The organism is Piezobacter thermophilus, from assembly GCF_055386745.1.
The window spans coordinates 1,149,149-1,260,126 of record NZ_AP042380.1 but is presented as its reverse complement, the minus strand read 5'-3'; the positions used below and the strand labels follow the sequence as shown (position 1 = coordinate 1,260,126).

The 110,978-nt window shown below is 67.4% G+C and carries 103 protein-coding genes, 2 tRNA genes and 2 pseudogenes (2 of these 107 running past the window's edge); 55 read left to right on the top strand and 52 right to left on the bottom strand.

Annotated elements, in window-relative coordinates; genetic code table 11:
* On the bottom strand, positions 1-716 hold the 5' portion of the coding sequence (locus ACZ5CM_RS06060) for a DegT/DnrJ/EryC1/StrS family aminotransferase (protein ID WP_464641836.1). The gene continues 478 nt to the left of window position 1, outside the view; the window shows 716 of its 1,194 coding nt (coding positions 1-716); it begins with the start codon at positions 714-716; the stop codon falls past the left edge of the window.
* Between the two features lie 112 nt (positions 717-828).
* A protein-coding gene (locus ACZ5CM_RS06055; protein WP_464638555.1) for an IS5 family transposase occupies positions 829-1,616 on the bottom strand; the annotation gives its coding sequence in 2 pieces (ribosomal slippage) (positions 829-1,277 and positions 1,277-1,616; 789 coding nt in all).
* A gap of 73 nt (positions 1,617-1,689) precedes the next feature.
* Between ACZ5CM_RS06055 and ACZ5CM_RS06050 the strand changes: the two genes are divergently transcribed.
* Positions 1,690-2,397 (top strand): IS1595 family transposase, encoded by a 708-nt coding sequence (locus ACZ5CM_RS06050; protein WP_464641834.1) that lies wholly within the window; start codon positions 1,690-1,692, stop codon positions 2,395-2,397.
* 32 nt (positions 2,398-2,429) lie between these two features.
* Here ACZ5CM_RS06050 and meaB read toward each other — a convergent pair whose 3' ends face one another.
* The gene (gene meaB / locus ACZ5CM_RS06045) at positions 2,430-3,419 is read right to left on the bottom strand and encodes a methylmalonyl Co-A mutase-associated GTPase MeaB (RefSeq protein ID WP_464641833.1); all 990 of its coding nucleotides are present in this window, start codon (positions 3,417-3,419) and stop codon (positions 2,430-2,432) included.
* A gap of 74 nt (positions 3,420-3,493) precedes the next feature.
* Here meaB and ACZ5CM_RS06040 point away from each other — a divergent pair, with 74 nt between their 5' ends.
* The 4 genes from ACZ5CM_RS06040 to ACZ5CM_RS06025 all read left to right on the top strand — a co-directional run bounded on the left by ACZ5CM_RS06040 (position 3,494) and on the right by ACZ5CM_RS06025 (position 8,277).
* On the top strand, positions 3,494-4,231 hold the full coding sequence (locus ACZ5CM_RS06040) for a DUF3108 domain-containing protein (RefSeq protein WP_464641831.1): 738 nt from the start codon (positions 3,494-3,496) through the stop codon (positions 4,229-4,231).
* A 183-nt stretch (positions 4,232-4,414) separates the two neighbouring features.
* Entirely contained in the window at positions 4,415-6,865 is a 2,451-nt protein-coding gene (gene hrpB / locus ACZ5CM_RS06035; protein ID WP_464642516.1) for an ATP-dependent helicase HrpB, read from the top strand.
* Positions 6,866-6,934: 69 nt separating this feature from the next.
* Entirely contained in the window at positions 6,935-7,363 is a 429-nt protein-coding gene (locus tag ACZ5CM_RS06030) for a PaaI family thioesterase (protein ID WP_464641829.1), read from the top strand.
* A gap of 221 nt (positions 7,364-7,584) precedes the next feature.
* Complete coding sequence (locus tag ACZ5CM_RS06025; protein WP_464642514.1) at positions 7,585-8,277, top strand: hypothetical protein; 693 nt, start codon at positions 7,585-7,587, stop codon at positions 8,275-8,277.
* A gap of 114 nt (positions 8,278-8,391) precedes the next feature.
* Here ACZ5CM_RS06025 and ACZ5CM_RS06020 read toward each other — a convergent pair whose 3' ends face one another.
* From ACZ5CM_RS06020 to proS, 5 genes are all read right to left on the bottom strand, one after another.
* On the bottom strand, positions 8,392-8,796 hold the full coding sequence (locus ACZ5CM_RS06020) for a c-type cytochrome (protein WP_464641827.1): 405 nt from the start codon (positions 8,794-8,796) through the stop codon (positions 8,392-8,394).
* Between the two features lie 111 nt (positions 8,797-8,907).
* Positions 8,908-9,594, bottom strand: coding sequence for an ABC transporter ATP-binding protein (locus tag ACZ5CM_RS06015; protein ID WP_464641826.1), 687 nt, complete (start codon positions 9,592-9,594; stop codon positions 8,908-8,910).
* On the bottom strand, positions 9,587-10,873 hold the full coding sequence (locus tag ACZ5CM_RS06010; protein ID WP_464641825.1) for a lipoprotein-releasing ABC transporter permease subunit: 1,287 nt from the start codon (positions 10,871-10,873) through the stop codon (positions 9,587-9,589). Before ACZ5CM_RS06010 ends, ACZ5CM_RS06015 begins: the two co-directional genes overlap by 8 nt.
* A gap of 93 nt (positions 10,874-10,966) precedes the next feature.
* A complete protein-coding gene (locus tag ACZ5CM_RS06005; protein ID WP_464641823.1) occupies positions 10,967-11,875 on the bottom strand; it encodes a Hint domain-containing protein in 909 nt (302 codons plus the stop codon).
* A gap of 239 nt (positions 11,876-12,114) precedes the next feature.
* Positions 12,115-13,488, bottom strand: coding sequence for a proline--tRNA ligase (proS, locus tag ACZ5CM_RS06000; RefSeq protein WP_464641821.1), 1,374 nt, complete (start codon positions 13,486-13,488; stop codon positions 12,115-12,117).
* Between the two features lie 206 nt (positions 13,489-13,694).
* On the opposite strand from proS, the gene ACZ5CM_RS05995 reads away from it, so the two are divergent.
* Genes ACZ5CM_RS05995 through ACZ5CM_RS05985 form a run of 3 tightly spaced genes read left to right on the top strand, consistent with a single transcriptional unit; the run spans position 13,695 to position 17,068 of the window.
* On the top strand, positions 13,695-14,762 hold the full coding sequence (locus ACZ5CM_RS05995; protein WP_464641819.1) for an AI-2E family transporter: 1,068 nt from the start codon (positions 13,695-13,697) through the stop codon (positions 14,760-14,762).
* A gap of 1 nt (position 14,763) precedes the next feature.
* Positions 14,764-15,471 (top strand): P-loop NTPase family protein, encoded by a 708-nt coding sequence (locus tag ACZ5CM_RS05990; RefSeq protein ID WP_464641818.1) that lies wholly within the window; start codon positions 14,764-14,766, stop codon positions 15,469-15,471.
* Between the two features lie 52 nt (positions 15,472-15,523).
* Entirely contained in the window at positions 15,524-17,068 is a 1,545-nt protein-coding gene (locus ACZ5CM_RS05985; RefSeq protein ID WP_464641816.1) for a Ppx/GppA family phosphatase, read from the top strand.
* Positions 17,069-17,110: 42 nt separating this feature from the next.
* On the opposite strand, the gene ACZ5CM_RS05980 is transcribed toward ACZ5CM_RS05985, so the two are convergent.
* From ACZ5CM_RS05980 to scpA, 6 genes are all read right to left on the bottom strand, one after another.
* Complete coding sequence (locus tag ACZ5CM_RS05980; RefSeq protein WP_464641814.1) at positions 17,111-17,500, bottom strand: hypothetical protein; 390 nt, start codon at positions 17,498-17,500, stop codon at positions 17,111-17,113.
* Between the two features lie 44 nt (positions 17,501-17,544).
* Positions 17,545-18,561, bottom strand: coding sequence for an endonuclease/exonuclease/phosphatase family protein (locus ACZ5CM_RS05975; RefSeq protein WP_464641813.1), 1,017 nt, complete (start codon positions 18,559-18,561; stop codon positions 17,545-17,547).
* Between the two features lie 92 nt (positions 18,562-18,653).
* A complete protein-coding gene (locus tag ACZ5CM_RS05970) occupies positions 18,654-19,358 on the bottom strand; it encodes a TerB family tellurite resistance protein (protein WP_464641811.1) in 705 nt (234 codons plus the stop codon).
* A gap of 10 nt (positions 19,359-19,368) precedes the next feature.
* Complete coding sequence (locus tag ACZ5CM_RS05965) at positions 19,369-19,890, bottom strand: N-acetyltransferase family protein (protein WP_464641809.1); 522 nt, start codon at positions 19,888-19,890, stop codon at positions 19,369-19,371.
* Complete coding sequence (locus ACZ5CM_RS05960) at positions 19,887-20,495, bottom strand: VOC family protein (protein WP_464642513.1); 609 nt, start codon at positions 20,493-20,495, stop codon at positions 19,887-19,889. Before ACZ5CM_RS05960 ends, ACZ5CM_RS05965 begins: the two co-directional genes overlap by 4 nt.
* 112 nt (positions 20,496-20,607) lie before the next feature.
* Positions 20,608-22,737 carry a methylmalonyl-CoA mutase gene (gene scpA, locus ACZ5CM_RS05955; protein ID WP_464641807.1) on the bottom strand — a complete coding sequence of 710 codons (2,130 nt, stop codon included), beginning with the start codon at positions 22,735-22,737 and terminating at the stop codon, positions 20,608-20,610.
* A gap of 154 nt (positions 22,738-22,891) precedes the next feature.
* Here scpA and ACZ5CM_RS05950 point away from each other — a divergent pair, with 154 nt between their 5' ends.
* Entirely contained in the window at positions 22,892-23,413 is a 522-nt protein-coding gene (locus tag ACZ5CM_RS05950) for a DUF4174 domain-containing protein (protein ID WP_464641806.1), read from the top strand.
* A gap of 166 nt (positions 23,414-23,579) precedes the next feature.
* Here the strand turns inward: ACZ5CM_RS05950 and ACZ5CM_RS05945 are convergent, their stop codons facing one another.
* The 6 genes from ACZ5CM_RS05945 to ACZ5CM_RS05920 all read right to left on the bottom strand — a co-directional run bounded on the left by ACZ5CM_RS05945 (position 23,580) and on the right by ACZ5CM_RS05920 (position 29,284).
* Positions 23,580-25,625, bottom strand: coding sequence for an acetyl-CoA carboxylase biotin carboxylase subunit (locus tag ACZ5CM_RS05945; RefSeq protein ID WP_464641805.1), 2,046 nt, complete (start codon positions 25,623-25,625; stop codon positions 23,580-23,582).
* Positions 25,626-25,760: 135 nt separating this feature from the next.
* Positions 25,761-25,976, bottom strand: coding sequence for a hypothetical protein (locus ACZ5CM_RS05940; RefSeq protein WP_464641803.1), 216 nt, complete (start codon positions 25,974-25,976; stop codon positions 25,761-25,763).
* Between the two features lie 367 nt (positions 25,977-26,343).
* Positions 26,344-26,691 (bottom strand): hypothetical protein, encoded by a 348-nt coding sequence (locus ACZ5CM_RS05935; protein WP_464641801.1) that lies wholly within the window; start codon positions 26,689-26,691, stop codon positions 26,344-26,346.
* A gap of 88 nt (positions 26,692-26,779) precedes the next feature.
* The gene (locus ACZ5CM_RS05930; RefSeq protein ID WP_464641800.1) at positions 26,780-27,265 is read right to left on the bottom strand and encodes a DUF6497 family protein; all 486 of its coding nucleotides are present in this window, start codon (positions 27,263-27,265) and stop codon (positions 26,780-26,782) included.
* Positions 27,262-27,660 (bottom strand): cupin domain-containing protein, encoded by a 399-nt coding sequence (locus ACZ5CM_RS05925; RefSeq protein WP_464641798.1) that lies wholly within the window; start codon positions 27,658-27,660, stop codon positions 27,262-27,264. The genes ACZ5CM_RS05930 and ACZ5CM_RS05925 overlap by 4 nt, the downstream gene beginning before the upstream one ends.
* 91 nt (positions 27,661-27,751) lie before the next feature.
* Positions 27,752-29,284 carry an acyl-CoA carboxylase subunit beta gene (locus tag ACZ5CM_RS05920; RefSeq protein WP_464641796.1) on the bottom strand — a complete coding sequence of 511 codons (1,533 nt, stop codon included), beginning with the start codon at positions 29,282-29,284 and terminating at the stop codon, positions 27,752-27,754.
* Positions 29,285-29,500: 216 nt separating this feature from the next.
* Between ACZ5CM_RS05920 and ACZ5CM_RS05915 the strand changes: the two genes are divergently transcribed.
* The 3 genes from ACZ5CM_RS05915 to ACZ5CM_RS05905 all read left to right on the top strand — a co-directional run bounded on the left by ACZ5CM_RS05915 (position 29,501) and on the right by ACZ5CM_RS05905 (position 33,561).
* On the top strand, positions 29,501-30,799 hold the full coding sequence (locus ACZ5CM_RS05915) for a M10 family metallopeptidase C-terminal domain-containing protein (RefSeq protein WP_464641794.1): 1,299 nt from the start codon (positions 29,501-29,503) through the stop codon (positions 30,797-30,799).
* A gap of 67 nt (positions 30,800-30,866) precedes the next feature.
* The gene (locus ACZ5CM_RS05910) at positions 30,867-32,072 is read left to right on the top strand and encodes a multidrug effflux MFS transporter (RefSeq protein ID WP_464641792.1); all 1,206 of its coding nucleotides are present in this window, start codon (positions 30,867-30,869) and stop codon (positions 32,070-32,072) included.
* An 88-nt stretch (positions 32,073-32,160) separates the two neighbouring features.
* Positions 32,161-33,561 carry a helix-turn-helix domain-containing protein gene (locus ACZ5CM_RS05905; protein WP_464641790.1) on the top strand — a complete coding sequence of 467 codons (1,401 nt, stop codon included), beginning with the start codon at positions 32,161-32,163 and terminating at the stop codon, positions 33,559-33,561.
* Here the strand turns inward: ACZ5CM_RS05905 and betA are convergent, their stop codons facing one another.
* The 4 genes from betA to ACZ5CM_RS05885 form a co-directional block, all read right to left on the bottom strand.
* Complete coding sequence (betA, locus tag ACZ5CM_RS05900) at positions 33,562-35,226, bottom strand: choline dehydrogenase (protein ID WP_464641788.1); 1,665 nt, start codon at positions 35,224-35,226, stop codon at positions 33,562-33,564. It abuts the gene before it with no gap.
* Positions 35,227-35,278: 52 nt separating this feature from the next.
* Positions 35,279-35,851: a choline-binding transcriptional repressor BetI gene (gene betI, locus ACZ5CM_RS05895; RefSeq protein ID WP_464641786.1), complete on the bottom strand. Its 573-nt coding sequence runs from the start codon at positions 35,849-35,851 to the stop codon at positions 35,279-35,281.
* A gap of 72 nt (positions 35,852-35,923) precedes the next feature.
* Complete coding sequence (locus tag ACZ5CM_RS05890; RefSeq protein WP_464641784.1) at positions 35,924-36,829, bottom strand: DMT family transporter; 906 nt, start codon at positions 36,827-36,829, stop codon at positions 35,924-35,926.
* Positions 36,830-36,983: 154 nt separating this feature from the next.
* Positions 36,984-37,724: a YebC/PmpR family DNA-binding transcriptional regulator gene (locus ACZ5CM_RS05885; protein WP_464641782.1), complete on the bottom strand. Its 741-nt coding sequence runs from the start codon at positions 37,722-37,724 to the stop codon at positions 36,984-36,986.
* Between the two features lie 106 nt (positions 37,725-37,830).
* On the opposite strand from ACZ5CM_RS05885, the gene ACZ5CM_RS05880 reads away from it, so the two are divergent.
* Positions 37,831-39,603: an SLC13 family permease gene (locus tag ACZ5CM_RS05880; RefSeq protein WP_464641780.1), complete on the top strand. Its 1,773-nt coding sequence runs from the start codon at positions 37,831-37,833 to the stop codon at positions 39,601-39,603.
* Between the two features lie 22 nt (positions 39,604-39,625).
* Here the strand turns inward: ACZ5CM_RS05880 and ACZ5CM_RS05875 are convergent, their stop codons facing one another.
* From ACZ5CM_RS05875 to ACZ5CM_RS05835, 9 genes are all read right to left on the bottom strand, one after another.
* Positions 39,626-40,555, bottom strand: a complete 930-nt coding sequence (locus tag ACZ5CM_RS05875; RefSeq protein ID WP_464641778.1) for an FAD:protein FMN transferase — start codon at positions 40,553-40,555, stop codon at positions 39,626-39,628.
* Position 40,556: 1 nt separating this feature from the next.
* On the bottom strand, positions 40,557-41,114 hold the full coding sequence (locus ACZ5CM_RS05870) for a nitrous oxide reductase accessory protein NosL (protein ID WP_464642511.1): 558 nt from the start codon (positions 41,112-41,114) through the stop codon (positions 40,557-40,559).
* 11 nt (positions 41,115-41,125) lie between these two features.
* Positions 41,126-41,947, bottom strand: a complete 822-nt coding sequence (locus ACZ5CM_RS05865; protein ID WP_464641776.1) for an ABC transporter permease — start codon at positions 41,945-41,947, stop codon at positions 41,126-41,128.
* A complete protein-coding gene (locus ACZ5CM_RS05860; RefSeq protein WP_464641774.1) occupies positions 41,944-42,837 on the bottom strand; it encodes an ABC transporter ATP-binding protein in 894 nt (297 codons plus the stop codon). The genes ACZ5CM_RS05865 and ACZ5CM_RS05860 overlap by 4 nt, the downstream gene beginning before the upstream one ends.
* A gap of 1 nt (position 42,838) precedes the next feature.
* On the bottom strand, positions 42,839-44,140 hold the full coding sequence (locus tag ACZ5CM_RS05855; protein ID WP_464641772.1) for a nitrous oxide reductase family maturation protein NosD: 1,302 nt from the start codon (positions 44,138-44,140) through the stop codon (positions 42,839-42,841).
* Between the two features lie 10 nt (positions 44,141-44,150).
* Positions 44,151-46,061, bottom strand: coding sequence for a TAT-dependent nitrous-oxide reductase (gene nosZ / locus ACZ5CM_RS05850; RefSeq protein WP_464641770.1), 1,911 nt, complete (start codon positions 46,059-46,061; stop codon positions 44,151-44,153).
* On the bottom strand, positions 46,054-48,300 hold the full coding sequence (locus ACZ5CM_RS05845; protein WP_464641769.1) for a 4Fe-4S binding protein: 2,247 nt from the start codon (positions 48,298-48,300) through the stop codon (positions 46,054-46,056). The genes nosZ and ACZ5CM_RS05845 overlap by 8 nt, the downstream gene beginning before the upstream one ends.
* Positions 48,291-48,716 carry a hypothetical protein gene (locus ACZ5CM_RS05840; protein ID WP_464641767.1) on the bottom strand — a complete coding sequence of 142 codons (426 nt, stop codon included), beginning with the start codon at positions 48,714-48,716 and terminating at the stop codon, positions 48,291-48,293. The genes ACZ5CM_RS05845 and ACZ5CM_RS05840 overlap by 10 nt, the downstream gene beginning before the upstream one ends.
* 140 nt (positions 48,717-48,856) lie before the next feature.
* Positions 48,857-49,255, bottom strand: coding sequence for a hypothetical protein (locus ACZ5CM_RS05835; protein WP_464641766.1), 399 nt, complete (start codon positions 49,253-49,255; stop codon positions 48,857-48,859).
* A gap of 151 nt (positions 49,256-49,406) precedes the next feature.
* Here ACZ5CM_RS05835 and ACZ5CM_RS05830 point away from each other — a divergent pair, with 151 nt between their 5' ends.
* From ACZ5CM_RS05830 to ACZ5CM_RS05790, 9 genes are all read left to right on the top strand, one after another.
* Positions 49,407-50,060 (top strand): GntR family transcriptional regulator, encoded by a 654-nt coding sequence (locus tag ACZ5CM_RS05830; protein WP_464641765.1) that lies wholly within the window; start codon positions 49,407-49,409, stop codon positions 50,058-50,060.
* A 199-nt stretch (positions 50,061-50,259) separates the two neighbouring features.
* Positions 50,260-51,813 (top strand): ABC transporter substrate-binding protein, encoded by a 1,554-nt coding sequence (locus ACZ5CM_RS05825; protein WP_464642509.1) that lies wholly within the window; start codon positions 50,260-50,262, stop codon positions 51,811-51,813.
* A 59-nt stretch (positions 51,814-51,872) separates the two neighbouring features.
* On the top strand, positions 51,873-52,967 hold the full coding sequence (locus ACZ5CM_RS05820; RefSeq protein WP_464641764.1) for a M24 family metallopeptidase: 1,095 nt from the start codon (positions 51,873-51,875) through the stop codon (positions 52,965-52,967).
* 3 nt (positions 52,968-52,970) lie between these two features.
* Positions 52,971-53,978 carry an ABC transporter permease subunit gene (locus tag ACZ5CM_RS05815; protein WP_464641763.1) on the top strand — a complete coding sequence of 336 codons (1,008 nt, stop codon included), beginning with the start codon at positions 52,971-52,973 and terminating at the stop codon, positions 53,976-53,978.
* Positions 53,978-54,877 carry an ABC transporter permease subunit gene (locus ACZ5CM_RS05810; protein WP_464641762.1) on the top strand — a complete coding sequence of 300 codons (900 nt, stop codon included), beginning with the start codon at positions 53,978-53,980 and terminating at the stop codon, positions 54,875-54,877. The genes ACZ5CM_RS05815 and ACZ5CM_RS05810 overlap by 1 nt, the downstream gene beginning before the upstream one ends.
* A 3-nt stretch (positions 54,878-54,880) precedes the next feature.
* Complete coding sequence (locus ACZ5CM_RS05805; RefSeq protein ID WP_464641761.1) at positions 54,881-55,882, top strand: ABC transporter ATP-binding protein; 1,002 nt, start codon at positions 54,881-54,883, stop codon at positions 55,880-55,882.
* Positions 55,879-56,835 carry an ABC transporter ATP-binding protein gene (locus ACZ5CM_RS05800; RefSeq protein WP_464641760.1) on the top strand — a complete coding sequence of 319 codons (957 nt, stop codon included), beginning with the start codon at positions 55,879-55,881 and terminating at the stop codon, positions 56,833-56,835. The genes ACZ5CM_RS05805 and ACZ5CM_RS05800 overlap by 4 nt, the downstream gene beginning before the upstream one ends.
* A 42-nt stretch (positions 56,836-56,877) precedes the next feature.
* A complete protein-coding gene (locus ACZ5CM_RS05795; RefSeq protein ID WP_464641759.1) occupies positions 56,878-57,615 on the top strand; it encodes a glutamine amidotransferase in 738 nt (245 codons plus the stop codon).
* Between the two features lie 116 nt (positions 57,616-57,731).
* Entirely contained in the window at positions 57,732-58,226 is a 495-nt protein-coding gene (locus ACZ5CM_RS05790) for a c-type cytochrome (protein WP_464641758.1), read from the top strand.
* A 178-nt stretch (positions 58,227-58,404) separates the two neighbouring features.
* Here ACZ5CM_RS05790 and ACZ5CM_RS05785 read toward each other — a convergent pair whose 3' ends face one another.
* The 4 genes from ACZ5CM_RS05785 to mgtE form a co-directional block, all read right to left on the bottom strand.
* Positions 58,405-60,183: an SLC13 family permease gene (locus tag ACZ5CM_RS05785; protein ID WP_464641757.1), complete on the bottom strand. Its 1,779-nt coding sequence runs from the start codon at positions 60,181-60,183 to the stop codon at positions 58,405-58,407.
* Between the two features lie 417 nt (positions 60,184-60,600).
* Entirely contained in the window at positions 60,601-61,413 is an 813-nt protein-coding gene (locus ACZ5CM_RS05780) for a TIGR00282 family metallophosphoesterase (RefSeq protein WP_464641756.1), read from the bottom strand.
* A 55-nt stretch (positions 61,414-61,468) separates the two neighbouring features.
* Positions 61,469-62,095, bottom strand: coding sequence for a 5-formyltetrahydrofolate cyclo-ligase (locus ACZ5CM_RS05775; RefSeq protein ID WP_464641755.1), 627 nt, complete (start codon positions 62,093-62,095; stop codon positions 61,469-61,471).
* Positions 62,080-63,471, bottom strand: a complete 1,392-nt coding sequence (gene mgtE / locus ACZ5CM_RS05770; protein ID WP_464641754.1) for a magnesium transporter — start codon at positions 63,469-63,471, stop codon at positions 62,080-62,082. The genes ACZ5CM_RS05775 and mgtE overlap by 16 nt, the downstream gene beginning before the upstream one ends.
* 137 nt (positions 63,472-63,608) lie before the next feature.
* On the opposite strand from mgtE, the gene guaD reads away from it, so the two are divergent.
* Complete coding sequence (gene guaD, locus ACZ5CM_RS05765; protein ID WP_464641753.1) at positions 63,609-64,901, top strand: guanine deaminase; 1,293 nt, start codon at positions 63,609-63,611, stop codon at positions 64,899-64,901.
* 100 nt (positions 64,902-65,001) lie between these two features.
* On the opposite strand, the gene ACZ5CM_RS05760 is transcribed toward guaD, so the two are convergent.
* The 3 genes from ACZ5CM_RS05760 to ACZ5CM_RS05750 form a co-directional block, all read right to left on the bottom strand.
* Positions 65,002-66,336: an 8-oxoguanine deaminase gene (locus tag ACZ5CM_RS05760; protein WP_464641752.1), complete on the bottom strand. Its 1,335-nt coding sequence runs from the start codon at positions 66,334-66,336 to the stop codon at positions 65,002-65,004.
* 126 nt (positions 66,337-66,462) lie between these two features.
* Entirely contained in the window at positions 66,463-67,263 is an 801-nt protein-coding gene (gene hisN, locus ACZ5CM_RS05755) for a histidinol-phosphatase (RefSeq protein ID WP_464641751.1), read from the bottom strand.
* Between the two features lie 99 nt (positions 67,264-67,362).
* Complete coding sequence (locus ACZ5CM_RS05750; RefSeq protein ID WP_464641750.1) at positions 67,363-67,734, bottom strand: helix-turn-helix domain-containing protein; 372 nt, start codon at positions 67,732-67,734, stop codon at positions 67,363-67,365.
* 352 nt (positions 67,735-68,086) lie between these two features.
* On the opposite strand from ACZ5CM_RS05750, the gene ACZ5CM_RS05745 reads away from it, so the two are divergent.
* Complete coding sequence (locus ACZ5CM_RS05745) at positions 68,087-69,043, top strand: NADPH:quinone oxidoreductase family protein (protein ID WP_464641749.1); 957 nt, start codon at positions 68,087-68,089, stop codon at positions 69,041-69,043.
* 222 nt (positions 69,044-69,265) lie between these two features.
* Positions 69,266-70,015: a Bax inhibitor-1/YccA family protein gene (locus tag ACZ5CM_RS05740; protein ID WP_464641748.1), complete on the top strand. Its 750-nt coding sequence runs from the start codon at positions 69,266-69,268 to the stop codon at positions 70,013-70,015.
* 102 nt (positions 70,016-70,117) lie between these two features.
* On the opposite strand, the gene thpR is transcribed toward ACZ5CM_RS05740, so the two are convergent.
* Together thpR and ACZ5CM_RS05730 are read right to left on the bottom strand one after the other, a co-directional pair.
* Positions 70,118-70,687 carry an RNA 2',3'-cyclic phosphodiesterase gene (gene thpR, locus ACZ5CM_RS05735; protein WP_464641747.1) on the bottom strand — a complete coding sequence of 190 codons (570 nt, stop codon included), beginning with the start codon at positions 70,685-70,687 and terminating at the stop codon, positions 70,118-70,120.
* A 12-nt stretch (positions 70,688-70,699) separates the two neighbouring features.
* Positions 70,700-71,686: a 2-hydroxyacid dehydrogenase gene (locus ACZ5CM_RS05730; protein WP_464641746.1), complete on the bottom strand. Its 987-nt coding sequence runs from the start codon at positions 71,684-71,686 to the stop codon at positions 70,700-70,702.
* A gap of 206 nt (positions 71,687-71,892) precedes the next feature.
* On the opposite strand from ACZ5CM_RS05730, the gene ACZ5CM_RS05725 reads away from it, so the two are divergent.
* From ACZ5CM_RS05725 to ACZ5CM_RS05705, 5 genes and pseudogenes are all read left to right on the top strand, one after another.
* Positions 71,893-72,360 (top strand): SH3 domain-containing protein, encoded by a 468-nt coding sequence (locus ACZ5CM_RS05725; RefSeq protein ID WP_464642508.1) that lies wholly within the window; start codon positions 71,893-71,895, stop codon positions 72,358-72,360.
* A gap of 151 nt (positions 72,361-72,511) precedes the next feature.
* Positions 72,512-72,586, top strand: a tRNA-Gln gene (locus ACZ5CM_RS05720).
* Between the two features lie 244 nt (positions 72,587-72,830).
* Positions 72,831-73,154, top strand: a pseudogene (locus ACZ5CM_RS05715) (transposase); the annotation flags it as partial.
* A 66-nt stretch (positions 73,155-73,220) separates the two neighbouring features.
* Positions 73,221-74,380 (top strand): IS3 family transposase gene (locus tag ACZ5CM_RS05710; protein ID WP_464637742.1). Its coding sequence is split into 2 segments (ribosomal slippage): positions 73,221-73,470 and positions 73,470-74,380, totalling 1,161 coding nucleotides; the frame shifts between segments, so codons are not numbered across the junction.
* Between the two features lie 27 nt (positions 74,381-74,407).
* Positions 74,408-74,686, top strand: a pseudogene (locus tag ACZ5CM_RS05705) (integrase core domain-containing protein); the annotation flags it as partial.
* Between the two features lie 308 nt (positions 74,687-74,994).
* Here ACZ5CM_RS05705 and ACZ5CM_RS05700 read toward each other — a convergent pair.
* A tRNA-Leu gene (locus ACZ5CM_RS05700) sits at positions 74,995-75,080 on the bottom strand.
* 152 nt (positions 75,081-75,232) lie between these two features.
* Here ACZ5CM_RS05700 and ACZ5CM_RS05695 point away from each other — a divergent pair.
* The 5 genes from ACZ5CM_RS05695 (at position 75,233) to grxD (ending at position 79,305) form a co-directional block, all read left to right on the top strand.
* Complete coding sequence (locus ACZ5CM_RS05695) at positions 75,233-75,811, top strand: YqaA family protein (protein ID WP_464641745.1); 579 nt, start codon at positions 75,233-75,235, stop codon at positions 75,809-75,811.
* A 7-nt stretch (positions 75,812-75,818) separates the two neighbouring features.
* Positions 75,819-76,292, top strand: coding sequence for a disulfide bond formation protein B (locus ACZ5CM_RS05690; protein WP_464641744.1), 474 nt, complete (start codon positions 75,819-75,821; stop codon positions 76,290-76,292).
* A gap of 122 nt (positions 76,293-76,414) precedes the next feature.
* Positions 76,415-78,574 carry a phosphoribosylformylglycinamidine synthase subunit PurL gene (gene purL, locus ACZ5CM_RS05685; RefSeq protein ID WP_464641743.1) on the top strand — a complete coding sequence of 720 codons (2,160 nt, stop codon included), beginning with the start codon at positions 76,415-76,417 and terminating at the stop codon, positions 78,572-78,574.
* A gap of 83 nt (positions 78,575-78,657) precedes the next feature.
* Entirely contained in the window at positions 78,658-78,900 is a 243-nt protein-coding gene (locus ACZ5CM_RS05680) for a BolA/IbaG family iron-sulfur metabolism protein (RefSeq protein ID WP_464641742.1), read from the top strand.
* A 39-nt stretch (positions 78,901-78,939) separates the two neighbouring features.
* Entirely contained in the window at positions 78,940-79,305 is a 366-nt protein-coding gene (gene grxD / locus ACZ5CM_RS05675; protein ID WP_464641741.1) for a Grx4 family monothiol glutaredoxin, read from the top strand.
* Between the two features lie 147 nt (positions 79,306-79,452).
* Here grxD and ACZ5CM_RS05670 read toward each other — a convergent pair whose 3' ends face one another.
* Together ACZ5CM_RS05670 and ACZ5CM_RS05665 are read right to left on the bottom strand one after the other, a co-directional pair.
* The gene (locus tag ACZ5CM_RS05670) at positions 79,453-79,863 is read right to left on the bottom strand and encodes a cell division protein ZapA (protein WP_464642506.1); all 411 of its coding nucleotides are present in this window, start codon (positions 79,861-79,863) and stop codon (positions 79,453-79,455) included.
* A complete protein-coding gene (locus ACZ5CM_RS05665; protein WP_464641740.1) occupies positions 79,863-80,588 on the bottom strand; it encodes a hypothetical protein in 726 nt (241 codons plus the stop codon). The genes ACZ5CM_RS05670 and ACZ5CM_RS05665 overlap by 1 nt, the downstream gene beginning before the upstream one ends.
* Before the next feature lie 236 nt (positions 80,589-80,824).
* On the opposite strand from ACZ5CM_RS05665, the gene tkt reads away from it, so the two are divergent.
* On the top strand, positions 80,825-82,846 hold the full coding sequence (gene tkt, locus ACZ5CM_RS05660; protein ID WP_464641739.1) for a transketolase: 2,022 nt from the start codon (positions 80,825-80,827) through the stop codon (positions 82,844-82,846).
* Between the two features lie 76 nt (positions 82,847-82,922).
* Here the strand turns inward: tkt and ACZ5CM_RS05655 are convergent, their stop codons facing one another.
* Complete coding sequence (locus ACZ5CM_RS05655) at positions 82,923-83,615, bottom strand: SIMPL domain-containing protein (protein ID WP_464641738.1); 693 nt, start codon at positions 83,613-83,615, stop codon at positions 82,923-82,925.
* Positions 83,616-83,774: 159 nt separating this feature from the next.
* Between ACZ5CM_RS05655 and ACZ5CM_RS05650 the strand changes: the two genes are divergently transcribed.
* Entirely contained in the window at positions 83,775-86,282 is a 2,508-nt protein-coding gene (locus ACZ5CM_RS05650; RefSeq protein ID WP_464641737.1) for a hypothetical protein, read from the top strand.
* 54 nt (positions 86,283-86,336) lie between these two features.
* On the opposite strand, the gene hppD is transcribed toward ACZ5CM_RS05650, so the two are convergent.
* Complete coding sequence (gene hppD, locus ACZ5CM_RS05645) at positions 86,337-87,440, bottom strand: 4-hydroxyphenylpyruvate dioxygenase (RefSeq protein WP_464641736.1); 1,104 nt, start codon at positions 87,438-87,440, stop codon at positions 86,337-86,339.
* A gap of 133 nt (positions 87,441-87,573) precedes the next feature.
* On the opposite strand from hppD, the gene ACZ5CM_RS05640 reads away from it, so the two are divergent.
* Positions 87,574-88,044: an Lrp/AsnC family transcriptional regulator gene (locus ACZ5CM_RS05640; RefSeq protein ID WP_464641735.1), complete on the top strand. Its 471-nt coding sequence runs from the start codon at positions 87,574-87,576 to the stop codon at positions 88,042-88,044.
* Positions 88,045-88,061: 17 nt separating this feature from the next.
* Complete coding sequence (locus ACZ5CM_RS05635; protein WP_464641734.1) at positions 88,062-89,936, top strand: monovalent cation:proton antiporter-2 (CPA2) family protein; 1,875 nt, start codon at positions 88,062-88,064, stop codon at positions 89,934-89,936.
* Between the two features lie 4 nt (positions 89,937-89,940).
* On the opposite strand, the gene ACZ5CM_RS05630 is transcribed toward ACZ5CM_RS05635, so the two are convergent.
* Positions 89,941-90,756, bottom strand: a complete 816-nt coding sequence (locus tag ACZ5CM_RS05630; RefSeq protein ID WP_464641733.1) for a fructosamine kinase family protein — start codon at positions 90,754-90,756, stop codon at positions 89,941-89,943.
* Between the two features lie 137 nt (positions 90,757-90,893).
* Between ACZ5CM_RS05630 and ACZ5CM_RS05625 the strand changes: the two genes are divergently transcribed.
* The 5 genes from ACZ5CM_RS05625 (at position 90,894) to ACZ5CM_RS05605 (ending at position 95,121) form a co-directional block, all read left to right on the top strand.
* Positions 90,894-91,757, top strand: coding sequence for an ATPase (locus tag ACZ5CM_RS05625; protein ID WP_464641732.1), 864 nt, complete (start codon positions 90,894-90,896; stop codon positions 91,755-91,757).
* 44 nt (positions 91,758-91,801) lie between these two features.
* The gene (gene metA, locus ACZ5CM_RS05620) at positions 91,802-92,740 is read left to right on the top strand and encodes a homoserine O-acetyltransferase MetA (protein ID WP_464641731.1); all 939 of its coding nucleotides are present in this window, start codon (positions 91,802-91,804) and stop codon (positions 92,738-92,740) included.
* 91 nt (positions 92,741-92,831) lie between these two features.
* Complete coding sequence (gene ppk2 / locus ACZ5CM_RS05615) at positions 92,832-93,698, top strand: polyphosphate kinase 2 (RefSeq protein ID WP_464641730.1); 867 nt, start codon at positions 92,832-92,834, stop codon at positions 93,696-93,698.
* Positions 93,695-94,312 carry a TetR/AcrR family transcriptional regulator gene (locus ACZ5CM_RS05610; protein ID WP_464641729.1) on the top strand — a complete coding sequence of 206 codons (618 nt, stop codon included), beginning with the start codon at positions 93,695-93,697 and terminating at the stop codon, positions 94,310-94,312. The genes ppk2 and ACZ5CM_RS05610 overlap by 4 nt, the downstream gene beginning before the upstream one ends.
* A 92-nt stretch (positions 94,313-94,404) precedes the next feature.
* On the top strand, positions 94,405-95,121 hold the full coding sequence (locus tag ACZ5CM_RS05605) for an FkbM family methyltransferase (protein WP_464641728.1): 717 nt from the start codon (positions 94,405-94,407) through the stop codon (positions 95,119-95,121).
* Between the two features lie 24 nt (positions 95,122-95,145).
* Here ACZ5CM_RS05605 and ACZ5CM_RS05600 read toward each other — a convergent pair whose 3' ends face one another.
* Entirely contained in the window at positions 95,146-98,523 is a 3,378-nt protein-coding gene (locus tag ACZ5CM_RS05600; RefSeq protein ID WP_464641727.1) for a YhdP family protein, read from the bottom strand.
* An 80-nt stretch (positions 98,524-98,603) separates the two neighbouring features.
* Between ACZ5CM_RS05600 and ACZ5CM_RS05595 the strand changes: the two genes are divergently transcribed.
* Both ACZ5CM_RS05595 and ACZ5CM_RS05590 read left to right on the top strand, forming a co-directional pair.
* Positions 98,604-99,065, top strand: a complete 462-nt coding sequence (locus tag ACZ5CM_RS05595; RefSeq protein ID WP_464641726.1) for a peroxiredoxin — start codon at positions 98,604-98,606, stop codon at positions 99,063-99,065.
* A gap of 17 nt (positions 99,066-99,082) precedes the next feature.
* Positions 99,083-99,889, top strand: a complete 807-nt coding sequence (locus tag ACZ5CM_RS05590; RefSeq protein WP_464641725.1) for a ferritin-like domain-containing protein — start codon at positions 99,083-99,085, stop codon at positions 99,887-99,889.
* A 143-nt stretch (positions 99,890-100,032) separates the two neighbouring features.
* On the opposite strand, the gene ACZ5CM_RS05585 is transcribed toward ACZ5CM_RS05590, so the two are convergent.
* Together ACZ5CM_RS05585 and ACZ5CM_RS05580 are read right to left on the bottom strand one after the other, a co-directional pair.
* Complete coding sequence (locus ACZ5CM_RS05585; RefSeq protein ID WP_464641724.1) at positions 100,033-101,292, bottom strand: vWA domain-containing protein; 1,260 nt, start codon at positions 101,290-101,292, stop codon at positions 100,033-100,035.
* Positions 101,293-101,367: 75 nt separating this feature from the next.
* Positions 101,368-102,276: an AAA family ATPase gene (locus ACZ5CM_RS05580; protein ID WP_464641723.1), complete on the bottom strand. Its 909-nt coding sequence runs from the start codon at positions 102,274-102,276 to the stop codon at positions 101,368-101,370.
* Positions 102,277-102,476: 200 nt separating this feature from the next.
* Between ACZ5CM_RS05580 and ACZ5CM_RS05575 the strand changes: the two genes are divergently transcribed.
* On the top strand, positions 102,477-103,430 hold the full coding sequence (locus ACZ5CM_RS05575) for a phosphoadenosine phosphosulfate reductase (protein WP_464641722.1): 954 nt from the start codon (positions 102,477-102,479) through the stop codon (positions 103,428-103,430).
* Here ACZ5CM_RS05575 and ACZ5CM_RS05570 read toward each other — a convergent pair.
* Positions 103,427-103,864 carry a hypothetical protein gene (locus ACZ5CM_RS05570; RefSeq protein ID WP_464641721.1) on the bottom strand — a complete coding sequence of 146 codons (438 nt, stop codon included), beginning with the start codon at positions 103,862-103,864 and terminating at the stop codon, positions 103,427-103,429. The two genes, ACZ5CM_RS05575 and ACZ5CM_RS05570, sit on opposite strands and share 4 nt — an antisense overlap.
* Positions 103,865-103,967: 103 nt before the next feature.
* On the opposite strand from ACZ5CM_RS05570, the gene pyrC reads away from it, so the two are divergent.
* From pyrC to ACZ5CM_RS05530, 8 genes are all read left to right on the top strand, one after another.
* Positions 103,968-105,008, top strand: coding sequence for a dihydroorotase (gene pyrC / locus ACZ5CM_RS05565; protein ID WP_464641720.1), 1,041 nt, complete (start codon positions 103,968-103,970; stop codon positions 105,006-105,008).
* A 70-nt stretch (positions 105,009-105,078) separates the two neighbouring features.
* A complete protein-coding gene (locus tag ACZ5CM_RS05560) occupies positions 105,079-105,756 on the top strand; it encodes an orotate phosphoribosyltransferase (RefSeq protein ID WP_464641719.1) in 678 nt (225 codons plus the stop codon).
* A gap of 225 nt (positions 105,757-105,981) precedes the next feature.
* Positions 105,982-107,475 (top strand): replicative DNA helicase, encoded by a 1,494-nt coding sequence (locus ACZ5CM_RS05555; RefSeq protein ID WP_464641718.1) that lies wholly within the window; start codon positions 105,982-105,984, stop codon positions 107,473-107,475.
* Between the two features lie 2 nt (positions 107,476-107,477).
* Positions 107,478-107,906, top strand: a complete 429-nt coding sequence (locus ACZ5CM_RS05550; protein WP_464641717.1) for a nuclear transport factor 2 family protein — start codon at positions 107,478-107,480, stop codon at positions 107,904-107,906.
* A gap of 246 nt (positions 107,907-108,152) precedes the next feature.
* Positions 108,153-109,187, top strand: coding sequence for an alanine racemase (alr, locus tag ACZ5CM_RS05545; protein WP_464641716.1), 1,035 nt, complete (start codon positions 108,153-108,155; stop codon positions 109,185-109,187).
* The gene (locus tag ACZ5CM_RS05540) at positions 109,184-109,966 is read left to right on the top strand and encodes an MlaE family ABC transporter permease (RefSeq protein ID WP_464641715.1); all 783 of its coding nucleotides are present in this window, start codon (positions 109,184-109,186) and stop codon (positions 109,964-109,966) included. The genes alr and ACZ5CM_RS05540 overlap by 4 nt, the downstream gene beginning before the upstream one ends.
* Positions 109,963-110,709, top strand: a complete 747-nt coding sequence (locus tag ACZ5CM_RS05535) for an ABC transporter ATP-binding protein (RefSeq protein ID WP_464641714.1) — start codon at positions 109,963-109,965, stop codon at positions 110,707-110,709. The genes ACZ5CM_RS05540 and ACZ5CM_RS05535 overlap by 4 nt, the downstream gene beginning before the upstream one ends.
* A 121-nt stretch (positions 110,710-110,830) precedes the next feature.
* Positions 110,831-110,978, top strand: the start of a protein-coding gene (locus tag ACZ5CM_RS05530) for a paraquat-inducible protein A (RefSeq protein ID WP_464642505.1). 284 nt of this gene lie beyond the right edge of the window; 148 of the gene's 432 nt are visible here — the first part of the coding sequence; it begins with the start codon at positions 110,831-110,833; the stop codon falls past the right edge of the window.

Here is a 110,978-nt window from a genome sequence, read left to right as displayed (position 1 = left end):
TACTTGACCCGGTCGAACACCTCCGCCCCCGGCGCTGCCAGATGACGATCATGCAGCATGTAGGAGCCCGACAGCAGCACCGCCCGCGCCGCCAGCGCCTCGTCATCGGTGACCAGCAGCCCCCCCTCGCCGGAATTGAGATGCTTGTAGGTCTGGGTCGAGTAGCACCCCGCCACCCCGTGCCGGCCGCTGGGCACCCCGCGCCAGGCCGCGCCCATGGTATGGGCACAATCCTCGATCACCGCCAGCCCGGCGCGGTCGCAAATCGCCATCAGCCGATCCATGTCGCAGACATGCCCACGCATGTGGCTCAGCAGCAGCACCCGCGCCTGCCCCGCCTTCGCCGCCAGATCCTCGAGGTCGATGGTCAGCGCCTCGCTCACTTCGACGAAAACCGGCTCTGCCCCGAGGCTGGCAATCGCCCCCGGAACCGGCGCCAAGGTAAAGGCATTGGTCAGCACCCGCTCGCCGGGCCGAACCCCCACCGCCCGCAGCGCGGTGGCCAGCGCATACCCCCCCGAAGCCACCGCCACACAGTATTTCGCCCCGACCGTGGCGGCGAATTCCTGCTCCAGCAGAGCAACCTCGCCCGCCTCGCCCGGCGCCAGGTTGTAGCGATGCAGCCGCCCCGAGCGCAGCACCTCCAGCGCCGCCGCGATCCCCTCTTCGGGGATCGGCTCGGCTTGCGTGAAACTGCCGGTAAAACGCTCGACCATGGACCGTTTCTGCGCCTCCTCCGCAGCAGGGTCAAGCCACCCCTGCCGCCCCGCCCCCTTCCTCTTGCCGGCAGGGTCTATACAAGCTGAGCATTCCTGATCCCATGCTAGGTCATGTTGACAAAAGGCGAAGCCAAAGTCGGATTGACGTGATGTCTATGAAACCCAGGAAGCTTTCGGCGGTCTTGTCGTAGCGTGTGGCGACGCGCCGGGCATTTTTGAGCTTGTTGAAACACCGCTCGACAAGATTGCGCAGGGCATACAGAGAGTGATCGACGCCGACGCGCATCTTGCGGGACTTGCGCATGGGAATTTGGGTCAGAACATCACGCGCATTCATCTTTTCCCGAATGCTGTCAGCATCATAGCCCCTGTCCGCCAGCAGAACCCTCGGCTCGGGCAGGTTGTCGGCCATGACCAGGTCGAACCCGAGGTAATCGGATGTCTGACCCGGAGTAATCTCGGTTCTCATGGGCAGGCCTGCCGCCTTGACGCGGAGGTGGATCTTGGTCGTGAAGCCACCTCTTGAGCGGCCAAAACCCTGTCGCGGAGTCCCCCTTTAGCGCCCGCTGCCTGATGATGGGCGCGAACCACGGTGCTGTCGATCATCTGCAGCGCGTCTGGAACGGCACCGCTCTCGTTCAAAGCATCCATGATCTGCTCCCACAACCCGGCCAGCGTCCAACGTCGGAACTGGCGGTAAACGCTGGACCATTTGCCGAACTCTTCGGGCAGGTCACGCCATGGGGCTCCGGTTCGCGTGATCCAGAAAATCCCATCAAGAACAAGGCGATGGTTGGTGGGTTTGCGCCCGTTGGGGGCGCGGATCGCATGAATGAAATGTTCAAAGAACGCCCATTCCTCGTCCGACATCAGGTCTCGTGCCAAGCTGACCTCCATTGAAGATACCAGCTTGAATCACGTCTACAGCTCCGTGTGAATCCTTTTTGTCAACACGGCCTAAGGTGCTCATATGGCTCGGAAAAACCGCTATCTGTTTCGGGGGAGAATTTCGGAGCGCAAATTCCGCGATTTGCTTCGGCTTTTTGCCCTCGACATCACAGCCGACCGCGCCGCCCTTCTCACCGGGCTCAGCCACAACACGACGGCCCGTCTTTACACCCTCCTGCGCCGACGCATGGCCGAGCTGGCCGAGGCCGACTGCCCCTTCCAGGGCCAGGTCGAGATCGACGAGAGCTACTTCGGCCCGACCCGCCAGCGCGGCCGTCCGGGGCTGGGCCGCGGGCGCGGGGTCGCGGGCAAGGTGCCGGTCTTCGGCATCCTTGAACGCGGCGGAAGGGTGCACTGCCAGATCGTGAAAAACTGTTCGAAAACAACGCTTCAGGCGATCATCGAGGGCCGCGTCCACCTCTCGGCCGAGATCAGTTCCGACGGGTTCCGCAGCTATGACGGGCTGGTCGAGGCGGGCTTCAGGCGCCACCACAGGATCAACAAGTACTGGCAGCGCGACCGTGCCATCTTCTCCGAAAACGGCGTTCACATCAACGGCATCGAGAGCTTCTGGAGCTACGCCAAGCGCCGTCACGCCAAGTTCAACGGGCTGCGGAAAACCTCTTTCCCGGTGGTCCTGAAAGAGACCGAATTCCGCTTCAACAACCGTAAAAACGACCTCTACAAGATCCTGCTCAGATCGTGCAGAATGAAACCGCTCAGGCGCTGAGCTTGTATAGACCCTTCCGGCAAGAGGAAATTTCAGGGCCGGTCCGCACCGCCCAGCAGATCCCGCGCCGCCGCTGCCGGGGTGAGTTCGCCTCGGGCGACACGTTCGCCGAGTTCGTCCATCCGGGCCCGGATCTGCGGCTGATCGAGCCGGGCCAGTAGCGCCTGCCGGACTTCCTGATCGAACCAGTAGCGGGCCTGTTGTGCCCGGTTGGCAGCCCAGAAGCTGTGCGCCTTGCGCCATTCGGCGAGTTTCCGCATCTCGGCCCAGGCCTCGGCCAGGCCGTGTTCCTCCACCGCCGAGACGGTCATCGCCTTCGGAAATCCGTCGGGGTCCTGCGGGCGCCTGCGCAGGAGGCGCAAGGCCCCGGCATAATCGGCGCAGGTCCGGGTGGCGGCGGGTTTCAGGTCGCCATCGGCCTTGTTCACGAGGATCATGTCGGCCATTTCCATGATCCCGCGCTTGACCCCCTGCAACTCGTCCCCGCCGGCCGGCGCCAGCAGCAGCAGGAAGATGTCCGACATCTCGGCCACCGCGGTTTCGGACTGGCCGACGCCGACAGTCTCGATCAGGATCACGTCGAAGCCGGCAGCCTCGCACAGCGCCACGGCCTCGCGCGTGCGGCGGGCGACGCCGCCAAGGTGGGTCTGGCTGGGCGAAGGCCGGATGAAGGCGTTGGGGTCGCGCGACAGGCGTTCCATCCGGGTCTTGTCGCCGAGAATCGACCCGCCCGACCGCGCCGAACTGGGATCGACCGCCAGCACCGCCACTTTCAACCCCTGCCCCGTCAACATGCAGCCGAATCTTTCGATGAAGGTGGACTTGCCCACCCCCGGCGTGCCTGAAAGCCCGATCCGCAGCGCCTCGCGTCGGCTGCGCTTCACCTGCGCGCGCAAGCGGTCGAGCAGCTCGGTCGCCTGCGCGCGGTGATCCTCGCGCCGGCTTTCCACCAGGGTGATGGCGCGGGCCAATGCCCGGCGGTCGCCTGTCAGGATCCTGTCAGCCAGTTCTTCTATGTTCATCGTCACCGGTCCGGGTTGCCGCCGCGTTCATGCCGTGCGACTGATCGGTTGTCCAGTATCGATGCGGAGAGGTCATGCGCTCACGGTTCGGTCTTGTCCTGTCGCTGATCCTGTCGGCGTGGTGGCCCGGCGAGGCCACACCGGCAATGGCGGGCGAACAGGCGCTGTCGGCGCGGTTCGATGTCACCGCACTGGGCTTCAAGGTCGGGGAGTTGATCATCGACGGCCGCCTGGACAAGGCCGACTACGAAGTGACCGCCCGTTTCGGCACCACCGGGCTGGTACGGCTGTTCCGGGACATGGGATTCGTGATGCGCGCGCGCGGACGCGGCAATGGCGGCAGGCTGTGGCCGGATGAATATGTCGAGCAGGTCAATACCGGCTCGCGCATATCCAACGCGCGTCTTGTCTATGACGCCGGCGTGCCGCGCCTCGTCGGCGGCAGGGTGGAGGATGGCGAGGTCGAACCGCTGGACCCCACCACGCAGGGGGGCACCATCGACCCTCTGACCGCCCTGTTCACCGTGCTCCGCGACCGGCCCGACCGGGAACTGTGCTCCACGGATGTGGACATTTTCGACGGCGGGCGGCGCACGCGGGTCATCCTGACCGGGCGCGTCGAGCAGCGTGGAACGGTCACCTGCGTCGGCCAGTTCCGGCGCGTTGACGGCTATCCGGTCAAGGACATGAAGAAACGTCGCGTGGTGCCGCTGACCATCAGCTACGAGAAGGGCGAAAACGGGCTGATGCGCGCCACCGGCGCAAGCCTTCGCACCACCTACGGCCCGGTCGGCCTGACCCGGCGGGAGTAACCCGTCTCCGAACCACGCTGGCCCTCGAAAGCCCCCCACGCCCTTCCTCTTGCGAAAAATACTCCCGCCGGAGGCCCCCGCCGCCAGCCACGGGCGCACGCGCCGGGAACCGGGAGATACCCGGCGCAGCCGCCACCTCCGGCGCTGGACGCGGCAACAGGCTTCGGCGATAAGGCGGCGATGATCCCGCCACTGCCCATCGACGAAGCCCTGCCCGAACTTCTGGCCCGCTTGCGCGCGCGGGGTCGCGCGGTGCTGCAGGCGCCACCCGGCGCGGGCAAGACCACGCGGGTGCCGCTGGCGCTGCTACAGGCCGGGCTGGTGCACGACCGGATCGTGATGCTCGAACCTCGCCGACTGGCCGCCCGGGCCGCCGCCGAGCGCATGGCCGAAACCCTGGGCGAAACGGCAGGACAGACCGTCGGTTACCGAATGCGCGGGGCCACGAAGCTGTCGCGCCGGACCCGGATCGAGGTGGTCACCGAAGGCGTCCTCACCCGCATGCTCCAGGACGAACCCGACCTGCCCGGCATCGGCGCGGTGATCTTCGACGAATTCCACGAACGCTCCCTCAACGCCGATCTGGGACTGGCGCTTTGCCTTGAGGTCGCGGATGCCCTGCGCGACGACCTGATGCTGCTGGCCATGTCGGCGACGCTCGACGCCGCCCCGGTAGGCGAACTGATGCAGGCGCCGGTGATCACCGCGCGCGGGCGCAGCTTCGCGGTGGAAACCCGCTGGCTCGACCGCCCCGCCGGGTCGGGCCGCCAGCGCGAGGCGGCTCTCGCCGATCTGGTCGTGCGCGCCGAAGCCGAGACCCGGACCATGGGCGGCGGCATCCTGGTCTTCCTCCCGGGCGAGGCCGAAATCCGCCGCGCCCAGGCCGCGCTGAAAGGCCGCCTGCCCGCCGATTGCGCGCTGCGCCCGCTGTTCGGGGCCATGCCCTTTTCCGCCCAGCGCGCGGCCATCGCGCCACAGGCCGAGGGCCGCAAGGTGGTGCTGGCCACCTCGATTGCCGAAACCTCGCTGACCATCGAGGACGTGCGCGTGGTGGTGGACATGGGGCTTGCCCGCCGGGCACGGTTCGACCCCGGATCGGGCATGTCGCGGCTGGTCACCGAACGGGTGACCCGGGCCGAGGCCGACCAGCGGCGCGGCCGCGCCGGGCGGGTGGCCGAAGGAATCTGCTACCGGCTGTGGACAAGGGGGGAAGAGGGCGCGCTGGCCGCCTACCCTCCGGCCGAGATCGAATCCGCCGACCTGACCGGTCTGGCACTGGAACTGGCGCAATGGGGCGGCCATGAAGACGACCTGCCCTTCCTCACCCCGCCCCCCGTCCCGGCCATGGCCGAGGCACGCGCGCTGCTGCGGCTGCTGGGGGCGCTGGACGACCGCGACCGCATCACCGACCACGGCCGGAAACTGGCCGCCCTGCCCCTGCACCCGCGGCTGGGTCACATGCTGACGCAGGCGGGCGCACAGGCTGCACCGCTGGCGGCACTGGCCGAATCCCGCGACCCGCTGCGCGGCGCGCCCTGCGACCTGTCGCTGCGGCTCGAGGCCCTGAACGATCCCGACCGGTTCCGGCGCCAACGCCCCTACCGGCTCGACCGCGAAGCACGCGACCGCATCGCGGTCGAGGCAGGACGGCTGTGCAAGGCCCTGACCGCCCCGCCCCGGCCGGGCATGAGCCCCGGCGCCATGGCCGCCCTGGCCTGGCCCGACCGCATCGGCAAACGCCGCAAGGGCGATGCCCCGCGCTATCTGCTCTCCGGCGGCAAGGGGGCGACACTGCCCGACGACGACCCGCTGGCGGCCACCCCCTTCCTGGTCGCCATCGACACCGACGGCAACCCGCGCGAGGCCCGCATCCGCCTTGCCGCCGCGATCACCACGGCCGAGATCCGCGACCTGTTCGCGGACCGCATCGAATGGCACGAGATCTGCGAATGGTCGCGGCGCGAACGCCGGGTGGTGACGCGGCGGCAGGAACGGCTGGGCGCGCTGGTGCTGGACGACCGCATCTGGAAGGACGTGCCCGCCGATGCGGTGGCATGGGCCATGCTCGACGGCGTGCGCGATCTGGGCCTGCGACTGACCGGCGGCGCCAAACGGCTGGCCGCCCGGGTCGAACTGGCCCGGGCACAGGGGGCCGATCTGCCCGATTTCTCGGAACCCGCCCTGATGGCGCGGCTGGAGGAATGGCTGCTTCCGGTGCTGGATGGGGTGCGCAGCGCCGAGGACTGGAAACGCTTCGATCCGCTGCCAGCGCTCGAGGCCGCGCTGACATGGGATCAGCGACAGACGCTCGACCGTCTCGCCCCGCCCACCTTCACCACCCCGCTGGGACGCAAGGCGCCCATCGACTATGGCGAGGACGGACCGGAAATCGCGCTGCGCCTGCAGGAACTCTTCGGCGTGACCGAACACCCCCGCAGCGGCGGCGTGGCGCTGAAGATCACCCTGCTGTCGCCGGCCGGACGCCCGGTGCAGGTCACCCGCGACCTGCCGGGGTTCTGGCGCGGCTCCTACGCCGATGTCCGCAAGGAGATGCGCGCCCGCTATCCCCGCCATCCCTGGCCCGAAGATCCGACACGGGCCGCCCCCACCCTGCGGGCAAAGCCCCGGCGCTGACGGCGGCTCTTGCCCGCAAGGGGCGGGCATGGCTAAGTTCGCGGACATGGAAACGCGAGAATGCCGCAGATGACACCGGAACGCGCGCACAGGATCCTGTCGGAGAACTTCGCCGACTGGGTGCAGGCGCTGGATCTGACCATCGCCGAAATCGACGCCGATCACGTGCTGGTGCGAATGCCGCTGGGCAACCACCTGGCACGGGTGGGCGGGATCGTCTCGGGGCAGGCGCTGGCGGCGCTTGCCGATACGGCCATGGTGCTTGCCGCCATCGCCCATACCGGCACGCTTGGCCCCTTCGCCACCACCGACCTGCACACGCAGTTCCTTCGCCCCGGCGTGGGCACGGCGATCTGGTGCCGGGCCGAGGTGGTCCGCGCCGGCCGCGCGCTGGTCTTCGCCCGCGCCGAAATGACCGAAGAAGACACCGGCAGGATCGTCGCCACCGCCACCGCGACCTTCTACGCGCCCCCGGGAACGGCCGATGCACAGCCCTGACCGGAGACATGCGATTGTCGCCGCGCGCCATGGCCGCCTCCAGCCGCCAAAGGCGCCCCTGCCCCGCCCGAATCCCGGGACAAGGCGCGATGACCTCGGGCGGCCGATCAGAACCCGACGCATCTTTCACGCCGGATTCCGGGGATGAGCCTGCAATGTCCGTGAAACCGTCCATCCGAACCGGCCTGAAGTCCGACGCCGCCCGCACCGAAGGGGCGGCCATGATACCGCGCCTGCTGCTGCTTCTGCTGCTCCTCCTCCTCGCCGCCTGCGGCCGCCGGCTCACCGAAACCGAGACCGCCCTTGCCCGCACCATCCAGGGCGACGCGCTCGATCCCGCAAAGGTGCGACTGGTCGAGGGTGCCCCGGTGGGCAGCTTCACCTTTCGTCGCAAGGCCCGCCCGCGCCTGACCTGCCGCGAACGCATCCTGCCCCCCCCGAAGGACGAAATTGTGATCACCCGCCCGGCGGCGGTCACGCTGTTCAACAGGATCTTCTTCACCAGGGACTGGTACACGGACAATTACGCCCCGGGCTGGCCCGACCGGATCTACCTGGTCCGGGCAATGCTGCTTTCGCACGAACTGACCCATGTCTGGCAGTGGCAGAACCGGAAACTCACCGGCTATTCGCCCCTGCAGGCAGCGGCCGAACATGGCGAGAGCGACGATCCCTACCTGTTCGACCTCTCCGGTTCCGGCAAGGCCGATTTCCTGAGCTTCGGCTATGAACAGCAGGGCGCCATTGTCGAGGAATACGTCTGCTGCCGCTCGCTCGCCCCGCAGGCGGCGCGCACGAAGCGCCTGCATGACATGCTTGCCGCGGCCATGCCCGTCGCGGACCTTCCCGACCGCCGGACCAGCGACGTCTACCTGCCATGGAAGGACGCCGACCTGAAAGGCATCTGCGACTGAACCGGCACGCCCTCCACCCTTCCTCTTGCCGAAAATACTCCGGGGGTGAGGCCCGCAAGGGCCGAGGGGGCAGAGCCCCCTTCCCACGCCGGAACCGGCCGCCCCGATATTCCCTCAGGGAACCTGCAGGGTCTCGAGATAGGCGACGAGATCGGCGATCGGTTCGCTGGTGATGATCGGCTGCCCGTCCGGCGCCTTGAGCACCACGTCGCGCCCCTCGAAGAACTGCCCGAAGATCGGCATCGGGCTGCCATGGCTGACCAGCGGGTCGCGCCCGTCGATGCGGCGGATCACGCGCCTGAGCGGAAACACGCCGCCATTGTCGGCCGCAAGGAGGGTCAGATCGGCGGGTTTGATGACCAGAACGCCGGCCATCGGCCCCTGCCCGGTGGCCTCGATCCCGTGGCAGGTGGCACAGTTGGTCCGGTAATATTCGCCCCCCCTCTCGACATCCTGCGCCAGGGCGGCCGAACCGGAAACCGCAAACACCGCCCCTGCAATGATGGAAAGGATCCGCATGGCGGCTCTCCTTTGCTTGCCCTCCTCCGCCGGGAATCCATCCCCGCGGTTCCATCTTCTCCCAAGCATCACCCGCGCGACCGGCAATGGCAATGATTCAGGTCAAGGCGCTCATGCCCCGTCGCGCAACCGGCCCGCCTCCAGCCGCACCACCCGGTCCATGCGCGCCGCAAGGCCGTGATTGTGCGTGGCAATCAGCGCCGAAAGCCCGCTGTCGGCCACCAGCTCCATCATCGCCGCTAAAACCTGCTCCGAGGTCTCGGGGTCGAGATTGCCGGTCGGCTCGTCCGCCAGCAGCAGCCGCGGGCGGTTGGCCAGAGCCCGGCAGAAGGCCACGCGCTGCTGCTCGCCCCCCGACAGCGCCGCCGGGCGGTGGTCGGCCCGCCCGGCCAGCCCGACCCGATCCAGAAGATCATGCGCCCGCGCCTCGGCCTCGGCACGGGTCACGCCATCGGCCAGCTGTGGCAGGATCACGTTCTCGGCCGCGGTGAACTCGGGCAGAAGGTGATGAAACTGATAGACGAAACCGATGTCGCGGCGCCGGGCGGCGGTGCGCACCCGATCCGACCGGCCGGCCATGTCCTGCCCGCCAATCTCGACCCGCCCGGCATCGGCGGTGTCAAGAAGCCCGGCAATATGCAGCAGCGTGGATTTTCCCGCCCCCGACGGCGCCACCAGCGCCACCGCCTCGCCCGGCCGCAGCTCCAGATCGACGCCGCGCAGCACCCGGACCTCGCCGGGGCGGCCGCGATTGTAGGTCTTTTCCACCCCCGACAGGCGCAGCACCGCCTCACTCATAGCGCAGCGCCTCCACCGGGTTGAGCCGGGCCGCGCGCCGGGCGGGGAAAATCGTTATCACGAAGGACAGGCCCAGCGACAGCCCTACCGCCCTGAGCACATCCGCAAGGCGCAACTCCGCCGGCAGGGCATAGATGCCACGGATCGCCGGGTCCCACACGCCCCCCCCCATGGCCCAGTTCACGAAGGAAAAGATCGGGTCGATGTAAAGCGCGAACAGGCTGCCCAGCACCACGCCTGCGGCGGTGCCGATCAGGCCGGTAAAGGCGCCGCAGATGAAGAACACCCGCAGCACCGCCCCCTCGGACAGGCCGATGGTGCGCAGGATGCCGATGTCGCGCCCCTTGTTCTTGACCAGCATGATCAGCCCCGAGACGATGTTCATGGTGGCGATCAGAACCAGGATCGAGAGGATCACGAACATCACGTTGTCCTCCACGTCCAGCGCCCGCAAAAACCCGCCCGAGGCATCCCGCCATGTCCAGATCCGCAATCTCCCGCCCGCCGCCTGCTGCAGTTTCGGCGCCAGCGCGTCCACCGCCTCGGGGTCGGCCACCCGCAGCTCCAGCTCGTCGGCCGCGCCCTCGCGGTTGAAGAAGGACTGCGCTTCAGCAAAAGGCATGTAGACGCGGGTGCGGTCGATGTCGTAGCGCCCGGCGGAGAACACATGGACCACCTCATAGGCCTTGATGCGCGGACTGGTGCCCATGGGGGTGCGCACCCCGTCGGGCGAGATCAGCCGCACCCGGTCGCCCACGCTCACGCCCAGCGCCCGCGCCACCCCCGATCCGATCGAGATCCCCTCGTCAAAGCGGTCGATATCGCCGTAAGAGCCCGCACCCCCCACGATTCCCGGCAGCGCGGCCAGGTCGGAGGCACGGATACCCACCACCTCGACCCCGGCATTGCGGCTGCGCGACGAGATCATCACCTGCCCCCGCACCACCGGCGCCACATGGGTCACGCCGGGCACCGCGGCAATGCGGGCGGCCAGCGCATCGTAATCGCGCAGGCTGCGATCGATGCGCCCGCGCGCATCCACCACGCCGCCGCTGTAGATGGTGACATGGGGGTTGGCGCCCAGAATGGTGCGCACGAATTCGGCCCGGAACCCGGCCCGCACCGCCAGCGTGGCGATCAGGGCAAATACCGCCAGCGTGATGCCGATGATCGAGATCCAGGTCATTACGCTGACCCCGCCCTCGGCCCGGCGGGCGCGCAGATAGCGCCAGGCGATCATCCACTCATGGGCGGCAAAGGGGGGCGGGGCTGCGCGCATGGCCAGATCATTTCCTGTGGAAATTGCGCCGCGACCATGGGGGGCGGAGGGGCAAAGGTCAAGCAGGGCCGGCCATCGCCTGCGGCGGGCGGATCAGGCCACCAGCGCCGCCGCCTCATAGCCGCGCAGAACGGTGCGCGCAGTGGGCCAGTCGGCAGCGCGCCCGATCCGCAGCTCGGGGAACAGCGAGGTCAGCTCCACCATCAGCGCCCGGTCGCCGGCCAGCACGAAATCGCCGGGGTGGAAGCTTTCGCTGGCCGCGCCCTCGGCAAGGATCACCTCGTGGCGGTCGAACATCAGGTGGACATATTCCACCTCGCCGCAAGGCGCGGGCAGGATGGAATGGCCATTCACCAGGTGCTTTGCCGCCACCAGAAGCTCGCTTTCGCCGAACAGAAGTTCGGCCCGCCAGCCCGAGACCAGCATCCGGTGCTGCGGCGACACCAGCAGATCGCGACGGTTGCCGATCGCCCCCTTGCGGATCAGGATCGGGGCGAAATCGCCCTGTCCCCGCACCGCGCGCCGCCCGATCCAGCGCACCGGCTGCGCGCCGCGGTCCAACGTCACCACTTCGTCCCCCACCTGCAATGTCTCGATCGGCCGCTCGCCCTGCGGCGTGCGGATGCGGGTGCCCGCCACGAAGCAGGTCAGTTGCAGCTGGGAGTTTGTCACTGAGGAACTGGAAGGCGTCCATGTGGAGCTGACAAAGGTCGCGTCCTGAAGCGTGCTGCCGTCGATGGGCGAGAACACCTCGCGCCCGTCGAACAGGTAGAAGGTGACCCCGGTGATCGTTTCCTGCGTTCCGTCGGCATACTGGACAGTCACCGTGTCGCCCACATAGGCCGAATAGACCCGGGATCCGTCGATGTAGTCGCGCCAGGCGCTGATCGAGCCGTCATTGTTGGCGTCATTGACGACAAAGTCGTACCGCGTCAGCGCCGTACCCGGCGACGGCGGAGAATAGGGGTCGATGATGTAGAAATTGTCGATGAACGTCGCCATCGCGCCTGCTCCGAAACTGCCTCTCGCCGCCCGGATCGTTTTCGGTGTCCGTGGTCGGCGCAAGCAGGACTAGCACGCCGCCCACGGCTTTTCCACCCGTCTGCCTGCCGATGATGCGCAAGCGGGATCCCGCCTGCCGGAAGGCCCCGCGGGAAAGCCCGCCCCTTCCTCTTGCCAGAAATACTCCGGGGGTGAACGGGCCGCAGGCCCGGAGGGGGCAGAGCCCCCTGCCACGCCGGTCAGGCCGAAGGCGCGAAGCCGGCACTCGCAATGCGATACGGGGCGTAGATCTCCCCGATCCGTGCCACGGCCGCCTCGGGGGAGAGTTCCTCGCTTTCGCCGCTGCGCCGGCAGGTCAGCTCCACCACCCCCTTCTTCAGCCCGCGGGGCCCGACGGTGATCCGCCAGGGCAGACCGATCAGGTCCATGGTGGCGAACTTGGCGCCGGCGCGCTCCTCGCGGTCGTCGTAGAGCGGCTCGAGCCCCGCCGCGACCAGCGCCGAATAGAGCCCTTCGCAGGCCGCATCCGCCTGCGCGTCGCCCTGGCGCAGGTTGACGATGCCGCAGTGGAAAGGGGTCACGCCCTCGGGCCAGATGATGCCGGCCTCGTCATGGCTGGCCTCGATGATGGCACCGACAAGGCGGCTGACGCCGATGCCGTGGCTGCCCATGTGCACCGGCACCTGCGCCCCGTCGGGCCCCTGCACGGTGGCCCCCATCGGCTCGGAATACTTGGTGCCGAAGTAGAAGATCTGCCCCACCTCGATGCCGCGGGCGCGGCGGCGGCGCGCCTCGGGCACCTGGGCGGCGAAGGCGGCCTCATCATGGGTCTCGTCGGTGCGGGCGTAAAGCGCGGTGAACTCCTCCATGATCGCCCGGCACTGCGCCTTGTCGTCATAATCGATGTCGCGCGCGCCAAGACGGATGTCGGTCACCGCGCTGTCATAGAACACCTCCGATTCGCCAGTTTCCGCCAGGACCAGGAATTCATGCGTGTCCTCGCCCCCGATCGGCCCGGAATCGGCGCGCATGGGGATCGCCTGCAGCCCCATGCGCTCATAGGTGCGCAGATAGCTGACCAGGTGGCGGTTGTAGGCATGCAGCGCGTCCTCGCGCGTGAGGTCGAAATTGTAGCCGTCCTTCATCAGGAATTCGCGCCCGCGCATCACCCCGAAGCGGGGGCGGATCTCGTCGCGGAACTTCCACTGGATCTGGTAGAGCGTCAGCGGCAGGTCGCGATAGCTGCTCACATGGGTGCGGAAGATGTCGGTTATCAGCTCTTCGGCGGTGGGGGTGTAGAGCATGTCGCGCCCGTGCCGGTCGGTGATGCGCAGCATCTCTTCGCCATAGGCGTCATAGCGCCCCGATTCCCGCCACAGATCGGCCGATTGCAGGGTCGGCATCAGCATCGGCAGGTGGCCGGCGCGGATCTGCTCCTCGTGGATGATGTTCTCGATCCGGCGCAGCACCTTGAAGCCAAGCGGCAGCCACGAATAGATGCCGGCGGCGGACTGCTTGATCATGCCCGCGCGCAGCATCAGCCGGTGGCTGACGATCTGGGCCTCGGCGGGGTTTTCCTTGAGGACGGGAAGGAAATAGCGGCTCAGGCGCATGTCGGCTGTCCCTCGTGACGGATTGCGTTTGAGGCGGTCTATGACAAAGCCGCCGGGCAGGCAATCGGACTGTGACCGAACGGGGCGGGAAAAGCGCCAGCGCCGGACGATCCCGCCCGCCGGTTTCGCGGGGCCGGGCCTGTCTGCCCTTGCGCGGGGACGGGTCATGGGCCAAGAAAAGGCGGGAGCCGGGCCAAGAGGGGCGCATGTCCTTGAGCGTGAAAGAGCAACTCAGATACTGGGGCGTAGGGCTCATCGCCTTTGCCGTCGTCCTGTGGCTGCTGGGCGACGTGCTGCTGCCTTTCGTCCTGGGCGGAGCCATTGCCTATTTCGTGGACCCGCTGGCGGACCGGCTGGAGGCGCTGGGCCTGTCGCGGGTGGCGGCCACGGCCATCATCACGGTTCTGGCGCTGGCCGTCTTCGTGGTCATGGCGCTGATGGTGATCCCGACCCTGATTGCCCAGGCGCAGGAGCTGGTCCGGATCCTGCCCGACCTGTTCCGCGATCTGCGCGCCTTCGTGGAAGAGCGCTTCCCGTCGCTTCTGGACCGCAACAGCGCCGCGCACCAGACGCTTGCCCTGATCGGCGAACGCCTGAAGGAACGCGGCGCCGAGATCCTCCAGACCGCCATCGCCTCGGCGATGTCGCTGGTCAACATCCTGATGCTGATGGTGATCGTGCCGGTGGTATCGGTCTATCTGCTGCTGGACTGGGACCGGATGGTCGCCCGGATCGACGAGCTGCTGCCGCGCGACCATGTTTCGGTGATCCGCCAGCTGGCTTCCGAGATCGACGCCACCCTGTCCTCGTTCGTGCGCGGCATGGGCACGGTCTGCATCATCCTCGGCACCTATTACGCCATCGCGCTAATCGCGGTGGGGCTCGATTTCGGGCTGGTGGTGGGCTTCGTCGCGGGGCTGGTGACCTTCATCCCCTATCTGGGCGCGCTGATCGGCGGGGTGCTGGCGATCGGGCTGGCGATGTTCCAGTTCTGGGGCGACTGGACGGCGATCGGGCTGGTGGCGGCCATCTTCGCCGCCGGCCAGGTGATGGAGGGCAATTTCCTCACACCGCGGCTGGTCGGCCATTCGGTGGGGCTGCACCCGGTCTGGCTGCTGCTGGCCCTGTCGGTGTTCGGGGCGCTGTTCGGCTTCGTCGGCATGCTGGTGGCGGTGCCGCTGGCCGCGGCACTGGGGGTGCTGGCGCGCTTTGCCGTCGGACAATACCTGAAAAGCCGCCTCTATCTTGGCGCAACCGGGGCGGACGATTCCTGACATGGCCGAACAGCTCAGCTTCGATCTTCCCCGCCGGACCGCGCGGGGGCGCGCGGATTTCTTCGTCTCGCCCGCCAACGCCATGGCCGTGGCGCTGATCGACGCGCCCGACAGCTGGCCCGGGGCCAGGCTGGTGCTGACCGGACCGGCCGGGGCGGGCAAGACCCACCTGGCCCATGTCTGGGCGGGGCGCAGCGGCGCGCGGATCGTGGCCGCCGCCGAGTTGACCGAAGACGCCGTTCCGGGGCTGGCCACGGGGGCGGTGGCGGTCGAGGACGTGCCGGCCATCGCCGGAAACGGCCCAGCCCAGGCGGCGCTGTTCCACCTGCTCAACCTGGTGCAGGCCGAGGGCCACGCGCTGCTGCTGACGGGGCGGAAGGCGCCGAAGCTGTGGGGCCTGGCGCCGGCCGACCTGCAAAGCCGCATCGAGGGGGCCCAGCATGCGCAGTTGGCGCCGCCGGACGATGCGCTTCTGGCCGCGGTGCTGGCCAAGCTGTTCGCGGACCGCCAGATCGCGCCGCGGCCGGATGTGATTCCCTATCTGCTGCCGCGCATGGACCGCTCCTTCGCCGCCGCCGCCGACATCGTCGAGCGCCTCGACCAGCTGGCGCTGGCCGAGGGGCGGAGCATCTCGCGGGCGCTGGCGGCCCGCCTGCTCGGGGACCGTGGCAAGGATCAATCGCCCCATGACGGGCAGGATCCGGGGTGATTGACCCGGCCGCCGCAATCCCGCATCCTTGGCCCGCGCAACCGGGGGAGTCATGAACCTGCAACCGCACCAGGAACTCGCGGAAGGAGGGCCGTTCGGCCGGCCCCTGTTCGACGACCCCAGCGCCCGCGCCCTGTCGCGGGTGGGGGTGGTGGATGTGGGCTCGAACTCGGTGCGCCTGGTGGTGTTCGATGGCGCGGCGCGTTCGCCGGCCTATTTCTACAACGAAAAGATCATGTGCGCGCTGGGCGATGGCCTGGCCGAGACGGGACGGCTGAACCCGAAGGGGCGCGAACGCGCGCTCAACGCCATCCGCCGCTTTCAGCACCTGGCGCGGGGGATGCGGCTGGGGCCGCTCACCGCGGTGGCGACGGCCGCCGTGCGCGACGCGGCGGACGGGCAGGATTTCTGCGACGAGGTGGCGCGCGAAACCGGACTGCGCATCTGGATCATCGATGGCGACGAGGAGGCGCGCCTCTCTGCCCAGGGGGTGCTGCTGGGCTGGCCCGGCGCCTACGGGCTGGTCTGCGACATGGGCGGGGCGTCGATGGAGCTGGCCGAGATCGACGGCACCGGCGTGGGCCGATGCATGACCTCGCCGCTGGGGCCGCTGAAGCTGCGCCACGTCAAGGGCGGGCGGCGCGCGCGCAAGGCGGTGATCCGCGAAACCGTGGAAGAGATGCGCGCCCATATGGGCAAGCAGCGCGACCGCCTCTTCCTGGTCGGCGGCAGCTGGCGGGCGATCGCCCGCATCGACATGGCCCGGCGCAACTATCCGCTGACGGTGCTGCACGAATACCGCATGACCGCGAAACAGGTCCGCGACACGCTGCATTTCATCGAAAAGGCGGACCTGGAAAAGCTGCGCCTGCGCGCCGGCGTGTCCGAGGCACGCATGAGCCTGGTGCCCATCGCCATCGACGTGCTGCACCGGCTGGTGCGGACCTTCAAGCCGCACGACATCGCGATCTCCAGCTACGGCATCCGCGAGGGGCTGCTCTACGAACAGATGCCGCAGGAGCTGCGCGACCGCGACCCGCTGATCGAGGCCTGCTGGTTCGCCGAGGCCAAGGACGCGCGGATGCCGGGCTTTGGCAAGACGCTCTACGAGTTCGTCCTGCCGCTGTTCAAGTCGGCCAAGCCGTCACGGATCCGGCTGATCAAGGCCGCCTGCCTTCTGCACGACGTCAGCTGGCGGGCCCATCCCGACTACCGGGCCGACGCGTGCTTCGACTATGCCACCCGCGCCAACCTGGGCGGGCTGAAACATTCCGAGCGCGTCTTTCTGGGCCTGGCGCTGCAATACCGCTATCGCAACCGCCGCCCGGCCGACCGCTTCGGCGCCTTCTACGAGCTGCTGGACGAACGCAGCCTGAAAGAGGCCGAGATCCTCGGCAAGGCCATGCGCTTCGGGGCGATGCTGTGGATGCAGCCCGACCACCCCATCGGCACCCTGAAATGGCAGCCCAAGAAAAAGCGGCTGGAGCTGACCCTGCCGCCCGAGGCCCAGCCCCTTTTCGGCGAAGTGGCCGAGGCGCGGCTGAAATCACTGGCCGAGGCGCTGAAATCCCAGGTCAGCGTTCGGATGACCGGCTGAAACCGCCCTGCCGCCCCCCGGGACCGGTGCGCCACGGGCCGGTCACAGATCGGTTCCCCCCGGCGGGGGCGCGTCCGGCGCCTGCTGCGGGTCGGGGGCGGGCTCTGCGTCGGGATCGGGCTTCCTGCGGATGATGATGTCGCCATTGGGCAGGATCTCGGGCGGCTCGTAGCGGCTCCAGTCCTTCACCTCGTCCAGCAGGGCCATGAAGGCCGGTCCCATTTCCTCGAAGAAGCTGCGCATCGAGGGGCCGTACTCCCCGGCCATGTCGCGCAGATCTTCCAGCGCCGGTTCCAGTTCCCGGCGCAGGCCTTCGAGGAACATCTCGGCGCCGCGTTCCATCAGCGACCTGCCGTCGTCTTCCTGCGCCGGGGTCGAGGCCGGCATTGCCGCCAGCGCCAGCGCGAATAAAATTGCGACAGGGTACCTCATGCCCGCCATATACGGGAATGTCCCGCACGGGGGAAGGGAAAGGCTCAGATGTCGATATCCAGCGACACCGGGAAGTGATCCGAGGCCGTCAGCAGCGCATCGCGCAGCTCGGGTATCCGCCAGCAGCGCAGATCGTCGAACGGGTGCCAGATACGCCAGGACGGCCGCCGCGCCATCAGGTCCTGCGATACCATGATGTAGTCCAGCAGCGCCTCGAGGTAGCGATCCTCGTCCGGCAGCAGAAAGCGCGCCGTGGTGGGAACCGCCCCGGCAGTGCGCGGCTGCACCGCCCTGCGGGCGTGGGGGTCGAACATGTCGTCCCCCAGAAGTACCTCGACCGAAGAGCGCCCGAACAGGTTTTCGAACTCGTCCAGACCGGGCCCGTCATTGAGATCGCCCATGAGGATCACCGACTCGCCCGCCGCGATGTGTTCGTCGATCCGCGCCCGCAGCCACACCGCCTGTGCCAGCTGCTTGCGCCGGTTCTCGATCGCCGCGCGAATCATGCCGTTGCGGGTCTTCTCGCCATGGGGCGCCTTCGACTTCAGATGCGCGCCGATCACCCGCAGCCGGGTTCCCCCGGCGGTGGTCACCTCCAGTTCCAGCGGCGGCTTGGAGAAGGTCACCAGGTCTTCGGTCGCGTCGATGTCGAGGTCGATGCGGAAGGTCCCGTCGAAACGCGGCGACCCGCGGCGACCCTTCTTTCCGGTCTCCTCGCCCTTCGGGTCGTGCCGGGCGGTCAGGCGGTCGGGATCGTAGAGCAGGGCGATTTCCTGATGGGTGTCGTTGGCAAACCCCATCACCGCCCGCCGCGTGCGCAGATCGAAGGCGGCGGCAAAGCCCTCCAGCGCCCGCACCGTGTCCTGCCGCCGGCCGGTGTTGGGGGCCTCGATGACCATCACGGCATCGGCATCCACGGCCGTGAACACCTTGCCCAGCGCCTCGATCTGGGCGGCCCGGGTGACGCCTTCGCGCCCGGACGGTTCGTCATCGACCATCAGCCGGTCGGCGTGATCGAACAGATCGGCGAACCATTCCACGTTGTAGGTTGCCAGACGCATGCCTCGCCCCTCCTCCGCCCGATCATGCACCGGGCACGCGCCCCGCGCCCAACCACGCGGCACGGGATCAGTCGCCAGAACAGCGCCCCGAATCAGTTCCCGGATTCATTCCCGGCCCGACCCCGGGCGCCATTGATCTCGTCCCAGGCGCGGTTGAGATCAACCATCCGTTTCTCGGCCAGCCGCACCGCCTCTTCCGGCAGGCCGCGCGCAATCATCGCGTCCGGATGGGTCTGGCGCACCTGCCGGCGCCAGACCTTGCGGATTTCCTCCTTCGGCATGTCCGGGCTGACCCCGAGCACCGTGTAGGGATCGGGCTTTTCCTCGGGCACGAAACGGGCCCGAAGCGCCCGGAAGGCGCTTTCGTCCAGCCCGAATATCCCGGCCACGTCTTCAAGAAAGGCGTTCTCGTCCGGGTGATAGAACCCGTCCGCCATGGCGATGTGGAAAAGCCCCTCCATCAGGTCGCACAGCATGCCGGGGTCGTTCTCGAACATGCGCCGGATCGAGGCGGCATATTCCCGATACCCGGCCACATCGGTGCGCGCCAGGTTGAACACCCGCGCCGCGTTGGCCTCGTCGCGCGGCGCGATCCGGAACACCTCGCGAAAGGCGGCCACCTCGTCCCGGGTCACCTGGCCGTCGGCCTTGGCCATCTTAGCCCCCAGGGCAATCACCGCGATGGTGAACGCCACCGACCGCTCGGGCGGGGTGCGCAACCGCTCGAAGACGTGACGCAGGGTTTCCCCCTTGCGCAGGGCGGCCAGCGCATCGGATATGCGGCTCCAGATCGACATGGTCCGCACCCTAGCGGCCCCTGCCCGACATGTCAGGTGCGTCACGCGGCACCGCCAGCATTTTCTGCATCAAGACCAGATCCAGCCACCGGCCGAACTTGAACCCCACCTCGGGCAGCCGGCCCACCACGACAAATCCCAACGCAGCGTGAAAAGCCAGGCCGCCCCGGTTGGCCCCGCTCACCCCGGCGATCAGCGAATGCACCCCCCGCGCCCGCGTCTCAGCCTCCAGACGCGCCATCAGCGCCCGCCCGACACCGCGGCCGCGCGCCCCGGACGCCACATGCACCGTGTGCTCGGCAGTCCAGGCATAGCCCGGCCCCGGCCGGAACGGCGAAACGGTGGCAAAACCGATCACGTCATCACCTTCCTGCGCGACAATGAACACCGGGCGGCGAGCGGCGATCTCGGCCGCGATGCCGCTCTCCGTCTTCTCTTCGGTGGTGAAGGTAACAAGCGTCTCGCGGATAACCGGGTTCCAGATCGCGCAGATCGCAGCGGCATCCGCCGTCATGGCCGGCCGCAACTTCACGTCAAGATCCTCCCTCCCTGCGGCGTGTCGAAACGGGCCGACAGCGCCGGCGGCCCTGCCTCGAACGAAATCCGGGGATCGCTGATCCCGCCCAGCACGCGCGCCAGTTCGCACGCGTCCGGATGCCTAACCGTCAGCCGGATCAACCGGCACCCCGATGGCGACAGCATCGCCTGGGGGCGCAGATCCCCTCGCCACTCGATCAGCGCCGGAAACAGATTGTCGAAAGGCAACCGCCCGCTCTCGGGTACCGCCATGCGCCAACGCAACGCCCCGCGGCTGACCTCCACAGGCCGCCCCGCGCCCGGAGGCAGCCCCGCCAGAACCGCATCCAGATCATCAACCCGGCACACCCAGTTGCTCAGCCGCGCCGGCCCCGCGAACAGGTCCAGGTCGAACCACCGCGCCCGCCCCGGATCCCGTGCCCCGGGGTCCACCGCGATCGCCTCCAGATACACCCCCTCCGCCAGCCCCAGCAGGCAGTTGTGGGTGCCGAACAGCACATGCTTCCCCCCCGGCTGCATGGCCACGCCCAACGCGCCCTCGACGGCAGCCCGCGCCGCCTCCAGCGTCTCCCCGGCCACCGCCAGATGATCCAGCTCCATGACCTGCCTGCGCATCAGCACCCCCTCCCCTTCCTCTTGCCGAAAATACTCTCGGGGGTGAATTGGCCCGGCACGGGCCAAGAGGGGGCAGACAGCCCCCTCGACCCCACCATCACCCACGCGCCTCGCGGATCAGGCGCAACACGTCGCGTGCCGCCTCGGGAATATTGGTGCCGGGTCCGAAAATCGCCTTCACCCCGGCCCCGTAAAGGAATTCGTAATCCTGCTGCGGAATGACGCCACCGCAGATCACCACGATATCCTCGGCACCGGCCGCCTTCAGCGCCGCCACCAGCTGCGGCGCCAGCGTCTTGTGCCCGGCCGCTTGCGAGGAAATCCCCACCACATGCACGTCATTGTCGATGGCATCCTGCGCCGCCTCTTCCGGCGTCTGGAACAGCGGCCCCACATCGACGTCAAAGCCGATATCGGCAAATGCGGTGGCAATCACCTTTGCGCCGCGGTCATGCCCGTCCTGCCCCATCTTGACCACCAGCATCCGCGGCCGGCGCCCCTCTTCCTCGGCAAAGGCCTCGACCTCCTTCTGGATCGCGGCGAACTCCTCATCGCCCTCATAGGCCGCGCCATAGACGCCAGCCAGCGTCTTCACCTCGGCCCGGTGACGCCCGAACACCTTTTCCATCGCCATGCTGATCTCTCCCACCGTCGCCCGCGCGCGGGCCGCCTCGACCGCCGCCTCAAGCAGATTTCCACCCTCGCGCGCGCGCCGGGTCAGCTCGTCCAGAGCCGCATCGCAGGCCGCCTGGTCGCGCTCGGCGCGGATCTTCTCGAGCCGCGCAATCTGCGCCTCGCGCACCTTGCGGTTGTCCACTTCGAGAATCTCGATCGGCTCTTCCTTCTCACGCCGATACTTGTTGACACCAACGATTACCTCCTCGCCGCGGTCAATCATCGCCTGCCGGCGCGCCGCGGTTTCCTCGATGCGCAGCTTCGGCATGCCGCTGGCCACCGCCTTCGTCATGCCGCCCATCTCCTCGACCTCTTCCATCAGCGCCCAGGCCTTCTCGATCAGCTCGTTGGTAAGGCTCTCGACATAGTAGGATCCGGCCAGAGGATCGACCACATGGGTGATGCCGGTCTCCTCCTGCAGGATCAGCTGCGTGTTGCGCGCGATACGGGCGGAAAAATCGGTGGGCAGCGCGATCGCCTCGTCCAGCGCATTGGTGTGCAGCGACTGGGTGCCGCCCAGCACCGCCGCAAGCGCCTCATAGGCGGTGCGGATGATGTTGTTGTAGGGATCCTGCTCCTGCAGGCTGACGCCGCTGGTCTGACAATGCGTGCGCAGCATCTTCGAGCGCTCCTCCCTGGCACCGAACTCGGTCATCACCCGATGCCACAGCGTGCGCGCCGCGCGCAGCTTGGCCGCCTCCATGAAGAAGTTCATGCCGATGGCGAAAAAGAAGCTCAGCCGCCCGGCAAAGCGGTCCACATCCAGCCCTGCCGCGATCGCCGCGCGCACATATTCGCGCCCGTCGGCCAGCGTATAGGCCAGCTCCTGCACCAGATTCGCCCCGGCCTCCTGCATGTGATAGCCCGAGATCGAGATCGAGTTGAATTTCGGCATCTTCTCCGAGGTATAGGCGATGATGTCCGACACGATCCGCATCGACGGCTCGGGCGGATAGATGTAGGTGTTGCGGACCATGAACTCCTTGAGGATGTCGTTCTGGATGGTGCCGGCCAGCACCGCCTTGTCATGGCCCTGCTCCTCGCCGGTGACGATGAAGCTGGCAAGGATCGGAATCACCGCCCCGTTCATGGTCATCGACACCGACACCCGGTCCAGAGGAATGCCGTCGAAGAGGATCTTCATGTCCTCCACCGAATCGATCGCCACCCCCGCCTTGCCCACATCGCCCACCACCCGCGGGTGGTCGCTGTCATAGCCGCGATGGGTGGCCAGGTCGAAGGCCACCGACACCCCCTGCTGGCCGGCCGCCAGGTTGCGCCGGTAGAAGGCGTTGGATTCCTCGGCGGTGGAAAACCCGGCATATTGCCGGATCGTCCAGGGCCGGCCGGCATACATGGTGGCGCGCACGCCGCGGGTGAAGGGGCCGAAACCGGGCAGGCTGCCCATGTGCGGCAGACCTTCGATGTCGGCCTCGGTATAGAGAGGCTTGACCGTGATGCCTTCCAGCGTCGTCCACTCCAGATCCTCGATCGCGCGGCCGCGCAGCTCCTTTTCGGCCAGTGCCCGCCAGTCATCCAGCGTCTTGCTCATCGCTTCATCCTCTCGTCATCCTTGCGCGGCCACCGCCGCACCCGTATTCGTTCCAGTGTTCAGCCCGCAAGGGGCGGGAAATATGTGCGTCACGTTCATCCTGGCGGTCGCAATCCCTGCCGTGACGCATATATTCGACCTGACAGGAGATCGCATGACCCGCTTGTTCGCCCTTGTTCTGGCAGTCTTTTTCCCGGCAGCCGCACCGGCCACCGCCCAAGACGCGGCCGGGCCGGCGGCGGCGCAGGCCGAACCGACAGCCGAAACACCGCCGGAAACGGCAGCCGAGCCGCTGATCCGCCCTGCCGGAGAGTCCGACCTGTCGGAATTCAAGTGGGCAAGACGGGTCCTCGTCGTCTTCGCCGACAGCCCCGCCGATCCCCGCTTCCAGGACCAGATCGAGTTCCTTCGGGACGGCGAAGACATGCTGCGCGACCGCGACGTGGTGGTGCTGACCGACTCCGACCCTTCCGCCCGCACGCCAGTACGCCAGAAGCTGCGCCCGCGCGGCTTCCAGCTGACGCTGGTGGACAAGGACGGCGAGGTGAAGCTGCGCAAGCCGCTGCCCTGGACGGTGCGCGAAATCGCCGCCTCCATCGACAAGACGCCCATGCGCCTGCGCGAGGTCGAAGAGCGCCGCCGCAAGAAGGCCGGGGCCGCCGCCGGCGGCAACTGATCTTCCCGCCCCCGAGCGCCCTCTTCCTCTTGCCAAAAATACTCCCGCCGGAGGCGTCCCCGAATCTGCCGGCCCGCATCGGCGCCGAAAGCGGCGCGCCAACGCACAGGGCAGCCTCCACGACCGCCCGCGCGCCGCACGGCCACCGCCCTCTGCCGTGCACCGCTCACTCGAACTCCATGATCACGTCATCGACGCCCAGACTGTCGCCCGGGCCCACATTGATGCGCACCACCACGCCGCGGCGTTCGGCGCGCAGGATGTTTTCCATCTTCATCGCCTCGACAGTGCACAGCGCCTGGCCCTCCTGCACCTCCTGCCCCTCTTCCACGTCGATGCGCACGATCAGGCCGGGCATCGGGCACAGCAGCAGCTTCGAGGTGTCCGGCGGCAACTTTTCGGGCATCAGCTCGGCCAGTTCCGCCTGCCGCGGCGTGCGCACATGCACCTTCAGATCGGCGCCCCGGTTGCGGATGCGGAAACCGCCGGGAATCTTGCCGACCTTGAGCACCAGCGCCCGCCCGTCCACGTCGAGCCGGGCCAGCCGCTGCCCCGGCGTCCAGTCGCTCTGCACCCGCCGGCTGGTGCCGTCCTCGAAAGTGATGGTGGAGCCTTCCGGGTCGGCATCGATCGTCACCGCGAAACGCGCCCCCTGCAGCGTCACCACCCAGTCGGTCCCGACCCGGCGTTCGTGATTGTCCATCCGCCCCGAGATGCGGGTGCGGCGGATCTCGGCCACCCGGTTCATCGCCGCCACCGCCGCGGCGATGTCGCGCAGCGCCGCCTCGGGCAGTTCGACCCCGTCAAAGCCCTCGGGATATTCCTCGGCGATGAAGGCGGTGGTGATGTCGCCAGCGACGAATTTCGGATTGTCCATCACCGCCGAAAGGAAGGGCAGGTTGTGGCCAATGCCCTCGACCTCGAAGGAATCGAGCGCCACCCGCATCGCCTCGATGGCACCGGCGCGGTCGGGCGCCCATGTGCACAGCTTGGCGATCATCGGGTCGTAATACATGCTGATCTCGCCGCCCTCGTAGACGCCGGTGTCGTTGCGAACCGCAGCCTCTCCGGACGGCGCCTCGCCCTGCCACTTGCCGCTGTCCAGAAGCGGCCCCGCCGCCACCTCGGCGGGCGGGCGATAGCGGGTCAGGCGTCCGGTCGAGGGCAGGAAACCGCGATAGGGATCCTCGGCGTAAAGGCGGCTTTCGATGGCCCAGCCGCGCAGCTGCACGTCGTCCTGGGTGATGGAAAGCTTCTCTCCGGCCGCCACCCGGATCATCTGCTCCACCAGATCGACGCCGGTGATCAGCTCGGTCACCGGGTGTTCGACCTGAAGGCGGGTGTTCATCTCGAGGAAGTAGAAATTGCGCGCCCCATCGACGATGAATTCCACCGTGCCGGCGCTGGCGTAATCCACCGCGCGGGCCAGGGCCACCGCCTGTTCGCCCATCGCCTTGCGGGTCGCCGCGTCGAGAAACGGCGAGGGCGCCTCCTCGATGACCTTCTGGTTGCGGCGCTGGATCGAGCATTCCCGCTCGCCCAGGTAAACCCCGTTTCCGTGGCTGTCGCACAGGACCTGGATCTCGATATGGCGGGGGCTGGTGATGAACTTCTCGATGAAGATGCGGTCGTCGCCGAACGAGGCCGCGGCCTCGTTCTTCGAGGCGCGGAAGCCCTCACGCACCTCCTCGTCGTTCCAGGCGATGCGCATCCCCTTGCCGCCGCCGCCCGCGCTGGCCTTGATCATCACCGGATAGCCGATCTCGCCGGCAATGCGCACGGCCTCGTCGTCATCCTCGATCAGCCCCATGTAGCCGGGCACGGTGGACACGCCCGCCTCCTGAGCGATCTTCTTCGAGGTGATCTTGTCCCCCATGGCCTCGATCGCACCCGTGGGAGGACCGATGAAGGACACGCCTTCGGCGGCCAGCGCCTCGGCAAAGCGCGGGTTCTCGGACAGGAAGCCATAGCCGGGATGGACCGCATCGGCGCCGCTGCCCCGGATGGCGGCCAGCACCTTCTCGATCACGATATAGGACTGGCTGGCCGGAGGCGGGCCCACATGCACGGCCTCGTCGGCCATGCGCACATGCAGCGCGTGCCGGTCGGCATCCGAATAGATCGCGACGGTGGATATGCCCATCCTGCGGGCGGTCTTGATGACCCGGCAGGCGATTTCGCCCCGGTTCGCGATCAGGATCTTCTTGAACATGCTCTGTCCTTCGTCTTGGGGTTTTGCGCAGGCAAAGAACCGCCCCGGGGCGCATCCCCCGGGACGGTTCTTCGCAGATCGACGGCCCGCCCGGTCGCGGGCGGGACTGTCAGGAAACGGGCCGGCCGGCCCCGATCAGTTGCACTTGCCGGGGTTGGCCTGGCAATAGGCGAGGTTGGCCGCCCCGCCGGCCAGCGCGCCCACCACCGGGTCGCCATCGACCAGCAGCGCCGTTGCCAGCCCCGCGCCGGCGCCGTAAAGCGTCTGTTCGGTCGCGGTCTCGCCGCAGGCCGCCAGCACGCCGAGTATGGCAAAGACACCGAAAGTTCTGGAAATTCTGGCTGCTCGCATCTTTCCCATCCTTTTTTCCGGTTCGGGTTTTCCGATTTCAGAAAACGCCTCTTTGGCGGCAACCGCAAGCCGAAACCGCCCCGTCGCAGGGCCTTGGCGGGTCTTCGCCGAAGCGCGCCCGACCGACCGGGCCCGATGCCCCCCCCCGGCAAAAGATCGGCAGACGGATCCGCGCCGCAGACGCCGACCCGCCCGCCAGTGGAAGGGGTACGAAAAACAAAGTCGGCAGGCCGCCGAGGGACAGGGTGGCAACCCGCAGGACCGAGGTTGCAGAAAAGTCCTGCCCCTGCCAAGCGCCCGCCGCGAGCGGGCCGCGTTCGGGCCAAATCCCGCCGGTCGCGCCGAGGCCTGGGCAGATTCATGCCGATCACCGCTGAAATACCTCCGGGAAGGAGGCGCGGGCCGCGTCCACGTCGATGCGCAGGAGCGCCTCGTAGCTTTCGGGGTCGAACGGGTCTTCGGCCGGCACCACCTCGCGCCCGAACAGCCAGCTGAGCCGGCCGGCATCGAGATTGCCGCGCGCGAAGGGCTGGTCGCCGAAATGCTCCCACAGGGCCGCCATGAAGGCGGCGTCCACCTTGCGGTCGATTGCCTTGCGGTCGGCGAAGCGTTCGCGCCGGATGAGCCGGGTCGCGCCCTTCGGGTTGGCGCGGCGGATGGTGAACTGGTAGTCCGAGCCGGGATAGCGGCCCGGGAAGCCGCGATGCTTCAGCATGGAACGCCCTCCCGCCGGATACGGTATCGAGCCCCGTATCGGGTATGGTATCGGACAGAGGGCCGGGTCGGTGCGCCGCGTGTCGTCATCAGAAGGCCTCCCACACGCATTCGCCACCCGATACGCGATAGGTTTCGAAGATCTGCGTGGCCTCGGGGTTGGTCTCTCCGAAGGGTACCGGGCGGTCGGAGATCGAGAGGACCACGCGAACGGGGCGCAACCGGTATTTCTCCAGATAGGGCAGGACGAGGTTGCGGCACAGCCAGTCCATGTCGTCGGCCGCGGCCTCCAGCCCGGTCGAGTCCGAGCCGCGGGACAGGTCGGGCGCGAGAAAGCGGAACCGCAACCACATCTCGCCGGGGTTTTCGTCGGTGAGAACCTCGATCAACTGCACAGACAGCCCCGAGGGCACGCGGATTTCGGGATCCTGCCCCCAGGCAGCGGTCGCCGCCAGCAGCAGCGCCGCCACGGGTCCACAGCCCCGACCCCACCGCTTGCGGCGGGCTCCTCCCGCCGGGGCTGCGGGCGCTGCGCCACCGGCGCGCGCGGTCCCGTTCGCGGTGCGCTCGATCATGGGGCAGACTCATCCCTTGTGTCAAATGTCGCGGGCGAGGTGATCTCGATCAGTTCCATGTCGTCGGAATGGCGCAGCTCGCGATGGCGGATCCCCGGCGGCTGCAGCACGCACGAGCCCGCGCGCAGCAGATGTTCCCCCTGCCCTTCATATTCGAACACGACCCAGCCCCTGAGAACGAAGACCATCTGGAAGTCGAGATCGTGGGAATGCCATTCGCCGGGGCTTTCCATCCCCGGAACCGCCCGGATCACATGGGCGCCGAATTTTCCCCCCGTGGCGGCGGCGATTCCGAGGTCGCGATACTGGAAGAATGCGCGCAACCCGTCGCCGGCGAACGGAGAATCGTCGGCGTGGGAGACGGTGAATGCCTGGTTCTTCCACAATCGGGTCATGTGTTGTCCTGTCGGTCCTGTTCCTGCCTCGGTACCTGTTGCGATGGCGGGCGCCTCCGGCGGGAGTATTTCCGGCAAGAGGAAGGAGCGCTCACAGCGGGATATTGTCGTGCTTCTTCCAGGGGTTCTTCAGGTCCTTGTTGCGCAGCGAGGCGAAGGCGCGGCAAACCCGGCGGCGGGTGGAATGGGGCATGATGACCTCATCCACGAAGCCGCGCTCGGCCGCCACGAAGGGATTGGCGAAGCGCTTTTCGTAATCCGCGGTATGGCGGGCGATCTTTTCGGGGTCGTCGAGGTCGGCGCGGTGGATGATCTCGACCGCGCCCTTGGCGCCCATCACCGCGATTTCGGCCGAAGGCCAAGCATAGTTGAAATCGCCCCGCAGGTGCTTGGAGGCCATCACGTCATAGGCGCCGCCATAGGCCTTGCGGGTGATCACGGTCACCTTCGGCACGGTGGCCTCGCCATAGGCGAAGAGCAGCTTCGCCCCGTGCTTGATGACGCCGCCATATTCCTGCGCGGTGCCGGGGAGGAATCCGGGCACGTCCACGAAGGTGAGGATCGGGATCTCGAAGGCGTCGCAGAAGCGCACGAAGCGTGCCGCCTTGCGCGAGCTGTCGATGTCGAGACAGCCGGCCAGCACCAGCGGCTGGTTGGCCACCACGCCCACCGTACGCCCTTCGAGCCGGATGAAGCCGGTGATGATGTTCTTCGCGAAATCCTCCTGGATTTCGTAGAAGTCGCCTTCGTCCGCTACCTTCAGGATCAGCTCCTTCATGTCGTAGGGCTGGTTGGGATTGTCGGGCACCAGGGTGTCGAGCGACATCTCGACCCGGCCGGGATCGTCGAAGAAGGGGCGGACGGGGGGCCTGGCGCGGTTGTTGAGCGGCAGGAAGTCCACCAGCCGGCGGATCTCGGCCAGCGCCTCGACGTCGTTCTCGAAGGCGCCGTCGGCGACCGAGGATTTCTTCGTGTGGGTGGCGGCGCCGCCCAGTTCCTCGGCGGTGACCTGTTCGTTGGTCACCGTCTTCACCACGTCGGGGCCGGTGACGAACATGTAGGAGGTATCCCGGACCATGAAGATGAAATCGGTCATGGCCGGAGAATAGACCGCCCCGCCCGCACAGGGGCCCATGATGACGGAAATTTGCGGCACCACGCCCGAGGCCATGATGTTGCGCTGGAACACTTCGGCATAACCGGCGAGGCTGGCCACGCCCTCCTGGATGCGGGCGCCGCCCGAGTCGTTGATGCCGATGACGGGGGCGCCGTTCTGCACCGCCATGTCCATGATCTTGCAGATCTTCTGGGCGTGGGTTTCCGAGAGCGAGCCGCCGAACACCGTGAAGTCCTGGGAAAACACGTAGACCATGCGGCCGTTGATGGTGCCCCAGCCGGTAACCACCCCGTCGCCGGCGATCTTCTGCTTCTCCATGCCGAAATCGGTGCAGCGGTGGGTCACGAACATGTCGAATTCCTCGAAGCTGCCCTCGTCGAGAAGCAGCTCAATGCGTTCGCGCGCGGTCAGCTTGCCGCGGGCGTGCTGCGCCTCGATCCGTCGCGCGCCGCCCCCCATCCGGGCTGCCTCGCGGCGGGTCTCCAGCTGGGAAAGAATGTCCTTCATGGTCGGGTGCCCCTTTGTCGATTTTGCCGGACCATAGTGGCAACATCGGAGGGACCAAAGCGAAATTCGGCAAATTTGCAAATTATTGCAAATAGTAGTCAGCAAATGTGAATATTTGCGAAAGCGGCAGATTGCCGCTGCGCCATGGCGGCTTTGTGCCGGCGAGGAGGTCTGCTAACATCGCCGGGCGGGGCATGGAAAGGAGCAAAAGGAACAATGGTCACAAAAGCGCAGATTCTGGACGCGATGCAGTTCAGCAACTTTACCGCCTTCCCCCCCATCAACACCACCGGATCGCCGCGACAGGTCATCACCTACCAGTTCGCAGGCAACTCCGAACCTGTTGACTGGGAAGGGACCTATTGGGTCACCTACAACAACTGGACTGCGCTGTCGGCGGCGGAAAAGGCCGCATTCCGCACCGCTCTTGCCCATATCGAGACCTTCCTGAACGTGACCTTCCAGGAGGTCACCGGCGATCCGGATCCGGATATGAACGTGGGCAAGGTCACGCTGCCCGCGGGCGTGGCCGGCTTTGGCGGCTCGCTGGTCTGGAACAATGGCAGCGTCATCACGCAGATCGATTCCTATGTCGTCTATGACCGCAACCTGGACCTGTCCTCGGGGCAGACGAATCTGATCCTGCACGAGCTGGGCCATGCCGGCGGGCTGAAGCATCCCTTCGACGCGCCGGCGCTGCCCACGAATCTGGACAGCAACAAGTACACGGTGATGTCCTACACCGCCAACCCGGACAATGGCGCACGCAGCGACGCGATGATGCTGTACGACATCTTCGCCCTGCAGGATATCTGGGGTGCGGCAGACTACAATACCGGCAATGACAGCTATACGGGTCCCCGTACCAGCACCATCGACGCGATCTGGGACAGCGGCGGAATCGATACGTTCACGGCCGGCGCACGGACCACCCCGGTCTCCTTCGACCTGCGGCAGGGAAAGTTCTCGACCTTCGACAACACCGACGACGTGGCCATCACCTTCGGCACGAAGATCGAGAACGCCACCGGCGGCAAGGGCGGCGACACGATCATCGGCAACGGGCTGAAGAACAAGCTTTCGGGCCTGGGCGGAGCCGACACGATCAAGGGTGGCGGCAATGTGGACGTGATCCGTGGCGGAAAGGGCAATGACAAGGTGAACGGCCAGGCCGGCAACGACAAGCTGTTCGGAGATGGCGGCCGGGACGTGATCCATGGCGGCAAGGGCAAGGACGTCATCAACGGCGGCAAGGGCAACGACAAGCTGTTCGGGGACGCCGGCACCGACACCTTCGTCTTTGCCGCAGGCGGCGGCAAGGACGTGATCAGGGATTTTGCCGACAACGTGGACACGGTAAAGCTGAAGGGCTTCGGCTTTGCCACGGTGGCGGATGCGCTGGCAACCGCGACCGATGTGGGCGCGGACGCCATCTTCGCCCTGCCCGATGGCAGCCAGTTGAAGATCCTCGGCATCACCGTCGCCCAGCTTGCGGACGACCTGATTATCGCCTGAGGGACGTGACGTCGCTTCCTCGCCGGCGAGGATGGACAAGACGGGATCGGCGGGCTACCCGCGAAGGATGGACAGTTCGACCGGGGGGCAGAGCAAAAGCCCCCCACATATCGCCACGCTGATTCTTCTGGCCGGCCTTTCGGCGCTGAGCATGAACGTGTTTCTGCCCAGCCTGCCGAACATGACCGCCTATTTCCAGACCGACTACCGGCTGATGCAGCTTTCGGTGGCGCTCTATCTGGGCGTGAACGCCGTCATGCAGGTGCTTGTCGGACCGGTCGCCGACAAGATGGGCCGGCGTCCGGTGATCCTGTGGGGGCTGGGGCTGTTCCTGCTGGCGACTCTGGGCTGCATCCTTGCCCCCACGGCGCAGGTCTTCCTTGCCTTCCGCATGGCGCAGGCCACCATCGCCATCGGCATGGTGCTCAGCCGCGCCGCGGTGCGCGACCTCTACCCTCAGGACAAGGCGGCCAGCATGATCGGCTATGTCACCATGGGCATGGCCGTGGTGCCGATGGTCGGCCCGGCCGTCGGAGGGCTGCTGGACGAGATGTTCGGGTGGCAGGCCAATTTCTGGCTGCTGTTCGGGCTGGGCGGACTGACGCTGGCGCTGGTCTGGGCCGATTTCGGAGAAACCGCCCGCAAGAGCGGCCTGACGCTGGCCCGGCAGTTCCGCGAGTTCCCCCAGCTGCTGCGCTCGCCCCGGTTCTGGGGCTATTCGCTGGCCTCGGGGTTTTCGGCCGGGGCCTTCTTCGCCTATCTGGGCGGCGCCCCCTTCGTGGGGACGCAGGTCTATGGCATGAATCCCGGGCGGCTGGGATTGTGGTTCGGAGCCCCGGCGGTGGGCTATTTCCTGGGAAATTTCCTCAGCGGAAGGTTCTCGGTCCGGTTCGGCGTCAACCGGATGGTGCTGTGGGGGGCGCTGGCCTGCACGCTGGGCGTCGCGCTGTCGCTGCTGCTGACGCTGGCGGGGCTGGGTTCGGCAGCGGTGTTCTTCGGTTTCATGTCCTTCGTGGGGCTGGGCAACGGAATGGCGATCCCCAACGCCACCGCCGGGGCGCTGTCGGTGCGACCGCACCTGGCGGGGACCGCCTCGGGCCTGTCGGGCGCGATCATGCTGGGCGGAGGGGCCGGGTTCAGCGCACTGGCCGGGTCGATGCTGACCCCGCAGACGGGCGCGACACCGCTGCTGGTGCTGATGCTGACCACCTCGGCGCTGGCCATCGCCGCCATTGCCGCGGTGATCGCCCGCGAACGCCGCCTTGGCCTGTGACGCTTGCCTCCGATCATTTGCAAATATAAGCTTCGATATATGCTAATCTGCAAAGAACCCTGCCCGAACGCTCCGTGAAAGGCACCGCATGCCCACCCAGAAACTCTATGCCGGGGCGAAGCTGCGCGAGATCCGCACGCGCCTGGGGCTGACGCAAAAGGATTTCGCGGCCAAGCTCGGCGTCTCGCTGCCCTATCTGAACCAGATGGAAAACAACAACCGCCCCGTCAGCACCACCGTGGTGCTGGCACTGGCGCAGGAATTCGGGCTGGACGTGACGGAGCTGTCGGCCGGCGACAGCGAACGCCTGGTCAGCGACATGCGCGAGGCGCTGGCCGATCCGGTCTTCAGCGACGACATCCCGCCGCTGGCCGATCTGCGCCTGACCGCCTCGAATGCGCCGGCGCTGGCGCGGGCGTTCCTGGCGCTCCATCGCAGCTATCGCCAGACCCATGAGCGGCTGGCCTCGCTGGACGAGGCGCTGGGGCGCGAAGACGCCCGCATCCAGGCCAGCCCCTGGGAGGAGGTGCGCGACTTCTTCCACTACTGCGACAACTACATCGACGCGATGGACCGCGCCGCCGAGCATTTCGCGGCCCGCCGCAACGGCAGCACCGACATCCGGGCCGTGGCGCTGGACTGGCTGGAATCGCGCGGCGTGCGGGTCGAGTTCGCCGACATGCAGGCGCTGCGGCGCTTCGATCCGCAAACGCGCAGGCTGCGGCTTTCGACACGCACCGCCCCGCAGACCCGGACCTTCCAGATGCTGTTGCAGGTGGCGCTTCTGCAGCAGGACAAGCTGATCGAGGCCACGCTGGATCTTGCCCGCTTCCACAGCGAAGAAGCCCGCGCCATCGCCAAGATCGGCCTGGCCAACTATTTCGCCGGCGCGGCGCTGATGCCCTATGGCGAGTTCCTGGACGCGGCGCAGGCGTGCCGGCACGACCTGGAGATCCTCTCCAACCGCTTCGGCGCCTCGATCGAGCAGGTCGCGCATCGGCTTTCCACCCTGCAGAGGCCGGGGGCAAAGGGCATCCCCTTCTTCTTCGTCCGGGTCGATCAGGCCGGCACCATCACCAAGCGCCACAGCGCCACGCGGCTGCAATTCGCCCGTTTCGGCGGCGCCTGCCCGCTGTGGAACGTGCATCGCGCCTTCGAGACGCCGGGGCGGTTCCTGCTGCAGCTGGCCGAGACGCCGGACGGGGTGCGCTATATCTCGCTGGCCCGCGACGTCTCCAAGCCGGGCGGCTCCTACGGCGCGCCGGTGCGGCGCTATGCCATCGCGCTGGGCTGCGAGGTGCGGCACGCCGGCTCGCTGGTCTATGCCGACAATCTGGACGTCTCGAACGCCGCCGCCTACGAGCCGATCGGCATTTCCTGCCGCATCTGCGAACGCTCCGATTGCCATCAGCGCTCGGTCCCGCCGCTGGAGCGGCGTCTGTCCATCGACGGCAACGAACGCGGGATCCTGCCCTATCGGGTGAACTGATCACCGCTGCGCCACCTGCCAGCGGGGGTGGATCCAGGGGGTGACATCGGCACGCGGCAACGGATCGCGGCCCAGAACGTGATCGGCGATCTTTTCGCCGACCATGATCGAGGGCGCGTTGAGATTGCCGTTGGTGATGCGCGGAAAGATCGAGCTGTCGGCCACGCGCAGCCCCTCGACCCCGATCACCCGGCCCTGGGGGTCCACCACCGCGCGCGGATCGTCCGCCCGCCCCATCCGGCAGGTGCCGCAGGGGTGAAAGGCGCTTTCGGCATGTTCGGCGATGAAGGCGTCCAGCTCGTCGTCGCTTTGCACCTGCGGGCCGGGTTGGATCTCGTGATCGGCATAGGGGGCAAAGGCGGGCTGGGCGAAGATTTCCCGCGTCAGCCGAATGCAGGTGCGGAAATCCTGCCAGTCCTGCTCGCTGGACATGTAGTTGAAGCGGATCTCCGGCGCCACCGCCGGGTCGGCCGAGCGCAGCCTGACGGACCCGCGCGAGGGCGAGCGCATCGGCCCCACATGGGCCTGGAACCCGTGCCCTTCGGCCGCCGCCTTGCCGTCATAGCGCACCGCCATCGGCAGGAAATGATACTGGATGTCGGGATAGGGCACTCCCGCACGCGAGCGGACAAAGGCCGCGCTTTCGAACTGGTTCGAGGCCCCCAGCCCGGTCTTCGTGAACAGCCATTGCGCCCCGATCAACGCCTTGGAGACCGGATTCCAGTGCCGATACAGCGTGATCGGCTGTTTCGCCGCCATCTGGATATAGAGTTCCAGGTGATCCTGCAGGTTGGCGCCGACGCCAGGGCGGTCGGCGATCACCTCGATCCCGTGTTCGGCCAGATGCGCGCCCGGACCGATCCCCGACAGCATCAGGAGCTTGGGGGAATTGATGGCCGAGGCCGCCACGATCACCTCGCAGCGCGCGGTCACGGTTTCCCGGCGGGCGCCACGGATCACCTCGACCCCTCTCGCCCGGCCGTCGCGGATGCGAATGCGCGCCGCCAGCCCGCGCAGCACCGCGCAGCGCCCGGTCCTCAGCGCCGGCCTGAGATAGGCGTTCGCAGCCGACCAGCGCCGCCCCTTCCAGACGGTCTGTTCCATCGGGCCGAAGCCTTCCTGCTTTTCGCCGTTGTAGTCGTGGGTGATTTCGTAGCCCGCCTGCCGGCCGGCCTCGACAAAGGCGTGGAAAAGCGGGTTGCGGCGCGGCCCGCGGGTGACATGCAGCGGCCCGTCGGTGCCGCGCCATGACGGATCGCCGCCATGTCCGCCGTCGTGCCAGCATTCCATGCGCTTGAAATAGGGCAGCACGTCGGCATAGGACCACCCCTCGGCGCCCTGTTCGGCCCAGTGGTCGAAATCCATCGCGTGGCCGCGCACATAGACCATGCCGTTGATGCTGGACGAGCCGCCCAGCACCTTGCCGCGCGGGCAGACAAGACGGCGGTTGTTCAGGCGCGGTTCGGGTTCGCTGCGATAGCCCCAGTCATAGCGGGCCATGTTCATGGGATAGCTCAGTGCCGCCGGCATCTGGATGAACGGCCCGGCATCCGAGCCGCCATATTCGATCACCAGGACCGACCGCCCGGCCTCGGCCAGCCGGTAGGCCATGGCGCAGCCGGCCGATCCGGCGCCGATGATGACGAAATCCGCCTCGTAGCTCATGCGCGGCCCCCATGCAGGGCGAAGAACAGGCAGGATGCGCCCATGGCCGGCCTCACCCCGACGCCTCGGTCAGCAGCGCCAGCACGCGCAGGGCATGGCCGATGGCACGCCCGGGCGCGTCCGGTTCGTGCAGCGCCGCGCGGATGTAAAGCCCGTCGATCAGCGCCACCAGCACCTGAGCCGCCTGCCGCGGGTCCCGGCAGCGGCCGCGCAGGGCATGGGTCAGGTTCGAGGTCAGCCGGCGCTGATAGATGCGCCACAGCCGCAGCGCCGCGTCATCCGACTGGGCCAGGACATAGAAGGTCATCCAGGCGCTGATCGTCACCGGATCGAAGCTGGCGGGGGCGAAACTGGCCCGAATGATCGCCTCGGCCCGCCGCTGCGGCGGGGCGGCCTTCAGCTCGCGCCGGGCCTCGGCCCCGAAATCCGAGAGAATGCGCCGCATCGCGGCCAGAAAGATCTGGTCCTTGCCGCCGAAATAGTGATGCGCAAGCGCGCTCGACATGCCCGCGCGCCGGGCGATCCGGGCTACCGTCACGTCGAGCGAGCCCTCCTCGCCGATCTCGGCGATGGTCGCCCTGACCAGCGCCTCGCGGCGGACGGGTTCCATCCCCAGCTTGGGCATATGCATCGCCTCCGTTGAAAACGCAGGCGATCCTAGATTTGGTTTATTGACTCGTCAATCAATAACGCGGCATCAGATCTTGGTGGCCGGAACCGGCGGCGTTATGGCACGCCGATGCAGGACCGCCTCACGCCAGGTGATGAAGGTGACGGCGCCCAGGATCACGCTGCCGCCGAGAACCACCCAGCCGTCCACCGGCTCTGCGAACACCAGCGCGCCAAGAGCCGTGGCCCAGACCAGCTGCAGGAAGGTGACCGGCTGGGTCACCGTCACCGGCGCGGCGCGGAAGGCGAGCGTCATGGTATAATGGCCGGCGGTGGCGAACAGGGCCACGCCGAAGAGAATGCCCAGTTCGGCCGGCGTGGGCGTCACCCAGACCGCCGCCGCGAAGGGGGCCAGGGCCACCGTCACCCAGATCGAAAGCTGGCTGACCACCAGCGCCGGGCTGACCTCGGAGGACAGGATCTTGGCGGTCAGGTAGGAGCCGCCGAAGATCACCGCCGCCAGCAGCATGGCCAGATGGCCCGGGCCGATTTCCCGAAATCCCGGGCGCAGGATGATGAGGGCACCGACCAGCGCCGCCACCACCGCCGCGATCCGGCGCGCGGCCATCCTTTCGCCAAGGAACAGGGCCGCGCCGATGGTGACATAGACGGGGGCGAGGTAGTTCATCGCCGTGACCTCGGCCAGGGGGATGCGGGTCATGGCGAAGAACCACAGCATCACCGCCCCCGCGTGCAGAAGCCCGCGCCCGGCAAACAGCGCCCACAGCCGCGGCGTGGGCCGGCTGCGCAACAGCGGCCGCAGGGCGGGCAGAAGCAGTATCAGCCCCAGCACATAGCGCAGGAAGGCCTGCTCCTGCGGCGGAATCCGCGGGCCGAGATATTTCACCAGCGCCGTGACGGCGACAAAGCACAGCCCCGTCACCAGCATCCAGAAGATGCCGGCAAGCGGGCGGTTTGCGGGGGCAACGGTCATGGTTCAGCTTGAACACCCAAACGGGCGTGGAGACAACCCTTCACATGACAACCAGTTCGCCGCAAGCGCGCGCATGTCGCCGCCGGCGGCGGGCGTAGCCCGCCTCGCGCGGCCCTCAACCATGGCCCGTGACCCGAAGCGGGTGCGGGCCCGGTCAGAGCTGGGCCAGAACCTCGTCGGAGGCCTCGAAATTGGTCGTCACCCGCTGCACGTCGTCGTCGTCTTCAAGCGCCTCGATCAGCTTCATCAGCTTGCGCATGCCTTCGAGGTCCAGCTCGGTCGTCGTCGTCGGCTGCCAGATCAGGCGGGTCGATTCCGACGGGCCCAGGGCCTCTTCCAGCTGGGTCGAAACGGCGGCCAGCTCGGTCGGATCGGTATAGATGAAATAACCGTCGTCGGTATCCTCGACATCCTCGGCACCGGCCTCGAGCGCCGCCTCGAACACGGTCTCGTAATCGCCCACGCTGAGCGGATAGACGATCTGGCCCATGCGCTCGAACATGAAACCGACCGAGCCGGTTTCGCCCAGGTTCCCGCCATGCTTGGCAAAGATCGACCGGACGCTTGAGGCGGTGCGGTTGCGGTTGTCGGTCATCGCCTCGACGATCACGGCAACGCCGCCCGGCCCGTAGCCTTCATAGCGAATTTCCTCGTAGGCCTCGGCCTCGCCGCCGGTGGCCTTCTTGATCGCGCGCTCGATGTTTTCCTTGGGCATGGACTGGGCGCGGGCCTCTTTCACCGCCAGCCGCAGGCGCGGGTTCTTGTCCGGGTCCGGGTCGCCCATCTTGGCCGCGACCGTGATCTCCTTGGACAGTTTCGAGAACAGCTTGGAGCGCGCGGCGTCCTGGCGCCCCTTGCGGTGCTGGATGTTTGCCCATTTGGAATGGCCGGCCATGATCTATTCCCGTGATGTTGCCTCGATCGGACCCATATAGACCGCGCCCGGCGGGCTGTTCAAGTCGCCGCTTGCGGCGGGGGGCGGCGGCGTTAAGGTCGTGCCCATGACCTGGGACCAGATCACCCTTTTCGCCCTTTTCGCCGCGGTGTTCGGTTTGCTGCTGTGGGGCCGGTTCCGCTATGATCTGGTGGCTTTCACTGCGCTGCTGGTGGCGGTGGTGCTGGGCGTGGTGCCGGTCGAGCGCGCCTTCTCGGGCTTCGGCCACCCGGCAACACTGGTGGTGGCGCTAGTTCTCATCGTGTCGGCAGGGCTGGTGCGCTCGGGTGCGGTGTTCCTCATCACCCGGACGCTGGTCGATGCAACCCGGCCGCTGGCCGCGCATATCGCGCTGATGGGCGGGATCGGCGCGGTGCTTTCGGCCTTCATGAACAACGTGGCGGCGCTGGCGCTGCTGATGCCGGTGGACGTGCAGACCGCGCGCAAGGCGGGCCGCTCGCCGGCGCTGTCGCTGATGCCGCTGAGCTTTGCCACCATCCTCGGCGGCATGGTGACCCTGATCGGCACGCCGCCCAACATCATCATCGCCGAGATCCGCGCCGAGGCCCTGGGCACCCCCTTTGCCATGTTCGACTTCGCCCCCGTGGGCGGGGTGGCGGCGATTGCCGGGCTGGTTTTCGTGGCGCTGATCGGCTGGCGGCTGATCCCCGCCCGGGGCGGCGCGGGCGACCGGGCGGCCGAGATCGCTCAATACATCGCCGAACTGACGGTGCCGGCGGATTCGCCCCATATCGGCCGCCGCCTGGCCGAACTCTACCCCGAGGCCGACCGGGCGGACGTGGCCATCCTGGGGCTGATCCGCGATGGCAAGCGCCGCTACGGCCGGGCCGCGAACGCCATTCTCAGGGCCGGCGACGCGCTGGTGATCGAGGCCACGCCCGAGGCGCTGGACGAATTTCGCGCGGCACTGCGGCTGGATTTCGCCGATCCCCGCCGGAAAGCGCAGCTGAGCGCCGCCGGCGAAGGCCTGGAGGTGATCGAGGTGGTGGTGCCCGAGGGCGCCCGCATCGCCGGCAAGACCGCCCAGGGCGTGGGGCTGGCATGGCGGCGGGGCACGGTGCTTCTGGGCATCTCGCGGCACGGCAGGCGGATCTCGGCCCATGTGCGCCAGACGCCGATCCGGCCCGGCGACCTGCTGCTGCTGCTCGCCCCGCAGGGGACGGCGCAGGACGTGGCCGAATGGCTGGGCGTGCTGCCCCTGGCCGAGCGCGGCCTGAGCGTCACCGCCAACGAAAAGACATGGGCCGCCATCGGCATCTTCGCCGCGGCAGTGGCGGCGGCAAGCTTCGGGCTGATCTACCTGCCGGTGGCGCTGGGGCTGGTGGTGGTGGCATATGTGCTGACCCGGATCCTGCCCATTGCCGAGATCTACGAACATGTGGAATGGCCGGTGGTGGTGCTGCTTGGGTCGATGATCCCGCTGGGCGCCGCGCTGGAGGCGGCGGGGGGCACGGCGCTGATTGCCGATGCGCTGGTGGGGCTGACCGCGGGCTGGCCGGCCTGGGTGGCGCTGAGCGTGCTGATGGTGGTGACGATGACGCTGTCGGACGTGCTCAACAACACCGCAACCACCATCGTGGCCGCGCCGGTGGGCATCCAGATGGCCAGCTCCCTGGGGGTGTCCCCCGATCCCTTCCTGATGGCGGTGGCGGTGGCGGCGTCCTCGGCCTTTCTCACCCCCATCGGGCACAAGAACAACACGCTGATCCTGGGGCCGGGCGGCTACCGCTTCGGCGACTACTGGCGCATGGGCCTGCCGCTGGAGGCGCTGGTGATCGCCGTCAGCATCCCCGCCATCCTGATCTTCTGGCCGCTGTAGGCCCGGCCCCTCACCCGGCCCGTCAGGCCATCCAGAGGATCTCGGCGCCCTCGAAAGCAGCCACCGCGCGGGCGAAGGCGTCGCGCTCCATCAGGCAGCCGGCGGTAGACAGCCCGTCGGCAATCGCCGCCAAGGGCGCCAGCACCGACACCAGCCGCCAGCGCGCCGGCGCCGGCCGCCCGGTCGCGGGATCAAGCACATGGCCTACCCGCCCCTCGTCATCCAGGACCGTGCCCAGGGGGGCAGAGCTGGCCAGCGCCCGGTCGCGCAGGGCCACCGCGTCGGGGATACGCTCGGCGCCGGCCTGCAGCGAAACCGGCCAGCCGCCACCTTCCGGCATGCCCCCCAGCGCGCGCATCTCGCCGGTGTCCACGAGGATGTCGGTCAGCCCCTCGGCCCGCAGCAGCGCCGCCACCCGGTCGGCCACATATCCCTGCGCGATGCCGTTGAGCGTCAGCGCCATGCCCGGTCGCGCCAGCCGGATTCCTCCGGCGCCGTCATAGGCCACATGCTGCCAGCCGGTGCGGGACAGGGCCCGCGCCACCTGCTGCTGCGGCGGCCGGCCGCGATGCGCGGCGTAAAGGCGCCACAGCGGCTGCACCGTCGGGTCGAAGGCACCCCCGGTGGCCGCATGAACCGCTCCGCACTGGCCCAGGCATTCCAGAAGCTCGAAGGGCGGGTCGGCGAGCTGCCCGTCGCGGTTGAGCCGCGCCAGCGCCGAGTCGGGGCGGTAGAGGCTGAAGATGCCCTCCAGCCGGTCAATCTCGGCCCGGGCGCGGGCGATGATGCGCGCCGCGTCCGGATGCGCCAGCGTGATCGTGGCCCGCGCCCCCAGCGCGATACCCTGCCAGCGGGTCAGCTGCGCGGCCCGCGACGGCCCGGCCGGCGCCGCGCCCAGAGTTGCGGCCGCGGCGCTGATGGCCAGAAATCGGCGGCGAGACAGGTTCTTCATGTCAACCGTTTCCTTCCTTTTCCACCGCCTTCAGGCGGTCGAGATAATCTTCCCCGTCCATGCCGGGCATCCCCTGCCCTTCGGGGGTCAGCACATCGCTGTCGGCAATGCCCGACAGGCGGACCACCCGCCCGCCGCGGGCGGCGGCAAAGGCCTCGGCATCCTCACGGCGCGAAAACGGCACCACCTCGGCCGCGCCCATGCCGCCCACCGCGTCCGAGCCGACCACGTAGAAGGCCTCGTCCGCGGGGATCCAGTTCTCGGCCCCCGGATCGTCCCAGCTGGGGGCACGACTCATGTCGCTGACATAGATGACCACGATCTGCGCGCTCTGTTCGGGCATGCGCTGATAGGCGATGGCGTCGCGCACCTGCGAGAAGAACAGCGGCGCCGGCGCATCGCGAAGGTGGATCTGCGCCTTGGGGCCGGGATGTTCGGTCATCGCCATCTGGCAGTAATAGCCAAGCGCGTCCTCGGTCATGGCCACCGGCGGAGGAAGGGCTGCGCGTTCTTCCTCGTCCTTGCAGGCGGTCAGCGCCAGCAGCGCCGCGGTCAGCATGATGGCGGCCTTCACGGAACGACCCTCCGAAACCGCCAGGCGGCCAGGCCGAAGGCGAGAAGCGGCCAGACCAGGATGCTGGCCAGCGCCTGCGCCGGCATGATCGCACTGGCCGCCCCCGCCACGCCCGAGGCGGCGGCAGTGGCCTCGGATGCGGCCAGGTTGAACAGGCGGAAGGCATCGGCCGGATTGCCGATCAGAAGCCACGGGAACAGCTTTTCGGTGAAGGTGCCGCCGTCATCGGCCACGATCGCCGCCAGCAGCCCCAGATCGTAAAGCACGATCGCCACCAGCCACAGCCCGATCACCAGCCCCGCCGCCGTCGCCGGCCGCCGCGAAAGCCCCGAGGCCAGGTAGCCCAGCCCCACGAAGCCCGCGCCCAGCAGCACCGACGACCAGTAAAGCCGCCCCAGCGCGACCAGCCCGCGCCCGGCGTCCTCGTCCAGCGCAAAGGCGGTGAGCGCGGCCACGCCGTAGCCCACCAGCAGCGCCAGCGCAAGAATCCCCACATGGGCCACGAACTTGCCCAGCAGCACCGACCAGCGCGACACCGGATAGGCAAGCGTCAGCGCCAGCGTGCCGCGCTCGACCTCGCCGGCCACCGCGTCGAAGGACACCAGCAGCGCCATCAGCGGCACCAGATAGACCGCCAGCCCGGTCAGGCTGGCCACCGTCACCGACAGCTGATCAGCACCCAGCGTGCCGGTGGGTCCGCTTCCCGCCAGCGTCAGCACCAGCGCGAACAGCGCCATGGTGACGGTCAGGATCAGGATCCAGCGGTTGCGCAGGGCGATGCGGAATTCCGCCCCCGAATACCCGATGACGCCGTTCATTCCCCGGCCCTCCGGCTGAAATGTTCATAAATGTCGTCAAGGCTGGGCGGCACCACGTCCAGATCGCGCACCTTCGCGCCCAGCGCGGTGATCTCGCGCAGCCGCTCCAGCTTGTCCTCGGGCGAACAGGTCAGATCCACCAACACCCCGTTGCGCCGCCCCGCCTGCAGGGTGCGGGCCACCTCGTCGGCGGCGCCGGGGCGGGCGGCGACCTGGATCCTTGTCGGCAGCCCGGCCGCCGCGCGCAGCCCGGCCAGGGTGTCGTCGGCCACCACCTGCCCCTTCGACAGGATCACGATGCGGTCGGTGCGGGCCTCGACCTCGGTCAGGGCGTGGCTGGAAAGCAGGATCGCCGTGCCCTGACGGGCCAGCTCGTCGAGGATGGCGTAGAATTCGCGCCGCGAGACCGGGTCCAGCCCGCTGGTGGGTTCGTCGAGGATCATCAGCCGCGGCGCCCCGATCAGCGCCTGCGCCAGCCCCACCTTCTGCCGCATGCCCTTGGAATAGGTGCCGATGCGCCGGTGCGCCGCCGGGCCCAGGCCGACCCGCTCCAGCAGCTCGTCGGCCAGTTTCACCGGCTGCCCGCGCAGCCGCAGGTAAAGCCGGATCTGTTCGCGTCCGGTCAGCGCCGAATGGAAGGCCACGTTTTCCGGCAGGCAGGCCACCTGCCGGCGGGCGGACAGGCTGCCCGGCGCCGCCCCCATCACCACGATGCGGCCGCTGTCGGCCGGCTGCAGCCCGAGGATCGCCTTCATCAGCGTGGTCTTGCCGGCGCCGTTATGGCCCAGAAGGGCGACCTTCTGCCCCGCGCCGACGGTGAACGAGACATTCCGCAGCGCCGCAAAGCCGCCAAAGTTCTTGCAGACGTTTTCGAGGACGAGATTGTCCATCTCAGGATCCTTCCTTGCGCGCCCGGCGCGCGGCATGTTCGGCTTCGAGAGCCCGGATCTCGGGCGGCACGGAGATCTCCACCGGCGCCATCAGGGGGTGGCTGTCCACCACCCCGCCCGGCAGCGTCGCCGGAAAGCTCGACTGCGTCCAGCGCACCAGCTGCACCGCGGGCGAGCCCAGCAGCAGCCGCGCGGCCGGCTGCGACCACAGGATGTGGTCCATCAGGTCGTTGGGGCGATAGACCCCGTCGGCAATGCCGTCGCCATCGAGATCGAAGGCGGGATTGTCGGACCAGTAGTTGCCGCGTCCGTTCAGGCTCCACTCCACCATGCGCGAGCCCACATATTTCACCTGCGTGCGATTGCCGATGAAGGCGTTCCCGGTGACCGCGTTGCCCTCGGAGCCAGCGGTGAAGTGGATGCCGATCCCGCAGCCCTCGAAGCGATTGCCGGCGATCAGGTTGCGGTTGGCGTTGTAGATGAAGGTGCATTTCTTTGCCCCGCCGCGCACCAGATTGCCGGTGATGTCCGAGCGGTTGGCATAGTTCAGCATCACCCCGTGATCGCGGTCGGCGAGCGACAGGTTGTCGCGCACCTTGATCCGGTCCGAGAACATCAGCGCAAAGCCCAGGTGATTGCCGATCGAGACGTTGCCGATCACCTCCGAGTCGTTGGTATACATGTAGTGCACCGCAAAGCGCAGGTCGCGCATCAGGTTGCGGGCAAAGATGTTGCGTCTGGAGGAATTGGTGAAGATGCCGTCGCGCCCCCAGCGGATGTCGTTGCCGATCACCCGGGCACCCGGCGCGTTCCAGACATAGACGCCGTTGCCGCGGCTGTTCATCCGCGCATCGCGCCGGCCCAGGATGGTGTTGCCGGATACCAGCGCGTCGCGGGCGCCGTGGATGTCGATACCGTAAAGGTTGCCCTCAAGCCGGTTGTCCACGATCTGCGCGCCGGTCGCGCCCTTCAGCAGCTGCACGCCGCTGTCGATGGTGTCGTGGGACGAACCCGATCCGCGGATCGTGCAGCCCTTCACCGTCACGTCGGGCGCGGTCACGGTGATTACGCTGCCCTGCCCGCCGCCGTCGATCACGGCACCGGGCGCGCAGACCAGGGAAAGGGGCCGGTCCAGCACCACCGGACCGGCATGGATGCCCGGCGCGAGGCGGATCTCGTCCCCCGCGCCGGCGCTTCTTGCGGCCCGTGCCAGCGCCCCCTCGCCCGGCGTCACCTCGACCACCGCCGCCGCGGCAAGGCCGGGCAGGATGGTCAGGGCAGCGATGACGAGAGAGCGCAGCATCGGGATCACCTTACGCCGGTTCGACCAGCATCCGGCCGCGCATCTCCATGTGGAGCGCGTGGCAGAACCACTGGCAGTAATACCAGTAAACGCCCGGACGGTCCGCAGTGAAGGTGACCGAGGCGGTCGCCTGCGGCGCGATCTCCATGGCGATGCCGTGGTTGGACAGGGTAAAGCCGTGGGTCACGTCGTCCACGTCGTCGAGGTTGGTGATGATCACCGTGACCTCGTCGCCCTGCTTCACCGTGAACTTTTCATGGCTGAAGACGGGCGCGGTGGAGGTCATGTAGACGCGCACCTTTCTGGGGTCGTCCTTGTCGCGGATCGGCTCTTCCGCGCCTTCCTCCAGATCGACGCCGTCGATCTCGGCCTGCTTGCGGATGTCCTCCCACATGGGATCGTTGCGATCCCAGACTCGTTTCGGGTTCACGATGTCGGCGCGCACGATGATCGAATCGTGCGGCTCGGCAAAGGTGGGGCCGTCATGGACCACCTTCATGGTCTCGCCGGTGATGTCGATGAGCTGTTCGTTCTCGGGCTTGAGCGGACCGACATTGATGAAGCGGTCCTTCGAGAACTTGTTCATCGACACCAGCCACTTGCCGTCGGCCTCTTTCGTTTCGCCCATCGAGGTCGAGTTGTGGCCGGGCTGATAGTGCACGTCCACCTTGTCGAGGATGGGGTCCACGTCCTCGCCGGCGTAGGCGCGAATCGCCTTCTCGATGTTCCACTTGACGATCTGGCTGTCGAGGAACAGCGTGGTATAGGCGTTGCCCTTGCCGTCGAAGGCGGTGTGAAGCGGCCCCAGACCCAGCTCGGGCTCGGCCACCACGCAGGAGCGCGGATCGGCATTTTCGGTGAACAGCGCATCCACCTTGGTCACGTCGATCACCGACACCGTGGGCGACAGCTTGCCGTTGATGCAGATGTACTTCATGTCCGGCGCCGCGTTCACCCCGTGGGGCGAGTTGGGGATCGGCACATAGCGGGTGTAGTTCTTGTTGCGACCCTTGCGCCCGTCGATGACCTTGACACCGTTGAGCTCGATGTAGTCGCCGGCGGCGATACCCTTTTCGATCTCCTTGATGTTGAAGATGACCACATGGTCCATCTCGTTGGCGGTCATCTCGGCCAGGTTCATGCCCATCTCGGAGTTGTAGGAGGTCGAGAAGGCATATTTGCCCTGATAGTCGCAATCCACGTTGTCGAGGTTGCCCGAGACGATCACCTGCCAGGCCACTTCCATCTTGTCGCCGTCGATGGCGGTGAAGATGTTGACGTATTCGTCCACGTTTTCGAGGTCGCGCCCGTCATTGATGAGTGGCGCCTCGTGTTCCGAGTTGGCGAAGACGTAGCCCGTGCGCGGATATTTCTGCGGCCGCATCCCGTGGATGTCATGGGCGTTGGGGATCTCGATGATCTTGTCGCACTTCATCACGTCGCAGCGCACCCGCGCCACGCGGGTGTTGGCCTTGTCGTTCATGAACAGATAGCGCCCGTCATAGGTGCCGTCGGTGAACGACATGTGCGGGTGGTGCAGGTCGCCATTGTCATAGGTAACCTTGCCGCGCTTGGCGAGGAAGGCCTTGGTTTCCTCGGTCAGTCCCTCGGTCAGGATCTTGAGCGATTCGTTGGTCTGGCCCCAGCCGGTGGCGCTGTCGCGGTTGAACACCGGCACCCGCATCAGTTCACGCATGGAGGGGAAGCCCAGGATGCGCAGCTCGCCCGTCTGGCCCGAGGACCAGAAGCCGTAATATTCGTCCAGCTCACCCGGCGCCTTCTCCGCCTTGCCGGCGGCCGCACGGGCCTCCTTGGCCATTGCCAGCCAGCTGCCCGCCGTCACGGTGGCCACTGCGCCGGCCGCTGTCGCGCCGAACAGTCCGCGCCGCGAGATTCCGGTTTTCTTATCAGAGTCAGACATTTGGGATCTCCTTTTTCCCGATGTTTCCGCCCAGGGCCTGGTTCATCCGGCCCCCGGCGGCTTCCAGAGCGGCACGGTCCCGTTCGCGCCGCTTCATCTTCTTGATGACAACCGGGCACTTGGCCTTGCTCTGGTAGAGCACCTGGCAATGCAGGCAGTTGACACATTCATTGGGGTTGATTTCGCCCGTCGGGTGGATCGCCTGAACCGGGCATTCGATGGCGCAGGTCTGGCAGGGGCTGCCGCATTCGCGATAGCGCTTGAGCCAGTCGAACATGCGCATCCGCGCCGGGATCGCCAGCGCCGCGCCCAGCGGGCAGAGGTAGCGGCAGTAGAAGCGTTCGATGAATAGCCCCGCCACCAGCAGCGCCACCGCGAACAGCACGAAGGGCCAAGCGCGCGCGAACTTGAGGATGATCGCGGTCTTGAAGGGTTCGACCTCGGCATAGTGTTCGGCCAGCGCCAACGACACGAAGGACAGCGCGAACAGCGCCATAAAGATGATGTATTTCACCGCCCAGAGCCGTTCATGCAGCGGCCACGGCACCTTGAACTGGGGCACGTGCAGCGCCCGGGCGATGCGGTTGGTCAGCTCCTGCAGGGCGCCGAAGGGACACAGCCAGCCGCAGAAGGCCCCCCGCCCCCAGAACACCAGCGCCGCCGCGACCGAGCTCCACAGGATGAACACCAGCGGGTCCATCAGGAAGGCCTCCCAGGTGAAGCCCTCGCGCAGCGAGGCGGCCAGCGCCATCAGGTTGACCACCGAAAGCTGCGCGTTCTGCATCCAGCCCACGAAGACCAGCGTCATGGTCAGAAAACCCATGCGGAACCAGAAGAAGATGCGCTCGTTCCGCGTGGCCCAGATCTGGAAGAAGAAGACGCCGGTGAGCACGCCGATCATCGCCAGCAGCAGGCCGATCTCGACCTTCTTGCCCAGCCAGATCCGCTTCCACAGCCCGGCGCGGGCGGATTGTTCCTCTTCGGCGCCGGCGGCCGTGTCGGGATGGGCGACGGCAGGCTGCGAGGCCGGGATCTCGCGCAGGAAGCGGTCGGGAAGCTGATAGCCCAGCGCGAAAGTGGTAAAGACCTTCTCCACCGCCCCGACCCGGCGCTGCACCAGCAGTTCCAGCCGCCACGGCCTGGTCGGGTCGAAGCCGCTGTCGGCGGGGATGCGGAAGATGTCCAGCTCGGTGAATTCCGGCGCACCCGGCACGGCCAGCGAACCGATGCGGCGATTGTCGCGGTCGTGGAACCGCACCGTCACGTCGCCCTGCACCAGCGCGATGCGGTCGAAGATGCCGCCTCGCACATAGCCCGAGCCCTTGTAGGAGTACCGCCCGCGCCCGGCCACCAGGATGGCGTGATCCCCCGGCTTGAGGAACTTGTCCTGGTTGGCAAATTCATGCTCGCCCAGCAGCGCACGGCCGATCTGCGGCACCGAGACCAGCGAGACATACATGTCGATGAAGCGCTCGTCCGGCTCGCCCCGCTCGGGGCGGCGCGCGGCGCGCGGATCGCCCAGGGCCTCGAAGGCGGCATTGACCTGTCCCACATCCAGCGACAGCCGCCGCACGGTGCCGTCGCCCACAAGCCCAAGCCAGTCTCCGGCGACTTCGGCCTCGGGGTTGAGCTCGACCTTCGGGCCGGTATCCACCAAGGCCGCCAGCCCGCCCAGCCCCAGCGCGCGGGCCACCTTGACCGAGGCGCGCAGGATCGAATCGTCGATGATCATCACCGTGACGGTAGCCCCCGACACGATGTTGAGGTCATGGGCACTGCCGCGCTCGGCCGCCTCCTTCACGATATCGGTGCCGACATAGCTTTCGGTCAGCGCCACCATCTTGCTGTTGGGAATGCCCACCAGCACGATCGGTTCGGAATGGTGCAGCAGCTTCGCGCCGATGATTCGCGCGTCCTTGTCCAGCGCGACCATGACGTCGATCGGCTTGCCCGAATAGCCGATGGTCGAAACGAAATCGGTGGTAACGAAGGCCTGGCCGATTACCTCGTCGCCGCGCAGCACCGGCGCCACCGGCAGGTCGCTGCGCACCGGGCCGAATCCGGTGGCGCCCTCGACGATCTCGCCGGCGGTGATCTTCTGTTTTTGCAGGTAGCTGCCGAGGACCGAGCCGGCGGCGGCAACGGTCGGGGCCAGTCCGATCAGGACCACGGCCAGCAGCGCGAAAAGCCGGTGAAGAAGGAACTCGGCGGAGGCAGGGCGGCGTCGTGTCAGGACCATGCCGATGCCCCCATGGTCCGGGCCGTCGCACCCGCCGGGCGGCGGGTCGCAGGGAATTGATGGAACATGTTTCCTCTTTCGGTTTCAGGTGGGCCACGCGGGGCCGGCCCGAAACCGCCGGCACGCGCGGCAGGGATTTCTGTTTCAGGGAGCACAAGCTTGGTCACCCGCAGCACCGGGAGCACGACCCCGATGCCTCGTGGCAGGGGCGCGCCGGTCCGTTCGTTGCCGGGCAGACAACACAGGCAGAACTGGCAGGAACACTGATCCGGATCCGTTTCGCCGCCGATCTCGACTGTTTTCGATCCGCCTTCGCTGCAGATCTCGATCGTGACCGCCTGCCCCCCGGCGCTTGCCGCGGCTGCAGGCGCCGCGAAGGACAGCGGCAGCATGACGGCGGCCAGCAGGGTCAGCACGAAGCCGAGGACGGAGGCATGGCCTCCGCGTCCGGTCGGTCTGGCTGCGCGCTTCGCTGGCATGGCGTTCCTGATGATCCGTGTCGGTCGCCACCTAAGCCGCCGGGGTGGAGGTGAACCTTGACTTATGTCAACGAATTTCACGGAACCTCGCCCTTCCCCGGGAAGGGCCGCGGCATTGCGTCACGCCTCGCGGCCGGCACCTCGTTTTCCGGCTGCCGGACCGCCCCGATAGCGGGCAGGCGGCCGCCGCCGGAACGGAGGCCATCGGGGTCCGGCCCGTGCCGGCGCGGTCCGCTCGTCCAGCCTCGCCCGGTGATCCCGGGCACCGGTTCCGTCACCGGCTCCTGCATCCGGGCGGGCCTGCCATCCGGATGCACGGCCGCGACGCGGATCGGGCTGGACTGGAACATGAGCGGCGCGTCCTCGGCATGGGCGGAAACCACGTGAATGATGCGGGTACGGCGCATGACGGGGTGCTCCTGCTCCGGTTGTTCGGATACCAGAAAGAATGCGCGATGGTTGCCCGTCCTGTCCACGATTTTCGTGACCGGCGCAGGAATGGCGGCTCCGATTCCCGGCGCCGGGGCCTGCAGGCTTATCTTGGACACGATCCTGGCATATATTTCCCGCCGCCAGTTCAGGGAAACTGCCCGCCCGGCCGCGATCTGCCGGGCTCGGAGGGGAAGAATGAAAATTCACGCCGTTGACATCGGGCGCACCGCTTCGGCGGCGAGCATCATCTTCGACGCGCTGCGCAAGGCGATCATCATGGGCGAGCTGAAGGATGGAGACCCCCTGCGCCAGGACGAACTGGCAAGGATGTTCAACACCAGCCGGATCCCGGTGCGCGAGGCGCTGACCCGGCTGGAACAGCACGGCCTGGTGCACACCGTCCGCTACAAGGGGGCCGTGGTGGCCGGGCTGACACCCGGGCAGGTCGCCGAGATCTTCGATTTCCGCATCCTGGTGGAGGGCGAAATCATCCTTCGCGCGGTCCCGAACATGACGCCCGCGATCATTGCCGAGGCCCGCCGCCACTGCGATGCCGACGAGGACGATCCTGACACGGCAGACTGGGGTGAGCGCAATCGCCGCTTTCACGCGACGCTCCACTCGGCCGCTGCCCTGCCCTATCATCTGAACGCGGCCACCGCCGCGCTCGACCAGATCGACCGCTACCTGCGCGCGCACCTGCTGCTGAACGAGACCCGGCAGCGATCGAACGATCAGCACCAGGCGATCCTCGCAGCCTGCGAGAGGGGCGACGCGCGCGAGGCCCGGCGCCTCATGCAAGCGCATATAAGGGCAGCGCGGGATTCGCTTGTCGAACAGCTGAAGTGACCGGCGCCGGGTAATCCCGGCTTGACACAGTCCGGCGCCGGACGTAGCCCATTTGCATGTCGAAATTGGATACAATATGCGAGTTTCCGCAAGGGAACCCTGCGCCAATCCGATGAAGATAAGCATTTAACCTTCGGAAAATGGGGAGATTTTCCAAATGTCAATCAAGACGACTCTTCTGGCCGGGGCGGCTGCCCTGATGCTGGGATCGACCGCGGCCTTCGCCGGCGGCAACCTGATCTACTGCTCGGAAGGCTCGCCCGAAGGGTTCGACCCGGCGCTGTTCACCGCCGGCACCACCTTCGACGCGTCCTCGCAGCCGATCTACAACCGGCTCATGGAGTTCGAGACCGGGACCACCAACGTCATTCCCGGCCTGGCGGAGAGCGTCGATGTCTCGGACGACGGGCTGGAATACACCTTCCACCTGCGCAAGGGCGTCAAGTTTCACGCGAACGCCGAATTCACGCCGACCCGCGATTTCAACGCCGATGACGTGATCTTCACCTTCGACCGGCAGATGAACCCGGAAAACCCCTACAACAAGGTGTCGGGCGGTACCTGGGAATATTTCGCCGGGATGGGCATGGGCGATCTGATCAAGGAGATCGTCAAGGTTGACGACTACACGGTGAAGTTCGTCCTCAACTACCCCGAGGCCCCCTTCGTCGCCAACATGGCGATGGATTTCGCCTCGATCATGTCGAAGGAATATGCCGATGCGATGCTGGCCGCCGGCACGCCGGAGAAGCTGAATACCGCGCCGATCGGCACCGGCCCGTTCCAGTTCGTGGCCTACCAGAAGGATGCCGTGATCCGCTACAAGGCCAATCCCGACTACTGGCGCGGCAAGGCCGACATCGACAACCTGATCTTCGCCATCACGCCCGATGCCTCGGTCCGCTATCAGAAGCTGAAGGCCGGCGAATGCCAGATCATGCCCTATCCGAACCCGGCCGACATCGAGGCGATGAAGGCCGACCCGGAGGTGGTCGTGCTCGAACAGGAAGGGCTGAACGTGGGCTATCTGGCCTACAACACCCGGCAGAAGCCCTTCGACAACCCGAAGGTGCGCAAGGCGCTGAACATGGCCATCGACAAGCAGGCGATCATCGACGTGGTGTTCCAGGGCTCGGGCCAGGTGGCCAAGAACCCGATCCCGCCGACCATGTGGTCCTACAACGACGCGATCCAGGACGATCCCTACGATCCCGAAGCCGCGAAGAAGATGCTGGAAGAGGCCGGCGTCAAGGATCTGAGCATGAAGATCTGGGCGATGCCGGTGCAGCGGCCCTACAACCCCAACGCCCGCCGCATGGCGGAACTGATCCAGGAGGATTTCGCCAAGATCGGGGTCAAGGTCGAGATCGTCTCGTATGAATGGGGCGAGTATCTTTCGCGCTCGAAGGACCTGGACCGCGACGGAGCGGTGCTGCTGGGCTGGACCGGCGACAATGGCGACCCGGACAACTTCCTGGCCGTGCTGCTGGGCTGTGACGGCGTCGGTGCCTCGAACCGGGCGCAGTGGTGCTACAAGCCCTTCGACGACCTGATCCGCAAGGCCAAGACCATCTCGGACAAGGCCGAACGGACGAAGCTGTATGAAGAGGCGCAGGTGATCTTCAAGGAGCAGGCGCCCTGGGCCACCATCGCCCATTCGGTCGTCTACATGCCGATGCGCCCCGAGGTGAAGGGCTACAAGGTCCACCCGCTGGGCAGCCATATCTTCTATGGCGTGAGCCTCGAAAAGTAATCCCAAGACCCGCGGGGCCGCTGTAACCAGCGGCCCCGCCCCCTTCCGGAGCCGGCCCCATGACCCCCCGCCTTGAAGAATACGCCCGGGTCGCCCGCGACCTGAGCGTCGATGCCGTGGCACTGGTGCCCGGCCCGAACCTTACACGCGCGCTGGGCCAGGCCTTCATGAGCCATGAACGCCCCTTCGTCCTCGTGATCCCCGCGGACGGCCCGCCCGCCGCGATCGTGCCCAATCTCGAACTGCAAAGCTGGGCACAGGTCGGCATGGAGGGCACAACCCATGACTGGCGCGATCAGGACGGCTACATGGGCGCCTTTCACGCACTGGCTGAAAGCCACCCCATGAAACGGCTGGCGGTCGAGGGCCAGGTCATGCGCGTCTTCGTGCACCACGCGCTGAAGGCGGCGATGCCGGATCTGGAAATCATCGACGCCGAGGCGGAGATCTCGGCCCTGCGGATGGTCAAGACGGCGGATGAAATCGCCGCGCTGGAAGAGGCCATCGCCATTTCCGAGCGCGCCTTGGCCCGCGTGCTGGAAGGCGTGCGCATCGGCCAGACCGAAAAGGACGTGGAACAGGCGCTGATCCAGGCGCTGTTCGCCGAAGGTGCCGACGGCATGGCCTTTCCACCGATCGTCGCCGCCGGCGACAACTCGGCCCGCCCGCACGCCCATGCCCGCCCCAATTACGCGATCCGTCCCGGAGATGCGCTGCTCTTCGACTTCGGCGCGACGAAGCACGGATTTTGCGCCGACATCACCCGCACCGTGTTCGTGGGTCACGCCACCGACGAGGGGCAGGCGGTCCACGACACGGTGCTGCGCGCCAACCTGCGCGGCTTCGAAGTCACTCGCGCCGGCGTCACCGCCCACGAGATCGACGACGCGGTAACCGGCGTGCTGGAGGGCTCGCCCTTCGCCGACCGCATCCGCCACAAGACCGGCCACGGTCTGGGCCGCGACGTGCACGAAGCGCCCTGGATCATGCGTGGCAACCACACCGCGTTACCCGCCGGCACGGTTTACACCAACGAACCGGGGCTGTATGCCCCCGATCGCTTCGGCGTCCGGATCGAGGATGACGTGCTTGTCACCGAAACCGGCTGCCGGTCGCTGACCACCTTTCCAAAAGATCTCATGATCGTGGGCTGACACATGCTCGGATACTTCCTGTCCCGCCTCCTGACCTTCGTGCCGACATTCTTCGGGGTCACGCTGATCTCTTTCGCCTTCATCCGGGTGCTGCCGGGTGATCCGATCATCGTCATGGCCGGCGAACGCGGCCTGAGCGAGGAACGCTACAACGAGCTGGTCAGACAGTTCGGTTTCGACAAGTCGATCCTGACCCAGTACATCGACTATCTCGCCGGCGTCCTGCAGGGCGACCTGGGCCAGTCCTTCGTCACCAAGAAACCTGTGTGGGACGAATTCTTCTCACTCTTCCCGGCGACGCTGGAGCTGTCGGTCGCGGCGATGATCTTTGCCGTCGCGCTGGGCATCCCCGCCGGCGTGATCGCCGCCGTCTACCGCGGCAAGCTGCCCGACCGGGTGCTGATGTCCTCGGCACTGGTGGGCTATTCGATGCCGATCTTCTGGTGGGCGCTGCTGCTGATCATCCTGTTCTCGGGGATACTGGGCTGGACCCCGGTTTCGGGACGCATCAGCCTGCTGTACTATTTCGAACCCGTCACCGGCTTCATGCTCATCGACAGCCTGCTGTCGGGGCAGGAAGGCGCGTTCCGCTCGGCGCTGAGCCATCTGATCCTGCCGACCATCGTGCTGGGCACGATCCCGCTGGCGGTGATAGCGCGCCAGACCCGCTCGGCGATGCTGGAGGTTCTGGGCGAGGACTATATCCGCACCGCCCGCGCCAAGGGGCTGTCACCGGCGCGCATCAACGGCGTGCACGCGCTGCGCAACGCGCTGATCCCGGTCGTCACCGTGATCGGGCTGATGGTCGGCACGCTGCTGGCCGGCGCCATCCTGACCGAAACGATCTTCAGCTGGCCCGGCATCGGCAAATGGATGGTCGATTCGATCTTCCGCCGCGACTACCCGGTGGTGCAGGGGGGGCTGCTGCTGATCGCGTCGATGGTGATGATCGTGAACCTGACCGTGGACCTGCTCTATGGCCTCATCAATCCCAGGATCCGGAGGCGCTGATGACCGCAACCGCCCCCACCACGACCGCCGCCGAACGCCCCGGCCGCTTCCGCGAGTTCTACCACTATTTCAGCGAGAACCGCGGCGCAGTGTTCGGCATGTGGATCTTTGCCGGCTTCGTCTTCGTCGCCGCCTTCGCGCCGTGGCTGGCCCCCTACGATCCGGCCGAGCAGTTCCGGGACTTCACCCTGATCCCGCCCGCCTGGGCCGAGGGCGGCACCTGGGCGCACCCGCTGGGCACCGACCCGCTGGGCCGCGACATGCTCAGCCGCCTGCTGACCGGTGCGCGCTATTCGTTCTTCGTCGGGGTGGTCGTGGTCACCGTCTCGGCCACGGGCGGCATCATCGTCGGGCTGGCCTCGGCCTTTGCGCCGAAATGGCTGGACGCGATCATCATGCGGGTGATGGACATCATTCTGGCCTTCCCCTCGTTGCTGCTGGCACTGGTGCTGGTGGCGATTCTGGGGCCGTCGCTGACCAACGCGATGATCGCCATCGCCATCGTCGCCCAGCCCCATTACGTGCGCCTCACCCGCGCTTCGGCCATGGCCGAATTGCAGAAGGACTACGTCACCTCGGCCCGCGTGGTCGGCGCCGGGCTGCCACGGCTGATGTTCCTGACGGTGCTGCCCAACTGCCTTGCGCCGATCATCGTGCAGGCGGCGCTGTCGTTTTCGACCGCGATCCTGGATGCCGCGGCGCTGGGATTTCTGGGCATGGGGGCGCAGCCGCCGACCCCGGAATGGGGGACCATGCTGGCCGAGGCGCGCGAATTCATCCTGCGCGCCTGGTGGGTCGTCACCTTCCCCGGCCTCGCGATCCTGGTCACCGTCCTGTCGATCAACCTGATGGGCGACGGGCTGCGCGACGCGCTCGACCCCAAGCTGAAGCGGAGCTGAGCCATGAGCCTTCTGGAAGTCCGCAACCTCACCGTCGAATTCGCAACCTCCGCCGGGCAGTTCCGCGCCGTCGAGGGCGTGGACGTGACCCTCGACCGCGGCGAAGTGCTGGCCATCGTCGGCGAATCCGGCTCGGGCAAATCGGTGTCGATGCTGGCAGTCATGGGGCTGCTGCCCTGGACCGCCACCATCACCGCCGACCGCATGGCCTTCGAGGGCCGCGACCTGCGCGAGATGACCCCGTCCCAGCGGCGCCGGATCATCGGCAAGGACATCGCCATGATCTTCCAGGAGCCGATGTCGTCGCTGAACCCATGCTTTACCGTCGGCTTCCAGATCAAGGAGGCGCTGCGTCAGCACATGGGCCTTGACCGCAAGGCCCGGCACAGGCGTGCGATCGAGCTGTTCGAACAGGTCGGCATCCCCGCCCCCGAAAAGCGCCTGAACGTGTTCCCGCACCAGATGTCGGGCGGCATGAACCAGCGGGTGATGATCGCCATGGCCATCGCCTGCAACCCCAAGGTGCTGATCGCCGACGAACCGACGACCGCGCTGGACGTGACCATTCAGGCGCAGATCCTCGATCTGCTGATGGACCTGCGCAAGCGGCACGGCATGGCGCTGGCGCTGATTACCCACGACATGGGCGTGGTGGCCGAAACGGCCGAGCGCGTCTCGGTCCACTATGCCGGCCAGAAGGTCGAGGAACAGCCGGTGGAGGGGCTCTTCAACCGTCCCTTCCACCCCTATACGGGGGCGCTGCTGGCCGCACTGCCCGAGCGGGCCACCTCGCGCATCCTGCCAACCATCCCCGGCGTGGTACCGGGCCAGTTCGACCGCCCCCGAGGCTGCCTGTTCGCGCCGCGCTGTGCCCATGCCTCGGCCATCTGCCACGACCGCCCGCCGGCACCGCGCGGGGCCGATCAGGGCTTTGCCCGCTGCCACACGCCGCTTCTGCCCGACGGGCGAGGCGTCGAACGCCCGCTCGAGGAGGCGCGCCAATGACCGAGCAGATCGTCACCGCCCGCAACCTCGCGCGGCACTATGAAGTGAAACAGGGGCTTTTGTCGAAACCCGCCACGGTGCGCGCCCTGTCGGATGTGAGCTTCGACCTGCGCCCCGGCCAGACACTGGCGGTGGTCGGAGAATCGGGCTGCGGCAAGTCCACGCTGGCCCGCCTCGTCACCATGATCGAGGAACCCACCTCGGGCGAGTTGCGCATCCGCGGAGAGCCGGTCACCCGCGACCACTGGGCCAGCCTGCGCAGTTCCGTGCAGATCGTGTTCCAGGATCCCTACGGCTCGCTCAACCCGCGTCAGCGGATCAGCACGATCCTGCAGGAGCCGCTGAAGATCAACCGCCCCGACATGAGCGCCGGGGAACGCGACCGGCTGGCGCGCGAGAAACTGGAACTGGTCGGCCTGCGCCCCGAACATTACGACCGCTTCCCGCACATGTTCTCGGGCGGCCAGCGCCAGCGGATCTCGATCGCGCGGGCGCTGATGCTGGACCCTGCGATCCTGGTGCTGGACGAGCCGATCTCGGCGCTGGACGTGTCGATCCAGAGCCAGATCCTGAACCTTCTGGTGGAATTGCAGGACCGGCTGAAGCTGGCCTATCTGTTCATCAGCCACGACCTGTCGGTGGTGCGTCACTTCTGCGACGACGTGATCGTGATGTATCTGGGCCGCGTGGTGGAACAGGGGCCGTCGAAAGAGGTCTTCGCGAACCCCCGCCACCCCTATACCAGGGCGCTGATCTCGGCCACGCCGCGCGCGGTGCCCGGCTCGGGTCGCCAGCGGATCAAGCTCAAGGGCGAGCTGCCCTCGCCCATGGACGTGATCGAGGGCTGCCCCTTCGCGCCGCGTTGCTGGCGCGTGACCGGGCAGTGCCGGAAGACGCGGCCCGCCCTGTCCGGGGGGGCGCATGCCTTCGCATGCTTCAATCCCGACGACTGAACGCCTTGAACCCGGCATGGGCGGCAGGCTAAAGGGCCGCCCATGAAACTCTTTCTGATCCTCCAGCTGCGCCCGGAAACCGACGCCGCCGATGCCGAGTTCGCCTCGATCCTGAACCGGTCTGGGCTGTCGGAGGACCGCACCCGGCGCGTGCGGCTGGACCGCGAGGCCCTGCCCGAAAGCCTTGATGTCACCGATTTTTCCGGCGTCATCGTCGGCGGCGGCCCCGGCTGCGTGAGCGACCCGCCCGAAGAGAAATCGCCGCTGGATGCGCGGATGGAGGCGGCAATCATGGGGCTCATGCCGCAGATCGTTGCCGAGGATCACCCCTTTCTGGGCTGCTGCTACGGGCTGGGGATTCTGGCCGCACATCTGGGCGGCAAGGTCGGCAAGGAGAGGTTCTCGGAACCCGTCGGCCCCTCGACCTGCGAACTGACCGAAGCGGCGGCGGAAGATCCGCTCATGGCTGGGCTGCCCGCCCGCTGGGAGGCCTTCGTCGGCCACAAGGAGGCGGTGCAGGCGCTGCCGCCGGGCTGCGTGCATCTGGTCCGCTCCGCCCCCTGCCCCTTCCAGATGATCCGCCGGGGCGAGAACATCTATGCCACCCAGTTCCACCCCGAAGCGGACGCCCGCGACTTCGAACAGCGCATCCGCATCTACCGCAATCACGGCTATTTCCCGCCCGAACAGGCCGACGCCCTGATCGAGCGCTGCCATGCGGCCACCGTGACGGTTCCGGGCGAGATCATGCGCCGATTTGCGCGGCGCTACGGCGGCTGAAAGGCGCCTCCCGCCACTTCATGCCGGTTCTTTTCCTCTTGCAATGATCTGCATCAGGGCGGGCCGGGCAATGGTATGCTATCCAGTGCCGTTCTTCGGAAGCAGGAGGGAAAAAGATGTCGAAAACATTCGCAGGACTGACGATAGCGGTCTTTGTCGGGGCGATGATGACCCCGCTTCCCGTGCTCGCCTCGGAAGACGAGGAAGAAGACGCCATGCCCGAGGCGGCAATCGTGATTCCCATGATGAACGCGGTCCGTGGCCGCGCGCTGTTCGCGGAAAAGGGATGCGTCGTCTGTCACCAGGTCAACGGGATCGGTGGCGAGGACGCGGAATCCTTTGACATCGAAGAGTTCTCCATCCCGGTGAATCCCTTCCACGTCGCCGCCAAGATGTGGGACCACGCCGCCGCCATGATTCCGGAACAGCAGGAGGAGCTTGGCGACCAGATCGAGCTTTCCGGTCAGGAGCTTGCCGATATCGTCGGCTTCCTCGCCAGCCCCGACCTGCGCAAGGGCTTCTCCGTGGACATGGTGCCCGAGCGGATCCGCGAGATCATCGAACACGAAAAGGAAGAGAGCGAAGAGGAAGAATCGAAGGAACACGACTAGAGCATGTCGCTCAAAAGCGGGAACCGGTCCTGAGCTTCTCGGACACGCGAAAACAAGGAGTTGGAGCCTGTCGTGTGAATGTGAATGAACGCGATACGCTCCAAGCGTCGGCACCGTCCCGGCGGCCGGACCCTCCGGCGGGCGGAGTCGGGACGAGACGAATCCCCGCGCCTGGCCCCTACAGCGGCCACATGAGCGGGATCAGGGCCGAGGCCAGCAGGCCGACCGTCAGGTTCAGCGGAATGCCCACGCGCAGGAAATCGGCAAAGCGGTAGCCGCCCGGGCCATAGACCATCATGTTCGTCTGGTAGCCGACCGGCGTGGCGAAAGAGGCCGAGGCTGCCACCATCACCGCAACGACGAAGGGCCTGGGGTCGGCCCCGATCGCATGCGCCAGCCCGATGGCGATGGGCGTCAGCACGACGGCAACGGCATTGTTGGACACCATTTCGGTCAGGACCGACGTCATCAGGTAAACCGCCCAGATCACGAGAAACGGGGGCAGTTGCGACAGGGGGGCGGCCATCGTCCCGGCGATCAGTGCCACCGCTCCCGATCTTTCCAGCCCCGCACCGATCGCCAGCATGGCAAAGATCAGTGCCAGAAGCCGGCCATCGACGAACGAGAACGCCTCGTCCGAATCGATGCAGCGGGTGAGGAACACCACCGCCATCGCCAGCACCGCAAGCAGCAGGATCGGCGCGACACCCAACGCGGCCAGCACCACGATCCCGGCCAGCGCCGCCAGCGCGACCGGCGCGTGGCTGCGCCGGTAGGCCCGCGCCGAGGGCTGAGACACGTCGGTCAGTTCCATGTCGGCCGCCAGCCGCTGAATGTCCTCGGCCGCGCCCTCCAGAAGCAGCGTGTCCCCGACCCGCACCACCAGGTCGTCAAGCTGGGTGCCGATATTCTGGTTGTGCCGGTGCACGGCCAGAACATAGACGCCGTAGCGCCGCCGCAGGCGCAACTCGCCCAGTTTGCGCCCGACCATCCGGCAGCCCGGAGAAATCAGCACCTCGACCGTGGTGGTCTGGACCGACCCCAGCTTGTCCACCATGCGCAGTTTCGGGTTCTGCTGCAGCCCGAGGATCTCGGTCATGCCCGAGCGCAGCACCACCCGATCGCCGGCCTGCAGGATGACGGACGGCAGGTCGCGGCGCAGCGAGGCATCGCCACGCAGCACATCGATGAGCCGCACCCCGCCGCGTCTGAACAGGTCCACCTCGACCGCCCTGCGCCCGATCAGCTCGCTGCCTTCCGGGATCGCCACCTCGGTAAAGAATTTCAGGCTCCGCCTTTCCCCCAGAAGATTGGCCATGCTGTCGCGCTCGGGCAGCAGCCGCGGCGCGATGAAGCGCAGATAGATCCCGCCCCAGGCCACCAGGACGATGGCCAGCGGCGTGATCTCGAAGATCGAGAAGGGCGCCTGCCCGCCGGCGCGCGCGACACCGTCCACCAGCAGGTTCGTCGAGGTACCGATCAGGGTCAGCGTGCCGCCCAGGATCGCCGCATAGCTGAGCGGGATCAGCAGCTTGCTGGCGGAAACGCCGATCTTGCGCGAAAGCTGGACGAATACCGGGATCATCACCAGAACCACCGGCGTGTTGTTGACGAAGGCCGAGGCGAGAACGACGAACACCATCAGTGCGCCGATTGCCAGGCCGGGGCGGGACTCGGCCTGGGACTCGGCCAGTTGCGTGAACCAGTGCAGCGCGCCGGTCCGCACCAGCGCCCCCATGACGATGAACATCGCTGCGATCGTCCAGGGCGCGGGGTTGGACAGCACGCCCAGCGCATCGTCATAGGGCAGGATGCCCAAGACCAGCATCGCCGCCACACCGCCGATCGCCACCACTTCGGCCGGGTAGCGCTCGCGCAGGAACAGGATGAACATCACCCCGACCACGACAAGAGCCGCGATGGCAGCGCCGGTTTCGGAGAGTGAAAAGAGGGTCATGTTCCCACCCGCTTCCTCATGTCGTCGTCGCTTCCGCCCGGCACCGGTCCGGCGCGCGCGCCCTTCGGCCGAACCGGGAACATGCCGACGAACATCTGACCCATCGCCGCCACACATAGCCCGAGTCCCGCTCGCCGAGAAGGGACATTGCCCATGTCACGCCAGATCCCGTGACCCGACAACTGACCGGCGGGTCCGACGCCGCCCACTGCCCGGAAATGGGTCGAGAGGGCCGAACAGGCGGCGACGTGGAGGGTCGGGGACAGCAGCCGCCGGATCCGGCGCCCGATATCGGCGCACAGCACTTCTTGTCCTCGCGAGAACCGCGCCGGAATCGAACCGGGAAAGATGATGGTTCCGCTCGAACCGCACGGGCGCCGCAGGCTCGCCGCCCCGATCACCGCCCGGCCTCGCACCTCATGGAGTGGCCGGCTCCAGCCGGCCGCCAAGCCGGACCATGCGAACCCTTTTCGCGACCCCCGAACGATCGTCGGTCTCCACGAAAAAGCCCGACAGCGTCGCCTCCCCCTTTGCCGGGGAAAATCTCCCCCCCGACATGCCGGTGACGAAACGGCGCATGGGTTCCTTCTTGTCCATGCCGATTACCGAATCGTAATCCCCGCACATGCCGGCATCGGTCAGGTACCCGGTCCCGCCCCCCAGTATCTGCGCATCCGCCGTGGGCACATGGGTGTGCGAGCCCACCACCATGCTCGCGCGCCCGTCGCAATAATGCCCCATCGCCATCTTTTCCGAAGTCGCCTCGCAATGCATGTCCACGATCACCGCCTGCACCATCCCGCCGCGGGGATGTGCCTTCAGGGCCGGCTCAATGACCGAAAAGGGATCGTCGAAAGGGCGCTTCATGAATACCTGTCCCAGCACCTGCGCAACCAGAACCTTGCGCCCGCCCCTGGCCTCGAAAACCCGATGCCCGCGCCCCGGCGCCCCCTTGGCAAAGTTCAATGGGCGAAGAATGCGCGGCTCGCGCTCGATGAACTGCAGCATGTCACGCTGGTCAAAGGCATGATCGCCCAGCGTCACGCAATCAGCCCCGGCCTCCAGCAACACCCTCGCATGATCCCCACTCAAGCCCATGCCGTTGGTGGCGTTCTCGCCATTGACCACGACGAAATCCAGCCGCCACTCGTCGCGCAGCCGGGGCAGGTTCTCGGCGACCGCCCGCCGCCCGGCACGGCCCACCACGTCTCCAAGGAAAAGCAACCTCATGGACCCGTCCTAGGCGGATGCCCGCCCGGGAACAAGGCCCCACCTTCCTCTTGCCTCAAATACTCCGGGGGGAGAGGCCCGCAGGGCCGAGGGGGGCAGAGCCCCCCTTTCCCCGCAGATCGATGATGCGGCTTTCGGTCACGATCATGTCCATGGGCTGATCAGTGGGCTCCAGTGGCAGATCCTCGACCTGCTGCACGTCATAGGCGAAACCGATGGCCAGCACCGCACCCCTGCCGCGCAACAGCTCCAGCGTCCGGTCGTAGAAACCGCCGCCATAGCCCAGCCGCCCGCCGCGCAGATCGAACGCCACCAGCGGCACGATCAGGATCTCGGGATCGAAAAATTCCTCCACCTGCGGCACCTTGGCACCGAACGGGCCGTCGCGCATCGCCATGCCCGGCTCCCACCGGCTGAACTTCAGCGGCTGCCCCGCCGCGATGATGACCGGAATGCCGACCGGCCCGTAAGCGGCGGCCTCGGCCATGGCCGGGCGCGGATCGATCTCGGAGCGGATGGGCCAATAGCCGGCCAGCGGCGCGCCGCGATAGCCCGCCAGCACTTCCGACAGGCGCCCCGCACGCCCTGCCCCGCCCCGCTCGTGCGCAGCCCTGCGCCGGGCCAGCGCCGCCTTGCGGGCTGCGGCCTTGCGCGCCTCCAGCCCGTTCACAGCAGCACCCATGACGCCAGCCCCAGGAAGGCGAAGAAGCCCACCACGTCGGTCACCGTGGTCACGAACGGCCCCGATGCCAGCGCCGGATCGATCCCCACCCGGTCAAGCAGCATCGGAATGGCGATCCCGCCCAGGGCCGCCGCCAGCTGCGTCAGCACCATGGCCGAGCCGATCACCACCGCCAGCATCGGCATCCCGAACCACAACGCTGCCACCACCGCCATCACCAGCCCGAACAGAAGCCCGTTCAGCGCCCCCACCGAAACCTCGCGCCACACCACCCGCATGGCATTCTGCGCGGTCAGGTCGCGCGTGGCCAGCGCCCGCACCGCCACCGTCATGGTCTGGGTGCCGGCATTGCCGCCCATCGAGGCGACGATGGGCATCAGCACCGCCAGCGCCACCATGCGGTCGATCGTGTCCGCGAACAGGTCGATGACCACCGAGGCCAGAATCGCCGTCAGCAGATTCACGAACAGCCAGGTCGCCCGCCCCCTGGCCGCCTCCAGTATCGTGTCGGAAAGGCTTGATTCGTCGCTCACCCCGGCAAGGCGCAGGATGTCCTCCTCGTGCTCTTCGTCCAGGACGGTCATGGCATCGTCGATGGTGATGACACCTACCAGCCGCCCGTCCTGATCCACCACCGGGGCCGAGATCAGGTGATACTGGTTGAAGGCATAGGCCACATCCGCCTCGTCCTGGTCCACCGGGATCACCTGGAAGACATCCTCGACGATGTCCTTCAACGGCACCTCCCGGCGCGAGGCCATGATCCGCCCCAGGGTGACATTGCCCACCGGGTGCATCCGCGGATCGACGAGGATCACGTGATAGAACTGGTCGGGCAGATCCTCGGCCTCGCGCAGGAAGTCGATGGCCTGCCCCACGGTCCAGTGCTCGGGCGCGGTCACCACCTCGCGCTGCATCAGGCGGCCGGCCGAGCCTTCGGGGTAGGTCAGGGCCCGGGTCACCGCATCGCGGTCGGCATCCTCCAGAACGTCGAGGATGGCCGCCTGCTGCGGCTCTTCCAGATCCTCGACCAGATCCACCACATCGTCGGTTTCCAGCTCGCGGACCGCCTCGGCCAGGACCTGCGGGCGCAGGATCTCGAGGATCTCCTCGCGGACGCCCTCCTCGAGCTCCGACAGGATGTCGCCGTCGAAGCCGGTGTCATACAGCCGCACCAGGCGGGCGCGCTCGTCGCTGTCGATCTGCTCCAGAAGGTCGGCGATGTCGGCCGCGTGCAGCGGCTCCATCAGGCGGGTCAGGCGCGCGCGGTCGCCGGTCTCGACCGCGTCGAGAATCGCCGCGACCATGCGCTGGTCGAGCTCATAGGCCCCGTCTTCGCGAGGCTGTTCGAGTGTGATCTGGTCCGCGCCCGCCATTCCATCCGCCCCCGCTGTCGGTTAGCCGGCATATAGAAGAAGCTGCTCGTGGAAAACAATGAAAATGGCGCGATTTACGGCGGGAAACCGCGCAGCTACCCTGACCGAGAGCAGAGCCGGGAGGAGCGTGCAGGCAGATGGGTGGCGAAACGATCCTGAAGGGGCGGGTCCTGTCCTTCACCGCCGATCCCTTCGCGGTGCCTGCGCATGAGGCCGCGCGGCTGGACGAGGCTCTGGCGATCAGCAGCGGGCGGATCGTCGGGCGCGGCGGGTTCGACCAGCTGAAGGCGCACTATCCACGGGCGGCGGTGGCCGATCACGGCGAGCGGTTGATCATGGCCGGATTCGTGGACGCCCATGTGCACTATCCCCAGACCGCGATCATCGCCAGCTGGGGCAAGCGGCTGATCGACTGGCTCGACGGCTATACCTTCCCCGAGGAGATGCGATTCGCCGACCCCGCCCATGCCGCCGAAATCGCCGCGCGCTACCTGGACCTGACCACCCGCTGCGGCACCACCACCGTGTGCAGCTTCTGCACCATTCACCCCGAAAGCGTCGATGCCTTCTTCGCCGAGGCCCGCCGGCGCGGCCAGCGGGTGGCGGCGGGCAAGACCTGCATGGACCGCAACGCCCCCGAGGGGCTGCGCGACACGGCCCGGACCGCCCATGACGACAGCAAGGCGCTGCTGGAACGGTGGCACGGGGTGGGCCGGCTGTCCTATGTCATCACGCCCCGCTTCTCGCCCACCTCCAGCCCCGAACAGCTGGAGGCGCTGGGCGCGCTCTGGGCGGAACATCCCGATTGCCTGATGCAGACCCATCTGAGCGAACAGGTCGAGGAGGTCGCCTGGGTGAAATCGCTGTTTCCTTCGGCGCGCGACTATCTGGATACCTACGAGGCGCACGGGCTGCTGGGGGCGAACGGGCTTTACGGCCATGCGATCCATCTGGAGCCGCGCGAGCGCGACCGGCTGCGCGAGGTGGGCGCGGCGCTGATCCACTGCCCCACCTCCAACAGCTTCATCGGTTCGGGACTGTTCGACATGGCCCGCGCCATGGCCGAGGGGCAGCGGGTGGGGCTGGCGACCGATACCGGGGGCGGGTCGTCCTTCTCGATGCTGCGGACCATGGCGGCGGCCTACGAGGTGGCACAGCTTCGCGGCCATGCGCTGCACCCGGCGCAGCTGCTGTGGCTGGCGACGGTAGGTTCGGCGCGGGCGCTGCGGATGGCAGACCGGATCGGCAATGCCACGCCGGGGATGGAGGCGGACCTGGTGGTGCTGGACCTGACCTCGACCCCGGCCATTGCACAGCGGGCGGCGCGGGCCGAGGATCTGTGGGAAGAGGTCTTTCCGACCATCATGATGGGCGACGACCGGGCCGTGGTCGAAGTCTGGATCGGCGGGCGGCGGGTTGTCGAAAGGTGAAGGATGAAGGCGACGCGCGCAGGGCGCGCGTCACGCGGGCGAGCCGCGCCTTTGGCGCGGCAGTGCCTCCGGCGGGAGTATTTGGGGCAAGAGGAAGGGATCAGTCGCGCAGTTTGCGCGCCAGCGCGTTGTGGCGTTCGAGCACGCGCGGCAGGTCGATGGTGACGATCCGGCCGTCGCGGACGATCTGGCGTCCCTCGACGAACAGGTGACGCACCCGGGCGGGGCCGGCCAGGAGCAGCGCCGCCGGGTCCCAGCTGCCGGCGGTGTCGATGCCCGAGATGTCCCACAGGGCCAGATCGGCGCGCTTGCCCGGGGCGAGACGGCCGCAATCGGGGCGGCCCAGCACGTCGGCGCCGCCACGGGTGGCGATCCGCAGTGCTTCGCGCGCGTTCATGGCACCGGCACCGCGGGCCACCCTTTGCAGCAGCATCGCCTGGCGGGCCTCGGCCAGGAGGCTGGCCATGTCGTTGGAGGCCGAGCCGTCCACCCCCAGCCCCACCGGCACCCCGGCGTCGCGGAGCGCGCGCAGCGGGGCAATGCCGCTGCCCAGCCGGCAGTTCGAGCAGGGGCAGTGCGCAACCCCGGTGCGACTGCGCGCGAAAAGGGCGATTTCCTGCCCGTCCAGCTTCACGCAGTGGGCGTGCCAGACATCCGGGCCCGTCCAGCCCAGGTCCTCGGCATATTGCCCGGGGCGGCAGCCGAACCGTTCGAGACTGTAGGCCACGTCCTCGTCGTTCTCGGCCAGGTGGGTGTGCAGCATCACGCCCTTGTCGCGGGCCAGCAGGGCGGCTTCGCGCATCAGGTCGCGGCTGACCGAAAAGGGCGAACAGGGGGCGATGCCGACGCGGCACATGGCGCCTTCGGAGGGGTCGTGGAAGGCGTCGATGACGCGGATCGCGTCGTTCAGGATGGCGGTTTCGCCCTCGACCAGGGAATCGGGCGGCAGCCCGCCGGCGCTTTCGCCGATGCTCATGCCACCGCGGGTGGGGTGAAAGCGCAGGCCGATTTCGGACGCCGCCGCGATGGTATCGTCCAGCCGCGCGCCGTTGGGGTAGAGGTAGAGGTGATCGGCGCTCAGCGTGCAGCCCGACAGCGCCAGTTCGGCCAGCCCGGTCAGGGCCGAGACGTAGATCTCTTCGGGGCCGAAACGGGCCCAGATCGGATAGAGCGTCTTCAGCCAGTCGAACAGCGGCGCATCCTGCGCCCCCGGCACCGCGCGGGTAAGGCTCTGATACAGGTGGTGGTGGGTGTTCACCAGCCCCGGCGTGACCACGCAGCCCCGGGCCTCGACCACCGGTCCGGAGCTGCGCAGCCCCGGGCCGATGGCGGCGATGGTGCCGTCGCGCACAAGGATGTCGGTCTCGGCGAGTTCGCGCCCGTCATCGTCCATGGTCAGGACGAGGTCGGCCTTGCGGATCAGGATTTCGGTCATGGCGGGCATGGCAGGGTCCACACTTCACTTCCGTTGCGGCCCGCCTCAACGGCGAAGTGCGGGCGCCGGCGGAAAGCGGGCGGAAGAACCGGCGCGGGGGAAAAATGGCGCGCCGGCGCAGATGCGTCAAGCCTCCGGCACGCGCGAGAGGATGGAGAGCGCCTCGGCATGGAGGGTGGGATTGGCCGCTGCCAGCACCCGACCGCCGCTCTCGGCCGGCCCGCCGCGCCAGTCGGTGACAACACCGCCCGCGGCCCGGATCACCGCCATCGGCGCGAGGATGTCGTAGGCGTTCAGCCCGGCCTCGATCACCAGGTCCACATGCCCCGCCGCCAGCAGCGCATAGGCATAGCAGTCCATTCCGAAGCGGGTCAGCCGGACGCGCGCGGAAACCTCCTCGAATCCTGCGCGTTCGTCGTCGGTGCCGATCTCGGGAAAGGTGGAGAACAGGATCGCGTCGGCAAGGTGCCGGGTGGCGCGCGTGGTCAGCGCCGTGGTGCCGAACGGCCCGCTGAGCGCCGTCGTCCCCGGCGCCCCCACGAAGCGTTCACCGGTATAGGGCTGGTCGATGATGCCGAGAACCGGCCCGCCCGCCTCGGTCAGTGCGATCAGCACCCCCCAGCTGGTGGTGCCGGAGATGAAACCGCGCGTGCCGTCGATCGGGTCCAGCACCCAGGTCCGACCGCTGGTCCCGAATCGCCGGCCCAGTTCCTCGCCGAAGATCCCGTCCTCGGGACGATGCTCGGCCAGCACCGCGCGCATGGCCCGTTCGCCTTCCCGGTCGGCCACCGTCACCGGGTCGAACCCGCCGGCGGCCTTGTTCTCGGCCGTCAGGTCAGAGCGGCGGAACCAGGGCAGGATCGTCCGCCGGGCCGCATCCGCCATCAGGTGAGCCACGTCGAGGTCGGTCAGATCGGCAATGCTCATGGCAGTCGTGCGATCATGCTCTGCCCCCGGATGCAAAGGCTTCGGGAACCGCCGGCCTGCCGCGTCATGCACTGCGACCGAAACGCAACGACGAACCGTTCAGGCCACTTCGCTGAGAACACGGGCCAGTTCGAAAAGCCGGCGGCGCTGGTTCTCGGGGATCGCATAGTACGAGCGCACGAGATCCAAGGCCTCCTTGTCGCCCATCAGATCGACCGGCATGGCGGGTTTTTCCCCGGGGGATTTCGCGCTCTCTTCCAGCCCTTCGAAGAAGAAGCTCACCGGCACGTCGAGCGCCTCGGCAATGTCCCACAGGCGCGACGCACTGATTCGATTGGCGCCGGTTTCATATTTCTGGATCTGCTGGAACTTGATGCCGACCTTTTCGGCAAGCTGCTGCTGAGTCATGCCGATCATCCAGCGACGGTGCCGAACTCTCTTGCCGACATGAACATCTACAGGATGTGGCATCGGTTCCTCCTCATATCGATTAACAGCGGCCGACCGGCGCCGGGACCCGGGTATTTCCATCCCCCGCATCTGTCGGTGCGGACCGGGCCATCCCATCCCCCGTCATGGGCCAGCCGGCACCATGACCTGCAGTCTAAACCCTTTTTCCGCCATTTCAAGCCAGTTGATTCCGATCCGGGCCTTCAAGGCTGGTGGTTGTATCAGGCACCGGGCCACCCCCGGACAGCCCCGGGGCGGACCCGGCGACCCTCCGGCCGTGAAACACGAGGCAATTCGGCGCATCCCCGCCCGGACCTTTGACGAGAGCCACCGAATACCGCCTTTATACGCCGGGAAATACGGGAGATCCCACATGCGGGCAATACGGATCGCGGCGACAGGGGCCGCGGCAGAGATGGTCGATATTCCGAAACCGCGCCCCGGGCCGGGGCAGATCGGCCTGCGGATCCGGGCCTGCGGGCTCAATTTCGCGGATCTGCTGATGCAGAAGGGCACCTACCAGGACACGCCCCCCACCCCGTTCACGCCGGGAATGGAGGTCGCCGGAACGGTCGAGGAGCTGGGCGAAGGCGTCACCCGATTCGCCCTCGGAGACCGGGTGGCGGTCTATGCCGGGCATGGCGGGCTGGCCGAGTTCGGCGCCTTCGACGCCGCCCGCGCGGTGCCCATTCCCGATGCCATGAGTTTCGAGCACGCGGCCGCCTTCCAGATCGCCTATGGCACCAGCCACATCGCGCTGGATCACCGGGCACGGCTGCAACCGGGCGAGACGTTGCTGGTCACCGGGGCCGCCGGCGGCGTCGGTCTGACGGCGGTGGAAATCGGCCGGCTGATGGGCGCGCGCGTCATCGCCCAGGCGCGCGGCGGCGACAAGCTGGCGGTGGCCCGCGCCGCCGGGGCCGATCACCTGATCGACGCCGGAGATGACCTGCGGGCGCGGGTGCTGGAGCTTGGCGGTGCCGATGTGGTCTATGACGCGGTAGGGGGCGATGCCTGGAAGGCCGCCTTCCGGGCCTGCAACCCCGAGGCACGGCTGCTACCAATCGGGTTTGCCTCGGGCGAGGTGCCGCAGATCCCGGCCAATCACCTGCTGGTCAAGAACCTGACCGTCATCGGGTTCTATATCGGGGGCTATCTGAAATTCCGGCCCGAGGTGGTGCGCAACAGCCTCGGCACCCTGATCGGATGGTATCTCGAGGGGCGGCTGAAACCGCATGTCAGCCACGTCCTGCCGCTGGAGCAGGCGGCCCGCGGGCTGGAGCTTCTGCGCAGCCGCCGGTCCACCGGCAAGGTGGTGATCACGCCCTAAACGCCGCGCGGATTCCCCCGGCCCGCAGCCTGCCCGCACGCCTTGATTCTGCCCCTTTCCGGACCGGTTTCGGACAAGATTGCATCCCCATTGCATCCCCCGGGACAAATCGCGCCGATTTGCGCCCAAAATGCTTGAAACCCCCGGTCGAGGCTCCAATATTCCAAGGGAACGCCACCCGAACGGGCCTGGCGGACCAATAGAGATGGATGGAGATGATGAATGGCTGAATTCGACACTCGCCAGATGACGGGCCGGACGGCTGCCGGCGTACGCGCGGCCCAGATCGACGAGGGTCTGCGCGCCCACATGAACAAGGTCTACAGCACCATGTCGGTCGGCATGCTGCTGACCTTCCTGGTGGCCTGGGCCGTAGGAAGCAGCCCGGCGCTGCTGGGCATCTTCCGCGATCCGCTGACGCTGAAGCCGAACATCCTCGGCTGGATCGCGATGTTTGCGCCGCTGATCATGGTCTTTGCCTTCAGCGCAACGATCAACCGCATGTCGGCCGCCGCCGCGCAGCTTTTCTTCTACGCCTTCGCGTCGCTGATGGGGCTTTCGCTCAGCTGGATCTTCGTGGCCTTTACCGGCATGTCGATCGCTCAGGTCTTCCTCGTGACCTCGATTTCCTTCGCGGGCCTGTCGCTGTGGGGCTACACCACCAAGAAGGACATCTCGGGCTGGGGATCGTTCCTGATCATGGGCGTGATCGGCCTGATCGTGGCCTCGGTCATCAACATCTTCCTGGGCAGCCCGGCGATCTATTTCGCCATCAGCGTCATCGGCGTTCTGATCTTTGCCGGCCTGACCGCCTATGACACCCAGAACATCAAGGTCACCTACCTTCAGCACGCCCAGTCGGGCGACAGCGAATGGCTGGGCAAGTCCGCGATCATGGGCGCGCTGCAACTGTACCTGGACTTCATCAACATGTTCATGTTCCTGCTGCAGCTGCTCGGAAATCGAGAATAAGCGCGGCCTGAATTCAGGCATCGACAGGGGGCCGGTCCTTGCGACCGGCCCTTTTCGTTTTCGCGCCCCGTCCGTGGCCTTGCGCCGAGACCTTCCAACGGATCAGCGGGACGCGTCCCGGCCGGGCGGCGCCGTCAGGGGATAGCTGGCCAGTTCCTCGTGCTGCGCGCCTTCGGGGCGCAGGATGGAGCGAAAAAGCCCGAACTGCGCGACCCGAAAGGGCGGCAGGGCGAAACCGGCCTGTTCTTCGAGAAATCCGGCGATCTGCCGCGCCTCGGCCCGGTCCAGCCCCTTACCGAAACGGGCCAGAGTCACATGCGGGCGATAGCGCCGCCTTTCGGGTTCGATCCCGACCCGGCGCAGATCGGCCAGAATCGCCCGATGCAGCGCCATCAGGTCGGGGGCGGGGTCGGCCGCCACGAACAGCGCCCGCGGGCTGCGGCCGCCGAAGACGCCCAGCCCGGCAAGGCGAAGCTCGAAACCCGGGCGGACGGCCGCCTCCAGCCGCTGGTGCAGCGCGGCAAGCGTCTCCTCGTCCTGTTCGCCCAGAAAGGCCAACGTCAGGTGCAGGTTGTCCGCCGGCATCCGCCGGCCCGGGCGGATTTGCCGCCCCAAGCGGACCAGTGCGGCCCTGGCCTCATCGGGCAGGTCAATGGCCAGAAAGGCCCGCATCCTCTGCCCCGGTCACAGCATCGATGGCAGAACCAGGTCCGGCGGACGGTGGCCATCCTCGAAGGTCTTGATGTTGATGATGACCTTTTCGCCCATCTCGATGCGCCCCTCGACCGTGGCCGAGCCCATATGCGGCAGCAACACCACATTGGGCAGCTGACGCAGGCGCGGATTGACCTGGGCGCCGCGCTCATAGACATCCAGCCCGGCCCCGGCGATCTCGCCGGCGCGGATCATGCGGGTGAGCGCGTTCTCGTCGATCACCTCGCCGCGCGAGGTGTTCACGATCACCGCGGTGGGCTTCATCAGCTTCAGCCGCCGCGCGTTCATCAGGTGGAAGGTCGAAGGGGTGGAGGGGCAGTTGACCGAAATCACGTCCATCCGCGCCACCATCTGGTCGAGGCTCTCCCACCAGGTGGCCTCAAGCTCTTCCTCGATCTCGGGGCGCAGGCGGCGGCGGTTGTGATAATGGATCTGCATGCCGAAGGCCCGCGCCCTGCGCGCCACCGCCTGGCCGATGCGGCCCATGCCAAGGATGCCCAGCCGCCGCCCGCCCAGACGCCCGCCCAGGAAGGCGGTGGGCGACCAGCCGTGCCATTCCCCCTTCTGCATCACCGCCATCCCCTCGGGCAGGCGCCGGGTGACGGCCAGAATCAGCGCCATGGTCATGTCCGCGGTGTCGTCGGTCAGCACGCCGGGGGTGTTCGACACCAGGATCCCGCGCTGGCGCGCGGTGGCCACGTCGATGTGATCGACCCCGGCGCCGTAATTGGCGATCAGCTTGAGCCGGTCGCCGCAGCGGGCCAGGAAATTCGCATCGATTGCATCGGTCAGCGTCGGCACCAGCACATCGGCCCCGCGCGCGGCCTCGACCAGTTCTTCGCGCGACATCGGCGCGTCATCCTCGCGCAGCCGGACATCGAAGAGTTCGCTCAGCCGCGTTTCCACGACCTCCGGCAACCGTCGCGTTACGACAACACTCAGTCGTTCTCTTGGCACGTCCGCTCTCCCGCCGCTTTGCAAATCAGGTGTCGTGATGGCATCAAAGCGCAGGAACCGGCGGGGCACAAGAACGCACGAGTTGGCCGGGCAGAAATGACGCAGCCTTTTTCGGCGAAAGATCGGGCAGGCAGAACATGACGGTTTCGGCATTGCGAAGGCGCCTTGGCGCGGCGGGTGCGGTCGTGGCGATTGCGCTGGCGGGCATGGCCGCGGCGGATCCGGGCGAGATCCCCGAAACCGGCACCCGCGGGCCGGTCACCAACCTGCCCCTGCCGCGTTACGTTTCGCTCAAGACCGACGAGGGTAACGTGCGGCGCGGCCCGTCCCTGACCCACCGCATCGACTGGGTGTTCAAACGCCGCGGGATGCCGCTGCGCGTGACCGCCGAATACGGCAACTGGCGCCGGGTCGAGGACCGCGACGGCGCCGGCGGCTGGATCCATTACGCCCTGCTCTCGGGGGTGCGCACGGTTCTGGTGGAACGCGACATGCTGCCGGTGCGGGCCCGCCCCGATCCCCGCGCACCAGTCAATGCCACCTTCGAGCTGGGCGTGGTGGCCCGGCTGGGCAAATGCCTCCGCGACTGGTGCCGGATCTCGGCCAGCGGCTATCAGGGCTGGGCCCCGAAAAAGGACCTCTGGGGCGTGGATCCGGACGAGATCCGCAAGTAGAGCAAGGCATTTCTTCACCCACGCGCACCGGGCAACCGATGCGGCCGCACGTGGCGCAGATCAAGGCTTGGCGGAAACGGAAAATCGGGTGAATTTTTTTGCCGATGGCCCTTGAACAGAAAGATCAAGGCGCGTAATTAGCCGCCACCGTTGGGGTGTAGCCAAGTGGTAAGGCAGCGGTTTTTGGTACCGTGTACCGTAGGTTCGAATCCTACCACCCCAGCCACGCACTGCCGGACATCGTGACCGATACGCGCCGCCGAGATTGCCAGGCACGGCAACACCGGCTGACCCGCCTTCGCCAGGGTTTCACCACGCAACCTTTCCCCGACGCGGATCACACTGCGAGGAAGCCCTGCCCGCAGGCCGGGTGAAACCGAGCCAGCTTGGCCAATTCCTTCTTGAACCGGCCCCCATTTCGACCGGACACCTAAGCCCAACCAAGGAGGCTTAGGCACAGGCTTAAGCATATGCTCATGTCCGATGTTGAGATCATCACCGATGGTGGTCGTCGCCGCCGCTGGTCGGCGGCCGAGAAGCTTCGAATTGTCGAGGAAACACTGCAAGGTCACGACAGCATATCGGCCGTTGCCCGGCGCAATGGCGTTGCCCCCAATCTGCTGTATCGTTGGCGCAAGTTGATGTTGGAGGGAGGAAGCATCGCCGTGAGCGGGGATGACAGCGTGACCAGCAACCGCACCGTGCGCGAGATGGAGGCGCGCATCCGCGAGCTGGAGCGCCAGCTCGGGCGCAAGACGCTGGAGGTGGAGATCCTCAAGGAAGCTTTGAACAAGTGACCTGCCCCCCGCCAACGCCCGCATTTTGAAGTAGAGTCTGCCCGATCAGAAAGGAGCAGACGAATTCGAAAGAGCCGTTTTACGGAGGCGCAAATCATTGCGATGATCAAGGAACAGGAGGCCGGAATGCCGACGGTGGAGGTTTGTCGCCGGCATGGGCTGAGCCCGGCGACGTTCTACAAGTACAAGTCGAAATACGGCGGCATGGGGCTTTCGGACGTGAAGCGCCTGAAGATGCTTGAGGACGAGAATGCCAAGCTCAAGCGCCTGTTGGCCGATGCGATGCTGGACAACGCGGTCCTGAAGGATCTCCTGGGAAAGAACTGACGACGCCGAGCGCGCGGCGTGATGCAGCGCTGCGGGCGATGCGGGATCATGGCATCTCGCAGCGCCGGGCCTGCAGGCTGGTCGGTGTCGATCCCAAGACGGTCCGGCGCGAACGCCCGCCGGACCATCCGGAGATCCGCGAAGCGATGAAGCAGATTGCGGGCAAGCGCCGCCGTTTCGGTTACCGACGGATCGGCGTGTTGCTCGAACGCAAGGGAATGATCATGAACCACAAGAAACTCTATCGCCTGTATCGCGAAGAAGGGTTGTCGGTGAAACGGCGGCGCGGGCGCAAGCGCGCCAGAGGCTCGAGGACGCCAATGCCCGAGGCGATCAGGCCAAACCAGCGATGGAGCCTGGACTTTGTCTCCGACACGTTTGGTGCTTCGCGTCGGTTCCGCATCCTGGCGGTGATCGACGATTGCTGTCGCGAGAACCTCTGCCTGGTTGCCGACACCAGCATCTCGGGCGCGCGTGTGGCGCGCGAGCTTGATGCTCTTGTCCGCCTCCATGGCAAGCCTGAAAGCATTGTTTCTGACAATGGGACCGAGTTCACCAGTCGGGCGATCCTCAAATGGGCGGACGACAATGACGTCGACTGGCATTACATCGATCCTGGCAAGCCTCAGCAAAATGCCTTCATCGAGTCGTTCAATGGCAGCCTGCGTGACGAGCTTCTGAACGAGGAGCTGTTCGATACTCTCGATGACGCCCGCCGAAAACTGGCCCTGTGGCGCTATGATTATAACAACGTCAGGCCCCACTCATCGCTGGGGAACCAGACGCCGGCCCAAGCGCGCCGGACGCTTGAGCGACCCAAAGGCTCCGCGCCCGGCGCGCTTGCCCAAACCGAAACCGCAGATTATGAAAACCAAACCCGCAGACTCTCGTTATGAATGAGGGACCATTGGGGGGCAGGTCATAGCCCCTACACAGCCCGCGAAACCAGGACCTTCGCCCGACAGCTGGGGTTGAAACCCTGCTTCACGCCGGTGAAAAGCCCGCAATCCAACGGCATGGCCGAGGCCTTCGTCCACACGTTCAAGCGCGATTATGTCCAGGTCAACCCGCTGCCCGATGCCCAAACCGTTCTCGAGTTGATCGGGGGCTGGATCGAAGACTATAACGAAAACCACCCGCACTCGGCCCTCAAATGGCGCTCGCCACGCGAGTTCCGAAGGGCCCAAACCGAAACCGCTTAGGTGTCCGGTGAAACGGGGGCAAGATCACTTCTGCGGCATGCCCCCCCGAAGCAGCCCTGCAACCGCCGTCGGGGGCGATCCGCTCAACCTCGCGATCTTCGGCCGGGGCAACGCTCGCGCGCCGGGGCTGGCAGCCCGACCACACCGATGGCAAGCGCATGATCCTGATCCTGTCGGAAAACCGCATTCCCACCAGCCGGATCGGGTATCTCGACCGGGCCGACCCTGATTGACGAAGATCGACGGGGGCCTTGCGTGGTGCCCCCGCATAGGCCGGGCCGGACGCTCCTCCGTCCCGGGATGCGGCGTGGTGCCCAAGGCGAGACTCGAACTCGCACGCCCTTGCGGGCGGGGGATTTTGAATCCCCTGCGTCTACCATTCCGCCACTTGGGCCACAACGAACGGATTACCGCCGCCCGCGCCCAAGGTCCAGAGCCAAATCCCGCCCGCCTGACCCTGCCCCGTTGACGCCCACGCCCCGGCATGGTTTGCCTGCCGGCGACTTTCGGACACGACCGGATCAGGGACCGCAGGACCGCCACCACATGCTCAGACGCCTTTACGACACCACGCTGGCCTATGCCGATCACCCGCGCGCCCTGTGGGTGCTGTTCGCCGTGGCCTTCGTGGAAAGCTCGGTCTTTCCGATCCCGCCCGACGTGCTGATGATCCCGATGATCCTTGCCCATCCGCGGCGGGCCTGGGTGATCGCCGCGGTCGCCCTGATCGGCTCGGTTCTGGGCGGGATGCTGGGCTATGCGATCGGAGCCTTCGCCTTCGAAAGCCTCGGCCAGCCGATCCTGTCGGCGCTGGGCAAGGAAACCGCGATGGAGGCATTCAACGCGCGCTTCAACGATTTCGGATTCTGGGCGGTTCTCACCGCCGGCGTCACGCCCTTTCCCTACAAGGTCATCACCATCATGTCGGGCTGGACGGCCATGCCCCTGGGCACCTTCGTGGCCACCTCGATCCTGGCGCGATCGCTGCGCTTCTTCACCGTTGCCGGGCTGCTCTACCTGTTCGGCGCCCCGATCCGGGATTTCATCGAAAAGCGGCTGGGGCTTGTGTTTACCGTCTTCATCGTGCTGCTGATCGGCAGTTTCATGCTCGTGAAATACCTGTGAGGGCCAGATGGCGAACCGACGCAACCTCCTGATCCTTCTTGCAGCCGGCGGATCGGCGGCGCTTCTGCTCGGGGCGTTCGGGTTCCAGTACCTGGGCGGGCTGGCGCCGTGCAAGCTGTGCCTGTGGCAGCGCTGGCCCCATGCGGCGGCGGTGGCGATCGGGGTGCTGGCGCTGTGGCTGCCCGGCCGCGCCCTGCCGCTGGCCGGCGCGCTGGCGGCGCTGACCACCGCCGGCATCGGCGCCTGGCATACCGGGGTCGAGCGCGGCTGGTGGGCGGGGCCGGACAGCTGCACCTCCGGCCCGGTCGGGGGGCTGACGCCCGAGCAGCTGATGGAGAAGATCCTGGCCGCACCACTGGTGCGCTGCGACGACGTGCCGTGGGAGCTGTTCGGCCTGTCCATGGCCAGCTGGAATGCGCTGGCCTCGGCCGGGCTTGCGCTACTGTGGCTGGCGGCAGCGGGCGCCGAGCGCCGCAGCTGACGCGCCCCGTTCGCTCACCCCCCCGCATGTCACCGGCCGGGCGGCGCCGACGCCCCCCTTTCGCCGCCGGCGCGCTTGCCCTAAAAGGCGCCAGACTCCGGCCACCCAGAACAGGACATGCGATGAACGAGCCCGCCATCACCCCCGACCTGATCGAGAGCCACGGCCTGAAACCGGACGAGTACCAGCGGATCCTCGACATCCTCGGGCGCGAACCGACATTTACCGAGCTGGGCATCTTCTCGGCCATGTGGAACGAGCACTGTTCCTACAAGTCCTCGAAGAAATGGCTGCGCACCCTGCCCACCGAGGGACCGCAGGTGATCTGCGGCCCCGGCGAGAATGCCGGCGTGGTCGATATCGGCGACGGGCAAGCGGTGGTGTTCAAGATGGAAAGCCACAACCACCCCTCCTACATCGAACCCTACCAGGGCGCGGCCACCGGGGTGGGCGGCATCCTGCGCGACGTGTTCACCATGGGCGCGCGCCCCATCGCGGCCATGAACAGCCTTTCCTTCGGCGCGCCCGACCATCCCCGGACGCGGCACCTGGTGCATGGCGTGGTCGAGGGCATCGGCGGTTACGGCAACTGCTTCGGCGTGCCCACCGTGGGCGGCGAGGTCCGCTTTCACCACGCCTACAACGGCAACTGCCTGGTCAACGCCTTTGCCGCCGGTCTGGCCGATGCGGATGCGATCTTCTACTCGGCGGCCTCGGGCGTGGGCATGCCGGTGGTCTATCTGGGCGCAAAGACGGGGCGCGACGGCGTGGGCGGCGCCACCATGGCCAGCGCCGAGTTCGACGACACCATCGAGGAAAAGCGCCCCACCGTGCAGGTGGGCGACCCGTTCACCGAAAAGCGGCTGATGGAGGCCTGTCTGGAGCTGATGGCCACCGGCGCGGTGATCTCGATCCAGGACATGGGCGCGGCCGGGCTGACCTGCTCGGCGGTCGAGATGGGCGACAAGGGCGGCCTTGGCGTCAAGCTGCAGCTCGACCGCGTGCCGCAGCGCGAAGAGAACATGACCGCCTACGAGATGATGCTCTCCGAATCGCAGGAGAGGATGCTGATGGTGCTGCGCCCCGAGAAGGAGGCCGAGGCCCGCGCCGTGTTCGAGAAATGGGACCTCGACTTCGCCATCGTCGGCGAGACCATCCCCGAGGACCGCTTTCTCATCATGCAGGGAAACGAGATCAAGGCCGACCTGCCGCTGTCGAAACTGTCCTCGGAGGCGCCCGAATACGACCGGCCCTGGGTCGAAACCCCGCCCCCCCCGCCGCTGGGCGAGATCCCGCCGCTGGATCCGATCGAAGGTCTGAAGGCGCTGATCGGCTCGCCCAACCACGCGGCGAAACAATGGGTCTGGGAACAATACGACACCATGGTCATGGCCGACACCGCCCGCATACCCGGGATCGGCGCCGGCATCGTGCGGGTGCACGGGACGACCAAGCACCTGGCGTTTACCTCGGACGTGACCCCGCGCTATGTGAAGGCCAACCCCGAGGAAGGCGGCCGCCAGGCGGTGGCCGAGGCCTTCCGCAACCTCTGCGCCGTGGGCGCGCGCCCGCTGGCCTGCACCGACAACCTCAATTTCGGCAACCCTGAAAAGCCCGAGATCATGGGCCAGTTCGTCGGCGCGATCAACGGCATCGGCGCCGCCTGCAGGGTGCTGGACATGCCGATCGTGTCGGGCAATGTCTCGCTCTACAACGAAACCGACGGCGAGGCGATCCTGCCCACCCCCACCATCGGAGCCGTGGGCCTGCTGGCCGATGCGGACGAAATCATCGGCTGCGAGGTCCGCGAGGGCCATCTTGCGCTGGTGCTCGGGGAAACCTCCGGTCATCTCGGCCAATCGGCCCTGCTGGCCGAGATGTGGAACCGCGAGGAAGGCGACGCCCCACCCGTGGACCTTGCGGCCGAGCGCCGCCATGGCGAGTTCATCCGCGCCCACCGCCAGTGGATTGCCGCCTGTACCGACCTTTCCGACGGCGGGCTGGCGCTGGCCGCCTTCGAGCTGGCCGAAAACGCCGGGCTGGGCGTGCAGATCGACGAGGGTGACATCGCCTTCCTGTTCGGCGAGGATCAGGCGCGCTACCTGATCGCCTGCGATTTCGACCAGGCCGAGGCCCTGATGGCCGCCGCCGCCAGGGCCGACCTGACCATCGCCAAGGTCGGCAGCTTCGGCGGCGACAGCCTGCGCCTGGGCGAGAGCGAGGCCCCGATGGCGGAACTCTCGGCGCTCTACCGCTCGGCCTTTGCGCGGGCGGTGGGATAGAATGGCATGAATTGCCCCCCTTCCCTTGCACGGCGGGGGGCGCGGCTCTACATCTACACCCGAACATTCAGGAGAGCGCATACATGGCAATCGAGGCCCACGAAATCGAGGAACTGATCCGCGCCAGCTTCCCCAATGCCAGGATCAAGGTCACCGACATGGCCGGAGACGGCCGGCACTACGCCGCCGAGGTGATCGACGAAAGCTTTCGCGGGCTGAACCGGGTGCAGCAGCAGCGCGCCGTCTACGCCGCCCTGAAGGGCAAGATGGACGGTGCACATGGCGAACTGCACGCGCTGGCGCTGACCACCCGCGCCCCCGACTGAACCGACACTCCCCGAAAACCCACTCCCACGGAGACAGACATGACCGACGTGAACGACCGCATCAAGGAAACCATCGAGGGCAACGACGTGGTGCTCTACATGAAAGGCACCAAGACGATGCCGCAATGCGGGTTCTCCTCGCGCGTGGCCGGGGTGCTGAACTACATGGGCGTCGAATTCAAGGACGTGAACGTGCTGGCCGACGAAGAGATCCGCCAGGGGATCAAGGATTTCTCGGACTGGCCGACGATCCCGCAGCTCTACGTCAAGGGCGAATTCGTCGGCGGCTGCGACATCGTCACGGAAATGACGCTCTCGGGCGAACTGGACCAACTTTTCGACCAGAAGGGCATTTCCTACGACAAGGACGCCGCCAACAAGATCCGCGAAGCCAACGCGTCCTGATCCGATCCCGATCCTCCGAAGGAGCGCCCCCGCCCCTTCCCTTCCTCTTGCCGCAAATACTCCGGGGAGCGCGAGGGGCAGCGCCCCTCGCCGCGACATTGCACATTGTCGCGAACGCACTGTTGCGAACGCGCCGGGGCAGAAAGCTCAGCTCTGCGCCGGCTCCCCGTCTTCACCCCCCGATGCCGCCCCGGCCCGCTCTTCCACCGAATCCGCCAGCGCCTCGGCCCGGGCGGCAAGCTCGGCCAGCGCCTCGGTGACGGTTTCGGGCACCACCGGCACCTCGATCCGCTCGGGCTGGGGCGCAGGCGCCGCGCGCAGCCCTTCCAGTTCGGCCTCCAGCTCGCGGATACGATCCGCATAGGCCGCGGTCTTGTCGGCCAGCATCAGCCCCGCCATCAGCAGCATCCGCGCCTCGGGCACCCGGCCGACCTGTTCGGTCAGCACCCGCGCCTCGTCGTCCAGCAGCTTCGCCGCAGCAAACAGATATTCTTCCTCTCCCGCGCGGCAGGCGACATCGAACTTGCGGCCACCGATCTCGATGGTGACTTCGGGCATCATTCTTCCTCCCCTTCCGGCAGGTTGGCGGCATTGGACAGAAGCACGTCCAGCCGGGCAAGGATCGCCCCCGCCTCGGCCGCATCCGCGGCCTGGGCGGCGCGCAGGCCTTCAAGCTCGGCCAGCATCGCCTTGTTGACGAGATCCGGATCCCCCACCTTCTCCTCGGCGGCCTTGCGCAGCGCCGCGTTGACCTCGCGCAGCTGCCGGTTGGCTTCGCGCACGCGCTGCACGTCCCGGTCAAGCTGTGCCATCGCCGCGGCCTGGGTTTCGGCTTCGCGGCGCAGGGTCTCGACCTCCTGCTGCAGAGCCGCGCCGCTGTCCTTCTCCCCACGGGCGGCGTCCTGCAACTGTCCAAGCTCGGCACGGGCCGTCTCGAGCTCCTCCCGAAGGGTGCGAGCCTCGTCGCGGGCCGCCTCGAGATCGGCGCGCAACCGCTCGACCTCTTCCTTCAGCGCATCCGCCCGCCCGTCATCCGCCGCTGCGGCCTTCAGCGCCTCGATCTCGCGCTCGTGCCGGGCCTTGACCGCCTTGAGACGCTCCTGCAGCTGGGCGTTGGCCATCCTTTCGTCTTCCAGAAGCGCCGCCAGTTCCGATGCCGGCTGCTCCCCCTCTGTCTCTGTCTGCGGCAGCTGGGCAGGTCGCGCGGCCAACGCCTCGACCCCCGCCCCGATACGGTCCATCGCGGCCGAGAGCCGGCTTTGCAATTCCTCGATCTGGCTCATGCCCTTCACCTTCCGAAAATCTTCCGCGCAACCCGGCCGGCAAGTCGAATCACACCGGCGCGGTTTCGGATGCTAGACTACACAACAGGACGGAAAAATACCCCCCTTTGCTTTCAACGGCTTGGGCCGACCTCTTCAGGTAACCGCGCGGGGCCGTGCCGCGTCGTGCTTGAACTTCCACCCTTGGCTGCTATTGAGCCGCCATCGCCGCCAGACAGCCATAAGGAACTTGTCCCGTGGATCTCACCGCTCTGAGAAATGCAAACCCCGATCACTGGGCCAAGGCGACCGCCATCCGCGCCCTGACCCTCGACGCCGTGGCCGCGGCCAGCTCGGGCCATTCCGGCATGCCCATGGGCATGGCCGACGTCGCCACCGTGCTGTTCGAAAAGCACCTGAAATTCGACGCCGCCAACCCCGAATGGCCCGACCGCGACCGCTTCATCCTGTCGGCAGGGCACGGGTCGATGCTGCTTTATGCGCTGCTTTACCTCACCGGAAACCCCGACATCACGCTGGACGAGATCCGCAACTTCCGCCAGTGGGGCGCCCGCACCGCCGGTCACCCCGAATACGGCCACGCCCGCGGGATCGAGACCACCACCGGCCCGCTGGGACAGGGGATCGCCAACGCCGTGGGCTTTGCCATGGCCGAGGAGATGCTGCGCGCCCGCTTCGGCCGCAAGGTGGTGGACCATTACACCTGGGTCATCGCCGGCGACGGCTGCCTGATGGAAGGCGTCAGCCAGGAGGCCATCGCGCTGGCCGGGCGCCAGCGGCTGGGCCGGCTGATCGTGCTGTGGGACAACAACAACATCACCATCGACGGCACCGTGGAGCTGGCCGACCGCACCGATCAGCTGGCGCGCTTTCGCGCCTCGGGCTGGCATGTGCAGGAGATCGACGGCCATGACCCGCAGGCCATCGACGAAGCCATGACCAGGGCCAGATCCACGGCGCGGCCCAGCATGATCGCCTGCCGGACGCATATAGCGCTGGGCCACGCCGCCCAGGACACGCCGAAGGGCCACGGCGCGCTGACCGACCCGCAGCAGCTGGCCGAGGCCAAGGCCGCCTATGGCTGGGCCTCCGAACCCTTCCACGTCCCCGCCGAAGTCAAGGCCGCCTGGGAGGCCATCGGCAGCCGCGGCGCCGCCGAGCGCACGGCCTGGGAGGCGCGCCTTGCCGCCCTGCCCGAACGGCGCCGCGCCGAATTCGAACGCATTCTCGCCCGCGAAACTCCCGGGCGGCTGCGCGCGGCCATCCGCGCGGTCAAGAAGGAGGCCGCCGAAACCGCACCGAAGATCGCCACCCGGCAGAGTTCGCAGAAGGTGCTGGAGGCGGTGAACCCGGTGATGCGCGAAACCGTCGGCGGCTCGGCCGATCTGACGGGGTCGAACAACACCCGCTCATCCGACATGACCGTGTTCGACATCGGCAACCGCAAGGGCCGCTACGTCCACTGGGGGGTGCGCGAACACGCCATGGCCGCGGCGATGAACGGCATGGTGCTGCATGGCGGCATCCGCCCCTATGGCGGCACCTTCATGGCCTTTACCGACTATGCCCGCCCGGCCATGCGCATGGCGGCACTGATGCGCATCCCCACCGTCTTCGTGATGACCCATGATTCGATCGGCCTGGGCGAAGACGGCCCCACCCACCAGCCGGTCGAGCACCTCGCCATCAGCCGCGCCACCCCCAACACATGGGTCTTCCGCCCCGCCGACACGGTGGAGACCGCGGAAAGCTGGGAGCTGGCGCTGTCGTCGAAGGAAACGCCTTCGGTCCTGTCGCTGACCCGCCAGAGCCTGCCGACCCTGCGCCGCGAACACAAGGCCGCGAACCTCACCGCCCGCGGGGCCTATGTCCTGGCCGAGGCCACGGGGAAACGGCAGGCGATCCTGATCGCCACCGGCTCGGAGGTGAACATCGCGCTTGCGGCGCGCGAGGCACTGGAGGCCGACGGCATCGGCACGCGCGTGGTTTCGATGCCCTGCATGGAGCTCTTCGCGGCGCAGGATGACACATACCGACGCCGCGTGCTGCCGGCCGGACCGGTGCGCGTCGGCATCGAGGCGGCCACGCGGCTGGGCGGCTGGGACCGCTGGCTGATGGGCGAAAGGGGGCGCGAATCGAAGGCCGCCTTCATCGGCATGGAAATTTTCGGCGCCTCGGCCCCGGCCGGCACGCTGTACGAGAAATTCGGCATCACGGCGCAGGCGGTCGCGGACAGGGTCAAGGCCCTGCTGGGCTGAGCCGACATCCGGGCGGAGGGCGGTTTCCCGCCTGCCCCCCGCCTGTCTTCCTGCGTGCAAGATCCTCGGCCGGTGCTCAATCGGCGATTTCGAACACCATCCGCACCGAGGCCCGAATCGTGATCTCGCCCGGCGCGACGGGGGCGCCTTCGCGCATCGCCGCCGCCTGCATCATCCCCGGCGCCCGCGAGGCGGCGCCGGCCTCGCTCAACTCCAGCAGCGGCCCCAGGCGAACCCCCGCCGCCTCGGTCAGCACCTCGGCCCTGGCCATCGCATCGGCCACCGCCGCCCGCCGCGCCGCCTCCAGCAGCGGGGCGGGATCCTGCACCCCGAAACTCAGCCCGCGGAAGTCGTTGCCGCCCGCGGCCGAAACCTCGTCCAGTATCCGGCCCAGCGCCGACAGGTCGCGCAGGTGGACCTGAACCGTGTTGGAGGCGCGGTAGCCCACGACCCGTCGCCGCCCGTCCGCGGTGTTGTCGCTCCAGACCGGGCTGAGAAGCAGATCCCGGGTCTGCACGTCGCGCCCGGCGACGCCCAGTGCCTCGAGCCGCGCAAGGATCCGCGCCGCAGCCTCCGAAACCGCCGCCATCACCGCCCTGGCCTCGCGCCCCTGGTCGCTCACGCCAAGCGTCAGCGTGGCCATGTCCGGCACGGCCTCGACCCGGCCTTCGCCGGACACGATGATGCGCCGCGGGCCTGTCTCGCCGGCAAGGGAGCCCCCCCCGGCCAGCGAAATCGCCATCACCGCCAGCAGAAAAAACCTTTTCACATCCGTTCTCCGAAATGCAGCTGCCCGCCCAGCATGGGCGCCATCGCCTCCTTCGGCAAGATATTGCCACCGCGCGCGCTTTCCCTCGGCGAAGACCTGCCGTAATGTCGGACGGGGCCGAGCGGGGCCCGGAACCGAAACGGACGACGTCGCCTCGAAATGAAGCCGAATTTCGCGCTTTCCCTGCTGCCGGAAGGCATCACCCTGCTGCATCGCGCGGCGGGCGGGTGGCGACGCGTCGGTACGGTGGCGCTGGATGCGCCCGACATGGGCAAGAGGCTGGAGGCCATGCGCAGGCTGGCGCTGGCGCTTGAACCCGGGGGGCTGCGCAGCAAGGTGGTCATTCCAAATGACCAGATCCGCTACATGTCGCTGGATACCGGCGCGATCAATGTCGATGCCCGCTGGCAGGCGGCGCGCGCGGCGATGGACGGGGCAACGCCCTACGCGCTGGACGAGCTGGTACTCGACATTTCCGTGGACGGTCCGACGACGCATGTGGCGGCGGTGGCGCGCGAGACCCTGCAGGAGGCCGAAGCCTTCGCCGTCCAGCACCTGTTCCACCCTGTCAGCTTCGTCGCCATCCCCGGCGACCACCCCTTTCTGGGCGAGCCGTTCTTCGGCCCCTCGGAACATGCCGCCACCCTGCCCGGCGGCTCCGAGATCGAGGCCGACGGCGTTGCGATCGTGGTCATCGGCGATGCGATTCCGCCCTCGCCCCCGACCGGAGATGACGCGACGGGGGACGACGCATCGGCCGCGCCCGACGACACCGGCGCGGCGATGCCCGATCCTGCCGCGGAAACGGGGACGGCCGGTCCGCTTCCGGGTTTTGCCAGCCGCCGCAGGAGGGACGCCGGATCGGCGCCCGACAGCAGCGCGGCACTGGCACCGCTCCCCGAGGCGGCGCCCCGGCTGAGCATCACGCCATCGGTCGAGGATGCCCAGGCCCCGGTAAACGGACCGGATGCGACCGCAGAGGCGGCGGCCGACCCGGAAAAGGAGCCCGCGCCGACGGGGTTGCCCAAGGCCCCGCCCCTGGCAAGGCCGGACCTGCCCGACACGCCAAGGCCCGTCCTGATTTCGCCGCGCATCGAGGATCTGGCGCCCGACGACGAAAGGGGGCGGCTGACGCTGTTCGGTGCGCGCCGCCCGGCCGAACCGGGTGCGGCGCGTGGCGGCCCGGGCCTGGGGCTGATCGTGACGGCGGGCCTGCTGGTGCTCCTGCTCCTCGTGGCGGCCTGGGCGACTCTGTTTCTCGATGACGGCCTGTCCGGGCTGCTTCGCCGCGAGCCGGCCACTGCGCCCGCCTCCTCTCCTGCCGCGGTGGAAGCCCCCGCTCCGGTGGACACGGCCAGGGAGGGACCGGCCGGCGGGGAACCGACCGGGGCCGCTGCGCCCGAAACCGCCGTCGCAACGGGGGGCGACATGCCGCCCGGCCCCGAAGTGGACGGCACCGGGCCGCGGCAACCGGTTTCGCAATCCCCGGACGACGGCCCGCCGCCGCTGCCCATCGCCGGCCTGCCCGCCCCGCGCCCGGTGCCTCTGGTGCCGCCGCAAGGCGCGGCTGAAGACCCCGCCGCGACCCATGCCCCGGCCCCCGCGGCTTCGCCCGGGGATACCGATCCGGGCCTGACACGCGCCGATACGGCGGCGCTGGATGCGATACGCGACCGGCAGGACGAAGAAAGCGCAGCCGACACCGCCGCCGGAGACATCGACGTGGCCGCAGCGCTTACGCCGGAACGCGCCGATGCGATCTATGCGGCGTCCGGCATATGGCTGACACCGCCGGACGTGCCGGAGACGCCCTCGATCATCAGCCTGGACGATCTCTACCTCGCCTCCATCGACCGCACCGACCTGTCGAACGATGCCGTGGCACTGCCTGCCCCGGCGGAACTGGATACCGACCGGCCGCCCGCGGCCACAGACGCGCCTTCCGTTGCCGGCAGGGCGTTCGAACCGGACAGCCGGGAGCTTGTCACGCCCTCGCCCGAAGGCACGCTCAACCCCGACGGCGTCCTCGTCTATGCCGGCCGCCCGCCGGTGGTGCCCCCGCCGACGCCGCCCCGCGCCGAACCCGAGACGGAAGCCGAACGCCTGCGCAAGCGGCTGGCCGGCTTCCGCCCGCGACCGCGCCCGGCCGAACTGACCGAGAACGTCGTGACCGAGCTGCCGCAGGCCGCCGACCGGGCGAGGCTGGCGCAGATCCGGCCAAGGCCACGCCCCGAGGCGCAGGCCACGGCGCAGACCGCAGCGGCCGATGCCGAAGGCACGGAGCTGGCGGTTCGCACCGCGTTGCGGCCGCGCCCGCGGCCCGCCGGCCTTGCCGCGCGTCCCGCCGTCGCCCGCCCCGCCGTGGCAACCGCAACCGATCCAATGCCAAGGGCCGCGCCCCCGGCCCAACCCGACGGGCGCACCCCGGCCACGGTGGCCCGCCACGCCACTGCCGAAAACGTCATCTCGCTGCGCAAGGTCAACCTGATCGGGGTCTTCGGGACACCTGCGAATCGGCGCGCGCTGGTCCGCCTGCCGTCGGGGCGCTACAAGAAGGTCAAGGTCGGCGACCGGCTGGACGGCGGCCGGGTCATCGCCATCGGCGAGAGGGAACTGCGCTATCAGAAGAAGGGGCGCAATCTGACGCTCAGGCTGCCCAGGGGGTGAGAATCCACGCGGGCCGGGACAAGCGGGCCGCCCGGCAGGGACGGCCCGCGCGCGTCACTCGGCGGCGACGTCGCCCAGCTCGCCATTGGCGATCTGCTCGCGTTCGATCGATTCGAACAGCGCCTTGAAGTTGCCCTCGCCGAAGCCGTCATCGCCCTTGCGCTGGATGAACTCGAAGAAGATCGGGCCGATCACGGTGCGCGAGAAGATCTGCAGCAGGATCTTCGTCTCGCCCCCGTCCACGACCCCTTCGCCGTCGATCAGGATACCGTGCTTCATCATCCGCTCCACGGGCTCGTCATGGCCCTTCACCCGCTCGTGGGACATCTCGTAGTAATGCGCGTTCGGGCCGGGCATGAACTGCACCCCGCGCTCGGCAATGGCATCCACCGAGGCGTAGATATCGTCGGTGCCGATGGCGATGTGCTGGATGCCTTCGCCGTTGTATTTCTTCAGATAGGCGACGATCTGACCCTTTTCGCCCCGGTCCTCGTTGATGGGAATGCGGATGCGCCCGTCGGGCGAGGTCAGCGCGCGGCTGTAAAGGCCGGTATACTTGCCCTCGATGTCGAAGAACCGGATCTGGCGGAAATTGAACAGGCGGCCGTAGAAGTCGAACCACTTGTCCATGTTGCCCCTGTAGACGTTGTGGGTGAGGTGATCGAGATAGTAGAACCCCACGCCGCGCGGCTTGGAAGGCCTGAGCCATTCGAATTCCTCGTTGTAGGGCGAGGTGTCGTAATACTGGTCGGTGAAATAGATCAGCGACCCGCCGATGCCCCGGATCGCCGGCCAGTCAACGGTTCTGTCTTCGGCCTCGTAGGGCTCGGCCCCCCGGGCCACCGCGTGGCGGAAGGCATGTTCGGCATCGGCCACGCGCCAGGCCATCGACGGCGCGCAGGGACCATGTTCGGCGACGAAGCGGGCGGCGAAGCTGTCCGGCTCGGCATTCAGAAGGTAGCTCACGTCGCCCTGCTGCCACAGCTCGACATTCTTCGTCCGGTGCCGGCCGACCATCTCGAAGCCCATGCTGGCGAACAGCGCGCGCAGATGGTCCGGGTCGGGATGGGCGAATTCGACGAATTCGAACCCGTCGGTGCCGGCGGGGTTGTCGGCGGTGATCTCGGCGCGCGGCGCGTCGTGCGGGAACGGTCCCATGGGTGATGCTCTCCTTGCAGGTCGGGGTTTTGCCTGCTTGCGAAAATAATGCCTCTTGGACACTTGTTTTGCGCATACTGTCGCGCCAGTATTCGACAATACGCGCCGTTTTCACGAACATGACCAGAAATTCATGAATTTTTCGCACCCCCTCGATGAAACGGACAAGCGCATCCTGTCCGCGCTGCAGAAGAATGCCCATCTCACCGCCCAGCAGCTGGCCGAGATCCTGAACCTGTCGCCCAGCCAGGCGGCGCGGCGGCGGCAGCGGCTGGAGGCGCGCGGGATCATCCAGGGCTATTCGGCCCGCCTCGACCCGCAGCGCCTGGGCCTCAATGTGCAGGCTTTCGTGCAGGTTCACCTGGGCACCCACCGCCCCGAGCAGGCCAGAAGCCTTGCCCGCCTGATCGAAACCCGGCCCGAGATCACCAGCGTCTGGACCATGACCGGCGAAGCCGATTACCTGCTGCGCATCTGGTGCGCCGATCTGCCCGCGCTCAACCGCTTGATTCACGAGGTCATCCTGCCGCACCCTGCAGTGGCGCGGGTGCAAAGCCAGATCGTCATGGATCAGCCCAAACGCGACGCGCCCCTGCCCACCTGACGCCCGGAAAGGCCCGAATGGAAAACTTCCTCTACCAGGCCTCGATCTACCTCGCCGCCGCGGTGATCGCGGTCCCCATCGCCGCCCGGCTGGGGCTGGGGTCGGTGCTGGGCTATCTGGTGGCGGGGATCGTGATCGGCCCGGTGCTGGGGCTGGTGGGCAGCAACGCCGAGGATCTCAAGCAGTTCGCCGAGTTCGGCGTGGTGATGATGCTGTTCCTGATCGGGCTGGAGCTGGAGCCGCGGGCATTGTGGGGGATGCGGCACCGGCTGGTGGGGCTGGGCGGGCTGCAGATCGGGCTGAGCACGCTTGCCATCATGGTGGTGGCGCTGGCCGCCGGTCAGCGCTGGGAGGCAGCGCTGGCCATCGGGCTGACGCTGGCGCTGTCCTCGACCGCGATCGTGCTGCAGACGCTGGACGAGAAGGGGCTGATGCGCACCCGCGGCGGGCGCTCGGTGTTCTCGGTGCTGCTGACCCAGGACATCGCGGTGATCCCGATCCTGGCCTTCCTGCCGCTGCTGGCCGCGCCGTGGGGAACGCGGCTGGCCAATGACGGCTCGATCACCCGCGGGGCCGGGGCGGCGGGCGGCGCCCATGGCGGGCTGTCGCTGGTTGCCGGGCTGCCGGGATGGGGGGTCACGCTGATCACCATTGCCGCGCTGGCCTTCATCATCCTGGCCGGCATCTTCCTGACCCGGCCGGTATTCCGCTACATTCACGGCAGCCGCCTGCGCGAGATGTACACGGCGCTGGCGCTGCTGATCGTCGTCGGCATCGCCTTTCTGATGGAGCTGGTCGGGCTGTCGCCGGCGCTGGGGGCGTTTCTTGCCGGCGTGGTGCTGGCCAACAGCGAATTCCGCCATGAACTGGAAAGCGACCTGCTGCCCTTCAAGGGGCTGCTGCTGGGGCTGTTCTTCATCACCGTGGGCGCCGACATCAACATCCGGGCCTTTCTTGCCGATCCCGGCGACCTGCTGGGGCTGGCGCTGCTGCTGGCGGTGACCAAGGGGGTGGTTCTCTACGGGCTGGGCCGCGCCTTCCGGCTGCGCGGGCGCGACCTGTGGCTGTTCACGCTGGGGCTGGCGCAGGCCGGCGAATTCGGCTTCGTGCTGCTCAATTTCTCGGGGCGGCTGAACGTGCTTCCGCAGGCACTGGCGGAAAAGCTGATGCTGGTGGTGGCACTGTCCATGCTGATCACGCCGCTTCTGTTCATCCTGCACGATTTCATCGCGCGCCGCCTGAAAGAGGCGGCGCCGCTTCAGGAACCCGACGAGATCGACGAACAGGGCCCGGTCATCATCGCCGGGATCGGCCGCTTCGGCCAGATCGTCAACCGGCTGGTGCGGGCCAGCGGCTTTCGCACCGTGGTTCTGGATCACGACATGGAGACGATCCAGCTGATGCGCCGCTTCGGCATCAAGGGGTTCCTCGGTGATCCCACGCGGCCGGAGCTGCTCAAGGCGGCGGGTCTGAGCAAGGCGCAGGTGCTGGTGGCGGCGATGGATCAGCCGGCGCATGTCACGCACCTGGTGCGGTTTGCCCGCCAGGAACGCCCCGATCTGCACATCATCGCCCGCGCCCGCGACCGGGCGCATGTGTTCGAGCTGTTCCGCGCCGGTGCCGACGACATCGTGCGCGAGGTGTTCGACAGCTCGTTGCGCGCGGGGCGCTACGTGCTGGAGAATGTGGGGCTGAGCGAATACGAGGCGGCCGAGGCCGAAAAGACTTTCTATGCCCATGATCGCCGGGCGCTGAAGGAACTGGCCGAGCTGTGGGATCCGAACCTGCCCGGCAGCGAGAACGAAGCCTACATCCAGCGCGCAAAGGAACTGGAAAAGGAGCTGGAACTGGCCCTGCTGGCGCTCAATGAAAAGCGCCGGGAAACCGCCTGAGCCCTCACGCCCCCGCCCTGTCCAGAAGCCGCCCGACCAGCCCGTGCCAGCCGGCCCCGAACAGCGCTACATGCACGATCGCGGGCCAGATCTGATAGACCGGCAGGCGCTCGTCCGCGCCCGGCGCAAGCGGGCCGTAACCATGAGCGAACCCCGGCCCCGGTGATGCGAACAGGTGCAGCATGGCCAGATCGACCTCGCAATGGCCATGATAGCAGGCCGGGTCGATCAGCCCGGACAGGCGGCCCCCATGGGCCAGCACGTTGCCGACCCACATGTCGCCATGCAGAAGCGACAGCGCCGGGCGCGCGGGCAGCCGGTCGGCCAGACCGCGCGCCAGCCCCTCGACCCGGCGGGCCAGGTCGGCGGGCAGGAACGGGATGCCGGGAAGCAGCCGGCGCTCGGCCCAGAAGGCGGGCCAGTCGTCAAGCGGCCGGTTCGGGATCGGGACCGGGCCGAAGGCGTAATCCTCGGGCCAGCCACAGGCCGGTCCGGTATGGCCGTGCAGCCGCCGCAGCGCCGCACCCAGCTCCGCCCAGCCATCCCCCGAAAGCCCGCCATCCTCGGGCAGGCGCTGCAGGACCAGAACCCGGTCGGACACCGCCAGCACCTTCGGCACCGTCACCCCGGCCGCGCCCATGGCAACCAGCATCGCCGCCTCGGTCCGCGGCGCCGGGCCGGACTTGACCACCGCCTCGTCCCCCGGCGCCAGCCGCAGCAGCAGCACCGACGACAGGTCACCCCCAGCCAGCGCCCGCCAGCCCCGCAGGTCCTTCCCCAGCAGCGCCGCACCGGCGCGGGCCAGTCGTTCCGGCGTCATCGCGTCATCCTCCTGCCCTCATCCGTGACCTCCCGGCGCGGGCGTGGCAAGTCCGCCCTGCCGGGGGCGGGCGCATGGTCGCATGATTGACCGCCGCCCCGGCTCGATTTAGCAAGAGCGCGAAAGGGGAACATGTCATGCTTTATGCCTCGGCCCGGGACTGGCGCGCGGCCCGCAAGAAGCGGGTGCTTCTGTTCGGCATGTCGGGACTGGGCAAGACCCATGTCAGTCAGATGCTGCGCGATTCGGGCAACTGGTTCCACTATTCCATCGATTACCGCATCGGCACCCGCTACATGGGCGAATACATCGCCGACAATGCCAAGGCCGAGGCCATGAAGGTGCCCTTCCTGCGCGATCTGCTGCTGTCGGACTCGATCTATATCGGCTCCAACATCACCTTCGACAACCTCACCCCGGTCGCCGCCTATCTGGGCAAACCGGGCAACCCCGACAAGGGCGGGCTGCCGATGGAGGAATACCGCCGCCGGCAGGAGCAGTTCCGCCATGCCGAGATCTACGCCCTGCTGGATACCGAGTATTTCATCCACCGGGCCGAACGGCTCTATGGCTATCCGCATTTCGTCTGCGACACCGGCGGGTCGATCTGCGAATGGGTGGACCCCGACAACCCCGAAGATCCGGTGCTGAGCGAGCTTTCGCGCCGGACCCTGATGATCTGGATCAGGGGCGACGAGGCCCATACCGCCGAGCTGATCCGCCGCTTCGACCGCGCGCCCAAGCCGATGTCGTACCAGCCCGCCTTCCTGGAGCGGGTCTGGGCGCAGTATCTGCGCGAATACGACCTCGAAGAACGGGATGTCGACCCCGATGCCTTCATCCGCTGGACCTATGCCCAGGCGCTGGCCCATCGCCAGCCGCGCTATGAATCCATGGCCCGCAACTGGGGCATCACGGTGACCGCCGACGAGGTTTCAGCCCTGCGCGATGCGGCCGATTTCGACGATCTGGTGGCCGCGGCCCTTGCACGAAACGGCTGATTGCCCCATCTCGACCGATCAGGACACGAACCGGAAAGCCGCCCATGCCCATCAAGATACCGGCCGATCTTCCCGCCTACGAGGTTCTCTCGCGCGAAGGCGTGATGGTCATGTCCGAAGACGACGCACTGCGCCAGGACATCCGCCCGCTGCGGATCGGGCTGCTCAACCTGATGCCCAAGAAGATCCAGACCGAAAACCAGTTCGCCCGCCTGATCGGCGCCACGCCCTTGCAGATCGAGCTCAGCCTGATCCGCATGACCGAGCACAAGACGAAGAACACCGCCGCCGAGCACATGGCCGAATTCTACCGCCCCTTCCAGGAGGTGAAGGGCGAAAAGTTCGACGGCCTCATCATCACCGGCGCCCCGATCGAGCATCTCCCCTTCGAGGAGGTCACCTACTGGGACGAGCTGCGCGAGGTGTTCGAGTGGACGCAGACCAATGTGCATTCCACCTTCGGCGTGTGCTGGGGGGGAATGGCGATGATCCACCATTTCCACGGGGTAAGGAAGCACATGCTGAAGGAAAAGGCCTTCGGCTGTTTCCGGCACCGCAACCTGGCGCCCGCGTCCCCCTATCTGCGGGGCTTTTCGGATGATTTCGTGATTCCGGTCAGCCGCTGGACCGAAGTGCGCCAGGAAGAGGTCGATGCGATCCCCCGGCTGCGCACGCTGCTGGGCAGCGACGAGGTGGGTCCCTGCCTGATCGAGGACCCCTGCCACCGGGCGCTCTACATCTTCAACCATTTCGAATATGACAGCGACACGCTGAAACAGGAATACGACCGCGACGTGACCAATGGCACGCCGGTCAAGGTGCCGGTGAACTACTACCCCGATGACGACCCGTCGAAACCGCCGCTGAACCGCTGGCGCAGCCATGCGCATCTGCTTTACGGCAACTGGATCAGCGAGATCTACGAAACCACCCCCTACGACATCGACCGGATCGGCATCGACTCCACCGACCTGCGCGCGTGAACAGCGGCCATCGGCCCCGGGGCCCGGGCGTTTGCGCAAATCCGCCCGAGGCTCCATATTGCCATTGCAGGTCAACGAACAAGGCAGGCAGATGGAACTTCCCTTCGATGGTGCGATCACGCGCTTCTTCGAGAACGACGCGCCCGAGGAAATCCGCGCCGCGATCCGGGGGGCGGGCAAGGACGACATCATCAACCCCACCTGGCCCCATCGCGAACGCCTGCGGCGCAAGGACTACGAAAAGGCGCTCGGATCGCTCCAGATCGAGCTGGTCAAGCTGCAGGCGCATGTGAAGGCGCGGGGGCTGCGCATGGCGATCCTGTTCGAAGGCCGCGACGCCGCCGGCAAGGGCGGCACGATCAAGCGGTTCCGCGAGCACCTCAACCCCCGCGGCGCGCGGGTGGTGGCGCTGGGCAAACCCTCCGAGGAAGAGCGCAGCCAGTGGTATTTCCAGCGCTATGTGGACCAGCTGCCCTCGGGCGGGGAAATCGTCTTCTTCGACCGCAGCTGGTACAACCGGGGCGTGGTGGAAAAGGTCTTCGGCTTCTGCACCGAGGCCCAGCGCGAACGGTTCTTCCGGCAGGTCCCCGGCTTCGAAGAGGCCCTGGTCGAAGACGGTATCCACCTGTTCAAATTCTGGCTGAACGTGGGCCAGGCCGAACAGCTGCGCCGCTTTCTGGCGCGCGAGCGCGACCCGCTCAAGCAGTGGAAGCTGAGCGAGATCGACGTCAAGGGGCTGGCCCGGTGGGACGACTACAGCCGGGCGATTGCCGAAACCTTCGCCCGCAGCCATACCGACGCGGCTCCCTGGACGGTGATCCGCGCCGATGACAAGCGCCGCGCCCGGCTGGCGGCGATCCGCCACGTGCTGCGGGCGATGGAATACGAGCACAAGGACAAAGAGGCCATCGGCCCCGCCGACCTGGCGATCTGCGGCGGGCCGGAGATCTGGGAATGACCAAGCGCGGCTATCATCACGGCAATCTGCGCCAGGCGCTGGTCGATTCCGCCCTGAGCCTGATCGAGCAGAAGGGCCCCACCGGGTTCACCCTCTCCGAGGCCGCAAAACGGGCCGGCGTGACCCCGGCGGCGGTCTATCGCCACTTCGAGGGGCGCGAGGATCTGATCGCCGAAGCCGCGCGCCAGGGCTACGAGATCTTCGCCGATCTCATGCAATACGCCTATGACAAGGGCCAGCCCTCGGCGCTGGCGGCCTTCGAGGCCACGGGGCGGGCCTACCTGGCCTTTGCCCGCAAATATCCCGGCCATTACATCGCCATGTTCGAAAGCGGCATATCGGTCAACCGCACGCCCGAGCTGGCCGCCGTTTCGGCCCGCGCGCGCGGGGTGCTGGAGCGGGCGGCCACCGATCTTTCGCGCCACATCGCCCCCGACAGGCGACCGCCGGCATCCATGGTCAGCGCCCATATCTGGGCCATGAGCCACGGCGTGGTCGAACTGTTCGCCCGCAACAGCCCCGGAACCGCCTCGCCGTTTTCGCCCGAGGACCTCCTGGAAAGCGGCATCGGCATCTACCTGCGCGGGCTGGGCCTGATCGCACCGGACGGCTGAACCGGAAAGGCACCATTCGCTGTTGTGCGATGCCCCGCCGGGGCGCTAGAGTCGGGCCAGTCCCAGTGCGCACCCCACCGGAGGCCACGCACGTGTCCCACCGCCTGTCAAACACGACGCTGACCCGAAAGGATCGCCTGCATCAGCTCAAGGAGCGCGAGCAGGGCTGGTTCGACCTGCGCTTCGTCAAGGCGATGGAGCCCGCCCACCGCAGCACCTGCATCGACCTTCTGGACGTCTCGCCTTCGCTCTTGCGGCAGGACCTGTTCGCGCTTGCCCGAACCGGGTTCCGCAAGGGGGGGTACTTCGTCGAGTTCGGCGCCGCAGACGGCGTCCGGCGCAGCAATACCTGGCTTCTGGAGAAACGCTTCGGCTGGAAGGGGATTCTCGCCGAGCCGGGGCCGGACTGGCACGTGGCGCTGAAGGCCAACCGCTCCTGCGCCATCGACACCCGCTGCGTCTGGCGCGAAAGCGGGCAGAGCGTTCCCTTCACCGGGCTGACCGCCGCCGACAAGGACGACCCGCAGCCGGATGCCGTCTGCGAAGTCGAGACGGTTTCGCTCGGCGACCTGCTGGAAACCCATGGCGCACCTTCGGTCATCGACTACCTGTCGGTGGACACCGAAGGCAGCGAATACGAGATCCTCGCCGCCCTCGATTTCGACCGCTGGTCGTTCCGGGTCCTGACCGTCGAACACAACTTCGCCCGCCAGCGCGAGGACATCCACGCGCTGCTGACGGGCAAGGGGTATGTGCGGGTTCTGGAAGACGTGTCGCGTTTCGACGACTGGTACGTGCCGGCCGGGTGAGATGCGCTTTCGGCAGGGGCCGCGCTACCGCTCGCCCCCCCGGCCCGATGTCGTCCCTTCCTTCGCCGGCGGTCTCGCCGGTTCGGCCGCATCCGGCACGGTTGGCGCGGCGCCGCGGAAAATCTCGCGGAACATGCCCGGCGCAAGCCCGGAGAGGGGATTCACTTCGACGACCGGCGAATCGGACGGCCCCCGCAGCGTGTAGTTGAACCCGATCAGCCCCTCGCCCCGCCGGGTCAGCACGCTGCCGAAGGCATTGAACAGGTAAACCGGCGAAATCACCCCGCGCATGGCCATCCGCCCTTGGGAAAGATCATAGACCCCGTCCATCGACAGGCCGATGGATGGCCCCTCGGCGCTGGCCTCGTAGAGCGTGAGGACGGTTGGATCCAGACGGAAACGCGCATCCACCCGCGCGAACGGAATCCCCTGCCCGGCCAGTTCGTTCAACAGCCCCACCACGCTGATCGCGTTCAGAAGGGCGGCCATGGCGGGGGCGTCCCTGACCCGGGTGTTGCGGACGGTCAGCTCGCCATCGAAAGAGCCTTCCTCGCCCACCGGCACCAGCGTCATGGTGAACGCCCCGCCCTCTCCCCGCCGCAGGATGCCCATGGCACGGAACACGGCACCGGCATCGGCCGAACGGACCCGCACAGCGCTGCGACCGGCTTTCGGCACCACCGTTCCCTCGATTGCGACCTGGCCGTTGAGACGCGCCGAAAAGATGCCATTGAGCCCGCCGAAAGTGTCGAACTGCCCCTCGAAATCGTTCAGCACGATTGCATCCGTCACCCGCAGCCGCGACAGCCGGACCGCCAGCGGCCCCGACTCGCGGGCGCCGGAGGCATTACCCGCCCCCCCGCCGAACGTGGCCTTGCGCATGTCCACGGTTCCGTCGAGAATCCGGATTTCCGGCGCCTTGTCGCCGCGTCCGACGATCTCGGCCTGCACGTCCAGCCAGCCGCCCAGCCGGACCGAACTCAGGCTCGCCCGGTCCAGCCCGCCACCGGGGTGGTTCGCCACCACGCCCCGGACCTTCAGCCCGGCCGCCTCCAGCACCAGATCATCCACGCGCGTGCGCGCGCCCAGCGTGGCCGTCAGCCTCAGATTGCCCCTTGTCGCCGCCGGCTTGGCCCAGCCCAGTTGCGGGATCCGCAGGCGCAGCCCCACCAGATCCGATGCGAGCGAAAGTTTCGGCCTTTCGCCGCGGGCGAAATCCAGCACCAGCCGCGCCCGGCCCTTCCCGGTCACGCTGCCCGGCGGCAGGCCGACGGCGAAGGCGGCCAGAAGGCGGGGCGACAATTCGATGTCGCCCTCAAGCCGGCTTGTCTTCTTCGCGCCCTTGCCGATCGGCTGGCGCCAGGTAATGTTGGCCGGCACGTCATCGATCTTCACTGCCCCCGACAGGCGGACTTCCCGATTGTCCACCGACACCGACAGGACCGGCGACGTCGCCACATGGCCGGGAACAAGGACGGTGCTGCGCGCGGTCACCACCTCTCCGGTGGCGCGCAACGTCATCTCATCGAACTGTGCCCCCTTCTTCAGCGGCAGCTTCAGCGTGCCGCTGGCGCGCACCAGCCCCTCGGCCAGATCCACCGGCAGCGGCGTGTCCTTGAGCACCCGCAGCGGCGGCCGGTCAAGCAGCGACATGAACGCCGCCACCGGACCGGAACCGTTCATTCGGACCTCGCCCGGCGCGGCCACGCGGATGCCGATGTCGGGGATGATGAAGGAAGTCCCCGCGACATTCACCGCGCCCCCCTTGTCCGCCTCGATCCGCCCCCTGGTGGCGGTGACGGAAAACCGCCTGTCCACAAGCTGGGCATGACCGGCCGCGCCCCTGATCGGCGGCATCGTCCGCAGGAAACGGATCGTGTTGCCGCTGAAATCGAAATCGGCGCGAATCTTCGGCTTGCCCCCCGGGCGCAGGCGCAGGGCGAAATCGGCGTTCTCGATCCGGCCGTCGGAGAGGTTCATCTCCACCCAGCGGCGCGGCTTGGGCGCCAGCCGCAGCGGCCAGAATTCCAGTACCCGTTCCGGCGTGAGCCCCTCGGCCCGGCCGTCGATGCCCAGCCGCCACCCCTCATCCCCTGCGGCCACCTCTCCCGAAACCCGCAGCGCCGTCTCGCCGCGCAGAAGATACAGCTCGTCCAGCGCCAGGCGGAACGGTTCGGGGGTCATGCGGAAATCCAGCCCCGCCTTGTCCAGCGTGAGCGGGCCGGCCAGTTCGCCCCCCGGATCGAGGCGCAGCCCGGTCAGCGTGAGATGCCCCTCCAGCTCGGTCAGCCGACCGTCGCGCACGCCGCTCAGGATGGCCTGCCCCTCGGCCCGGCCCGACACCCATGCGCTGGAGACCGACAATTCGTCGAAACGCAGCACCTGTTCCTCGGGGGAATAGGTGAAATACGAGCGCGCGCCTTCGAAGGGCACCGGCCGCGCCGCCGGGTTCGGCTGCAACACCCCCGCGCCGATCTGCAAGGTGGCCGAGACCGGACCCAGCCTGCCCGTCGCGTCGATGCTGCCGCGCAGCGCCCCCGAGATCGGCGCGCGCAACACGCCCAGCCAGGACAGGGCGATGCTTTGCGTGGCGATGTCCTCGGCCGGGAAATCCTGAACGGAAATCCCGAATTCGGTTGCCTTGCCGCCCGGCCGGCTCTGAAAACTCACCTGCAGCGCGCTGGCGTAGTCGCGCCCGCTGAGCAGCGACAGCGCGGCCACGAGGGTCAGCCCGTCCTCTTGCCGCTGCATCCGCACGGTCCCCCCGTCGAGCGTCCACGCCCGGCCCGCGCGGGCATCTTCATAGCGCAGGGTCAGGCTCTCCATCTCGACTGAGGTCAGCGCCGACAGCGCGGGCCTGTCCAGCGCCCCTTCCAGGGCGCCGACCAGCTCGGCAAGGTTCGCCGCGCGCCCCACCGGCACCACCCCGCCAAGGCTCAGCTCCACTTTCCCGTCGCGGGCACGCCGCAAGGTGGCCTGCGCGCCGCTCAGGGCGATGCGCCGCGGCTGCACCCGACCGCCGACCAGGGCCGACATGACCAGGCTGGTGCGCACATCCGCCAGCCTGAGGATTTCGCGTCCCTCGGTGTCGAAAAGGGTCAGGTCCAACAGCCGCAGGCGGGGATGCCACCCCTTGTCGATCACGAACTGGACGTCCGAGAACTCGACCCCCATGCCGCCGAGGCTGTCCTCGATCCGTTCCTCCAGCGCCTCGCGCAGCCATTCCGGCGCGTGCAGGCGCTGACCGATCAGCATCACCAGAACGACCATGGCGGTGACCAGGGCGACGTTGAACAGCCGTATCGTCCACACCGCGACCCGCCGCGCGAATACCAGCCGGCGCCGGGCCGCGCGGGCCGCCTTCAGGCCGCTCTCCTGCTGACCGGGGGGGTGATCGCTCATGCGCCCGTCCCGCGCCGATGAACTTGCCAGCCGCAAGACTTTGTGGAACTCAACCCTTCGAACCCTTCAGGAGTTGCAACATGCCAGATCTCAACGAACCCGCTCCCGACTTCACGCTGCCCCGCGCCGGCGGTGGCGATGTGACCCTGTCCGACCTGCGCGGCAAGCCTGTCGTCCTGTTCTTCTACCCACGCGATGATACGCCGGGCTGCACGAAGGAATCCATCGGATTTTCCGAACACCTGCAATCCTTTGCCGATGCCGGGGCCGAGGTTTTCGGGATTTCGAAAGACCCCCTCTCCAAACACGAGAAATTCATCGCCAAACACGGCCTCACCGTGCCGCTGCTGTCGGACGCCGAAGGCCATGTCTGCGAGGACTACGGCGTATGGAAAGAAAAGGTGAATTATGGCCGCCGCTACATGGGAATCGAGCGCTCCACCTTCCTGATCGACGCCGATGGCCGGATCGCGCGGATCTGGCGCAAGGTCCGCGTGGCAGGTCATGTCGAGGAAGTGCTGGAAGCGGTGCGCGCATTGTGACCGGCTCGCTGACGCAGATGGCGGAGGAGGTGCTGACCACTGCCGATCCCCGCGAAAAGACCGCACTGTCGCGGCGCCATGCGGCCGCCTGGCTGACCTCCCGCGAAGGCCGGGCGGATCCGATCCCGGTGGGCACGGCCACCCCGCCTTCCGCCCCCGCACGCCCCGACCGGCCCGAACTGCTGCCGCCGCGCGAGGTACCGCGCCGCCGCCCCGGCACCGCTGCCGGACGGGTGGCGCTGCTGCATGCGGTGGCACACATCGAGCTCAACGCCGTCGACCTGCACTGGGACATCATCGCTCGCTTCGGCCATGTATCGATGCCGGCGGGGTTCTACGACGACTGGGTGCGGGCCGCGGATGACGAATCGCGTCATTTCCTGATGATCTGCGACTGTCTCGAATCCCTGGGCAGCCATTACGGCGCCCTTCCCGCCCATGCCGGCATGTGGCGCGCCGCCCGCGACACCGCCGGAGACCTGATGGGCCGCCTCGCCGTGGTGCCGATGGTGCTCGAAGCCCGCGGGCTCGACGTGACGCCGGGGATGATCGAGATCTTCCGCCAGGCCGAACTTCCGAAGGTGGTATCCGCTCTTGAAGTGATCTACGCCGAGGAAGTGAGCCATGTGGCCTATGGCTCGAAATGGTTCAACTTCCTGTGCGGGCGCGAAAACGCGGATCCGAAAGAGCGGTTCCACGACCTCGTCCGCCGCTATTTCCACGGGCCCCTGAAACCGCCCTTCAACGAGGAAAAGCGCGCCGAGGCCGGCCTGCCCCCGGATTTCTACTGGCCCCTGGCCGATGGTGGCAATGTAAAGGACTGACCGACCCGAAACCGGCCCCCTTCCTTCCTCTTGCCGGAAATACTCTGGGGGGTGCGGGGGGCAAAGCCCCCCGAATACTCTGGGCGTGGGGCCGAACCGCCACGCGGTTTCGGCAGCCCCGCGCCCCGAACCGGCACGCCCCGTCACCTCGCCAGCATCGCCATCAGGCGGGCCTTTTCGCCCATATCCTCGGGGCGGGAAATGACCTCGGCCAGCTCTTCCAGCGAAGCGATGGAATGACCCGCGCGAAAGCTGTCCACATGCGGCAGCATCGCCGCGATGCCGCGCGCCTTCGGGGCGAACCCGTCCCAGCGCAACAGCGGGTTGATCCAGATCAGGCGGCGCGAGGACAGCTGCAGGCGCTCCATCTCCCGCGCCAGCTGATCGGGGTCGTCGCGGTCCAGCCCGTCGGTGATCAGCAGCACCACCGCCCCCTGCCCCATCACCCGCCGCGACCAGTCTCGGTTGAAGGCGTGCAGGCAGGCGCCGATCCGGGTGCCGCCCTCCCAGTCCTGCGCCTGCGCCCCGGCCGCCGCCAGCGCCGCATCCACGTCGCGCTGAGCCAGGTGGCGGGTGATGTTGGTCAGCCGCGTGCCGAAGGTGAAGGCATGGACCTTCGCCCAGCCCGACCCCTTCGCATTGGATACCGCATGCAGAAAATGCAGGATGACACGGCTGTATTGGCTCATGGAACCGGAAATGTCGCAAAGAACGACAAGGTTCGGCCAGCGCGGGCGCAGCTTTTGCCGATGCAGGTTGCGCATCTCGCCGCCCGTGCGCATGGCGGCGCGCAGGCTGCGCCGCAGATCGTAGCGGCGGCCCAGATGGCTGGCCTGCCCGCGCCGCGACGGAATCGGCCTGACCGGCAGGGACAGCCGCGCCAGCATCCGTTTCGCGCGGGCGATTTCCTCGGTGCTCATCTGTTCGAAGTCGAGCGTGCGCAGGCGCTCCTCGGACGACATGGTCAGCGAGGCGTCGATTTCGATCTCGGCCCCGTCGCTGTCGTCCTCCCCGCTCTGCGGCGCCTCCGGCAGCATCCCGTCAAGCAACGCCTCGGCCGCGCGCCTTTCTCCGACCTCGGCCGCGCGTTCTTCCTGCACGCCGCGCATGGCAGGCAGCAGCATCGCCATCATGTGCTCCAGATAGCGCGGATCGCGCCAGTACAGGCGAAACACCTGGGCGAAGATCATGCGCTGTTCGGGCCGGTTCACGAAACAGGCGTGCAGCGTCCAGTAGAAATCGGTGCGCGAGGTGAAGCCCGCGGCCGCCACCGCGCGGATCGCCTCGATCACCCGTCCCGGCCCGATCGGCAGCCCGGCCTTGCGCAGCGCCCGGGCGAAATGGATGATGTTCTGCGCCAGTTTCGGGTTTTCGGGCAGATCGAGCGGGGCGTATTCGGGCATGTCAGCGTTGCGGCAAAGCCGGTTCACGGGGGCTCTGCCCCCGCACCCCCGGGATATTTTCGGCCAGAAAAAGCATCAGGCAGGTTCCAGGCTGGCGCGGGCCTGGTCGAGGATGCGGCGGGCCTCGGAGCCCTGCAGCTTCTGGATGTCGTCCTGGTATTTCAGGATCGCGCCCAGCGTGTCGGAAATCACTTCCGGGCTGAGGTCGATCACGTCCAGCGCCAACAGGCATTTCGCCCAGTCGATGGTTTCGGCCACGCCGGGTTTCTTGAACAGATCCTCGGTGCGCAGCTGCTGGACGAAGGCGACCACCTCGCGCGAAAGCTGTTCGGCCGCTTCCGGAGCGCGGGCATGCAGGATTTCCAGCTCGCGCTCGAAGCTGGGGTAGTCGACCCAGTGGTAGAGGCACCGGCGCTTGAGCGCGTCATGCACCTCGCGCGTGCGGTTCGAGGTCAGGACGACGATGGGCGGCTCGGGCGCCCTGATGGTGCCCAGTTCGGGAATGGTCACCTGGTAGTCGGACAGCGCCTCGAGCAGGAAGGCCTCGAAGGGTTCGTCGGTGCGATCGATTTCGTCGATCAGGAGCACCGGCGCGCCGGCCGGATCGGGCTCCATCGCCTCGAGCAGCGGCCGGCGGATCAGGTAGTCACCGCTGAAGAGTTCCTCCTGCAGGGCCTTGCGGTCGCTGCCGCCGGCGGCCTCGGCGGTGCGGATGGCCACCATCTGCGCCGGGAAGTTCCACTCATAGACGGCACTGGCCGCGTCCAGCCCTTCATAGCATTGCAGCCGGATCAGCCGGCGCCCCAGCGCGGCGGACAGGGCCTTGGCGATCTCGGTCTTGCCGACGCCGGCCTCGCCCTCCAGAAACAGCGGCCGGCCCAGCCTGAGCGACAGGAACACCACCGTGGCCAGCGCCCGGCCGCAGACATAGCCCTGCCCGGCAAGCATCTTCTGAACGGCGTCAACGGATTGCGGTATCTGCATGCGAAATCTCCCGCGCCCAACAGGTCACGACTTGCTGCGCAGGTCAAGCGGGCCATATGTCGAAGAAGACTCAGGCCGGCCGTTCCGGCATTGTCTCCGATCCAGAAACGGGCCCGAGTTTTTCCAATTTTGGCCGCAATCGCCGGCTAGACCGGGGATGTGAACCGGTCCGCAAGTGGCCGGAGACGAGGACGAGCGCAATGCAGGACGCAGAGAACAACGATCTGTCCCTTGCCGGACTGCCGACCCCGGAATGGCGGGATCGGCTGATGACGATTGCCGACGACAACGGCATGTCGCAGCGCCTGGGCGAAAAGCATTTCGCAACCTTTCTCGACCAGAACGGGACGCTCCTGGTCAGTTTCGAAACCGTCCAGGGGATCCAGGCGCTGTCGAAGGCGGCGCTGCCGCTGGGCATGGAGATCGCGCAGGCGCAGGGCTGGTCGCATCTGTGCCTCGTCTCGGACGGTGACACATGGTTCCGCGATCCGCGCGTCTACGGGTTCTTCGACCAGCTTGTCGATGACGGATTCTTCGAGGAGTTCGACCAGGTTCTGTTCTACGGCGCCGGCCCCTGCGGCTATGCCGCCGCTGCGTTTTCGGTGGCCGCCCCCGGAGCGACGGTGGTGGCGGTGCAGCCGCAGGCCACGCTGGACCCGCGCATGACCGAGTGGGACAACCGCTTTCCCGAGATGCGGCGCACCTCGTTCACCGATCGTTACGGCTATGCCCCCGACATGCTGGACGCGGCCGAGCAGGCCTTCATCCTCTACGATCCGGCGCAGGAGCTGGACGCCATGCACGCGACCCTGTTCCAGCGGCCGAACGTGACCCGGCTGCGCATGCGGTACATGGGTTCGGCCCTGCAGACGCGCCTGCTGGAGATGCGCCTTCTGCACCGGGTTCTGGTCCAGGCGCGCAAGCGGCGGCTCAACCGGCTGATCTTCGCGCGGCTCTACCGGGCGCGGCGCGACAACCTTTCCTACCTGCTTTCGCTGTCGAACACGCTGGACGCAAGGGACCGATCGGCGCTGAACGTGATCCTTTGCCGGAACGTGATCGCGCGACTGAACGCGCGCCGGTTCCGCCGCCGGCTGGTGGCGCTGGAAAAACGCGCCGAGGCCGGCGAATTCGAGATGCCCGCCGCCACCTAGCCCGCTGCCAGCAGGCGCAGCCGGACATGGTGGCGCCAGCGATAGGTCAACCAGGCCAGCACGGCAGCCAGCGGCGTGAGCCAGCCCGCGTCGATCTCGATCTCGTCGATCAGGCAGGCGCCGCCGGAGACCGGGCGAACCTCCAGCCGGTGCGCAAGCGACCGCAGCCCGGCCCCTTCCTCGCGGGTGGCCATGCGGCGCGCGGCCCGATCCATCTGCACGATGCGCATCTTGTAGGGCCGGACCGGCGGAAAGCCGAAAACCTGCAGGGCCATGTCGATCACCTGGCCCTCATGCACCGGCCCCGAGGGCAGGTGATGGAACCGGATCCAGGGCCGCGTCACCGCCTCCAGCGTATCCAAGTCGGTGACCAGCGCAAAAACCCGGTCGGGATCGGCTGGATAGAACTGTTCGAATCTCAGCGTTCTGGTCATGCACCCTCCGCGCGACAGCCTGCCCTGCGATCGCCCACCGGGGAAGCGCGCAAAACGTCTCGCCCCTCTGGCCGGAGCGTCGCAGCTGTGCTAGCCGGGGCCCATGATCGCGACCCTGACCATACGCCGCCCCGACGACTGGCATCTGCACCTGCGCGACGGCGCGATGCTGGCGGCCGTCCTGCCCGAATCGGCCCGCCATTTCGCCCGCGCCATCATCATGCCCAACCTCGTGCCCCCCGTGACCACGGGCGAGCAGGCCGCCACCTATCGCGACCGCATCCGCGCCGCCCTGCCCGAAGGCGCGCGGTTCGAGCCGCTGATGACGCTCTACCTGACCGAGGAAACCGATCCCGACGACGTTGCCGGCGCCGCCCGGACCGGGCTGGTGACAGCGGTCAAGCTCTACCCCGCCGGGGCGACCACCAACTCGGCCTCGGGCGTGCGCGATTTCGACCGCATCCGCGCGGTACTCGAACGCATGGCAGAAATCGGCCTGCCGCTGTGCGTCCATGGCGAGGTGACCGACCCGGATATCGACATCTTCGACCGCGAGGCGGTGTTCATCGACCGGGTGCTGGACCCGCTGCGCCGGGCGACACCGGGGCTGCGGGTGGTGATGGAGCATGTCACCACCTCGCAGGCGGTGGATTACGTGACCTCTTCCGATCGCGACCTGGCCGCCACGATCACCGTCCACCACCTGGTCATCAACCGCAACCACATCCTCTCGGGGGGCATCCGCCCGCATTACTACTGCCTGCCGGTGGCCAAGCGCGAAACCCACCGCCGCGCGCTGCTGGCCGCCGCGACGGGGGGAGATGCGCGTTTCTTCCTGGGCACCGACAGTGCCCCCCATACCGACGCCGCCAAGGAAACCGCCTGCGGCTGCGCCGGCTGCTTCACCGCCCCCGTCGCCATGCCGCTGCTGGCCGAGATCTTCGAACGCGAGGGCGCGCTCGACCGGCTGGAAGCCTTCGCCTCGCTCAACGGCCCGGCATTTTACGGGCTGCCGGCGAACGAAGGCAGGCTGACGCTGACACGCGCCCCGACCCCTGTCTCCTTCCCCGCGAAGATCGAAACCGCCCACGGGCCCGTGACCGTATTCGACCCGGGCTTCCCCGTGCATTGGCAGGCAAGCTGATCCACTTCCTCTTGCCCCAAATACTCCCGCCGGAGGCCCCCGCCCCCTCAACCACAGCCAAGGTCCGAACATGATCCCCACCTCCTACCCGTCGCCCGAGGAAATCGCCCGCCTCTCCGCCCGGATGCTGCTGGAAATCGAGGCCGTCCACCTGAACGCGGCCGCCCCCTTCACCCTGGCTTCGGGCCTGCCCAGCCCGACCTATATCGACTGCCGCAAGCTGATCAGCTTCCCCCGCATCCGCGCGACATTGATGGATTTTCTCGCCATCACGGTGATGCGCAATGCCGGATTCGAGGCCTTCGACAACATCGCCGGCGGCGAAACCGCCGGTATCCCCTTCGCCGCGCTGATGGCCGAACGGCTGGGCCTGCCGATGACCTATGTCAGGAAAAAGCCCAAGGGCTATGGCCGCAACGCCCGAATCGAAGGCGTGATGAGCGAGGGCCAGCGCGTCCTTCTGGTCGAGGACCTGACCACCGACGGCGGCTCCAAGATCTCCTTTGTCGATGCCATTCGCGCAACCGGGGCCCGCTGCAATCACACCGCCGTCATCTTCTATTACGGCATCTTCCCGCAAACGCCGGAGATGCTGGGCCGACACGGGGTGACACTGCACCACCTGTGCACCTGGTGGGACGTCCTGGCCGAGGCAAAGTCCTCGGGCGCCTTCGACGGCGAAACCCTGCGCGAGGTGGAAAACTTCCTGCACGACCCGCGCGGATGGCAGCAGGCGCACCGCCCCTGACGGCGCGAAACGCCCCGTCGCACACCGGGACAAGCTGTGAGCAACCCCGGCTCGAATCACCTGCCTCACTCTACATCTTGTCGTCTGACGATCCTGTGCTACTCTATCTGCGGCAGGACGCAGGCATCCACAGCCTTCTTCAAGGGACAATCCACAGAGATTTCCCGATAGGAATCCACTGCCCGATCTGGCAGACCCGGATGGTGCAGGGGGACGGGACAGCAGATGAACGAAATCGCGAATATCGAAACCGGCAAGACCGAAATTCAGGACGCCGATGTCATGCCGCATTCGGTCGAGGCCGAGCAGCAGCTTCTGGGTGCGATCCTGACCAACAACGACGTCTACGACCGGGTCGCCTCGATCATCGGGCCGCAGCATTTCTACGACCCGGTCCATGCCCGGATCTATGAAATCGCGGCCGCGCGGATCGCCAAGAACGCGCTGGCCTCTCCGGTGACGCTCAAGGCGTTCATGGAGGATGACGAGGGGCTGAAGGAACTGGGCGGGCCGGCCTATCTGGCCCGGCTTGCGGGGTCGGCGATTTCCGCCTTTGCCGTGCGAGACTACGCGCAGATGATCTATGACCTCGCCATCCGGCGCGAGCTGATCCGGCTGGGCCACGACATCGCCGACAAGGCCGCGCGCGTCGAGATATCCAGCGAGCCGAAAGAACAGATCGTCGAAGCCGAACAGAAGCTCTACAAGCTCAGCGAACAGGGCAAGACCGAAGGCGGTTTCCAGAGCTTCCTCAAGGCGGTGACCGATGCGGTCAATGTCGCCAACGCCGCCTATCAGCGCGACGGCGGGCTGGCGGGCCTGTCCACCGGGCTGATCGACATGGACAAGAAGCTGGGCGGCCTGCACCGGTCCGACCTGCTGATCCTGGCCGGCCGCCCCTCCATGGGCAAGACCTCGCTGGCCACCAACATCGCCTTCAACGTGGCCAGGGCCTACAAGCGCGGCCAGCTGCCGGACGGAACCGAAGGGGCAGTGGAAGGGGGCGTCGTCGGATTCTACAGCCTCGAGATGAGCGCCGAGCAGCTTGCCGCCCGAATCCTGTCCGAGGCGGCCGAAGTCCCCTCGGAGCAGATCCGCCGCGGCGACATGACCGAGGCCGAATTCCGCCGCTTCGTTGATGCCGCCAAGGCGCTGGAATCGTGCCCGCTCTACATCGACGACACGCCGGCGCTGCCGATCAGCCAGCTTGCCGCCCGCGCCCGGCGGCTCAAGCGAACGCACGGACTGGACCTGCTGATCGTGGACTACCTGCAGCTGGTCCGCCCCGCCTCGGCCAAGGACAGCCGCGTGAACGAGGTGTCCGAGATCACCCAGGGGCTGAAGGCCATCGCCAAGGAGCTGGACATCCCGGTTCTGGCCCTGTCCCAGCTGTCGCGGCAGGTTGAAGCACGCGAGGACAAGCGGCCGCAGCTTTCGGACCTGCGCGAATCGGGCTCGATCGAGCAGGATGCCGACGTGGTGATGTTCGTCTTCCGCGAGGAATACTACGCCGAACGCGAAAAGCCTTCGGACGACAAGCTGGAAGAGATCGCCGCCTGGCAGGAACGGATGGAGCGCCTGCACGGGAAGGCCGAGGTCATCATCGGCAAGCAGCGCCACGGCCCGATCGGCACCGTCGAGCTGAGCTTCGAGGGGCGCTTCACGCGCTTCGGCAACCTCGTCAAGCCGTGGCAGCAGGGTCAGGACGAAGGCTTCTGAACATGGGCATCCGCGATTTCATGGCCGCCTACAAACGGGTCTGGGAGACGCGGGACAGCCAGGGCTTCGCCGCCCTCTTCGCCCCCGGCGGACGCTACTGGAACACACCCTTCCAGTGCCAGGACAGCCGCGAAAAGCTCGCCGCCTACTGGGACCGGATCCAGCTCCAGGAAGACATCGCGCTGAGCTACGACATACTGTCGGACGGGCCGCACGAAGGTATCGCCCACTGGAACGTCACCTACCGGGTCGCATCCGAGGAGTTGTTCGAGATCTGGGCGAAATCCACCGGCACCAGCCTGCCCGACCGCCGCCCCGGCGACCCTCTGCCCCGGATGGAGCTCGACGGCGTGCTGCTGGCGCGCTTCGCGCCCGACGGGTTGGCGCGTGAAGTGCGCATCTGGTGGCATTCCATGCCGCTTCCTGCCTGAACCCGGCGGGACCAGAGGCGCTGCCCGTTGCGCCGAAGGCGCACCAATGGTGCGACGCGCTCCCCGGAGTATTTGGAGCAAGAGGAAGAACGAGCAGGACGTCCTCGTGCCCTTTCCTCTTGCCGGAAATACTCCGGGGGAGTCGCGGCCTGCCGCGACGGGGGCAGAGCCCCCTCTGCGTCGCCACGCCCTGTGCCGCAACTCCTTGACCCTTGACCTTGCCAGCCATCCCGTCAACAAAGCCGCATGAGCACCGGACGTCTTGCAATCGACCTTTCGGCCGTAGTCGCCAACTGGCGGGCGCTCGATGCCATGACCGCCTGCGAAACCGGCGCCGTGGTCAAGGCGAACGCCTACGGGCTGGGCGCCACGGAAGTGGCCCATGCGCTGGCCCGCGCCGGCGTGCGCAAGTTTTTCGTCGCCGTCGCCGAAGAGGGTGCGGAACTGCGCCGTGCGGTCGGCCCGGGGCCCGTGATCATGGTCTTTTCCGGGCACATGGAAGGCGATTCCGACCTGATCCGTGACCATGACCTTACGCCGATGATCAATTCGGTGGACCAGATGCTGCGGCATGTGGAGCGCACGCCGCGCCAGTCCTTCGGCATCCAGCTCGATACCGGCATGAACCGGCTCGGCATCGAGCCCGAGGAATGGGCCGCCCTGCGCGACATCGCCATCGCCCAGATGCCGATCCTGATCATGTCGCACCTGGCCTGCGCGGACGAGCCCGACCATCCCATGAATGCGAAACAGCTTCGCATTTTTAGGGAATTGACCGCCGGAATCGATGTGCCCAGGTCGCTCTCGGCCACCGGCGGCATCCTGCTGGGGCCGGAGTGGCATTTCGACCTGACCCGCCCCGGCATCGGCCTCTATGGCGGGCTGCCCTTCGCTCAGGCCCGGCCGGTGGTGAGGCTGGATCTGCCGGTGATCCAGATCCGCGAACTTGCCCCCGGCGAAACCGTCGGATACGGCAACACGTGGACCGCGCCGCGCCGAAGCCGCATCGCCACGGTCGCCGCCGGCTATGCCGACGGGCTGATCCGCGCAATGGGGCCAAGGGCGTGGCTGTATCATGGCGATACCGCCTGCCCGGTGCGCGGCCGAGTGTCGATGGATCTCATCTCCGTCGATGTCTCGGGGCTCGCTCACGAGCCCGAATGGCTGACGATCCTCGGCCGGCAACAGGGTGTGGACGAACTCGCCCGGGCCGCCGGCACGATCGGCTACGAGATATTCACCTCGCTGGGTCCGCGCTATGTCCGGAGCTATACGGGATGAACCCGATCGCGGCGCTCGAACGGCTGGGCCACGCAACTCTCGGCTCGCTGGTGCTTGTCGGCCGGATGACGATCTTTGCCCTGAGCGCCTTCTCCCACATCCTGCGCCCCCCCTTCTATCCTCGCGAAATCGCCATGGCGCTGCTGAACATCGGCTGGCTGTCCCTGCCCGTCGTGGGGCTGACGGCCATCTTCACCGGCGGCGCACTGGCGCTACAGATCTATGCCGGCGGATCGCGATTCAACGCCGAATCGGTGGTCCCCCAGATCGTCGCCATCGGCATGGTCCGCGAACTGGGCCCGGTGCTGGTGGGGCTGATGATCGCCGCCCGCGTGACCTCCTCCATCGCCGCCGAAATCGCCACCATGAAGGTGACCGAACAGATTGACGCCCTGGTGACGCTCTCCACCCACCCGGTGAAATACCTCATCGCCCCGCGCGTTCTGGCGGCGCTGGTGATGGTGCCGTTTCTCGTGGGCGTGGGCGACATCATCGGCATCGCCGGAGGCTACGCGGTCGGCGTCCAGAATCTCGGCTTCAACGCCGCCGCCTACCTGCAGAACACCGTCGACTTCCTCGAGATGCGCGACGTGGTGTCCTCGCTGGCAAAAGGCGCGGCCTTCGGCGTGATCGCGGCACTGATGGGATGCTACTATGGCATGGAATCGGGTCGCGGCGCCCAGGGCGTGGGACGCGCCACCAAGAGCAGCGTCGAAGCCGCCGCGATCCTGATCCTCGCTGCCAATTTCGTGCTCACGGGGGTGTTCTTCTCGCTATGATCCGCATGGAGAACATCCACAAGTCCTTCGGCAGCAACCACGTGCTGCGCGGGATGACGCTCGAGGTCGAAAAGGGCACCTCGATGGTCATCATCGGCGGATCCGGCACCGGCAAGTCGGTGGCGCTCAAGATCATCCTCGGCCTCATCAAGCCGGACTCGGGGCGCATCCTCGTGGATGGCAAGGACGCCACCACCGGCGACCGCGACGCATTCCTCGCCCGCTTCGGAATGCTGTTCCAGGGCGGCGCGCTGTTCGATTCGCTCAGCGTCTGGCAGAATGTGGCCTTCCGGCTTCTGCGCGGCTCACTCAAACGCCCCCCTGAAGAAGCCCGCGCCATCGCCATCGAGAAACTGCGCCGCGTCGGGCTCAAACCCGAGGTCGCCGACCTCTTCCCGGCCGAACTGTCGGGCGGCATGCAGAAACGCGTCGGCCTCGCCCGCGCCATCGCCGCCGAACCGGAAATCATCTTCTTCGACGAACCGACGACCGGCCTCGACCCGATCATGGCCGGAGTCATCAACGAGCTGATCCGCGAGATCGTCACCGAGATGGGCGCCACAGCCATCACCATCACCCACGACATGACCAGCGTCCGCGCCATCGCCGACAACGTCGCCATGCTGCATGACGGGGTCATCAAATGGACCGGGCCGGTCGCCGAGATGGACCACTCGGGTGACCCCTATCTCGACCAGTTCATCCACGGCCGCGCGGAGGGCCCCATCGAGGCCGTCCGATGACTTCCCGCCTGCTGCCCCTTCCTCTTGCCCCAAATACTCTCGGGGGGGGGCGCCGCAGGCGGCGGGGGGCAGACAGCCCCCCGGCGGCGCCGATCACGGGGCACGACAGATGATCCGGCCGCTGCTCATCACCGCCAACCTGGCGCTCATGGTGCTGTTCCCCATCTCGTGGTTCGCCCCCCTCCTGCGCGCCGGCCTGCTGCCCCTGTTCGGGCTCAGCGAAATCTCGGTGATCTCCGGCCTCCAGGTGCTGTGGGACACCGATGTGG

What these genes read in the sequence shown, in the direction of transcription:
- ACZ5CM_RS06050 (WP_464641834.1), top strand. Translation starts at nt 1,690, where the DNA reads ATGGCTCGGAAAAACCGCTATCTGTTTCGGGGGAGAATTTCGGAGCGC.
- meaB (WP_464641833.1), bottom strand. Translation starts at nt 3,419, where the DNA reads ATGAACATAGAAGAACTGGCTGACAGGATCCTGACAGGCGACCGCCGG.
- ACZ5CM_RS06040 (WP_464641831.1), top strand. Translation starts at nt 3,494, where the DNA reads ATGCGCTCACGGTTCGGTCTTGTCCTGTCGCTGATCCTGTCGGCGTGG.
- ACZ5CM_RS06030 (WP_464641829.1), top strand. Translation starts at nt 6,935, where the DNA reads ATGACACCGGAACGCGCGCACAGGATCCTGTCGGAGAACTTCGCCGAC.
- ACZ5CM_RS06025 (WP_464642514.1), top strand. Translation starts at nt 7,585, where the DNA reads ATGATACCGCGCCTGCTGCTGCTTCTGCTGCTCCTCCTCCTCGCCGCC.
- ACZ5CM_RS06020 (WP_464641827.1), bottom strand. Translation starts at nt 8,796, where the DNA reads ATGCGGATCCTTTCCATCATTGCAGGGGCGGTGTTTGCGGTTTCCGGT.
- ACZ5CM_RS06015 (WP_464641826.1), bottom strand. Translation starts at nt 9,594, where the DNA reads ATGAGTGAGGCGGTGCTGCGCCTGTCGGGGGTGGAAAAGACCTACAAT.
- ACZ5CM_RS06010 (WP_464641825.1), bottom strand. Translation starts at nt 10,873, where the DNA reads ATGCGCGCAGCCCCGCCCCCCTTTGCCGCCCATGAGTGGATGATCGCC.
- ACZ5CM_RS06005 (WP_464641823.1), bottom strand. Translation starts at nt 11,875, where the DNA reads ATGGCGACGTTCATCGACAATTTCTACATCATCGACCCCTATTCTCCG.
- proS (WP_464641821.1), bottom strand. Translation starts at nt 13,488, where the DNA reads ATGCGCCTGAGCCGCTATTTCCTTCCCGTCCTCAAGGAAAACCCCGCC.
- ACZ5CM_RS05995 (WP_464641819.1), top strand. Translation starts at nt 13,695, where the DNA reads ATGTCCTTGAGCGTGAAAGAGCAACTCAGATACTGGGGCGTAGGGCTC.
- ACZ5CM_RS05990 (WP_464641818.1), top strand. Translation starts at nt 14,764, where the DNA reads ATGGCCGAACAGCTCAGCTTCGATCTTCCCCGCCGGACCGCGCGGGGG.
- ACZ5CM_RS05985 (WP_464641816.1), top strand. Translation starts at nt 15,524, where the DNA reads ATGAACCTGCAACCGCACCAGGAACTCGCGGAAGGAGGGCCGTTCGGC.
- ACZ5CM_RS05980 (WP_464641814.1), bottom strand. Translation starts at nt 17,500, where the DNA reads ATGAGGTACCCTGTCGCAATTTTATTCGCGCTGGCGCTGGCGGCAATG.
- ACZ5CM_RS05975 (WP_464641813.1), bottom strand. Translation starts at nt 18,561, where the DNA reads ATGCGTCTGGCAACCTACAACGTGGAATGGTTCGCCGATCTGTTCGAT.
- ACZ5CM_RS05970 (WP_464641811.1), bottom strand. Translation starts at nt 19,358, where the DNA reads ATGTCGATCTGGAGCCGCATATCCGATGCGCTGGCCGCCCTGCGCAAG.
- ACZ5CM_RS05960 (WP_464642513.1), bottom strand. Translation starts at nt 20,495, where the DNA reads ATGGAGCTGGATCATCTGGCGGTGGCCGGGGAGACGCTGGAGGCGGCG.
- scpA (WP_464641807.1), bottom strand. Translation starts at nt 22,737, where the DNA reads ATGAGCAAGACGCTGGATGACTGGCGGGCACTGGCCGAAAAGGAGCTG.
- ACZ5CM_RS05950 (WP_464641806.1), top strand. Translation starts at nt 22,892, where the DNA reads ATGACCCGCTTGTTCGCCCTTGTTCTGGCAGTCTTTTTCCCGGCAGCC.
- ACZ5CM_RS05945 (WP_464641805.1), bottom strand. Translation starts at nt 25,625, where the DNA reads ATGTTCAAGAAGATCCTGATCGCGAACCGGGGCGAAATCGCCTGCCGG.
- ACZ5CM_RS05940 (WP_464641803.1), bottom strand. Translation starts at nt 25,976, where the DNA reads ATGCGAGCAGCCAGAATTTCCAGAACTTTCGGTGTCTTTGCCATACTC.
- ACZ5CM_RS05935 (WP_464641801.1), bottom strand. Translation starts at nt 26,691, where the DNA reads ATGCTGAAGCATCGCGGCTTCCCGGGCCGCTATCCCGGCTCGGACTAC.
- ACZ5CM_RS05930 (WP_464641800.1), bottom strand. Translation starts at nt 27,265, where the DNA reads ATGATCGAGCGCACCGCGAACGGGACCGCGCGCGCCGGTGGCGCAGCG.
- ACZ5CM_RS05925 (WP_464641798.1), bottom strand. Translation starts at nt 27,660, where the DNA reads ATGACCCGATTGTGGAAGAACCAGGCATTCACCGTCTCCCACGCCGAC.
- ACZ5CM_RS05920 (WP_464641796.1), bottom strand. Translation starts at nt 29,284, where the DNA reads ATGAAGGACATTCTTTCCCAGCTGGAGACCCGCCGCGAGGCAGCCCGG.
- ACZ5CM_RS05915 (WP_464641794.1), top strand. Translation starts at nt 29,501, where the DNA reads ATGGTCACAAAAGCGCAGATTCTGGACGCGATGCAGTTCAGCAACTTT.
- ACZ5CM_RS05910 (WP_464641792.1), top strand. Translation starts at nt 30,867, where the DNA reads ATGGACAGTTCGACCGGGGGGCAGAGCAAAAGCCCCCCACATATCGCC.
- ACZ5CM_RS05905 (WP_464641790.1), top strand. Translation starts at nt 32,161, where the DNA reads ATGCCCACCCAGAAACTCTATGCCGGGGCGAAGCTGCGCGAGATCCGC.
- betA (WP_464641788.1), bottom strand. Translation starts at nt 35,226, where the DNA reads ATGAGCTACGAGGCGGATTTCGTCATCATCGGCGCCGGATCGGCCGGC.
- betI (WP_464641786.1), bottom strand. Translation starts at nt 35,851, where the DNA reads ATGCCCAAGCTGGGGATGGAACCCGTCCGCCGCGAGGCGCTGGTCAGG.
- ACZ5CM_RS05890 (WP_464641784.1), bottom strand. Translation starts at nt 36,829, where the DNA reads ATGACCGTTGCCCCCGCAAACCGCCCGCTTGCCGGCATCTTCTGGATG.
- ACZ5CM_RS05885 (WP_464641782.1), bottom strand. Translation starts at nt 37,724, where the DNA reads ATGGCCGGCCATTCCAAATGGGCAAACATCCAGCACCGCAAGGGGCGC.
- ACZ5CM_RS05880 (WP_464641780.1), top strand. Translation starts at nt 37,831, where the DNA reads ATGACCTGGGACCAGATCACCCTTTTCGCCCTTTTCGCCGCGGTGTTC.
- ACZ5CM_RS05875 (WP_464641778.1), bottom strand. Translation starts at nt 40,555, where the DNA reads ATGAAGAACCTGTCTCGCCGCCGATTTCTGGCCATCAGCGCCGCGGCC.
- ACZ5CM_RS05870 (WP_464642511.1), bottom strand. Translation starts at nt 41,114, where the DNA reads ATGCTGACCGCGGCGCTGCTGGCGCTGACCGCCTGCAAGGACGAGGAA.
- ACZ5CM_RS05865 (WP_464641776.1), bottom strand. Translation starts at nt 41,947, where the DNA reads ATGAACGGCGTCATCGGGTATTCGGGGGCGGAATTCCGCATCGCCCTG.
- ACZ5CM_RS05860 (WP_464641774.1), bottom strand. Translation starts at nt 42,837, where the DNA reads ATGGACAATCTCGTCCTCGAAAACGTCTGCAAGAACTTTGGCGGCTTT.
- ACZ5CM_RS05855 (WP_464641772.1), bottom strand. Translation starts at nt 44,140, where the DNA reads ATGCTGCGCTCTCTCGTCATCGCTGCCCTGACCATCCTGCCCGGCCTT.
- nosZ (WP_464641770.1), bottom strand. Translation starts at nt 46,061, where the DNA reads ATGTCTGACTCTGATAAGAAAACCGGAATCTCGCGGCGCGGACTGTTC.
- ACZ5CM_RS05845 (WP_464641769.1), bottom strand. Translation starts at nt 48,300, where the DNA reads ATGGTCCTGACACGACGCCGCCCTGCCTCCGCCGAGTTCCTTCTTCAC.
- ACZ5CM_RS05830 (WP_464641765.1), top strand. Translation starts at nt 49,407, where the DNA reads ATGAAAATTCACGCCGTTGACATCGGGCGCACCGCTTCGGCGGCGAGC.
- ACZ5CM_RS05825 (WP_464642509.1), top strand. Translation starts at nt 50,260, where the DNA reads ATGCTGGGATCGACCGCGGCCTTCGCCGGCGGCAACCTGATCTACTGC.
- ACZ5CM_RS05820 (WP_464641764.1), top strand. Translation starts at nt 51,873, where the DNA reads ATGACCCCCCGCCTTGAAGAATACGCCCGGGTCGCCCGCGACCTGAGC.
- ACZ5CM_RS05815 (WP_464641763.1), top strand. Translation starts at nt 52,971, where the DNA reads ATGCTCGGATACTTCCTGTCCCGCCTCCTGACCTTCGTGCCGACATTC.
- ACZ5CM_RS05810 (WP_464641762.1), top strand. Translation starts at nt 53,978, where the DNA reads ATGACCGCAACCGCCCCCACCACGACCGCCGCCGAACGCCCCGGCCGC.
- ACZ5CM_RS05805 (WP_464641761.1), top strand. Translation starts at nt 54,881, where the DNA reads ATGAGCCTTCTGGAAGTCCGCAACCTCACCGTCGAATTCGCAACCTCC.
- ACZ5CM_RS05800 (WP_464641760.1), top strand. Translation starts at nt 55,879, where the DNA reads ATGACCGAGCAGATCGTCACCGCCCGCAACCTCGCGCGGCACTATGAA.
- ACZ5CM_RS05795 (WP_464641759.1), top strand. Translation starts at nt 56,878, where the DNA reads ATGAAACTCTTTCTGATCCTCCAGCTGCGCCCGGAAACCGACGCCGCC.
- ACZ5CM_RS05790 (WP_464641758.1), top strand. Translation starts at nt 57,732, where the DNA reads ATGTCGAAAACATTCGCAGGACTGACGATAGCGGTCTTTGTCGGGGCG.
- ACZ5CM_RS05785 (WP_464641757.1), bottom strand. Translation starts at nt 60,183, where the DNA reads ATGACCCTCTTTTCACTCTCCGAAACCGGCGCTGCCATCGCGGCTCTT.
- ACZ5CM_RS05780 (WP_464641756.1), bottom strand. Translation starts at nt 61,413, where the DNA reads ATGAGGTTGCTTTTCCTTGGAGACGTGGTGGGCCGTGCCGGGCGGCGG.
- ACZ5CM_RS05775 (WP_464641755.1), bottom strand. Translation starts at nt 62,095, where the DNA reads ATGGGTGCTGCTGTGAACGGGCTGGAGGCGCGCAAGGCCGCAGCCCGC.
- mgtE (WP_464641754.1), bottom strand. Translation starts at nt 63,471, where the DNA reads ATGGCGGGCGCGGACCAGATCACACTCGAACAGCCTCGCGAAGACGGG.
- guaD (WP_464641753.1), top strand. Translation starts at nt 63,609, where the DNA reads ATGGGTGGCGAAACGATCCTGAAGGGGCGGGTCCTGTCCTTCACCGCC.
- ACZ5CM_RS05760 (WP_464641752.1), bottom strand. Translation starts at nt 66,336, where the DNA reads ATGACCGAAATCCTGATCCGCAAGGCCGACCTCGTCCTGACCATGGAC.
- hisN (WP_464641751.1), bottom strand. Translation starts at nt 67,263, where the DNA reads ATGAGCATTGCCGATCTGACCGACCTCGACGTGGCTCACCTGATGGCG.
- ACZ5CM_RS05750 (WP_464641750.1), bottom strand. Translation starts at nt 67,734, where the DNA reads ATGCCACATCCTGTAGATGTTCATGTCGGCAAGAGAGTTCGGCACCGT.
- ACZ5CM_RS05745 (WP_464641749.1), top strand. Translation starts at nt 68,087, where the DNA reads ATGCGGGCAATACGGATCGCGGCGACAGGGGCCGCGGCAGAGATGGTC.
- ACZ5CM_RS05740 (WP_464641748.1), top strand. Translation starts at nt 69,266, where the DNA reads ATGGCTGAATTCGACACTCGCCAGATGACGGGCCGGACGGCTGCCGGC.
- thpR (WP_464641747.1), bottom strand. Translation starts at nt 70,687, where the DNA reads ATGCGGGCCTTTCTGGCCATTGACCTGCCCGATGAGGCCAGGGCCGCA.
- ACZ5CM_RS05725 (WP_464642508.1), top strand. Translation starts at nt 71,893, where the DNA reads ATGGCCGCGGCGGATCCGGGCGAGATCCCCGAAACCGGCACCCGCGGG.
- ACZ5CM_RS05695 (WP_464641745.1), top strand. Translation starts at nt 75,233, where the DNA reads ATGCTCAGACGCCTTTACGACACCACGCTGGCCTATGCCGATCACCCG.
- ACZ5CM_RS05690 (WP_464641744.1), top strand. Translation starts at nt 75,819, where the DNA reads ATGGCGAACCGACGCAACCTCCTGATCCTTCTTGCAGCCGGCGGATCG.
- purL (WP_464641743.1), top strand. Translation starts at nt 76,415, where the DNA reads ATGAACGAGCCCGCCATCACCCCCGACCTGATCGAGAGCCACGGCCTG.
- ACZ5CM_RS05680 (WP_464641742.1), top strand. Translation starts at nt 78,658, where the DNA reads ATGGCAATCGAGGCCCACGAAATCGAGGAACTGATCCGCGCCAGCTTC.
- grxD (WP_464641741.1), top strand. Translation starts at nt 78,940, where the DNA reads ATGACCGACGTGAACGACCGCATCAAGGAAACCATCGAGGGCAACGAC.
- ACZ5CM_RS05670 (WP_464642506.1), bottom strand. Translation starts at nt 79,863, where the DNA reads ATGCCCGAAGTCACCATCGAGATCGGTGGCCGCAAGTTCGATGTCGCC.
- ACZ5CM_RS05665 (WP_464641740.1), bottom strand. Translation starts at nt 80,588, where the DNA reads ATGAGCCAGATCGAGGAATTGCAAAGCCGGCTCTCGGCCGCGATGGAC.
- ACZ5CM_RS05650 (WP_464641737.1), top strand. Translation starts at nt 83,775, where the DNA reads ATGAAGCCGAATTTCGCGCTTTCCCTGCTGCCGGAAGGCATCACCCTG.
- hppD (WP_464641736.1), bottom strand. Translation starts at nt 87,440, where the DNA reads ATGGGACCGTTCCCGCACGACGCGCCGCGCGCCGAGATCACCGCCGAC.
- ACZ5CM_RS05640 (WP_464641735.1), top strand. Translation starts at nt 87,574, where the DNA reads ATGAATTTTTCGCACCCCCTCGATGAAACGGACAAGCGCATCCTGTCC.
- ACZ5CM_RS05635 (WP_464641734.1), top strand. Translation starts at nt 88,062, where the DNA reads ATGGAAAACTTCCTCTACCAGGCCTCGATCTACCTCGCCGCCGCGGTG.
- ACZ5CM_RS05630 (WP_464641733.1), bottom strand. Translation starts at nt 90,756, where the DNA reads ATGACGCCGGAACGACTGGCCCGCGCCGGTGCGGCGCTGCTGGGGAAG.
- ACZ5CM_RS05625 (WP_464641732.1), top strand. Translation starts at nt 90,894, where the DNA reads ATGCTTTATGCCTCGGCCCGGGACTGGCGCGCGGCCCGCAAGAAGCGG.
- metA (WP_464641731.1), top strand. Translation starts at nt 91,802, where the DNA reads ATGCCCATCAAGATACCGGCCGATCTTCCCGCCTACGAGGTTCTCTCG.
- ppk2 (WP_464641730.1), top strand. Translation starts at nt 92,832, where the DNA reads ATGGAACTTCCCTTCGATGGTGCGATCACGCGCTTCTTCGAGAACGAC.
- ACZ5CM_RS05610 (WP_464641729.1), top strand. Translation starts at nt 93,695, where the DNA reads ATGACCAAGCGCGGCTATCATCACGGCAATCTGCGCCAGGCGCTGGTC.
- ACZ5CM_RS05600 (WP_464641727.1), bottom strand. Translation starts at nt 98,523, where the DNA reads ATGAGCGATCACCCCCCCGGTCAGCAGGAGAGCGGCCTGAAGGCGGCC.
- ACZ5CM_RS05595 (WP_464641726.1), top strand. Translation starts at nt 98,604, where the DNA reads ATGCCAGATCTCAACGAACCCGCTCCCGACTTCACGCTGCCCCGCGCC.
- ACZ5CM_RS05590 (WP_464641725.1), top strand. Translation starts at nt 99,083, where the DNA reads ATGGCGGAGGAGGTGCTGACCACTGCCGATCCCCGCGAAAAGACCGCA.
- ACZ5CM_RS05585 (WP_464641724.1), bottom strand. Translation starts at nt 101,292, where the DNA reads ATGCCCGAATACGCCCCGCTCGATCTGCCCGAAAACCCGAAACTGGCG.
- ACZ5CM_RS05580 (WP_464641723.1), bottom strand. Translation starts at nt 102,276, where the DNA reads ATGCAGATACCGCAATCCGTTGACGCCGTTCAGAAGATGCTTGCCGGG.
- ACZ5CM_RS05575 (WP_464641722.1), top strand. Translation starts at nt 102,477, where the DNA reads ATGCAGGACGCAGAGAACAACGATCTGTCCCTTGCCGGACTGCCGACC.
- ACZ5CM_RS05570 (WP_464641721.1), bottom strand. Translation starts at nt 103,864, where the DNA reads ATGACCAGAACGCTGAGATTCGAACAGTTCTATCCAGCCGATCCCGAC.
- pyrC (WP_464641720.1), top strand. Translation starts at nt 103,968, where the DNA reads ATGATCGCGACCCTGACCATACGCCGCCCCGACGACTGGCATCTGCAC.
- ACZ5CM_RS05560 (WP_464641719.1), top strand. Translation starts at nt 105,079, where the DNA reads ATGATCCCCACCTCCTACCCGTCGCCCGAGGAAATCGCCCGCCTCTCC.
- ACZ5CM_RS05555 (WP_464641718.1), top strand. Translation starts at nt 105,982, where the DNA reads ATGAACGAAATCGCGAATATCGAAACCGGCAAGACCGAAATTCAGGAC.
- ACZ5CM_RS05550 (WP_464641717.1), top strand. Translation starts at nt 107,478, where the DNA reads ATGGGCATCCGCGATTTCATGGCCGCCTACAAACGGGTCTGGGAGACG.
- alr (WP_464641716.1), top strand. Translation starts at nt 108,153, where the DNA reads ATGAGCACCGGACGTCTTGCAATCGACCTTTCGGCCGTAGTCGCCAAC.
- ACZ5CM_RS05540 (WP_464641715.1), top strand. Translation starts at nt 109,184, where the DNA reads ATGAACCCGATCGCGGCGCTCGAACGGCTGGGCCACGCAACTCTCGGC.
- ACZ5CM_RS05535 (WP_464641714.1), top strand. Translation starts at nt 109,963, where the DNA reads ATGATCCGCATGGAGAACATCCACAAGTCCTTCGGCAGCAACCACGTG.